Origin of the sequence: Sphingomonas sp. MM-1 (assembly GCF_000347675.2) — a bacterium.
GTDB classification, from domain to species: domain Bacteria; phylum Pseudomonadota; class Alphaproteobacteria; order Sphingomonadales; family Sphingomonadaceae; genus Sphingomonas_E; species Sphingomonas_E fennica.
In genome coordinates, this window is record NC_020561.1 from 2369593 (window position 1) to 2482242 (window position 112650).

The following is a 112650-nucleotide window of genomic DNA, read 5'->3' on the forward strand; positions in this document are numbered from 1 at the left end:
GCGCTGCAACCGGATCTCCTCGTAAAGCGGCACATCCTCGGTCGGGTCGCCGGTCAGGCTGGTGCGGAAGAAGGTGGAAAGGTTCATGATCATCCGCTCGGCCTCGGCCTTCTTGTCGGTCATCACCAGCGAGGAGAGGGAGTTGAGCGTGTTGAACAGGAAATGCGGGTTCACCTGATAGCGCAGCGCGCGCAACTCGGCCGATTGGGCGGCGGCGCGGAAGCTCGCCGTCTCGCGCTCCGCCCCGCGCACGGCGGCGGCATAGCAGAGCGCGAGATAGAGGGCGGCCCAGCAGGAGAAGAAGAAGAAGCCATTCGCCCCCTGATCGGCGATCACCATGATCGGCTTCTTTTCCTCGTCGGTCATGTCCTCCTCGTCGCCGCCCACCTGGATGGTCACCTGGCGGCTGGCCGACGGCGCGGGCGGCGACGGCGGGGCGGGCGGTGCCATCACGCCGCCGGGCAAGGCGGGCGGCGCGGCCGGCGCGGGCGGGGCCTCGCCCTTCTCGATGATGACCTTGGTGGTCTTGCGATCATGCTTGCTGGGGAAATGGCGGTCGAGATGCTCGAACGCGATCCAGTTGACCGTCGCATAGGTCAGCGCCGCCGGCACCGCGAGCAGCGCCGCCGCCGCGATCGCATGCTTCAGCGAACGGCCCACCACCCGCCGCAGGATCAGGTAGACGAGGAAGGTGATCCCCATGCTGATCAGGGTGACGACGGCGCGATAGCCGAGCATCACCACCTGATGATCGTAACCCAGCCCGGCACCGCGCAGCGTTATGATCGTGAAATAGAAAAGCCAGAAGCCGACGATGGAGAGCAGGGCGACGCGGTGGCTGATCTGGACCTTGGAAGACTCGTCGTGATCGTTATGCATCGTCCATCTATAACGCTCCCTGCCTTAATCGGGAGTGGCGTGTCGCCGCCGTCCGTCGAACCCGGCCCTACGTTCATCGAAAGTTCAGGTTGAACGCCCCGGTTGCACCGGCGGAACATGCCCCTGTCGCCGCGCGTTTTTGTCCAAACGAGAGGCCGGAATGCGGGCCTTCGGATCGGCCCCGATACGAGCCGGGGCCGTGCTCTCCAACACGAATGGCCGAGAGGATCGGATGATGGACGCACATGGCGGCAAGCCGAGCACGGATGACTATCCCACCACCAAGATCAGGACCGCGCACGATGCGAGCGACGACCGGCGCCTGCGCCGCGATCCATCGGACGAGGACGCCAAGCTGGATGTGGCGCTCGACGAAAGCTTCCCCACCTCCGATGCACCCTCGCTCACCCAGCCCGCCAAGGGCAAGGACCCGGCGCCCTCCTCCGGCTATGACGAGGCGGCCGAACGCAAGCGGGCGGAGAAAGCGAAAGGCTAGGCGGCGCGGAGGAACGATCGGCAGGAAGCCTGCGCTTTGCTTTCGCTTGGAGTAGAAACGGCCCGCCGACATAGCCCAAATCCGTCATTCCCGCGCAGGCGGGAGCCATAGGCCAGCGCAGCTAATCCCCAGCGCAGCTTATCCATTGTGTCGGGCGCTATCGACTCAATCGGGCCAGCCGCCTTCCATGGATGCCCTGCGCGGGAATGACGGATTTGGAATCCCCGCCCCCCGAAAGACGCTCCGCGTCAGGCCGAGGCGGACGGATCAGATGGAAAGCCGCGCCCAGATCGGCAGGTGATCGGACGCGGCCGAGGACCGGGCCGAACGGTGCACGCCGCAGTCGCGCGGCGTGAACTGCCGGTCGATCAGGATGCGGTCGAGGCTGGCGAGCGGGCGGCGGCTGTGGAAGCTGCGGCCCGTGTCCAGCGTGCGGAAGCCGCCGGCGGCGAATTCGGCAAGGCAGCCGCCGGTCTTCGCCCATTCGTTGAGGTCGCCCATCATCACCGTCGGCTGCGGCGCGCGCTCGGCAAGCTGGGCCAGGATGGAGCGCACCTGCCGCCGCCGCCACAGGCCCGAAAGATCGAGGTGCATGCCCACCACCCGGATCGGCCGGCCATGGATGCTGAGGTCCGCCCACACCGCGCCGCGCGGCTCGATCACCGGCAGGTGGATCGGCGCGTGGGCGACGATCTCCACATGGCGCTTCACCAATATCGCATTGCCGTGCCAGCCGATGCCGCCGGGGCGGATATCGTAATCGACGGGCTTGTAGCTGCTATGCTCGGCGATCATGTCCACCGGGATCGCCGAGGTGCGCGATCCGAAGCGCAGGTCCGCTTCCTGCAGCGCCACGATATCGGCGTCGATCTCGTGCAGCACGTTCAGGATGCGGGCCGGATCGCGCCGCCTGTCGGTGCCGACCGCCTTGTGGATGTTGTAGCTGGCGACGGTGATCATCGCCGGCATGGTCAGGCCGCCGTTCCGCCTACGGTGAGCCCCTCGATCAGCAGCGTCGGCTGGCCCACGCCCGCCGGCACCGATTGGCCGCCCTTGCCGCAGATGCCGATGCCCTCGTCCAGCGCCATGTCGTTGCCGATGGCGCGCACCTTGGTCAGCACGGAAGGCCCGTCGCCGATCAGGGTGGCGCCCTTGATCGGCGCGCCGATGCGGCCGTTCTCGATGCGATAGGCCTCGGTGCAGGAGAAGACGAACTTGCCCGAGGTGATGTCCACCTGCCCGCCGCCGAAGCTGGTGGCGTAGATGCCGCTCTTCACGCCGGCGATGATGCCGGCCGGGTCGTCCCTGCCGCCCAGCATGAAGGTGTTGGTCATGCGCGGCATCGGCGCATGGGCGAAGCTTTCGCGCCGGCCGTTGCCGGTGGCGGGCACGCCCATCAGCCGGGCGTTCAGCCGGTCCTGCATATAGCCGACGAGGATGCCGTCCTCGATCAGCACGTTGCGCTGGGTGGGCGTGCCCTCGTCGTCGATGGTGAGCGATCCGCGCCGCCCGGCGATCGATCCGTCGTCCACCACGGTGACGCCGGGCGCCGCCACCCGCTCGCCGATCCGGCCGGAGAAGGCGGAGCTGCCCTTGCGGTTGAAATCGCCCTCCAGCCCGTGGCCGATCGCCTCGTGCAGCAGCACGCCGGGCCAGCCGGGGCCGCACACCACCGTCATCTCGCCGGCCGGCGCCGGCACCGATTCGAGGTTGACGAGCGCCTGGGCCAGCGCCGCGTCGATCGCCCGGTTCCAGTTCGCCTCGGCGAACAGGTCGTCATAGAGATAACGGCCGCCCAGCCCGAAGAAGCCGCTCTCGCGCCGCCCGTTCTGTTCGGCCACGATCGAGACGTTGAGGCGCACGAGCGGCCGCACGTCATGCGCGACGAAGCCGTCGGGCCGGACGATCTCCACCACGCTCCACGATCCCGAAAGCGCCACCGTCACCTGCGCCACGCGCGGGTCGCGGGCGCGGGCGGCCGCGTCGATCTGCTGGCACAATGCCACCTTCTTCGCGAAGGGCACCAGGTTCAGCGGATTTTCGGTGGTGTAGAGCGCGGCGTTGGTGCGGCGCGGCGGCGCGGCCCTGGCGCCCTTGGCCGGATCGAGCAGGGTCATCGTCTCGGCCGCGCGGCGGATCGCCGCCTCGCTGATCTCGTTGGCGTGGGCGAAGGCGGTGGTCTCGCCCGAAACGCCGCGCAGGCCGAATCCCGCCTGCGTGTTGAAATCGGCGGTCTTCAGCCGGCCGTCGTCGAAGCCGAAGCTCTCGGACGCGGCATATTGCAGGTAGAGCTCCCCGTCGTCGCAACCCTTCAGCGCGTCCGCCGTCAGGCGCAGCGCGCCATCGGGGTCCAGCGCATTGTCGCGATAGAGGAAGCGGCGGGGATCGGGGAAGATGCTCATGCCCCCCGATATAGGCATGTCCCCGGCAAAGTCGAAGGGAGGATCAGTGGCCGGAGCCGGCGCCTTTATCGGCCGGGCCGCCGATCAGGATGAAGCGGCGGTCGCAATAGCCGCAATCGGCATAGCCTTTCTCGTCGATCTCGATCCACACGCGCGGATGGCCGAGCGCGGCCCCGCCGGGAATGTCGGAAGCCCCGTCGCAGGCGACGCGGGCGGTGGAGACGCGGACGGATTCGGGCGGCGGCAGCATGGATTTCCCCCTAGCGCAGCCGTGGGCCGCGGTTCAAGCGGTCTGATGCGCCGGAACGGTGGCCGCGCGGGCGGGGTGCACGGTGGTCAGCGTCGCCAGCATCGCGGCCAGCATGGCGGCGGCGGCAAGCGCGCGGCGCGATCGGCGGAGGTGGAGCTGGTGAAACATGCCGCCCATCTGCGCGCGCGCGGGTAAACATCGTGTGAAGGAACATGGTTAGCGGGATGCTCGGGAAAAGGCCGCGAAGGCTCCGGGCCCATCCGCCTGGCACCCGAATCGCCGACTCCCTTTGCGCGCCCGGCTCCGGCCGGCTAAAGCCCCGGCATGACCGAAGCCGCCATCCGCATCATCGATCTCGCCAAAACCTATGCCGGCGGCAAGCAGGCGCTGAAGGGCGTCAGCTTCGATGTGCCGCGCGGCCAGATTTTCGGCCTGCTCGGCCCCAATGGCGCGGGCAAGTCCACCCTGATCAACATCCTGTCGGGCATGGTGAACAAGACCTCGGGCACCGCCGAGATCTGGGGCTTCGATATCGATCGCGACGCGCGCAACGCCAAGGGATCGATCGGCATCGTGCCGCAGGAGATCGTGTTCGATCCCTTCTTCACTCCGCTGGAAACGCTGGAGAACCAGGCCGGCCTCTATGGCGTGCCGAAAAGCCAGCGCCGCTCGATGGAGCTGCTGCGCGCCGTCCATCTCGACGACAAGGCCAATGCCTATGCCCGCTCGCTTTCGGGCGGCATGAAGCGGCGGCTGCTGGTCGCCAAGGCGATGGTCCATTCGCCGCCCGTGCTGGTGCTGGACGAGCCGACCGCCGGCGTGGACGTGGAATTGCGCCAGCAGCTCTGGGCCTATGTGCGCGAACTCAACCGCGGCGGCGTCACCGTCGTCCTCACCACCCATTATCTCGAGGAGGCCGAGGAACTGTGCGATCGCATCGCGATCATCAACCACGGCCAGCTCATCGCCAACGAACCGACGCGCAAGCTCGTCGGCATGGCGCGGGAAAAGGTGGTCGAGGTCACAGTCGATCGCGATCTCGCGACGGTGCCGTCCTCGCCCTTCTTCGACAAGATCGAGCTGAAGGGCGAACGCACCGTCGTTATCACCTATAACAAGGATCGCCTGAACGCCGGCGGCGTGCTGGCGGCGCTGCAGGGCGAAGGCCTCGGCATCGTCGACGTTTCCACCCGCGAGGCCGATCTGGAGGACGTCTTCCTCAACCTCACCCGGGCTGTGAACGGCTGACCCCCGCAAGGCCGCCCGCGCCGCGGCGGGCGGGAAGAGAGCATTGCCTTGACCGATCAGAACCACGCTTTCGATGTCGTCATCATCGGCTCCGGCGCCGCGGGATTGACGGCCGCGCTCAACCTCGCGCCCAGCCATCGCGTGGCGGTCCTCGCCAAGGGCGCGCTTTCGGAAGGGTCGACCGCGCACGCCCAGGGCGGCATCGCCGCCGTGCTGGAACCGGGCGACACGTTCGACGCCCATGTCGAGGATACGATGATCGCCGGCGCGGGCCTCAACAACCGCGCGACCGTGGAATATGTCGTAGAGAACGCGCCCGCCGCGATCGAGCGGCTGGCGGCGCTGGGCGTGCCCTTCAACCCCGGCGAATCCGAACGCTGGCACCTGACGCGCGAGGGCGGGCACAGCCACCGCCGCATCGTCCATGTCGACGATGCGACCGGCTGGGCGGTGCAGCAGGCGCTGGAGGATGCGGCGCGCGATCATCCCAACATCACCCTCGTGCCCGATATGGTGGCGATCGATCTCGCCACCGGGCGGCACGGCCAGCGTTATTCGGGCGAAGGCCATGTCTGGGGCGTCTATGCGCTCAACCGGCGCAACGGCCGGGTGGAGCTGTTCACCGGCCGCGCGACCATCCTCGCCACCGGCGGCGCTGGCCGCGCCTATCTCTATTCCACCGCGCCCAGGGGGGCCACGGGGGACGGCATCGCCATGGCCTGGCGCGCGGGCGCGCGGGTTTCGAACATGGAATTCATGCAGTTCCACCCGACCTGCCTCTACAATCTGGAGGTCAAGAACTTCCTGATTACCGAGGCGGTGCGCGGCGAGGGCGGCCATCTGAAGATCCCGACGACCGGCCACCGCTTCATGCCCGATTTCGATCCGCGCGCCGAACTGGCGCCGCGCGATATCGTGGCGCGCGCCATCGATCATGAGATCAAGCGCCTCGGCCTCGATTATGTCCACCTCGACATCAGCCACATGCCGGCCGATTTCGTGCGCGAACATTTCCCCAACATCTATACCAAGCTGATCGGCCTCGGCATCGATATCACCACCCAGCCCATCCCGGTGGTGCCCGCGCAGCATTATACCTGCGGCGGCGTGGTGGTGGACCTCAAGGGCCGCACCGATCTGCCCGGCCTCTATGCGGCGGGGGAGGTGACGCAGTCGGGCCTGCACGGCGCCAATCGCCTCGCCTCCAACTCGCTCCTCGAATGTCTCGTCTTCGGCGAGGCGGCGGCCGGCCACATCATGCGCCACTGGGATGATCTGCCGGCCCCGCCGCCGATCCGCCCGTGGGACGAAAGCCGCGTCTCCGATTCGGACGAGGAAGTGATCGTCCAGCATAATTGGCGCGAGATCCGCCGCTTCATGTGGGATTATGTCGGCATCGTCCGCACCACCAAGCGGCTGGAGCGCGCCCACCACCGCATCCGCCTGCTCCGCCGCGAGGTGGAGGAATATTATGGCAATTTCCGCGTCACCCCCGACCTGATCGAGCTGCGCAACCTCGTCGACGTCGCCGAACTCATCATCCGCTCCGCCCTCCGCCGCAAGGAAAGCCGCGGCCTCCACTACACGCTCGACTATCCCGACACGCTGATCGACGCGCAGGACACGATTTTGGTGCCGTGATCCCGTCGGGTAGCGACGGCGGCGCGGTCTGCCGCGCTGCCGAAGCGGGCCTTTCCGGGTCGGCCCCAACCGTCATCCCGCGCAGGCGGGAATCCATTGTGTCGGGAGCTATCGGCTCAATCGAGCCAACCGCGTCCATGATTAGCTAGGCTGGCCTCCGGCTCCCACCTTCGCGGGATTGACCGGTTGTGGGGCCATCGGTCCGGAGCCAACAGCCATCGAGAGGATAGGAGTTGGGCGACACGAAGGAATCGTCACCCTGAACTCGTTTCAGGGTCCATCGTGCGACAAGCGATGTCGGCGTAAGCGAAGGATGGATGCCGAGCCAGGGATCCCGAAGGCGTGGCTGAGGCGATCCCTGCTAGGGCCGCCGACTGCCCCGGCGGAACCCACCCCCAGCCCCTCCCTTCCAGGGAGGGGAGAAAGAACGAAGGCTTCTTCCCCGGCTTCCCGGCTCGGGGGTGACGAGGCCGGAGGCGAGATGTCCGTCCGCGCGGCGTGACCCGAGCCAGCCCAGCGTCACGCTGCCCGCCCGCGCCGGTTGCGCTCGCCGCTGTCCTACAGCCCCACCGAGATGCTATGAACGGAAGCGGAAATGGCCGGAATTCGCCATTTTTGGCTCTTTCTCACGATCGATCACGGCCCCTTGCGGGGGAGGTGGAAAAACCGCTCGCAATCCTCAACTTCCTCAACTTCGCCTAAATTTTAGGCAGGATTTTCGGCCTCCCCGACGGCCTCTCCGCTGCGCGATGACGGTGGATGGCGCGGCCGGCTTGGGCTAGACGATTGGCCATGGCTTCCAACCACCTCTATCTCGTCGACGGCTCGGGCTATATCTTCCGCGCCTATCACCGGCTGCCGCCGCTCACCAATCGCCACGGCGTTCCGGCCGGCGCCGTCTACGGCTTCACGACGATGCTGTGGAAGCTGGTCAACGATCTCCACAAGGCAGATGGGCCGACCCATCTCGCCGTCATCCTCGATGCCTCGTCCCGCACGTTCCGCAACGAGATGTATGACGGCTACAAGGCGAACCGCCCGCCCCCGCCCGAGGATCTGATCCCGCAATTCCCGCTGATCCGCGTCGCGACCCGCGCTTTCTCCGTCCCCTGCATCGAGACCGAGGGGCTGGAGGCGGACGACATCATCGCCTGCTATGTCGAGGCCGCGCAGGCCGCCGGCTGGGCGACGACGATCGTCTCGTCGGACAAGGATCTGATGCAGCTCGTCCGCCCCGGCGTCGACATGCTCGATACCATGGCCAACAAGCGCATCGGCCGCGAGGAGGTGATCGAGAAATGGGGCGTGCCGCCCGAGCAGCTCGGCGACGTGCTGGCGCTGATGGGCGACAGCGTCGACAACGTTCCCGGCGTCCCCGGCATCGGGCCGAAGACGGCCGCCCAGCTCATCCAGCAATATGGCGACGTCGAAACCGTGCTCGCCTCGGTGGAGGAGATCCGCAAGCCCAAGCTCAAGCAGTCGCTGATCGATCACGCGGCCAATGCCCGGATGAGCCGCGAGCTGGTCCGCCTGAAATGCGATGCTCCGCTGCCAGAGCCGCTCGACGATCTCGCGCTCAAGGGTTTGCCGCCGGAGCCGCTGCGCGCCTTCCTCGAGGATCAGGGCTTCAAGTCGCTGCTGCTGAAGGTCGATGGCGGCGGCAATGATTATCGCCCGCCCGCCGCCGCGCTGCCGCCGGTGACGGCGCCGGCCGCCGCCCAGCCGGCCGCGCTTGAGGCGGCGGAGCAGCCCGCCTTCGATCATGCCGCCTATGAAACGGTGGTGACGGAAGAGGCGCTGGATCGCTGGATCGCCGCCGCGATCGCCGCCGGCGCGGTCGCGGTCGATACCGAGACGGACGACATCGATTGCATCCGTGCCGAGCTGGTCGGCATCAGCCTCTCGGTCGATCCGGGCAGGGCCTGCTACATCCCGATCGGCCATCGCGGCGATGGGCTGCTGAGCGAGGTGCCGCCCCAGTTGCCGCGCGCGCTGGTGCTGGAGAAGCTCCGCACCGTGCTCGAGCATCCGGGCGTGCTCAAGATCGGCCAGAATCTGAAATATGATCTGATCATGTTCCGCCGCAACGGCATCGATGTCGCGCCCTATGACGATACGATGCTGCTCAGCTACGATCTCGACGCCGGCCTGCGCGGGCATGGCATGGACGAGCTTTCGGTCGCCCATTTCGGCCACGCCCCGATCGCGTTCAAGGATGTCTGCGGCACGGGCAAGAGCCAGATCAGCTTCGACAAGGTGCAGCTCGATCGCGCCACGGCCTATGCCGCCGAGGATGCGGACGTCACGCTGCGGCTCTGGCGGAAGCTGAAGCCCCGGCTGGCGCGGGAGGAGGCGACGCGCGTCTATGAGCTGGTCGATCGGCCGCTGGTGCCGGTCGTGGCCGAAATGGAGATGGCCGGCATCCGCGTCGACCGCGAGGAGCTGGCCCGGCTTTCCGGCGAATTCGCCACTCGCATCGCCGTGCTGGAGGGCGAGATCCACGCGCTTGCCGGCGGCCCCTTCACCATCGGCAGCCCCAAGCAGCTGGGCGAGGTGCTGTTCGACCGGCTGGGCCTGAAGGGCGGGCGCAAGGGCAAGTCCGGCGTCTATTCGACCGACGTGAACGAGATGGAGCGGCTGGCCGAGGACGGCGTGGAAATCGCCACCAAGGTGCTCGACTGGCGGCAGCTTTCGAAGCTGAAGTCCACCTATACCGATGCGCTGCAGGCGCAGATCAATCCCGCGTCCGGCCGGGTCCATACCAGCTTCAGCCTGGCGGTGGCGCAGACGGGGCGGCTGTCCTCCACCGATCCCAACCTCCAGAACATCCCGATCCGCACCGATATCGGCCGCCGCATCCGCGACGCCTTCGTGGCGGACAAGGGCTATGTGCTGCTGTCGGCCGATTATTCGCAGATCGAGCTGCGGCTCGCCGCGCACATGGCGGACGTGCCCCAGCTCAAGGCCGCCTTCGCCGACGGGCAGGACATCCACGCGCTCACCGCGCAGGAACTGTTCGGCGAGGTCAACCGCGATACGCGCGGCCGGGCCAAGACGATCAACTTCTCGATCCTCTACGGCATCTCCGCCTTCGGCCTCGCCGGCCGGCTGGGCGTCGACCGGGCGGAGGCGCAGGCGATGATCAACCGCTATTTCGATCGCTTCCCCGGCATCCGCGACTATATCGCCGAAACGCTCACCGCCGTGCGCGACAAGGGCTATGTGACCACGCTCTTCGGCCGCAAGACGCATCTGCCGGGCATCCGTTCGGCCAAGCAGGGCGAGCGGCAGGCGGCCGAGCGGCAGGCGATCAACGCGCCGATCCAGGGCACCAGCGCCGACATCATCAAGCGGGCGATGGCGCGCATGGGGCCGGCGCTCAACGCGGCGGGGCTGGAACAGGTGCGCATGCTGCTGCAGGTGCATGACGAACTGGTGTTCGAGCTGCCGCCCGAGGATGTCGAGGCCGCGAGCGCGGTCATCCGCGCGGTGATGGCGGGCGCGGCGGAGCCGGCGGTGAGGCTCAGCGTGCCCCTGGGCGTGGAGATCGGCACCGGCCAAAGCTGGGGGGCGGCGCATTGATCGCCCTTGCTTTTCCTGCCCTTCCGATCAGATTGATCGAAGAAATGCCGCGCGAAAAAGCGGGCATCGCCTGCCACCTTTTCCTATCTTGATCGTTAGAGACGCGAATCGATAAACTCAGCCGCCCAATAGGAGGACATTCATGGCGAAGACGCCCAAGGCCAAGCCCAAGCTCGCGACCCCGACCGACCTGGCGAGCAATCAGGTGAGCAATGTCGCGGATGCGCTGAATGCGATTCTGGCGGACAGCTTCGCGCTGTACCTCAAGACCAAGAATTTCCATTGGCACGTCTCCGGCCCGCATTTCCGGGATTATCACCTGATGCTGGACGATCAGGCGACCGATATTCTCGGCACGACCGACGAGATTGCCGAGCGCATCCGCAAGACGGGCGGCACCACGCTGCGCTCGATCGGGCACATCGCGCGCCTCCAGTCGATCAAGGATAATGACGCCGATTTCGTGCCCGCAGGCGACATGCTGCGCGAGCTGCGCGACGACAATCTGAAGCTGGTGGAGAAGCTCCACGAGGCGAAGGATATCGTCGACGCCGCCAAGGACAATGCGACCAGCGGCGTGCTCGACGACTGGACCGACCGTGCCGAACGCCGAGCCTGGTTCCTGTTCGAGGCCAGCCAGGGCGCCTGACCGGCCTTCCGGTCAACCGGTTCACCGGCGGAAGGGGTGGGCTGCCATGGCGGCCCGCCCTTTTTCTTGGCGGCGGCGAGAGGCCGGCGCCGCCCGGATTAGCTTTCCACCCCGGAGGATATCGGCGCTGCGGTCATGAGCCCGCCGATCCCGCACATATCGAAGATGAAATAGAAAAAGCGCCGCCGGCCCCCTGACCGACGGCGCTTTTCTCGCGCGATATTCGAAAGGATCAGGCGAAGAACACCCGCGTCCGCCGGATACGCATGGACGCGCCGATCAGCCCGAAGCCCGCGATCATCATCGCCCAGGTCGCCGGTTCGGGAACCGGGTTGTTCTGGGGAGGAAGGCGTTCGATGAAGACATTGTCGAACTCGAACGCATTCTGGCCGCCCGAGGTGAAGACCAGCTTGGCCAGGTTCGTCCGATCGTCGCCGGTGATGGTGAACGTCACCAGCCGGTTCGAATCGGCGCTCGTCTGGTTGCCGTCGGCAGGCGCGATGCCGTCGGAGCCGCCCGTGAAGGTCGCCAGCACATTACCCAGCGCATCCTGGAACTCGACCTGGTTGTAGTCGTCGATCGAACCCCAGATGAAGCTCAGCGAAAGGATCGCGTTGGGACCCGTCACGTCGAGCGTGCCGGGCGACACGCCGCCATCCGGATCGGCGCCGACCGAGGCATAGCCGCCGGTGCTGCCGAAGGGCTGGGCGCGATGGCCGCTGAGCGAATCGAAGAAGACCGATCCGTCCCAGGCCGCCGTCGGGCTGTCGAAATTATAGGTCGGCGCCGGCCCCGCATAGGGATCCGATCCGGGCACGCTGGATACGACGATGGCTGCGTGCGCGGGCAGCGCAACGGCGGTGCAGGCGGCAAGTGTAAGCAAAGCTTTCTTCAACACGGCGCTTCTCCTGTCGAAACCGACGACATAGATGCATGGCGCGTGCCAACATGGTGAATATCTGTATTTCAAGGATAATCCGATTCCGGTGGAATCGACTATGTAAAATCCGCCGACTCATTTCACGCGTCGTTCGTTGAGCGTGTGAAATGACTATACGTCGTCTTTCGGTGATTTCATCGGTGAATCCGGAGAGGTGATCGGATTCGCCTGATAATATATGTGTATTTATTGTAACCTTCATGGGTTCTTGCGCCTTCCGCGAGAGATGGATTCCCCGGAGATATCGGCAAAAGGATCAGGATAATCCTTCCACGATGATGGAACGGGCTGATTCAGCCGGCGTTGTTCACGCATGAAGCCGTTGGGAGAAAATAGATGCTGAAATGGGCGCTGATCTTCCTGGTGTTGGGCGCGATTCTGGGGTTGCTGGGCTTTGGCGGGATCGGCGGCGCGTTCGTCGGCATCGCCAAGATCCTGTTCGTCGTGGCCATCGCCCTGTTCCTGCTGTTCGTCGTGCTGGGCATCGTCGCCGGCAAGAAGGTGGCGTGACGGCCGAGAAGGCCTGGACGGAGGCCTAATCGTCCTCGTCCTCGCGGCCCGCCAGGTCCAGCGCGCGGGCGCTGATCTGGCGGGTCGCGCACCAATGGGCAAGCGCATCCTCGCGCCCGTGGGTGATCCACACCTCCCCCGGCGCGATTTCGTGCAGGGTGCCGGTCAGTTCATCCCAATCGGCATGGTCGGATATCACCAGCGGCAATTCCACGTTCCGCTGGCGCGCGCGCTGGCGGATGCGCATCCAGCCCGATGCCATGGCCGTGACCGGATCGGGCAGGCGCCGGGACCAGCGATCGTTGAGGGCGGATGGCGGCGCCAGCACCACATGGCCCCGGATATCGGCGGCGGCCCTGCCCGTCGCCGGTTCCAGCGGCCCGAGATCCACCCCGAACTGCCGGTAGAGATCGCATAGCCGCTGCAATGCGCCGTGGATGAAGATCGGTGCGTCATGCCCGCGCCCTCGCAGTTCCGCGATCACCCGCTGCGCCTTGCCGAGCGCATAGGCGCCCACCAGCACGCAGCGATCGGGATTGGCATGGAGGGTGGCGAGCAGCCGATCGATCTCCGATCCCGTATCGGGATGGCGGAATATCGGAAGGGCGAACGTGGCCTCGGTGACGAAGATGTCGCACGGCACAGGCTCGAAGGGCGCACAGGTCGGATCGGGGCGGCGCTTATAGTCGCCGGAGACGACGATGCGGGTGCCCGCCTGTTCCAGCACGATCTGGGCCGATCCCAGCACATGGCCGGCGGGCACGAAGCGCACCGACATGCCGCCCGGCCGCACGGTCTCGCCATAAGCGATGGCCTGGCCGTTCTGCGGCCCGTAGCGGGTTTCCATGATCGCCAGCGTCTCGGCCGTCGCGAGCACGCTTCCATGGCCGCCCCTGGCATGATCGGCATGGCCGTGGGTGACGATCGCGCGGGCGACCGGCACGGACGGATCGATCCACGCATCCGCTTCCGGCAGGTAAATGCCTTCCGCTTGAGGCCGTATCCAGGCGATCGATTGCCGCATGGAGGTTATATGGTCGATGCGCCGTCAGGTTCCATGCGCGGTGGTGCGCCGGCCCGGCAGCGCTCAGTGCAGCTTGGCGATCCTGATGCCGTCCTGCTTGGCGCGGTCCTTCACCGATTCCTCGCTGCGGGTCAGCGCCTTGGCGATGGCGCGCAGCGCCATGCCCTTTTCGGCCAGGCGGCGGAGCTTGGTGAGCTCGTCGGCGGTCCAGGGTTGTTTGTGCCGGACGAATTCGGCCATGGGCGTTTCCTTTCGTGCTTCCTCCTATCGCGGAGCATGCGGGCCGGATAGTCGTTGTCGCGATGATGGAGCTGCCGCCCGCGATCGCCCGATGGTTCGCCGCCCGTGGCTGGCGGCCGCGCCGGCACCAGCTTGAGATGCTGGAAGCCGCGCGCGAGGGGCGCGATGCGCTGCTGGTCGCGGCGACGGGTGCGGGCAAGACGCTGGCGGGCTTCCTGCCCAGCATCGCCGACCTGATCGAACGGCCGGCGGAAGGGCTGCACACCCTCTATGTCTCGCCGCTGAAGGCGCTGGCGGCGGACGTGCAGCGCAACCTGCTGACGCCGATCGCCGAGATGGGCCTGCCGATCCGGGTGGAGACGCGGACGGGCGACACCGCATCCAGCACCAAGGCCCGCCAGCGGGCGCGGCCGCCGCAGATGCTGCTGACCACGCCCGAATCGCTCAGCCTGCTGCTCTCCTATCCGGAAAGCCCGGCTCTGTTCGCGACGCTGAAGACGGTGGTGATCGACGAGGTCCACGCCTTCGCCAACGGCAAGCGGGGCGACCTGCTGGCCCTGTCGCTTTCCCGGTTGCAGGCGCTGACGCGGGGGATGCGGCGCGTCGCCCTGTCCGCCACGGTGGCCGATCCCGATGCCTATCGCGGCTGGCTTTCGCCCGATGGCGATATCGATGCGGTCGCGCTGGTCGAAGGCGAGCCAGGCGCGCCGGCGGAGATAGCGATATTGCTGCCGCAGGGGCATGTGCCCTGGTCGGGCCATTCGGGGCGCTATGCCGCCGCCGACGTGATGGCCCAGATCGCGGCGCACCGCACTACCATCATCTTCTGCAACACCCGCAGCCTGGCCGAGCTGATCTTCCAGGATCTCTGGAAGGTGAACGAGGCGTCGCTGCCGATCGGCATTCATCACGGTTCGCTGAGCCCGGAGGCGCGCGCCAAGGTGGAAGGGGCGATGGCGGAAGGGCGGCTGCGCGCGCTCGTCGCCACCGCGAGCCTCGACCTCGGCGTCGACTGGGGAGATGTCGATCTCGTCATCCAGATGGGCGCGCCCAAGGGGTCGTCGCGCCTGCTCCAGCGGATCGGCCGCGCCAACCATCGGCTGGACGAGCCCTCCCGCGCGCTGATCGTGCCGGGCAACCGCTTCGAATATCTGGAGGCGCGCGCGGCGCTGGATGCCGTGGAGGAAGGCGCGCTGGATGCGGAGACCTTCCGCCCCGGCGCGCTGGACGTGCTGGCCCAGCACATCATGGCCATGGCCTGCGCCAGCCCCTTCCAGGCCGACGACCTGTTCGCGGAAGTCGGCCAAGCCGCGCCCTATGCCGCCCTGCCGCGCGAGACCTTCGATCAGGTGCTCCGCTTCATCGAGAATGGCGGCTATGCGCTGCGCGCCTATGATCGCTTCCGCCGCCTGACCGAGGGCGCGGACGGCCTGTGGCGCGTGAGCCACCCGAAGTTCGTCGTCCAGCACCGGATGAACGCGGGCATCATCGTCGATGCGCCGATGCTGGACGTCCGCTTCCGCAACGGGCGCAGCCTGGGCCGGGTGGAGGAAGGCTTCGCCGCCTCGCTCACGCCCGGCGATACCTTCTTCTTCGCCGGTCTCAGCCTGGAGGTGCAGAAGGTCGACCCGACCGACCTGATCGTGCGCGCCACCAGCCGATCGGCCCGCATCCCCACCTATATGGGCGCGCGCATGCCGATCAGCACCAACCTAGCCGATCGGGTGCGCGCCTATCTGGCGGACAGCGGCGCATGGCGGCGGTTCCCGGACGAGGTGCGCGAATGGCTGGAGGCGCAGGCGCAGCGATCGGCGCTGCCCGAGCCGGGGCAATTGCTGGTCGAAACCTTCCCGCACGAGGGGCGGCATTTCATGGTCGCCTACAGCTTCGAAGGCTGGAACGCGCACCAGTCGCTGGGCATGCTGCTCACCCGGCGCATGGAGACGATGGGGCTGATGCCGTTGGGCTTCGTCGCCAACGATTATGCGATCGCCACCTATTCGCTCCATCCGGTCGCCGATCCGGCCAAGCTCTTCTCGCCGGACATATTGGAGGACGAATTCGTCCAGTGGGTGCAGCAGTCGGCGCTGCTGAAACGCGCTTTCCGCGAGGTGGCGGTGATCGGCGGGCTGGTCGAGCGCCAGCATCCGGGCAAGCGCAAGTCGGGCCGGCAGGTCACCTTCTCGACCGACCTGATCTATGATGTGCTGCGCCGCTACGAGCCCGAGCATCTGCTGCTGCGCGCCGCCTGGGCGGATGCGCGCGCGCGGATGACCGATGTCGGCCGGCTGGGCGACCTGCTGGATCGCGCGGCCGATACGATGCTGCATATCGATCTGCCCCGCGTCACGCCGATGGCGGTGCCGGTGCTGGTGATGATCGGGCGGGAGACGGTGGCGCAGGGCCTGGCCGACGATGCTCTGCTGATCGAGGCGGAGGCGCTGGCGGCCGAGGCGATGCGGGCCGACTAGGGCGACGTTTCCAGCAAGGTCGCGATCCGGGCGCGCTGGCGGCTGATGTCCGCCAGCGTATAGCTGTCCAGCACGGTGATGAAGGCGCGGGTGGCGCTGGCGAGCGCGCCGGTCAGCCCGCAGGCGGGCGCGATGATGCAGTCGCCGCAGTCCACGACGTCCAGATCCTCGGTATCGCGCACCACGGCGCCGATATTGATCTCCGCCGCCGGGCGGGCGAGGCGAAGCCCGCCATTGCGCCCGCGCACCGCATCGACATGCCCGGCGCGCGCAAGCTCGTTGGCGACCTTCATCAGATGGTTCTGCGAAATGTCATAGGCGCGGGCGATCTCGGCGATCGAGCAGAGCCTGTCGGGCCGCGCCGCCAGGTAGAGCAGCACGCGCAGGGCATAGTCGGTATGGCGGGTCAGCTTCACCCGCCGATAATATGCATTTCGGTTGCATCTTTCCAGCGAGGCGAATAGATGCATTTCAGAAGCATGATTCTACGGAGATGCATATGGCCGCCCGTCTGAGCCCCGAAGCCACCGCCATCGTGAAGGCCACCGCGCCCGCGCTGCAGAAGCACGGCCTCGCCATCACCACGCGGATGTATGAGCGGCTCTTCGTCGATGCCGACATCAAGGCGATGTTCGATCAGGCGGCCCAGCAATCGGGCGAGCAGCCGAAGCGGCTGGCGGCCGCCATCCTCGCCTTCGCGCAGAATGTGGACAAGCTGGAGGCGCTGACCGGCGCCGTCGAGCGGATGGCCGCGCGCCATGTCGCCACCGGCGTCCGCCCGGAACATTATCCCGCCGTCGCCGCGGCCCTGCTGCCGGCGATCCGCGACGTGCTGGGCGAGGACGTCGCGACCGACGCGGTGCTTGCCGCCTGGGCCGAAGCCTATGGCGTGCTGGCGGATATCCTCATCGGCCGCGAGGCGAGCCTCTACGCCGAAGCGGCCTGACCGGCGGCCTTATGCCGGGGCGCCGGGATGCTCACGCATCACGCCCCGGAAAGGCTCGGGTGCCGCACGGGCTTAACCAGGGATCGATGAGGGACGCTCACCGAGCCCTGTCATCGGGCGCTTCCTCGCCGCGCAGCACGGCGTCGATGGTTTCGGAACCGAAAATGCCGCGCGCGAGGTGGGTGAGATCCGGGTTGCGCCGCAGTTCGTGCCCGCCGTCGACCGCGAGGCTCTGTCCCGTCACCCAGCCCGATTCCGGGCCGGCGAGGAAGCGCACGCCGCGGGCGATATCCTCGGGCGCGCCGGCCCGGCCCATCGGCATCTGATCGATGAAGGGCTGGATGATCGCCGGATCGTCGAACATCGCGCCGGTCGCCTCGCTGCGCGTCATGCCGGGGCGGATGGCGTTGATGCGCACATTGGCGCCGGCCAGCTCGTCGGCGGCGGTGCGGACGAACTGCTCCAGCCCGCCCTTGGCGGTGCAATAGGCGCCCAGCCAGGGGAAGGGCATCATCGCCGCCGTCGAGGATATCAGCACGATCGATCCGCCCGCCTTCATGCGCGGCACGCCGTAGCGCACGGCCAGGAAGGCGGTGATGATGTTATAGTCCAGCTCGGCCCGGAACGAATCCGCGTCGTGCATCAGGATCGGGCGAAAGCCGCCGCCGCCGACGGTGGGCACGATGATGTCCAGCCGCCCGCTCATCGCCACGGCCTTGTCGAGCCCCGCCTCGACATCGTCCTGCTGGCCGGCATCGCCGACATGAAGATCGATCCGGGCGCCGGGCACGTCGGCGATCAGCGCCTCGCGCGTCCGCTCCAGCGCCTCGCCCCGCCGGCCCATCAGCAGCACCTCGGCCCCGTCCTGCAGCAGCAGGCGGGCGGTGGCGCTGCCGATGCCGCCGCTGCCGCCGGTGATGAACGCCGTCTGTCCTTCCAGCACGCGATCCGCCATCGCCCTGATCCTTCCGCTTACTGGACCGAAAGGCCCCCATCGACGAGCAGCCCGTGGCCGACCACGAAGCCCGATGCCGGCGATGCCAGCCACAGGATCGCCTGGGCGATATCGTCCGGTTCGGCGGCGCGGCCGATCGGGTGGGCGGCGCCGACGGCGGCGGCGGCCTCGGCCGAGGTGCCGACATTGTCGATCAGGATCGCGGTGCGCACCGCCGCCGGGCAGACCGCGTTGATGCGGATGCCGCTCGACGCATATTGCAGGGCGGCCGCGCGGGTCATGCCCAGCACGGCATGCTTGCTGGTGGTATAGGCCGGCTTGTTGGCGACGCCGTTCACCGAGGCGAGCGACCCGACATTGACGATCGCGCCGCCCTTGCCTTCCATCGCGGCGATTTCCGCCTTCATGCAGAGGAACACGCCGCGCGTGTTGATGCTGTGGATGCGATCGAAATCCTCGAGCTTCCACTGCGCGACCGGCACCACCTCCAGGTCGATGCCGGCATTGTTCACGGCGATGTCCAGCCCGCCATAGCTGTTCACGGCATGGTCGACGATCGCCTGCACGTCCTCCGGCTTGCTCACGTCGCAGCGCACGAAGCTGGCGGTGCCGCCCCTGGCCGCGATCAGCGCCACGGTTTCCTCGCCGCCTTTTTCCGATACGTCGCCCACGACGACCCTGGCGCCGCCGGCCGCCAGCGCCTCGGCCGTCGCCCGGCCGATCCCGCCGCCGGCGCCGGTGACGAGCGCGACCTTGCCCGAAAAATCATACGTCATGCGCATCTCTCCATTGATCCCTATCGGGTAGCCGCCCGCCACCGCCGCTGCCAGCGGCAGGCGACGGCGGCATTCGCGATAGGGACATTAAATAGGGATGGGCGTGTGCCTTATTTCGGCGCCATGCGGATCGCCCCGTCGAGGCGGATCACCTCGCCGTTCAGCATCGGATTGGCGACGATGCTTTCGACGAGCTGGGCATATTCCTCGGGCTTGCCGAGCCGGTTGGGGAAGGGCACCTGCCGGCCCAGTGATTCCGTTGCGGCCGGGGGCAGGCCGGCCAGCATCGGCGTCCAGAAGATGCCCGGCGCGATGGTGACGACGCGGATCGCATATTGGGCGAGATCGCGCGCCACCGGCAAGGTGAGGCCGACGACGCCGCCCTTGGAGGCGGCATAGGCGGCCTGGCCGATCTGCCCGTCATAAGCGGCGACCGAGGCGGTGTTGACGATCACGCCGCGCTCCTCCCCCACGGGATCGGCCTGCGCCAGCCGGGCCGCGAACTTGGACAGCAGGTTGAACGTGCCGACCAGGTTGATCTCCACCGCCTTGCGGAAGGAATCGAGCGGGTGGGGCACGAACTCCCGGTTGAACGTCTTGATCGCGGGCGCGATGCCGGCGCAGTTGACGAGAATGCGGGCCACCCCGTGCGCGGCCTCGGCCGCCGCGATAGCATCCGCGACGCTGGCGTCGTCGGTCACGTCCACCTTGAAGAAAAGCCCGCCGATCTTCGCGGCGGCGGCTTTGCCGGCCTCCTCGTTCAGGTCGAAGATGGCGACCTTGGCGCCCTTGGCGGCGAGCATCTCCGCCGTGGCGCCGCCCAGCCCCGATGCGCCGCCGGTGACGATGGCGGCTTCACCCCTGATATCCATTTCCAGCCTTCCGTTTCAGCAGAGTTCGAGGGCGACGGCCGTGGCCTCGCCGCCGCCGATGCAAAGGCTGGCGACGCCGCGCTTCAGCCCGCGCTGCTGGAGCGCCGCGACCAGCGTGGCGATGATCCGCGCGCCCGATGCGCCGATGGGATGGCCGAGCGCCGTCGCCCCGCCATTGACGTTCAGCTTGTCCACCGGGATGCCGAGGTCCTTGGCGGCGATCATCGGCACCACGGCGAAGGCCTCGTTCACCTCGAACAGGTCGACATCGTCCACGCTCCACCCCGCCTTTTCCAGCACCTTGCGCATCGCATCCACCGGGGCGGTGGTGAACAGAGCCGGGGCATGGGCGTGCGCCGCCTGGGCCACGATCCGCGCCACCGGCTTCAGCCCCTGTGCGTCCGCCGTGCTTTGCCGCGTCATCACCAGGGCGGCGGCGCCGTCGGAGATGGAGGCGGAGCTGGCGGCCGTGATCGTGCCGTCCCTGGCGAAAGCGGGCTTCAGATTGGGTATCTTGTCCGGCATGGCGTTGCCGGGCTGTTCGTCGGTGTCGACCGTCACCGGCCCCTTGCGGGTGACGACCTCGACCGCCACGATCTCGCCGGCGAAGGCGCCGCTCCCGATCGCGGCCTTGGCGCGGGACAGCGAGCGGAGGGCATATTCGTCCTGCTCCTCGCGGGTGAACTGATAGTCGCGCGCCGTATCCTCGGCGAAGGCGCCCATCGGCTTGCCCTTGTCATAGGCATCCTCCAGCCCGTCCATCATCATCGTATCGATCACGCGGTCATGGCCGATGCGCGCGCCCGAACGGTGCTTGGGCAGCGCATAGGGCGCGTTGGTCATGCTCTCCATCCCGCCCGCGACGATGATGTCGGCCGATCCGGCGGCGATCGCCTCCGCCGCCATGATCGCCGCCTGCATGCCCGATCCGCACATCTTGTTGACGGTCGTGGCCTCGACCGACTGGGGCAGGCCCGCGCCCAGCGCCGCCTGCCGCGCCGGCGCCTGGCCCAGCCCGGCCGGCAGCACGCAGCCCATGTAGATCCGCTCGATCGCGGCGGGATCGACGCCGGCCCGCTCCACCGCCGCGCGCACCGCCGTCGCGCCCAGATCGGTCGCGGATGCCCCCGCCAGCGCGCCCTGGAAGCCGCCCATCGGCGTCCGCGCGTAGGACAGGATCACCACGGGATCGCTGCTCATAACTCCAAGCCTTTCAAATATCAGGCGGGGGCGCATAAGGCCCCGCCTTCGGGAACCTGTTGTCTAGATATCCCCCCTTCGCCATTACTCAAGGGAACAGGCGACGTCCCCTCATGTTGTGCTGATTCGGAGATAGTCATGCCCGCCATCCGCCTCACGACCAAGCGTGTCGAGAAACCCTGGGGCCGCATGAAATTGTGGCCGGGCTTCGCCGATGTTCCGGCCGGCGGCGATCCGGTGGGCGAGATCTGGTTCCAGGCGCCGGAAGGGCGCGATCCGGTGCTGCTCGTCAAATATCTCTTCACCAGCGAGAAGCTGTCGATCCAGGTGCATCCCGATGACGAGCAGGCGCGGGCGCACGGCTATTCGCGCGGCAAGGACGAGGCGTGGGTGGTGCTGGCGGCGGAGGCACATGCCACGATCGCCATCGGCACCCGTTTCCCGATGACCCGCGAGGAGCTGCGCGAGGCGGCGCTCGACGGATCGATCGAGGACAAGATGTGCTGGAAGACGGTGAAATCCGGCGACGTCTATTATTCGCCCGCCGGCACCGTGCATGCGATCGGCGAAGGGCTGACGCTGGTGGAGGTGCAGCAGAATGTGGACCTCACCTATCGGCTCTACGATTATGGCCGCCCGCGTGAGCTGCATCTGGACGACGGGATCGCGGCATCCGATCCGGTCCCTTACGTCGCCACCTATATCCCGCGCGAGGTGGCGCCCGGGCGGATGGTGTTCGCCGACGGGCCGGCCTTCGTGCTGGAACGGTGGACGGGCGCGCGGCGCACCGCGATCAAGGCGGGCAAGGGGCGGCCGATCTGGTTGATCCCGATCGGCGGCGGCGAGGGCCGGATCGACGGCGAACCCTTCACCGCCGGCGGGGTGTGGATGATCGAGGACGAGGCGACGCTGGACGTGGGGGACGATGCCAACCTGCTGGTCGCCTATCCGGGGCAAGGCGTGATCGGGTTATAACGCCCGACCCGGCTGGACCGTCACGGCGTTGATTCGAGCGCCTCGCTCGCTTCCAGCCATTCCGCCTCGGCGGTCTCGAGCTTCGCTTCGACATCGGCGCGGCGCTTCATCAGCGTCGTCATCGTCTGGTCGCGGTCCTGCGGATCGGCGCTGGCGGGATCGAACATCGCCCGGTCGAGCGCGGAGCGCCGTTCGCCGAGCTTCCTGATCTGCTCTTCCGCCGCCTTCACCCGCTTGCGAAGCGCGGCGTTGCGCTCTCGCGCCTCGGCCGCCGCGCGGCGATCGTCCTTGCGGCTGGTCTTCGCCTCGCTGTTGCCGGATGCAGCGCGCGCCTGCTCGCCCCGGCCGAGGACGAGATCGGTATAATCGTCGAGCGTGCCGGCAAATTCGCGCGCGGTGCCGCCGTCGACCAGCACCAGGCGGTCGGCGGTCAGTTCCAGCATGTGGCGATCGTGGCTGACCACGACCACCGCGCCTTCATAATCGTTGAGGGCCTGGACCAGTGCCTCGCGCGCATCGACGTCGAGGTGGTTGGTCGGCTCGTCGAGGATCAGCATGTGGGGCGCATCGCGGGTGATGAGCGCGAGCGCCAGCCGCGCGCGCTCGCCGCCGGATAGCTTGCCCACCTCGATCGTCGCCTTGTCGCCCGAAAAGCCGAAGCGGCCGAGCTGCGCGCGCACGGCGGCGGGCTTCGCATCGGGCATCAGCCGGCTCATATGCTGGAGCGGCGTATCGGCGGCGTCCAGCTCCTCCACCTGATATTGGGTGAAATAGCCGACGCGCATCCGGCCGGCGGTGGTAACGGTGCCTTCCATCGGCACGAGCTGGGCCGCCAGCAGCCGCGCCAGCGTCGTCTTGCCGTTGCCGTTGCGGCCGAGCAGCGCGATGCGATCGTCGGGATCGAGCCGCAGGTTGAGCCGCGACAGGATGGTGCGATCGCCATAGCCGACGGCGGCAAGGTCGAGCGTGATGAGCGGCGGCTTCAGCCCGTTCTCGGGGCTGGGGAAATCGAAGCTCATCGTCGGATCCTCGACGACGGCGGCGATCGGCTCCATCTTCGCCAGCGCCTTCACCCGGCTCTGCGCCTGCTTGGCCTTGGTGGCCTTGGCGCGCCAGCGATCGACGAAGGCCTGCAGCTTGGCGCGCTGGGCAAGCTGCTTCTCGCGCGAGCTGGCCTGCAGCGCGAGCCGCTCGGCCCGCTGCTTCTCGAACGCGTCATAGCCGCCCGGATAGAGCGTCACCCGCCCCTTATCGAGGTGGAGGATGTGATCGACGACATTGTTGAGCAGGTCGCGCTCATGGCTGACGACGAGGATCGTGGCGCGATAGCTTTTGAGGAAATTCTCCAGCCACAAGGTCGCTTCGAGATCGAGATGGTTCGAAGGCTCGTCGAGCAGCAGCAGGTCGGGCTCGGAGAAGAGGAGGGCGGCGAGCGCCACGCGCATCCGCCAGCCGCCCGAGAAGCTGTCGAGCGGGCGATGCTGCATCTCCTCGTCGAAACCGAGGCCGATCAGGATCTTGGCCGCGCGCGCGGGGGCCGAATGGGCGTCGATCGCGTTCAGCCGCTCATGAATCTCGCCCAGCCGGTCGGGATCGTGGCTGTGCTCCGCCTCGGCGAGCAGGGCGGCGCGCTCGATATCGGCGGCGAGCACGGTTTCGAAGGGGCTGGCGGACCCGGCCGGCGCCTCCTGCGCGATATAGCCCATGCGCGCGCCCTTCGGCATGTCGACCGATCCGCTGTCCGCCTCGCCCTGGCCGGCGATGACGCGCATCAGCGTGGACTTGCCGGCGCCGTTCCGGCCGATCAGCCCGACGCGGCTGCGTGGCGGCAGCGCCGCCGTCGCATTGTCGAGGATGAGGCGGCCGCCGAGCCGCACCGTGATTCCGTTGATCGTCAACATGGAGCGGGCCGATAGCAGGGACGGCGCGCCGGACAAAGCCGCCCGCCGCCGGATTGCCGGCGGGCGGGCGGAAAGAGGGCCTTACAGGCTGTTCTTGAGCGTCCTCGCCATATCGAGATGCTTCTCGACGATGGGCACGATCTCCTGCGCGGCGGTCTTGAGCGGCAGGATATCGCCTTTTTCGGCATAGGCCCGCAGCAGCGACAGCGCGTCCTCATGCGCGTCGACCTGGCCGGCGATATAGGCCTTGTCGAAATCGGCGCCCTTGAGCTTGTCGAGATCGGCCAGCTTCGCGCCCTGATCCCTGGTGAGCGAGGCATCCGGGGTGAGCGCGGGCCGCGCCTCCTTGGCCGCGTCCTTCAGCTTGGCGGTGGATTGGGTATGCGCCTCCACCATCATCACGGCGAAATCCTTCACCTTCTGGCTGGCGGCGTGATCCGCCGCGAGGCGGGCGGCGGCGATCTCGAACGCATCGCCGCGTGCTGCCTTGTCGACGAATTCCTGGTTGCCGGGGGTGGGCGTCAGCGCATCGACGGTGGCATCCACGGCGTTGCCCGCGACGTTGCCGGCGGCCTCCATAGACTGATCGACGGCGTTGGCCACACCCTCCGCGGACTGTTCGGCCTTGGGGCCGCAGGCGGCGAGCGCCAGGGCGAGCCCCGCGACCGATGCCGTTCGCAGCATTGCTTTCATCCTGTCCTCCTTTCCGAAGGGAAGGGAACGCATCGGCATGGTTGCCGTTCCGGCCGGCCCGCCGGGTCGCGCCAGATGGACATTTCCGGCCCCTCATCGGTTGATGCCGGTACGAACGACGGCGAGCCCCGGCGCACGGACGCCCAGGGCCGGCCCCGCATCATGAACAAGTCGAGGAGAAATGCCATGAAACGCAGCCTGATTGGGATCGCCCTGTTGATGGGAACGGCATCGGCGGCTTCGGCGAACGATGGGAAATCGATGGACGCCAACGGCGACGGGACCGTCACCAGGGCGGAATATGACGCCGCCACCCAGGCCGCCTGGACCAGGATGGATGCCAATGGCGACGGCAAGCTTTCCGCGGCCGAAGCGGGCGCCAAGGGCGCCGCGGGCTGGAAGACGGCGGACGCGGACGGGGACGGCCAGCTATCCTCCGCCGAGTTCAGCGCCAAGAAGGGCGCCTGGTTCGCCATGGCCGACACCGACAAGGACGGCAGCCTGAGCAAGGCCGAGCTGACCGCTGCGAAAGCGATGAAGCATTGAGGACCTGAAGGTCGGCCGGCCCCTGGGGGCGGGCCGGCTGGTCTCCCATTCGGGCACCAGCGAAACGATTGGAACCGGCAGCGCCGCGTCCGGTTGATTCGGGCTTTCACGGACAATCGCAGGGCATCGCCATGACGAGGAAATGGTCGCAGGAAGTTACGGAGCATTCCGACGCGCTCGATCTGGACGAGGGCGTTTTCGCCGGGGACGATCCCGCCAGGATCGCGGCGTCGCTCAAGCATTCGGCCGAGCATAGCCGGCGCCGCAAGGGTACGCCCTTCCAGTCCGCCATGAGCATGCTGACCTTCTACATCAACCGCGCCGGCAAGCAGCTGCCGGCCAGCCGGCGCCGCACCCTCAACGAAGCGAAGGACGAGCTGCGCAAGGCGTTCGGCCGGCCCGCGCACGGATAAGCGATTTTTCCGGTGATCGGAGCCGGTTGCTTGGCTGGGGTCAGTCGATCCGCTCCGCCGGGAAGCGATCGCGGATGCGGCGGTTGAAGAAGCGGCCCCGCGACGGCGCGGCACGGAACTGGCGGACAATCTCGGCCGGAACGTCGCTGTAGCGATAGAGCCGGCCGCCGACGAAACGGACGAGCAGCCGGTGCCCGTCCGGATCGTAATCGAAGGCGCGGATCACGCTGGACGGCATGGCGCCGCCATCCTCAGCCGTTCACCACTGTGCCGCCATTGGGGTGCAGGACCTGGCCGGACATATAGGACGCATCCTCGCACGCCAGGAACAGGAAGGCAGGCGCGACCTCGTTGGGCTGGCCGGGGCGGCCCATCGGCGTGCTTTCCCCGAAGGTCGCCAGCTTTTCCGGCGAGGCGCCGCCGCTGGGGTTGAGCGGGGTCCAGATCGGGCCGGGGGCGACGGCGTTGACGCGGATGCCCTCGCCCACCAGATTTTCGGACAAAGCGCGGGTGAAGGCGGTGATCGCGCCCTTGGTGGCGCTATAGTCCAGCAGCTCCTTCGATCCCTGATAGCTCGTCACCGACGTGCAGTTCACGATCGCCGAACCCGGTTCCAGATGCGGGCGCACCGCCTGCGTGATGAAGAACATGCCGAAGATGTTGGTCTGGAAGGTGCGGCGGAGCTGCTGCTCGCTGATATCGGTGATGTCCTGATCGGGATGCTGTTCCCCGGCATTGTTGACGAGCACGTCGATCCGGCCGAGCTTCGCCACGACTTCCGCCACGGCCCGGTCGCAGAAGGCCTTGTCGCCGATGTCGCCGGCAATGGCGATCGCGCGGCGCCCTTCGGCGCGGACGATGGCGGCGGTGGCTTCGGCATCCTCATGCTCGCAGAGGTAGAGGATGGCGATATCCGCGCCTTCGCGGGCGAAGAGGGCGGCGACGGCCCGGCCGATGCCGCTGTCCGCCCCGGTTATGAGCGCGACCTTGCCGGCAAGGCGGCCCGAGCCCGGATAGCGGGGGCGCCAGTCCGGCGCGGGATCGAGATTCGCCTCGCTGCCCGGAAGCGCATCCTCATGGATCATCGGTTGCGGCGCCTGTGCCATCCTGCCTCTCCTCCTCGGTCCGCCCGCATGCGGGAAAACCGGCGAAGGAGGCGGAGGTTCAGGGCGCTGCGGCGGACGGAGCGCGCGGCGGGATCAAGCCTGCGCGGGCGAGCACGGCGAGGCTGTGATCGCGCAGGCGTTGCGGCATCATCCAGCGGCGATACATGGAATCGGGGTCCTGCGTGGTTTGCGGGTCCACCGCCTCCAGCCGCGCCCAGGCCGCCTTCGCCTTCGCCATATCCCCAGCGCTGGCGGCGACGACGGCGCGCACCAGCTCGTTGGAAGCCTGGACGGTGGCGGTTGGCGGCGGCAGCGCATCCACCATCCGCTGGGCGGTGGCGATGTCGTTCCTGTCGAGCGCGAGGTAGATCAGCATGTTGCGGGTGCCGAGCGGCGCCTCCGGATCGAGCTTCACCGCCCGGCGGATCAGATCCTCGGCATCGGGCTGCCCGCAGTTCAGCAGCAGCAGGCCGGCAATCCCCATCAGATCGGGATCATAGGGGTTGAGCTCCAGCGCGCGGCGGCTGCTGCGGACGGTGAGCGCGCAGGTGCCGGCGAACTGGGAGGCGCGGGCGAGCGTGAGCTGGATGAAGGCGTTGTAGGGATCGGCCATCGCCGCGCGCCGGGCATAGGCCAGGCTGGTGACGGCGATATCGTCCGGTGCGGACGGATCGAGCCGGTAGACCTTGCGGTCGAGCTCCAGGAAGGATTTGGCGGCAAGCGCCATCGCATGGCCGGGCTCGAGCGCGAGCGTGTGATCGACGCATTCGCGCAGGCGCAGGTTGAGCGCGGCGTTGCGATCGCGGCGATAGCGATCGAATTCCAAGAGGCAGCGGTGGCCCGGCGCGAAACGGTCGCCTTCCACCGCGCGGGTGGCGGTGGCGATCACGCCATAAGGCTGGATCAGCTCGGTGACGATAGGCGAGAGCGCGGTCCTGATCGCGTCCGGCCCGTCGCCGATCGCGGCCTGGCCCGTCCAGACCAGTTCGCCCGAGCGGATGTTGGTGAGCTGGAGCTGAAGTTCGGGCTCGGCGCCGCTGGTGAGCGTGCCGGTCAGGCGGAAATAGGGACGGCGATTCGGCGGTTCCTGCGCCAGTTCGCGGCGGACGGCCTCGCTCGCCTCGGCCTGGGTGACGCCCTTTTCCTCCTCGTGCAGGCGGATCAGCCAGCTCCGCCTGAGGCCGTCGACCAGGAAGGTATCGATGGACCGTTCGGTCGCGCTCCTGTCGGCCGGGCCGGTGATCGGCGCGAAGCTCAGCTCGGGCGGCAGGGTGAGGCGATTGGGGTCGCCCGTCATATCCGTGTCGGCGGGATGGGTAAGGTAGATGGCGGCGCCGACCAGGGCGGCGACCACGATCGCCAGCAGGGTGCCGACGATGGCGACCCAGGGCGGCGATGTGGCGGGCGCCCCGCCTTCGCCCGCCATGGGCGGGGTGGCGGTTCCCGTTGCGGGTTCGCCGATGGCGGTGGACGAATCGGGCGCGGCGGCCGGCGATGGGACATCCGATTCGAAAAAGACGCGATACTGGCCAGGCGGAATGTGGAGGCGGATGCCGTCCGCCACGCCTTCGCGGGCGTAGAAGGCCTCCAGCATGCGGCGCAGGCGGCCGACCTGGACACGGGGATAGCTATCGGCCTGGGCATCGAAATCGTCGGGGCGGCCGAGGCCATCCACCGCCACGGCATAGGCCTTCAGCGAATCGCCGCGGCCGGCCAGCGTTTCGGCGACAAGGAAGTCCAGCAGCCGGCGCATGACCGGCGCGCGCGCGAAATCGGTCGCGGCGGAGATGCGCGCCACCTCCGCTTCGATTCGCCGGCCGTCCACCCCGCGAGGAACAATGTCAGCCTGGTCTGCCACACCCCCTCATTTCCGGCCGCCTGTCCCACCGGCCGCGATTCTCCGCCCGGCGCTGTAACGGTAACAGCGTAGGCGTTACGTTTCGATAAACCCAGAAAGTCGATGTGTCACCATCGGTTGCGCTGCATGCGACGAACGGGGGAACCGGGCAGTAAAATGCGGTCTCTTACTTAGTTTCGGGGGGCGATCGGGGCATAAACGGGATCAGCGGAGGCCAAGCGCCACCGCGAAGCGATCCGGCTTCGAGTGCCGGCGGGTTGGAGGTTCTGGTCCCCCCAAAACGCCGGTGAAGACGGTCGCCAAGAGTGGTCGAGCCCGCGTTCAATGTTCTGCCCCCACGGAACGAATGCGGTGCATCTACCGGCCTCGCTCTTCCGGCTGCGGCCCACCCCCACTGGGCCGCAGCCGGCACGAGCCGGACAACCCGGCTTTCCCGAAACCTTCCCTTTTCGCCGCGCTGATTGCATCCTGCGGGCGTTCGTAACCGATGCTTGCGCCCGGCAGGCACTGGCGTTCGGCCAAGCGTGCTCTATCTAGGGCGCCATGCCGCCTGATCGCCCACCCGACACCGCCAGCCCGGAAGCCGGCCTCGCCGCGCTGAAGCGCTTCCTCCCCTATCTGTGGCCCGCCGACAATCCGGCGCTGCGGCTGCGCGTGGTGGTCGCGCTGGCGCTGGTGTTGCTGGCCAAGGCGGCGACGCTGGTCATGCCCTTCGCCTACAAGGCGGCGATCGACCGGATGGCGCCGGGACTGGAACCGGCGGTGGGCCTCGCGGTCGCGCTGGTGGTTGCCTACACCGCTGCGCGCTTCGGTGGCGTGCTGTTCGACAATATCCGCAACGCCATCTTCGAACGCGTCGGCCAGGATGCCGCGCGGCGGCTGAGCGAGGACGTGTTCCGCCACCTCCACGCGCTGTCGCTGCGCTACCACCTCGAACGCCGCACCGGCGCGCTGACCCGCATCATCGAGCGCGGCACCAAGAGCATCGACACGATGCTCTATTTCCTGCTGTTCAACATCGCGCCGACGATCATCGAGCTTGTGGCGGTATGCGCCATCTTCCTCGTCAAGTTCGGCTGGGGGATGGTGGTGGCGACGCTGGTGATGGTGGCCGCCTATATCCTCTTCACCCGCCGCGTGACCGAATGGCGCATGGCGGTGCGCCGGCTGTGGGCCGAGCAGGACGGCGCCGCCACCCAGCGTGCGGTGGATTCGCTGCTGAATTACGAGACGGTCAAATATTTCAATGCCGAGGATGTCGAGCAGCGGCGCTACGCCACCGCCGTCCGCCGGCTGACCGACACGACGGTGAAGGTGGAGACGTCGCTCGCCGCGCTCAATATCGGCCAGTCGCTGATCACCAACCTGATGATGGCCGGCGCCATGGCCTATACGGTGTGGGGATGGTCGCGCGGCATGTTCACCACCGGCGATGTCGTGCTGGTCAACACGCTGCTGGCCCAGCTTTTCCGTCCGCTCGACATGCTGGGCATGGTCTATCGCGAGATCCGCCAGGGGCTGATCGACATGGAGGCGATGTTCGGCCTGATCGATACGCCGCCCGAGGTGGTGGACAGGCCCGGCGCGCCGGCGCTCAAGGTCGCGGGCGGCGCGCTGCGTTTCGAGGACGTGCGCTTCGGCTACGATCCCGACAGGCAGATATTGAAGGGCGTGAGCTTCGCCATCCCGGCGGGGGGCACGCTGGCGGTGGTCGGGCCTTCGGGCGCGGGCAAGTCCACGCTCGCCCGGCTGATCTACCGATTCTACGAGATCAGCGGCGGCCGCATCACCATCGACGGGCAGGACATAAGGGAGGTCAGCCAGTCGAGCCTGCGCCGCGCGATCGGCATCGTGCCGCAGGATACGGTGCTGTTCAACGATACGATCGGCTACAACATCGCTTATGGCCGCGACGGCGCGACGCACGAGGACGTGGAGGCGGCGGCGCGCGGGGCGGCGATCGACAGCTTCATCCGGTCGCTGCCGCAGGGCTATGACACGCGGGTGGGCGAACGCGGCCTCAAGCTTTCGGGCGGCGAGAAGCAGCGCGTGGCGATCGCCCGCACGCTGCTGAAGAATCCGCCGATCCTGATCCTGGACGAGGCGACCAGCGCGCTCGACAGCCGCACCGAGGACGAGATCCAGACGACGCTGGATGCGATTTCGGAACGGCGCACGACGATCATCATCGCCCATCGCCTTTCCACCGTGGTCCATGCCGACGAGATCGTGGTGATGGAGGCGGGCCGCGTCGTCGAGCGGGGATCGCATGCCGCCCTGCTGGAGGAACGCGGCGTCTATGCCGAGATGTGGGCGCGCCAGCAGGCGGAGCGCGCGGCCGAGCTGGTGGAGTAAGATCAGGCCCGCGCCGGCCGCCGGAACTTCCAGACCAGAAGGAGGGCGAGCGCGGCGCTGCCGAGGCGGAGGCCGATGCCCAGCCAACCCGAGGCTGCGTTTTCCGACACGGCGAATATCGTCCAGGCGGCGTTGAGCGAGGCGTGGAGCACCCAGCCGCTCCAGATGCCGTAGCCGTCCAGCGCATCGAGCAGCGCGAAGATCGCGCCGCCCAGGCCGGTGATGACGAAGATCTGCAGGGCCATGGCGCTGAATTCACCGCCGCCCGATCCGATCCAGTGGACGAGGCCGAAGCCGATTGCCTGCACGGCCACCGCCAGCCCGAGCGGCCAGCCCAGCGCCCGCCGGGCGAAGATGAAGCCGAAGCCGCGAAAGGCGATCTCCTCGGCCAGCGGGAAGGCGAAGGCGAGCAGCGCGAGATCGAGCGCGGACCAGTCGCGGGCCAGCGTGCCGCTGACCGCGAGGCCGATCCAGCAGGGCAGGGTGGCCAGCGCGGTGAGCAGCGGCCCGCGCCAGCCGTTGAAGCCAAGGCCGAGGCTGCGGGGCACCCCGGCGAAACGGCGGAGCAGCAGGGCGGCGGCGGCCAAGACGATGGCGACCGCCAGCAGATTATCGAGAATCGACCCGCCATAAGGGATGGGCAGGCGGGGAATCGGCAGCCCCACGGCGGCCGCGAGATCGCGCGCCTCCTGCGAAAGCGCGAGGACCAGGACGACCGCGATGCCGGACAGCCAGCCGCGAAGCGCGTTCCGTTGCAAGACCGTGAGCCCCCATTTGTTTCAGGCGAGTGGCTTGCTGTGTTGCATGGGTGATACGGTGAGGCAATGGGGTGCGCCAGGATCGTAAGCGAAGTCCGGGCTGCGCGGGCAGGCCCCAGCCGATAGGTTGCCGGGTTTCGGAATGCCGGACGGGCCTGACTGACGACCGAAAACCGAGGGAGCGGACATTTCGCAGTCTCCTCCCTCCCCCAAAAAATTCGTCATTCCCGCGCAGGCGGGAATCCATTGTGTCGGGAGCTATCGGCTTAATCGAATCAGCCGCCGCCCATGGATTCCCGCCTGCGCGGGAATGACGAGTGGGAAAAGGCAAGTTGGCGGCCTCTCCACCGCTGCAGATGCGAGTCCGGCAGGGGGGCGAGGAAGGGGCAAGTTTTTCCCCCGGCTTCCCGCCGCTGCCGCCCGCGCTGGCCCGACGATCTGGGGCGGCCCCTTAGAAGCGCATGTCCTCATAGACGCGGGAGATGTCGCCGCCCCATTCGCCATGATATTTGTCGAGGAGGCGTTCGGCCGGGGTCTTGCCGGATTCGACGATCTCGCGGATCGGATCGAGATAGCCCTGTTCGCTGTCGCCGGCGCCGTTGAGGCGGGCGCGGGCCGAAAGGCCGGCATCGGCGATGGCGAGGATCTGCTGGCCGAGCTGCTGGAAGGTGCGGCCGCGCGGTCCCTGGGCCTTGAGGCCGAGCCTCGGCACCTCGGCGCGGATGCGGTGATGGTCCTCGATCGTCCAGTGCTTCACCTCGTCCCACGCGGCGTCGAGCGCGGTCTGATCGTAGAGCAGGCCCACCCAGAAGGCGGGCAGCGCGCAGATCCGGCCCCAGGGGCCGCCATCGGCGCCGCGCATCTCCAGGAAGCTTTTCAGCCGCACTTCGGGGAAGGCGGTGGAAAGATGATCGTTCCAGTCGCCCAGGCGCGGCTTTTCGCCCGGCAGCGCCGGCAGCTCGCCCTTCAGGAAGTCGCGGAAGCTCTGGCCGGCGGCATCGACATAGCCGCCGTCGCGGAAGACGAAATACATCGGCACGTCGAGCATGTAATCGGCATAGCGTTCATAGCCGAAGCCGTCCTCGAACACGAAGGGCAGCATGCCGGTGCGGTGCGGATCGGTATCCGTCCAGATATGGCTGCGGAAGGAGAGGAAGCCGTTGGGCTTGCCTTCGGTGAAGGGCGAATTGGCGAAGATCGCGGTGGCGAGCGGCTGGAGCGCCAGGCTGACGCGGAACTTCTTCACCATGTCCGCTTCGCTGGAATAATCCAGATTGGCCTGGATGGTGCAGGTGCGCAGCATCATGTCCAGCCCGAGGCTGCCGACGCGCGGCATGTGGCGGAGCATGATCTCGTAGCGGCCCTTGGGCATGATCGGCAGGTCGGCGCGGGTCTTGTCCGGCCAGAAGCCGAGGCCGAGATAGCCGAGGCCGAGCCGGTCGCCCACCGCCTTCACCTGTTCCAGATGACGGCCGGTTTCCGCGCAGGTCTGGTGCAGGTTCTCGAGCGGCGCGCCGGAAAGCTCGAGCTGGCCGGCCGGCTCCAGGCTGACATTGCCGTCCGGGCCGGCGAGCGCGATGACGTTCTCGCCCTCATAGACCGGTTCCCAGCCATATTTGGTGAGCCCGATCAGCAGCGCGTGGATGCCGCCCGGCTCCTCATAGGAAGGCGCGCGATGATCCTTGAGCCAATAGACGAACTTCTCATGCTCGGTGCCGACGCGCCAGCGTTCGCGGGGCTTTTCGCCGTTCGCGAAGATGGAGAGAAGGTCGTCGCGACCCTCGATCAAGGGGTCTTCCTGGCCCGATGCGGTGCGCGTGCTCATTCTCGCGCCCATAGCGACCGGAGCGGCCCTTAGCCAGTGATCAGTTGCGGTTGGAGACGCGCCGCTACCAGAGCCAGCTTTCCGGGTTGGCGATGGGCTGGCGCTTCTGCGCGGCGAGAAGGGCGAGCACGGTGCGCACCACCACCCAGATGCCGATCACCACGAAGCCGATGAAGCCGATCAGCACCAGCATCAGCACCGTCGACACGCAAGCGGCGACCAGCGCGATCCAGAAAGTGCGGATGTGGAAGGTGTAATGGCTCGTCTCCCAGCCCGATCCGGCTTCGCCCCGCCAGACATAAGCGAGGATCAGGCCGATCAGCGCGGTGATGCCGACCACGAAGCTGCCGAGATAAAGCAGCGCGATGATCGTGGGATGATTGAGGTCGAAGCCCGCCTGCGGGCTGGTGCCGGGTTCGTTCATTGCGATCCTGCCCCCGTTCCTGTTGGCCGGTGGAGGATGGCAGGCCCGCGATATTTTTCAAATATTTTCCGAGCGCCAGTCCCCGGCCGTCGCCATCCAGATCGCGACCGCGGCGGCGGCGGCGGTCTCCGCGCGCAGGATGCGGGGGCCGAGCGTGACCGGCACCGCCTGCGGCAGGGCGCGGATCGTGGCGCGCTCTTCATCGGTGAAGCCGCCTTCGGGGCCGATCAGGATCGCGGCCGGGCCGGGGCGGGCGACGGCGGCGAGCGGCCGCGCATCGCCCGCCTCGTCGGCGAAATAGAGCGCGCGATCGGCGGGCCAGGCGCGGAGCAGAGCGTCGAGCTTCTCCGGCTCGGCAAGGGTGGGCAGCGCGGTGCGGCCGCATTGCTCAGCCGCCTCGATCATGTGTGTGCGCAGCCGTTCGCCGTTCAGCCGATCGACGATGGTGCGCCGGGTGATTACGGGGGCGAGGCGGGCGACGCCCAGCTCGCACGCCTTTTCGGCCACCCAGTCGATCCGGCCCTTCTTGATGGGCGCGGCGAGCAGCCACAGGTCGGGCACCGCCTCGCGCGGGGCGAGATGGCCCGTGACGGCGAGGCGGAGCGCGCGCTTCGATATCTCCACCACCTCGGCAAGCCATTCACCGCTCCGGTCGTCGAACAAGCGGACGGGATCGCCCGGCTTCAGCCGCATGACGTTGCCGAGATAATTGGCGGCGGCGCCTTCGACCGGAACGGAAATCCCGGTATCGAGCGGGGTATCGACGAACAGGCGGGGCGTGCTGGCCGGCGGCCAGGCGGGGGTTGCGGGCATGATCCGGCTCCTACCGGAATCGCCGGGGCCGGGAAATCCCCTCAGGCGGCGATGCCGGCGTCGAACCAGCTGCCGATCGCGCGGGCGGGCATCGGCTTCGACATCAGATAGCCCTGCAGGGTGCCGCAGCCGATCGCCGCCAGCCATTCGGCCTGGCCGTCGGTTTCGACGCCCTCGGCGGTGACGGCGATGCCGCGCGCATTGGCGAGGCCGACGATGGCGCGGATGATGGCGCTGCCGCCTTCCCGCCGGTTGATGCCGGCGACGAAGGAGCGGTCCACCTTGATGCGATCCACCGCGAAGGTGCGCAGATGGGTGAAGGAGGAATAGCCGGTGCCGAAATCGTCGAGCGCGATCCGCACGCCTTGCGCGCGCAGCGCCGCGACATTGGCGCGGCAGATATCCTCATCCTCGACGAAGCTGGTCTCGGTGATCTCCAGCTCGACGCGGCGGGGCTCGATGCCGCTCGCCGTGATCGCCTCCTGGACGATATCGACGAGCGCCGGATTGCGGAGCTGCACCGCCGAAAGATTGATGGCGATGCTTTCCAGCGGCCAGTCGCGCGCGGCGGCCAGCGCCTCGCGCAGCACCCATTCGCCGATCGGCTCGATCAGGCCGCATTCCTCGGCGATCGGCACGAAGGTGGCCGGCGCCATCAGCCCGAGCAGGGGATGGCGCCAGCGGACCAGCGCCTCCGCGCCGATCACCGCCCGGGTGCGGGCATCGTGGACGGGCTGGTAGTAAAGCTCGAACTGGTTGCCGGCGGCGATCGCCTCGCGCAGGTCCTTCTCGATCGCCTGGCGGCGCTGGACGGAGGCGTCCATCGCTTCCTCGAACAGGACGACGCGGCCCCGGCCGCGCGCCTTGGCCTCGTAGAGGGCGATATCCGCCTTGCGGCCGAGGTCGACGCGATCGGTGCTGTGGAGCGGCGCGATCGCCACGCCGATGCTGACGCCGACGCAAACCATGGTGCCGTCGACGTCGAACGGCTCGTTGAGGGCGGTGGCGATGCGCTGGCACAGCCGCTCGACGCTTTCGATGGTGGGGGCATGCGCCTGGATGATGGCGAATTCGTCCCCGCCGAGGCGCGAGACCGTGTCGGTATCGCGCGTCACCGCCTTCAGCCGCGCGCTGACCTGGCAGAGCAGCTGATCGCCGGCGGGGTGGCCCAGCGTGTCGTTGACCGGCTTGAAGCGATCGAGATCGAGGCACAGCATGGCGAGCGGCGTGCCGCCGCGCCGGACGGCGACGAGCGCCAGATCCATGCGGCTGCGGAACAGGGTGCGGTTGGCGAGCCCGGTGAGGTTGTCGTGGAGCGCGAGATGCTGGGCGTGCGCCTCGCTGGCCCTGAGGGCTGTGAGCGTGCGGCGGATGTGGAGCAGCAGCAGGGCCACGATCAGCGTGATCGCCAGCAGGGCCACGATCAGCACCGGCGCCACCTTGCCCATCACGCGGCTGCCCGGCGCGAAGCTGTTCCAGACCAGATAGCCCACCGTTTCGCCCCGGCGGGACCGGATCACGGCATGGGATTGGCCAGGGACGGGCTGGAGAGCCCAGGAGAAACGGGCGCCGTCCAGCAGATATTGCCGGGCCATCGCTTCGAGAAACGGCCCGTCGAGATGCTGGACGCTGACGAGCAGCGGCTCGGAACCCGGCGCCTGCGCCGCCCGGTCCTGATCCCCGACGATCGGCTTGACGCTGACCACCGCCGGATGGCCGTCGATGACGGTGATGTCGCTGGCGCCGGGGCTGTAGCCGCTGGTCGCGGGGTCGACGGCGTCCCCCCGGTCCGGCGCGCGCAGGCTGGCGCGCAGCGCGGCGACCAGCGGCAGGGCTTCGCCGCCGATCGCGCCGAAGGCGGTGGGGGCCGCGCGACGCCCGCCGCGCAGCGCATAGATCGGCCGGTTGGCGGCATCGAGGATGAAGATGTCGTCATGGCCGTAATAGGTGTGCAGCCAGCGGCCGATATTGCCGTCGATCCAGTCGAGATCGGGCGGGTCGGCGCGCACGCCGCGCAGCGCTTCATCCCACAGCGTGATCGCTTCCTGATCGTGGGCGACGCGGGTGGCATTATCCTTGAGGATGGTATCGACCATCATGGCCTGGCGGCGCTCGGAAAGCGCATCCGCCTCGCGCGTCGCCCAGACCAGCAGGACCGCCACAGTCGCGGCGAACAGCACCACCACCGCCGTGATCGGCAGGAGGAACTGACGGAGGAAATCGTTCGTCCGCTTCGCCATCGGGCACCATGTTCAAGGACCGCCAAGTCCTATCTTAGGTGCGAATATTTAACAGTCTGCGCGGAGGACAAATTTAATTGGACGATGTCGGAGCGGATTTCACGGTTACTATCCGCCACTTGGGTGGATGCCATGATCGCGGCCCCTGTCGGCGATACCGTAAAATCCGCCTGTCCGCTCGTTTCTGATCCTCAACCAACCAAGGGCGGCGGCCGGCGAATCGCCGCGCGCGCGGGATCAGTCCCCGCCCGCGCGCTCGATGTCGGCACCGACCTGGGAGAGCTTCTCCTCCAGCCGTTCATAGCCGCGATCGAGATGATAGACGCGGTGGACCTGGGTCTCGCCCTCGGCGGCGAGGCCGGCGAGCACCAGGCTCATCGAGGCGCGCAGATCGGTGGCCATCACCTCGGCGCCGCGCAGCTTCTCGACCCCGCGCACCACGGCGGTGCGGCCGCGCACCTGGATATCCGCGCCCATGCGGGTGAGTTCCGGCACGTGCATGTAGCGGTTCTCGAAGATGGTTTCGGTAAGCACGCTGGCTCCGTCCGCCAGCGCCAGCATCGCCATGAACTGGGCCTGCATGTCGGTGGGGAAGGCGGGGAAGGGCGCGGTGGACAAGGTCAGCGCACGCAGCCGGCCGTCGGCGGCGACGGTGATGCCGCCGTCGCGCACGGCGACATGGACGCCGGCCTGGCGCAGATCGTCGATCACCGCCTGCATGTCGTCCGCCTTCGCGCCGACGAGATCGAGCTCACCCCCGGTGATCGCGGCCGCGCAGGCATAGCTGCCGGCCTCGATGCGATCGGGCATGACGCGATATTCGGCGCCGTGCAGCCGGGGCTTGCCCTGGATGACGAGCCGTTCGGTGCCGATGCCGTCGATCTCCGCGCCCATGGCGACCAGGCAGTTGCAGAGATCGGTGATCTCGGGCTCGCGCGCGGCATTGTCGATGATCGTTTCGCCGCTGGCGAGGACGGCGGCCATCACCGCATTTTCCGTCGCGCCGACCGATACGACCGGGAAGACGATCCGCCCGCCCTTGAGGCCGCCGTCCGGCGCGATGGCGCGGACATAGCCGGCGGCCAGCTCGATCTCCGCCCCCAGCGCTTCCAGCGCCTTCAGGTGCAGATCGATCGGCCGGTTGCCGATCGCGCAGCCGCCGGGCAGCGACACCGTCGCCTCGCCGGCGCGGGCCAGCAGCGGCCCCAGCACCAGGATCGAAGCGCGCATCTTGCGGACGATATCGTAGGGCGCGACGGTGGCGGCGATGCGCTGCGCATCCATCGTCATCACGCGGCCATATTCGCCGTCCGGCCCGCGCGAGACCTTCGTTGTCACGCCCAGCTCGTTGAGAAGATGGCCGAAGCTGTCGACATCGGCGAGGCGCGGCAGGTTGCCGAGCGTCAGCTTGTCGTCGGTCAGCAGCGAGCAGGGCATGAGGGTGAGGGCGGCGTTCTTGGCGCCCGAAATCGGCAAGCGGCCGGCGAGGCGCTGGCCGCCGCGAATGATGATGCGATCCATGAAAAGGCTTCTATCGTTTCGCGCCGCGCGCGCAAGCGGCGGCAGCGGCGCGGCATGGGCGGGCGGGGCCCGATTCGCGATGGATGGGCCGGATGGGCCGGGCGAACGTGAGCGATCGTGGGCGACGTGGCCTGCGGTTGCGGCGCGCCGCCAGCAAAAAGCCCGGCGCCGCCTTGGGGCGGGCCGGGCCTTTCATGCGATCCAGCGGGCCGAAGCCCGCCAGCCGGAGCTTACTGGATCGGGTTCAGGTTCACCGCGGCATATTTGCCGCGACGATCGACCTCGAGTTCGAACTCCAGCCGATCACCCTCGTTGAGGTTGGTCATGCCGGCCCGTTCGACGGCCGAGATGTGGACGAAGGCGTCCGGCTGGCCGTCATCGCGCTGGATGAAGCCGAAGCCCTTCATCGCGTTGAAGAACTTCACCGTGCCGCTGGCGCGTTCGCCGGTCAACTGGCGCTGCGGGCCGCCACGGGCGCCGGCATCGCGCGGCGCGCGATCCTCGACCGGAAGCGGTTCGCCGTCGATCTTGAGATCGGTGGCCGAGATACGGCCGCCGCGATCGACGAGGGTGAAGCCCAGCGGCTGCCCTTCGGCAAGACCGGTGAGGCCGGCCTGTTCGACCGCCGAGATGCGGACGAACACGTCTTCGCCGCCATCGTCGCGGACGATGAAGCCGAAGCCCTTCTGTCCGTTGAAGAATTTAACGACGCCAGTGCCTTCGCCGATCACCTGGGCGGGCATGCCGCGGCCACCGCCGCCGAAGCCGCTACCACCGCCGCCGAAGCCGCCACCGCCGCCACGGAAACCGCCGCCGCCGCCACCGCCGCCGAAGCGATCGCCGCCGCCGCCATAACCGCCGCCGCCGAAGCCGCCACCGCCGAAGCGATCGCCGCCGCCGCCGAAGCGGTCACCGCCACCGAAGCCGCCATAGCTTTCGTCGCCGAAACTGTCGCGCTTGTCCCTGCCGCCGCGCTGCCCGCGCCGTCCTCTATCGAAACTCATGCTTTGCCCAAGTCTTTCCCGTCGCCCCACGAATTTTCAAGTCCTCAAAGCCGGGCGCGGCCACGAGACTTCCGGCGCCGAAACCAGCGCGCCAGCCACTATCAATAGCGGAAAAAGAGCCCTGGCGCGAGAGCTTTCGACTCATCGCCCGCAAGGATGGGGCAACCGGTGTAGGATCGCAGCCGAATCCACGCTTTACAGTTTGTCGCACAGCCGCGCTTGTGAGGGACAAAACCAAGCGGCAAGGTGATCTTCATGACAGATATGCTTGCGATCTTCGCCGATCCCGCCGTGTGGGCGGCGTTGGTGACGCTGGTGGTGATGGAAGTCGTGCTCGGCATCGACAACCTCATCTTCATTTCCATCCTTTCGAACAAGTTGCCGCAGCATCAGCAGCGCCGCGCGCGGCGTCTGGGAATCGGCCTGGCGCTGGTGATGCGGCTGGCGCTGCTGTCGATGATCGCCTGGATCGTGGGGTTGACCGCGCCGGTGTTCGACCTGGGCTGGCAGGGCGTGCCGGATGCGCATGGCGTGCCCTCCTTCGAGACGCGATTTTCCTGGCGGGACATCATCCTGATCGTCGGCGGGCTGTTCCTGGTATGGAAGGCCACCACCGAGATCCACCATTCGGTGGACCCATCGCCGTCCGGGGATCTGCTGGACAAGAAGGCGCATGTGGCGTTGGGATTCGGCACCGCGATCATCCAGATCCTGCTGCTCGACATGGTGTTCTCGATCGATTCGATCCTGACCGCGGTGGGCATGACCGATCATCTGCCCGTGATGGTGATCGCCGTGATCGCCGCCGTCGCCGTGATGCTGCTGGCGGCCGATCCGCTGGCCGAGTTCATCGAGCGCAACCCCACGGTGGTGATGCTGGCGCTGGGATTCCTGCTGATGATCGGCGCGGTGCTGATCGCCGACGGCTTCGGCGTGCATGTGCCCAAGGGCTATATCTACGCGGCGATGGCCTTTTCGGCGGGCGTCGAGGCGCTCAACATCTGGCAGCGGCGCGCCCAGGCGAGGCGCGCCGAACGGCGGCAGGGGGCGTGAGCGGCCGATTCGGTTGTTGAGCGCGGGGCCTTGCGCGCTTATGCGGATGGGATGACCGTTCATTTCCACGAAGAGGACCTGCCGGCAGGCGTGCTCGCCCCCGGCCCCGTCGCCATCGATACCGAGACGATGGGGCTCGTCACCCAGCGCGACCGGCTGTGCGTCGTCCAGATATCTGACGGCCATGGCGACGAGCATCTCGTCCGCTTCGGCCCCGGCAGCGCCTATGACGCGCCCAATCTGAAGGCGGTGCTGGCCGATCCCGCGCGGCTCAAGCTCTATCATTTCGCCCGGTTCGATCTGGCGGCGATCAAATATTGGCTCGGGGTGATGGCCGAGCCCGTTTATTGCACCAAGACCGCATCGCGCCTGATTCGCACCTATACCGACCGGCATGGCCTGAAGGAGCTGGTGCGCGAGATCCTCGGCCAGGAAGTCTCCAAGCAGCAGCAGTCGTCCGACTGGGGCGCGCCCGAGCTGACCGACGCGCAGCGCGACTATGCGGCGTCCGACGTGCGCTTCCTCCACCAGCTTCGCGAGAAGCTGGACGAGCGGCTGGCGCGCGAAGGGCGGACCGCGCTGGCGCAGGCCTGCTTCGATTTCCTGCCGCACCGCGCGGCGCTGGACCTTGCCGGCTGGCCTGAGATCGACATCTTCGCGCATGTCTAAAGCCGCCGATCTTGCGCGCGGCGATCGCCAGTCCTGGGCCGCGCCGGGCGCGGGCCATGACCGCGTGATCGGCGTGCTCAGGATCCTGCTGCCCTGCGCGATCGGCGCGCTCGTCGCCATCCTCGCCGTGGCGCCGCTGACGATGGGGCGCGACATCTCCTTCGTCCTCGCCAAGGATCGGGTGGAGGTGGCCAGGGAAAGGCTGCGGGTCGCCGACGCCATCTATCGCGGCGAGGATTCGAAGGGCCAGCCCTTCGCCATCCGCGCGGGATCGGCGGTGCAGAAAAGCTCGCGCGATCCGGTGGTGAAGCTCGCCAATCTTTCCGCCGAGATCCAGCTGGCCGACGGCCCCGCCACCATCGGCGCCAAGACCGGCCGCTACGACATGGACAGCGAGAAGGTCTATATCGACGGCCCCGTGCGCTTCGACGGACCGGACCAGTATCGCCTCGACACGCGCGACGTGGAGGTCGACCTGAAGACCCGGCAGGTGGAAAGCGGGGGCGCGGTGGACGGGCAGATGCGGCTCGGCAATTTCAGCGCCAACCGGATGACCGCGGACCTCGCCGCCCGCACCGTCGTGCTCGATGGCCGTGCCCGCTTGCATATCGTGCAGCGCGGCGGCAGATGAGCAGCATGACCCGCCGACCAGCCATCCTCGCCACGATCCTGATCGGCCTCGCCGCCGGCCCCGCGATGAGCCAGAATTCGGTTTCGGCGCTCAAGGGGCATGACAGCAACGCGCCGGTGGACGTGGAGGCGGACCGCATCGAGGTGCAGGACCGCGCCGATCGCGCCATCTTCTCCGGCAACGTCAATGTCCGCCAGACCGACCTGACGATGAATTCGGCGCGGTTGACCGTGGCCTATGCCGGCGGCGCCAGCGGCACCCAGATCAAGCGGCTGGATGCGTCCGGCGGCGTGACGGTGCGCAGCCCATCGGAAACGGCGCGCGGATCGGTGGCGATCTATGATCTCGACCGCCGGCTGATCACCATGCTGGGCAATGTGACGCTGAACCAGGGCCAGAACACGGTGAACGGCAACCGGCTGGTGATCGACCTCAACAGCGGCCGTTCGACGATCGACGGCCAGGGCGTCGCCGGCGGCCAGGGCGGCCGCGTGACCGGGCGCTTCACCGTCCGGCAATCCAGCGGCAATTGAAGGGAACCGGGCGGGTCGCCCCGCCCGGGATCGCGATCAGCCCAGTTTCCGGGCGACGAGCGCCTTGATGTCGGCCACCGGACGGGGGCCGAAATGCGAAATCACCTCGGCCGCCGCGATCGCGCCCATGGTGAGGCTGTCCACCACCGAACGGCCTTCGGCCTGGCCGGCGAGGAAGCCGGCGGCGAACAGATCGCCCGCGCCGGTGGTATCGACCACGGCATCGATCGGCTGGGCGGGAACCGTGAAGCGCTCGCCGCCGCGCACGGCGATGGCGCCCTTTTCCGAACGGGTGACGACCAGGGTTTCGACCTGGCCGGCGGTGGCGGCGACGGCGGCCTCGAAATCCTCAGTCTGGTTGAGCGACAGGATCTCCGTTTCGTTGGCGAAGAGGATGTCGATCGCGCCGTCGGCGATCAGCGCCTTGAAGTCGTCGCGATGGCGCTCGATGCAGAAGGCGTCGGAAAGCGTGAAGGCAACCTTGCGGCCGGCATCCCGCGCGATGCGGATCGCCGTCTGCATCGCCGCGCGCGGCTCCGCCGGATCCCACAGATAGCCTTCGAGATACAGGATCGCGGCGGACGCGATCATGTCGCGATCCAGCGCCTCGGCCGGCAGGAACTGCGACGCGCCGAGATAGGTGTTCATCGTGCGCTGGCCGTCGGGGGTGACGAGGATCAGGCAGCGCGCCGTCGGCGGCTCGCCTTCGCGGGCGGGGGTGGCGAATTCCACGCCAAGCGCGCGGATGTCATGGACGAACACCTCGCCGAGCTGATCCTGGGCCACCTGGCCGATGAAGCCGCAGCGCCGGCCGAGTGCGGCCGCGCCCGCCACCGTGTTGGCGGCCGAACCGCCGCTCGCCTCGATCGCCTGGCCCATGCGGCCGTAGAGGCCGGTCGCGGTTTCGGTGTCGATCAGCCGCATCGATCCCTTGGCGACGCCTTCGTTCGCGATGAAGGCATCATCGGCCTGGGCAATGACATCGACGATGGCATTGCCGATCGCGACGATATCGAGGCGGGGTTCGGTCACGCGGGTCTCCCTGAGGTGGAAAAGCCGCGCCTAGACGGACGACGGGGATGGCGCAACCGGGGATGGGGCGGATAGATAGGGCCATGGTCCGCGCGCTCATGCTTTCGATCGGCCAGTTGGGTGATCCCCGCATCCGCCGGGTGCTGGTGAAATCCGTCACGCTGACGCTGGCGATCTTCGCCGTCACTGGCTTCGTGCTGGGCTGGGTGCTGACCGGGCGCGACCCTTGCGCGATCGTGAAAGGATATAGCTGCGCCATCGGATCGGCCGAGGGCGGGATCGCCGCCGCGCTGCTGGTGATCCTGGGCCTGTGGCTGCTATTCCCGGCGATCGCGGTGGGGGTGATCGGCCTGTTTTCCGACGAGGTGGTCGCCGCCGTGGAGGAACGCCATTATCCGGCGGAGGCGGCGCGCGCGCGGCCGCCCGGCTGGGGCGAGGCGCTGCGGCTGGGCCTGGGATCGGCGGGGCGGATGATCGGATATAATCTGCTGGCGCTGCCTTTCTATCTGCTGCTGCTGTTGACGGCGATCGGCCCGGTCGCCCTGTTCCTGGTGGTGAACGCCATTGCGCTGGGCCGCGACCTCGACGAGATGGTGGCGGTGCGCCATCTGGACGCGGCCTCGCGCAAGGCCCGCCTCGCGCCCACCCGTGGCGGCCGCGCGCTGACCGGCTTGTCGCCGCCGGCCTGTTCATGATCCCTGTCGTCAACCTCCTCGCCCCCGTGATCGGTGCGGCGCTGGCGACGCATCGTTTTCATGGGAGCCGCGGTTGAAGCGCAGATATTCGGTCCTGATCCTGCCCCTGCTGGCGCTGGCCGGCGCCTGCACCACCGCCGGCGGCGAGCACCCGGCCCCGATCGTGAACGCCCCGCCGCCGGCGATGGGGCTCGATCGGGTGCTGGGCAAGGACGCCCGCGCGCTCCACATGCTGTTCGGCGTGCCCGACCTCGATGTGCGCGAGGCGCAGGCGCGCAAGCTGCAATATACGGGGCCGGTCTGCGTGCTGGACGCCTATCTCTATCCGCCCGCGGCCGGGCAGGAGCCGGTGGTGCGCTACCTCGACGCGCGGACGCCGACGGGCGAGGATTTCGACCGGGCATCCTGCATCGCGGCGCTCAGCCGCCGGGTGGAGGCGCGCTGATCCGGCCCCGACGGCGCGGCGCCGGTTGCGCGGACAGCCGGAAGCTGACACCTAATGGCTGTCTTTCATGCCACCCCGACCCGGCGGGGTGGGTGGTCGGTGCCGGGCGAGCTCCGCCAATTCCGGGCAGGCCCCGATAGAGCCTTGCCGGTGATGGGGATATTCGGAGACGGGAGAAGATCATGAAGCGCATGATGATCGCCATTCTTGCCCTGTTCCTCCCCTTGCTGGCACCGCCGCCGGCAGCCGCGCTGGAATTCGGTTTCCCGAAGGGATTCCGATCCGAGGAAATCGCCACGAACGGCACGACGCTGCATGTCCGTTTCGGCGGATCGGGGCCGGCGGTGCTGCTGATCCACGGTTATGGCGACACCGGCGACATGTGGGTGCCGCTCGCCAGCTGGCTGATGCGCGATCATCTGGTGATCGTGCCCGACCTGCGCGGCCTGGGCCTTTCGGCCGTCGCCACGGGTGGCTTCACCAAGAAGAATCAGGCAGCGGACATGGCCGGTATCCTCGACCATCTCCACGCGGCGCGGGCCGATGTCGTCGGCCACGACATCGGCAACATGGTGGCCTTCGCGTTCGCTGAATCCTATCCCGAACGCACCACGCGCCTCGTGATGATGGACGCCCCCTTGCCCGGCGTCGGCCCGTGGGACGAGATACTGAAGAACCCGCTGCTCTGGCATTTCCGGTTCGGCGGGCCTGACATGGAGCGCCTCGTCGCGGGGCGCGAGCGCATCTATCTCGACCGGTTCTGGAACGAGTTCGCGGCGAGCCGGACCGCCTTTCCCGAGGATGCGCGGGTGCATTATGCGGCGCTTTATGCCGCGCCGGGGCGCATGCATGCGGGCTTTTCGCAATTCGCGGCGTTCGATCAGGACGTGATCGACAATCGCGCCTTCGTCGCCCGCGGGCCGCTGAAGATGCCGGTGCTGGCGATCGGCGGCAGCCAGTCCCTCGGCGGCACGATGGCGGCCATCATGCGATCGGCGGCGGACGACGTGACGGAGCTGGCCATTCCCGATTCCGGCCACTGGCTGATGGAGGAGCAGCCGCGCGCGACCGTCGACGCCATCGCCGCATTTCTGGAAGGACCAGCCCGGCCGCGATGAAGGCGGCGCGCCTATGGGCCGTTATGCTTCCATCGCCATGCCCAGCCATTCGGCGCGGACGGAGGCATCGGCCTCGGCCGGCAGGCGGCTTGCGCGCGCGGCCGCGAAGCCGGCGGGATCGATGCGTTCGAGCGCCCAGATCGCGGCGCCGCGCACCATGGGGGTGGGATCGTCCAGCAGGCGGAGGACGGCCGGCAGCAGGTGACGGCCGCGATCGTTGCCGGCGGCGATGAGCGCGTTGCGGACCATGCGGTCCCGGCCGATGCGCTTGATCGGCGATCCGGCGAAGACCGCGCGGAAGGCGGGATCGTCGAGCGCGAGGAGATCGGCGATCTCGGGCGCGGCCAGCTCCGCCCGCGCGGCGAAGGCGCGGTTGGCGGCGGCGGTGGCGGCGAACTTGTTCCACGGGCAGACGGCCAGGCAATCGTCGCAGCCATAGATGCGGTTGCCCATCGCCGCGCGAAATTCGTGCGGGATCGGGCCTTTGTTCTCGATGGTGAGGTAGGAGATGCAGCGCCGGGCATCGAGCCGGTAGGGCGCGGGAAAGGCGGCGGTGGGGCAGGCCCGCTGGCAGGCGTCGCACGATCCGCAGCCGCCCCGGCCGGGGCCGTCCGCCGCCAGATCGAGCGTCGTCATGATCGCGCCCAGGAACAGCCAGCTGCCATGATCGCGGCTGACGAGGTTGGTGTGCTTGCCCTGCCAGCCGAGGCCGGCCGCTTCGGCCAGCGGCTTTTCCATCACCGGCGCGGTATCGACGAACACCTTGAGATCGCCGCCCGCCCGATCGACCAGCCAGCGGGCCAGCGCCTTCAGCGCCTTCTTGACGATATCGTGATAATCCTGCCCCTGCGCATAGGCCGAAATGCGGGCGATGCCGGGCGTGTCCGCCAGCCGCAGCGGATCTTCGGCGGGCGCGTAGCTCATCCCCAGCATCACCACCGATTTCACGTCCGGCCATAGCGCGCGGGGCGAGCCGCGCTGGCCGGCGCGTTCCTCCATCCACAGCATGTCGCCATGCGCGCCGCTTTCCAGCCATTCGCGCAGGCGCATGGCCGAATCGGGCGTGGCATCGGCCGGCGCCACCCCGCAGGCGACGAAGCCGAGGCGGTGGGCCTCGATTTTCAGCTCCGCCGTCAACGCCTTGTTGTCGATATGATGGGATGGATGGGGCACGAAGGGCGGGAAACCTCGTCGATCTGGGTGGATGCGCCCCTTCCTTAGCCCGAACGGGCGGAAACGGGGAGGTGGGCATGGCGCCGGGCGGCGGCAGGACGGGATGCGGACGTGAACGGACATGCGATCGAGGCGCACGGGCTGGTAAAGGATTTCGGCGGATTCCGGGCCGTCGACGGCATCGACCTCGCGGTGCCGGCGGGATCGATATTCGGCGTGCTCGGCCCGAATGGCGCGGGCAAGACCACCACCTTGCGGATGCTGCTGGGCATCATCGATCCCGATGCCGGGCACCGCACCCTGCTGGGCGAGGCGCGGCCGCTGAAGGTGGCGCGGCAGGTGGGCTATCTGCCCGAGGAACGCGGCCTCTATCCGGGCATGCAGGCGCGCGAGGCGATCGCCTTCATGGGCGCGCTGCGCGGGCTGCCGCTGAAGGAAGGCCGCGCGCGGGCCGATCAAATGCTGGAGGCGCATGGCCTGGGCGCGGCGCGCCGCAAGCCGATCCGCACCCTTTCCAAGGGCATGGCGCAGACGGTGCAGCTATTGGGCACGCTGGTCCACCGGGCCCCGGCTGATCGTGCTGGACGAGCCCTTTTCCGGGCTGGATGCCCTGAATCAGGAACGGCTGGAAGCGGTGATCCGTGCGCAGGCGGCGGACGGCGTGACCATCCTCTTTTCCACCCATGTGATCGCCCATGCCGAACGATTGTGCCAGCGCGTGGCGATCATCGCCGGCGGGCGGGTGCGGTTCGAAGGCGGGGTGGAGGAGGCGCGCGCGCGGCTGAAGCCCGAGGTGCGGCTGGCGACGCGGGCGGCGGACGGGCCGTGGCGCGCGGCGCTGCCGTCCGGCGCGGTGCGTGAGGGCCACCTCTGGCGGTTCGCGCTGCCCGACAGCGGGGTCGAGCCGCTTTTGAAGGCGCTGATCGACGGCGGCGCGGGGATCGAGACGCTGTCGATCGAGCGGCCGGGGCTGCACGACGCCTTCGTCGCGATCGCCGGCGAGGCGGCGGCCAAGGCGATGGACGGGCATGCGCTGGAGGACGCGGCATGATCGACGTGATTCGCGCCGCCTGGGTGATCGCCCGCCGCGATTATGTGGCGAGCGTGTTCTCGCGCGCCTTCCTGCTGTTCCTGATCGGGCCGCTGCTGCCGATCCTGGCCGGGCTGCTGTTCAGCATCGCGGGTGCCGGCGGCGGCGCGGACCAGAAACGGCCGGCGGTGGCGGTGATCGCCGGCCCGGCGGAGGCGGAGCTGCTCCATGCCGCGCGCGGGCGGCTGGCCGAACGGCTCGGCGATGCGATGCTGCCGATGCTCCATATCGCGGCGCCCGAAGGCGGGGCAGAGGCCCAGACCCGGCGGTTGCTGGCGGACCGGAGCGACGGCGTGGTGGCGGTGGCGCGCGGCGGGATCGATGCGCCCCGGCTGATCGGCCCGCGGGCGGGCGTGGCCGACGTGCGCGGGCGGCTGGCGCTGATCTATGACGAGGCGCGCGCTGCCCGTGCGATGGCGGATGCCGGCGCGGCCGCGCCGGGGCCGGTGGCCTTCCGCGAGACGGTGGTGGAGCGCGCGGCCGGCCCCGATGCGGCGGGCCATGCCGCCACGGCGCGGGCGGGGCAACTGGTGCTGATGTTCCTCACCATGATCCTGGCGGGGATGCTGCTGTCCAACCTGATCGAGGAAAAATCGAACAAGGTGATCGAGGTGCTGGCCGCCGCCGTGCCGGTGGACGCGATCTTCCTGGGCAAGCTGGCGGCGATGCTCGCCATGTCGCTGACCGGGATCGCGGTGTGGGGGGCGATGGCCCTGCTGGCGCTGCGCGGCCTGTTCCCGGCGGTGACGCTGCCGGTGCCGGCGGTGGGCTGGGGGGCGTTCGTGGCGCTCGGCACCGTCTATTTCGTCGCCTGCTATCTGCTGCTGGGGGCGCTGTTCCTCGGCATCGGCGCGCAGGCATCGAGCGTGCGCGAGGTGCAGACGCTCTCCATGCCGGTGACGATGGGGCAATTGGGGGTGGTGGCGCTCGCCTCCAGCGTGGTGGCGGCGCCCGAGAGCGGGCTGGCGAAGGCGGCGACGGTCTTTCCGTGGAGTTCCCCCTTCGCGATGATCGCGCGGGCCGCCCAGGCGCCGGAGATCTGGCCGCACCTGCTGGCGATCGGCTGGCAGGCGCTGTGGATCGGCCTGATCATCCGCTTCGCGGCGCGGCGGTTCCGGGTGAGCGTGCTGAAATCGGGCGGGCCGCGCCGCCGCTGGTTCCGGCGGTGGCGGACCAGCTGAGCGGGCCGGCGCCGGGCCAGAATGTGATGTTCCGCGCATCTTCGGGCCGGGCCTGACAAGCGGAGGTGCCGTCCCCATATCGGTCCTGCAAGGCAGGAGGCCGGCATGGCGATGGACAGGCGGCAGATGCTGGGGGCCGGCGGCTTAGCGCTGGCGGCGGTGTCGATTGGCGCGGGGCGGCTGCTGGCGGGCGATGCCAGGGCGGAGGAGACCTTCCCCTACCGGCTTTCCGATGCCGAATGGCGGCGCAGGCTGGGGCCGGACGCCTATGCCGTGCTGCGCCGCGAGGCGACCGAGCCGCCGGGATCGAGCCCGCTGCTGAAGGAGCATCGCCCCGGCACCTTCACCTGCCGGGGCTGCGCGTTGCCGCTTTTCTCCTCGCGCACCAAATATAACAGCGGCACCGGCTGGCCGAGCTTCTGGCGGCCTCTGCCCGATGCGGTCGGCACGCGCGGCGATCGCAGCCTGGGCTATGCCCGCACCGAGGTGCATTGCCGGCGCTGCGGCGGGCATCTGGGCCATCTGTTCGACGACGGGCCGAGGCCGACGGGCAAGCGTTACTGCATGAATGGACTGGCGCTGGCCTTCGTGCCCGGAAAGGCCTGAGCAGCCCCGCCTTCAGGGATAGAGCGCGCGGGCGGCCTCGGTGACGGCGGCCATCGCCAGCCGGTAGGGGCCGGGGCCGTGGCTGATGCGGGCGACGCCGAGTTCGGCGAGGCGGGCGGCGGGCGGCACGGCCGGGAACATCATGATGTTGACGGGCAATGGCGATCGTTCGCACAACCGGGCGATCAGCCGTTCATCGGCCAGGCCGGGGGCGAAGAAACCGCTGGCGCCGGCATCGGCATAGGCCTGCGCGCGGACGAGGGCGTCGTCGATCGCGGCATCGTCATGCGCGGCGGCGGGCGCCTTCAGGAAGATGTCGGTGCGGGCGTTGACGAAGGCGTGGGACGCCGCCGCCCGCATCGCGGCGATGCGGGCCTGCTGGTCGCCGATCGGGCGGAGGCCGTTCCCGCCGATCTGCTGGTCCTCGATATTGAAGCCGATCGCGCCGATTCCGGCCGCGCTGGCGGCAGACCGGCCGACTTCGTCCGCCGTGGTGCCGTAGCCGCCCTCGAAATCCAGCGTCACCGGCAGATCGACCGCGGCGACGATCCGTTCGAGATTGGCGAGGACGAGGGCGAGCGGCAGCGCCTCGCCGTCATCGAGACCGTGGGCCGCCGCGACCGACCAGCTTCCCGTCGCCAGCGCCGGGGCCCCGGCATCGGCCACCGCCCGCGCGCTGCCCGCATCCCAGATGTTGAAGAGCTGGAGCGGGCGCCCCGGCACGTGGAGATCGGCGAAGATGCGGGCTTTGTCGGCGGTGGTCGGCACGGGCGGTCCCTTATGTTTGCGTGGACCCGCTCCTATCCCGCGACCGCCGGGACGGCATCCCGGCGATTGCGTTCAAGGCGCGGGCGCCGCTTCCCGGACGCGCCTCAGTGGACGAAGCGCGCCACCACGTCGCGATAGGAACGGCTGACCTTCACCTGCGCGCCCGAATCCAGCACCAGGAAGCATTCGCCATTGGTGTGGGGCTTTACCTGCTTCACCAGATCGAGGTTGACGATGGTGGAACGGTGGACGCGCTGGAAGCGGCGCGGATCGAGCCGCTTTTCCAGATCCTTCATCGTTTCGCGCAGGATCAGCGTGTTGTCGCCGGTATAGATGCACATATAGTCGCCGGCGGCATCGATCCGCTCGATCGTGTCGACGTCGACGCGGAAGATCTGGCCGCGATCCTTGATGTTGATCAGCTTTTCGAAGCGGCTGGAGGCCGGCGCGTCGGTTGCGTCGGGCATCGCCTCGGCGGCTTCGGGCGCATGTTCGGCCAGCGCCTCCTTGAGGCGGCCGGCTTCCTCGATGCTGCGCTTTTCTGCCAGCCGCTGGCGGACGCGATCGAGCGTGTCGGCCAGCCGTTCATTCTCGACCGGCTTCATCAGATAGTCCACGGCATCGGCCTCGAAGGCGCGCAGCGCGTGATCCGAATAAGCGGTGACGAACACGAACAGTGGCGGTTCGACCTCCATCAACCCCTGGACCACCGAGAAGCCGTCGAAGCCGGGCATCTGGATATCGAGGAAGACGAGGTCGGGCTTGTGCGTCTTGATGGCACGGATGGCTTCCCTGCCGTTGGTGCAGGTTTCGATGATTTCGACATCCTCATGCGCTTCCAGGCGGAGCTGCAGGCCCTGGATGGCTAGCGGCTCGTCGTCGACAAGGATGGTGCGGATGGTCATGCGGGTTCCTTGGGCTCTTCCGTCCTGAACGGTATTTCGATCATGACGCCGAACCCGGCCCCCCGTTCCCCCTGGATCTCGAAACGGTGGTCGGCGCCATAAGCCTGTGCCAGCCTGTCGCGGATATTCGCTAGGCCGACACCGGTCGAATATGTGGGGCGGTTCACCGCGTCGTGCAAGCCGGGTCCCGTATCGGACACGGTGATCTGCACCCGATCCCCGGCAAGCCGCGCGGATACGGCGATTTCCGCGCCCTCCTCCAGAGGCGTGACCGCATATTTTATCGCGTTTTCGACGAGCGGCTGGAGGAGAAGCGAGGGCAGCCGGGCCTGCGACACCGCCGGATCGATGTCGAAGCTGGGGCGGAGCCGGTCCTCGAACCGCATCTTCTCGATCTCCAGATAGAGCTTCAGCGTCTCCACCTCCTGCGCCAGCGTGACCTGGCCGGTGGGCTCGTTCACCAGCGTATAGCGCAGGAAGGAGGAAAGCCGCGACAGCATCGCATTGGCGCGATCGGTCTGCTTCAGCAGCACCAGCGTGGATATGGAGTTCAGCGTGTTGAACAGGAAATGCGGGTTGAGCTGGTAGCGCAGCATCGCGAGCTGGGCGGCCGACGCCTGGGTTTCCAGCTTCTGCAGCTGATCCGATTGCTGTTCGAGCAGCAGGTAGAAATTGATGCCGTAATAAAGCGCCGACCATGCGGCGAGCAGCGCGAAATCGAGCAGGATGGCGCCGAGGAATTGGACGCCCGACGGCATCTCTCCCGGTCGGTAGAAGGTGGCGTGCGCCCATACCTCGATCGTCGAGAAGGCGGCCGACGCGATCATCACCACGATGATCGATACGCCCCAGGTGATGATCGGCTTCTGGTGGATCAGCCGGCGGAAGATCGACGCCATCAGCAGGGTGAGCGAATAGCCGGTGGCGGTGTTAAGCGCGCTCGGCACCAGGAAGAGCACGCCCATGCCGTTGGCGAGCCCGCCCAGCGAGCGCAGGAGCAGATAGCCTGCCCATCCCGCCGACTGGAGAATCCAGAAGGCGCGGTTCTTATCGTCGAAAAAGGGTTTCGAGCCGAGGCTGAAGAGGGCCATGCGCCTCTGCATAGAGGCATTTCGCGCAATGGGGAATCACCCAACGCATGAGGAAGAAGGCGGCGGCGCGGGCACGGATGCGCGGTGCTGCCAAGTCCTTGAAGATGCAATTTGGTCGACGGGCATGACGTTTTTGTCGACAGGCGACCGGCCCGTCGCCTCATCGCGCAGGCCCGTCGACGCCCCCGCGACGCGCGCGGCCGTGCCGCCCTAGCAAAAGACCTGCGATTTGGTTCGGGGAAGTCGTTGCCGTGTCCGTGAAGCTGAGCTTGTTCCGTGATCGGGCTCCGTTCGCCGGGCAACCGCACCGGCCGGCACCTCTGGCCGGGCGTTTCGGAGAGCGGGCGGACGGCCCGCCCGACGAGACGGCCGAGGAGGGCGCCGATAGCCGCTGGGCCGAGTTGTTCGCGCGGACTCCCAAATCTCCGCGCCAGTGAAGGTTGCTTGATGTTCCCTCTTCCGTCGCCGGAAACGGTGACGGGGCGGCAGGCCAGTCCTGCCGATCCGCCGCCCGCCACAGCCACGCGACCCCTGTGGCGGGCGGTGGATCATGCCGCACCTGTCCGATTTCTTGGGCGGAGCCGGGTGTAAACGAAATATTATCCCTCTTCGTCTACCCGTTACTTGGGAACATATGGGGTGGAAGTGCGCGTCCTCATCGTAGATGACGAACCGGCGATGCATGATGCCTACCGGCGGACGCTGGGCGTCGCGCCGGGCGCATCCGCGCGCGACGCGCTGGCGGCCCTCGCGTCCGAGCTTTTCGCCGACGGCCCCGCCGTCCGGCCGGCGGGGCACGGGCCGGCGGAGGAAGCGGATGCCTTCCACCTCGATCATGCCGATTGCGGCACGGCGGCGGTGGCGCTGGCCGAAGCCGCGATCCGCGCCGGCGATCCCTATGCGGTCGCCTTCATCGACGTGCGCATGCCGCCCGGCATCGACGGCAAGGAGACCGCGGCGCGCATCCGCGCGATCGATCCCGATATCAACATCGTCATCGTCACCGGCTATTCCGATCACGGCCCGGTTGACATCGCCAGGGCGGCGGGGCCGGTGGAAAAGCTGTTCTACGTCACCAAGCCGTTCGACGTGACGGGCCTTCGCCAGACGGCGCGCGCTCTCTGCCGGCGATGGGAGGTGGACCGGGACCTGGCCCGGACCCGTGAGCGGCTGGCCGCGGAAGTGCGCCGGCTGGAGGAACGGACCATCACCCTGGCCGCCAACGAGGCGCGCGCGGTGCACATGGCCAGCCACGATCCCCTGACCGCCGCGCCCAACCGCCTGGCCTTCCTGCGCGAGCTGGGCGAGCGGATGCAGGCGGCGGGGCGGCGCGGCGGCTTCGCGATCGGTATGCTCGATCTCGACCGCTTCAAGAATGTGAACGACACGCTGGGCCATGCCGCCGGGGACGAGCTGATCCGCGAGGTGTGCCAGCGGCTGACGGCGGGGATCGGCCCCGGCCCCGGCATGGTGGCGCGGCTGGGAGGCGACGAGTTCGCCTTGCTTTTCGACGCGGCCGATGCCGCCGAGGTGCTGGCGCGGGGCGAGCGCATCGTCCGCGCCTGCTCCACCAATTACATGATCCTCGATCATATGGTGCAGGTGAGCGCATCGCTGGGACTGGTGCTGGTCGAGCCGGGCGCGGATGCCGGAGCCGCCGATCCGATGCGGCTCGCCGATCTTGCGCTCTACGAGGCGAAGCGCGGCGGGCGCAGCCAGGTGCGGCTGTTCGACCGGAGCATGGACGAGAGCGCCCGCTTTCGCCATTCGATCGAGGCGGGGCTGCGGCAGGCGATCGCGAAGCGCGAGCTGGAAGTGGTCTATCAGCCGATCATCGCGCGCGAGGCTGCCGAGGTCGTCGGCTTCGAGGCGCTGCTGCGCTGGAACAGCGCCGAGCATGGCGAGATTCCGCCATCGGTGTTCATCCCCATCGCCGAGGAAAGCAACCTGATCCACGACCTGGGCGAATGGGTGACGGCGGAGGCGCTGGCCGAATGCCGGCGCTGGCCGGGCCATTTCGTTTCGATCAACGTTTCCGCGCGCCAGTTCCGCCGGCAGGATTTCGTCGATGCGCTGGCCGCGCGGGTGGCGGCCGCCGGCATTTCCCCCGATCGGGTGCAGATCGAGATCACCGAGACGGCGATCTTCGACGACGATGCGCGCGCCGCCGAGACCTTGCGGCGGCTGCGGGACGCGGGCTTCCGCGTCGCGCTCGACGATTTCGGCACCGGCTATTCCAGCCTGTTCAACATCCGCAACTATGCGCTCGACTGCCTGAAGATCGACAAGAGCTTCATCGACGGCCTCGGCCGCGAGGTGGAGGCGGCGGCGATCGTCAATTCGGTGACGCATCTCGCCCGCTCGCTCGGCATGGGCGTGGTGGCCGAAGGCGTGGAGACCGAGACGCAGAACCAGGCGCTGCGGCTGGCCGGCTGCTCGCACCTCCAGGGATTCTATTACGGCCATCCCGCCGATGCCGATGCCACCGCCGCACTGGCGCGGGCGGGGGAAGCGCCGGCGCAGGGCGGCCATCCCGGCGCCGGGCCCGTCGGGCGGCCGTGACCGCCACCGGGGCGCGGCGCCTTCTTTCCCGCATCATCCCGCAGGACAGGACGCTCGCCTTCAAGCTGACGGCGGTGCTGACCCTGGCCGGGATCGCCGGCTTCCTCGGCATATGGGGGCTGCTCTACGCCGTCGTCATCCCCAGCTTCGACCGGCTGGAGGCGGATGCGGTGCGCGGCCATATCGAGCGCACCCGCGCCGCGCTGGAGGAACATGCCGCCAAGATGGAATATGCCGCGCGCGACTATGGCGTGTGGGACGAAAGCTACGGCTATCTGCGCCATGGCGACCGGGCCTTCGAACGGCGCGTGCTTTCGCTGCTGGCGCTTTCCAACCTGGACATGAACGGCATGGCGCTGGTCCATCGCGACGGGACGGTGGCCGCCGCGCGCTACATCGATCCCAAGGCGCAGGCGGACGACCATGAGCGCGGCGGCGACTTCGTGGCGCTTGCCCGTTCGCAGGCGGTGCGCGCGCGGATCGGGCGCGAGCCATCGGCCCATTTCTACGCCCGGCTGGGCGACCGGGTGGCGGCGATCGGCCTGTCGCGCGTCACGCTGAGCGACGGCAGCGGGGAAAGCCCCGGCTATGTCGTCGTCGCGCGCGAGATGACGTCCGAGCAGCTCGGCCGGCTCCTTCAGCTGGAAGCGCGCTTCGGGCTGGGGCGGGCGCATGAGCCCACCGGCGTCCGCAGGCGGGACCGGACGCTGGACATCGCCGTCGACATAGACGGGCCGAACCGCATCCATGTCGCCAACGCCACCTTCGTCGTGCCGCGCGATTTCACCCTGCTGGGCCACAGGCTGCTGGCGATGATGTTCGTCGGCACGGTGGCGGTGCTGGCGCTGGTGCTGATGGTGCTGCGCCTGCTGATCGGGCGCGAGGTGATCGCCCCGCTCGCCCGGATCGAGCGGCACATGCAGGCGGTGTCGGCATCCGGCGCGCCGCTGCCGCTGGCGATCGGCGATCGCGGCGACGAGATCGGATCGCTGGCGCGGAGCCTGGATGCGATGTTGGCCCAGCTCGGCCGCCTGCGCGAGCGGGTGGAGGCGCAATCCTTCCGCCTGGGCCGCAGCGAAAGCGCGATCGGGGTGATGCATAATGTGCGCAACGGCCTCAATCCGATCAGCGTCATCGTGGCGCAGGGGCTGGCGGCCGAGCCGGTGGCGGCCGATGCGGATGTGCGCCGCGCGCTCGACGAGCTGGCGCGCGCCGATGTGCCGGCGGCGCGGCGGCGCAAGCTCGCCGCTTTCCTGGGTTCGGCCCATGACAGCTATCTCGCCCAGTTCGAGCGCCAGCGCGCCGATCTGGCGGCGGCCGACGAAAGCCTGTCGCACCTGATCGAGATCATCGGCGGCCAGCAGGCGGAGGCGCATGGCGGGCTGGAGATCGAGCCGTGCGACATCGTGGCGCTGGTCCGCCGCAACGCTGCGATCGTGCATTATGCCGCGGGCGGGCCGATCGCCTTCCAGTGCCCGGACGCAGCGTGCCCGGTGCTGGCGAGCCCGCTGCTGCTGAGCCAGGTGATCGGCAATCTGCTGGCCAATGCGATCGAGGCGATCGAGGCGCGCGGCGCGGGCGGCGGGCCGGGACGGATCGCCGTGACGATCGAGCGGATCGCCGGGGCCGAGGGCGACCGGATCGCGCTCGGCATAACCGACAATGGCGAAGGCTTCGATCCGGCGCGGGGCGAGCGGCTGTTCCATCGGGGCTTTTCCACCCGCGCCCACAAGAGCGGCGGCCTCGGCCTCCATTGGTGCGCCAATGCGGTGAACGCGATGCAGGGCAGCCTGACGCTGGAGAGCGAGGGGCCGGGGCGGGGCGCCACCGCCGTCATCCGGCTGCGCGGCGCGCGGCAGGGCAGCGCGAGCCTCAATCCGCCGGAGCGATCCGCCGGCTGAGACGATCGGCCATGTCGTGCAGGAAGGCGCGGGTGGCCTGCTCCATCGGCACGTCGTCGCGCACCAGCAGCCACAGGTCGATGCCGATCGCCGGATCGGGCGGCGCGATGCGGCGGAGGCCCGGCGCGGGATCGGCGGCGAAGGTCCAGAGAAAGGCCGCGCCCAGCCCCTGGTCGACCGCGCCGCGCAACGCCGCCCAGCTATCGACATAGGCGGCCACCGCCGCGCGATCGGCAATGGCGCCGTCCCAGCGGCGCATCGCCGGCAAAGGCGGGCGGCCGGCGCAGCATATCCAGTGCGCCACCGCGCCCGGATCGGCGGGCTTTTCCCGATCGGTATAAGCGGCGGCCGCATAGGGCGCCTGGCGCAGCGTGCCGACGCGGCGGCCGCGCAGATGATCGGGCTGCTGATCGACGAGGCAGAGCCCGATGTCGCTCTTGCGCTGGATCACGTCCTCGCACGGATCGGCCGAGGACTGGATCGACAGCCGGATATCGGGATGGGCGGCGGCGAAGGCGGCGAGATCGGGCATCAGCTCGGCCCCGAGATCGGCGGCGATGATGACGCGGACATGGCCGGCCGGCGCGCGGGCGCGGCCGCCAATCTCCTCCGCCAGGCTATCGGCCAGCTCCTCCATGCGATCGGCGATCTCGAGCACGCGGCGGCCGGCGACGGTGGGGTGGTAGCCATCCTCGCCCTGCTCGAACAGCGGCACTCCAAGCTGGCGTTCCAGCCGGTCGAGCCGGCGGCCGACGGTGGTGCGATCGATCCGCAGCCGGCGGGCGGCGGCAGTATAGTTGCCGGCGCGGACCGCCGTCAGGAAAATGCGCAGATTATCCCAGTCCAGCATCGGGCCGGTCTGGCACGCGCGGGAAGGGCTGTCATGTGCATAAATGCACATTTGGCGGGCGACATGCGGTCTTGTTCCACGGCGGCTGAGGGGTCAGCCTTGGCCCCTTCGGGAAAGCCGGAATCGACTGGAGAGAGCCATGGCGGGCACCGCCGACTATAAGCTGGGCAGCTTCACCTATCCGCGCGGCTGGTTCATGATCGCCGACGCGGCGACGCTGGACGCCGGGCCGACCACGCTCCATTTCTTCGGCAAGGACATGGTGTTCTATCGCGGCGAGAGCGGGAAGCCGCACCTCGTCCATGCCTATTGCCCGCACATGGGCGCGCATATCGGCCACAACAGCACATCCTATGTCGTGCGCGATGGCGATCGGGTGCAGGGCGAATCGATCCGCTGCCCCTTCCACGGCTGGCGCTTCGGCCCGGACGGGCAGTGCGACGATATCCCCTATTCGCCCAACTTCATTCCCAAGGCGGCCTGCCTGAAGACCTACCGCGTGATCGAGCGGGCCGGCATCATCTGGATGTGGCACGATCCCGAAGGCGGCGCGCCCGATCAGGAGCTGCCGCCCTTCGCCCAATGGGACCAGGAAGCCGACGGCTGGGTGCGCTGGCTGGTCGACGATTTCGGCACGCTGCCGATCCACCCGATCGAGATCGTCGATAACATGGCGGATTTCGGCCATATGTCGCCGATCCACGGCAGCGTGGACTGCCGTTATTTCGACAATCTGTTCGAGGACGACCGGCTGGTCCAGCGCTTCGATGCTGGCCACCGGACGCTGACCGACGGGGCATCGGGCGTGCTGTCGCTCGATACCTGGTATCAGGGGCCGGGCATCCTGCAGGCGGCGATGCAGGGCGCCTATCCCTCGCACATGCTGATCGCGCATACGCCGGTGGCCGATGGCGTGGTGCGGCTGTGGCACGCGCTGATGGTGAAGGTGCCGCGGGACGGCGGCACGGACGAGGCGGGCCGGATCGCGCTGGCCCGCGCCTACCAGCAGGCGAGCCGCGATGCGCTGGGCCAGGATGTGGAGATCTGGGCCAACAAGGAGCCCAGCTTCAACCCGATGCAGATCCCGGCGGACGGCCCCTATGGCAAGGTGCGCATCTGGTATCGCCAGTTCTACAACCCGCGCGAGGAAGCGGAGGCGTTCCGCCGCCGCGTGCGCGGCCAGGTGGTGACGTTCGGCGAGGACCGCGCCTCCGCCGCCTGATCTTTCCCTTTCGGGCATCGCGACAGGGCCGGAAAACCCGCTATAGGGCGAACCCATGTCGATGCCGCTGTCCCTCGGCGCCCCTGCCGCGTCTTACCTCGTGGCCGTGGCGCCATGAAAGGGCAGCGGGAGTGGTGCGCGAAGAAGGGATACGGAAGGATACGGTGCGCGAGGTCCAGCAGATCAACCGTCGCTGGCGTCCCGCGCTGATGGCGTTCTTCCTGCGCCGGGTGCGCAACCATGCGGAGGCCGAGGACCTGACGCAGGAGGTTTTCGTGCGCATGCTGAACAGCAGCGAGAGCGAAGGCGCGCCTGATGCCTATGTCTTCCAGATCGCGGCCAACCTGCTGACCGATCAGGCGCGCCGCGCCAGGGTGCGCGCCGGCTATCGCGAGACGCTGGCCGGCATGGACGGGCTGGGCGTCGAGCAGGTCGATCCCTATCGCATCGCCGCCGGGCGCGATCAGCTTGCCGCCCTGGCCGCGGCGCTCAACGAGCTGCCCGAGCGGCAACGGACGATGTTCACCCTCTATCGCATCGAGAATATGAGCCAGGAGATGATCGGCGAGGCGTTCGGCATCTCCAAGAGCGCGGTGAAGCAGCAGGTGGCCAAGGCGATGGCCTTCCTGATGGCGCGCATGCGGGAAACGCAATGAACGGCCCCGTCGATACCACGCCCCCCAGCCGCGACCAGCAGGCGGTGGAATGGTGCATCGCGCTTGCCGAAGGCCATCTGGCCGGCGAGGAGCAGCGCCAGTTCGACGCCTGGGTCGCGGACCCGGACAATGCCCGCGCGCTCGATGAGGCGGTGCGGCTGTGGCAGGCGGCCGAATCCGCCGCCAACCTGCCCGAGCTGATCCACATCCGCAGCGCCGCGCTGGAAAGCTATCGCCGCGCCAACAGCCGGCGCTGGACGGGCGGCATCGCCTGGAACCGGCCATGGGCGGCCGCGCTGGCGGCGGTGCTGGTGGCGATGCTGTTCACCGGCCTGCTGTGGCTGCGCGACGCCGCCAACACCTATGCCACCGGCATCGGCGAACGGCGGGTGGCGATGCTGGCCGACGGATCGAAGCTGACGCTGGACGGCGATACTGAGGTGAAGGTTTCCCTCCAGGCCGGCCGGCGCGCGCTGACGCTGGTGAAGGGGCGCGCCAAGTTCGACGTGGCGAAGGACCCGCTGCGGCCGTTCAGCGTGGCCGCCGCCGACAAGATCGTGGTGGCGACGGGCACCTCGTTCAGCGTGGAGCTGCTGGGCGACAAGGTGCATGTGGTGCTGTTGGAAGGCCATGTCGCGATGCTGACCGAGCGGGACGGGCGGACGGTGCCCCAGATGGCGCGCGCGCGCCATGCCGCGGTGGCCGCCGACCAGATCCTGCAGCCGGGTGGGGAGCTGGTGGCGCAGGTGGAATCGCTGGCGCCCGCCGTGCTGACGCAAAGCGAGCCGGTCGGGCCGTCCTGGGAAGCCGGGCTGCTGAACTTCGACGATGAGCCGCTGGCGACGGCGGTGGCACGGATGAACCGTTACAGCCGGCAGCAGCTGGTGATCGCCGACGCCCGCATCGCCGGCCTCAAGGTGAACGGCGTGTTCGCGGCCGGGGATGTCGAGACCTTCATAGAGGGCGTGAGCGTGCTGGACGGGGTGCGCGCGACGCGAACCGGCGAGGCGATCGTCCTGCGGCGCAACTGATCGCGAAAAATTCGAATCCGGGGCTGCATCGCTGCTGTCCCGCCGCCGATGAAGTGCGTCCTACCCGATGATCGTTCGAAAACAGGGGGAACGAATGGGGATTCGGATTTCGCGCATCATGGGTTTGCGGGGCGGGGCAGCGCTGGCGGCGCTCGCGATTTTCAGCCAGGCGGTGCCGGCCTATGCGCAGCAGCAGGGCTTCGACCTGGATATTCCGGCGCAGGATCTGGGATCGGCGCTGCGGGCGTTCGCGCGGAGCACGAACCAGCAGGTGACCTTCGCGTCGGCCGACGTGCGCGGCAAGCAGGCTCCGGCGGTCAAGGGCCGCTATACCGTGCCGGCCGCGCTCGACATCCTGCTTTCGGGATCGGGGCTGGTGGTCCAGAACGGGCATAGCGGCGTCATCATCATCCGGAGGGCGGTTCGGGGTGAAACCCGCGCGGCGGCCTCCGCCGAGCCGCGGCTGACCAGCGACATCATCGTCACCGGATCGCGCCTGCAGCATTCGAGCTTCGACAGCCCGATCCCGGTGGCCGAGGTCGACCGGACCGACCTGCTCGAGGACGGCTATACCGACATCGCCGAGGCGCTGGACGACGTGCCGGGCATCGACCAGGCCGACAGCCTTGCCAACAACCAGAGCGCGATCCAGGCGAGCGGGCTTTCCACGATCAGCCTGCGCGGCCTGGGTTCCAACCGCACGCTGACCCTGATCGACGGACGCCGCACCGTTTCCAACGCGGGCAACAAGAATGCGGTGAGCCTCAGCTCCATCCCGCAATATTTCGTCGATCGCGTGGACGTCAGCACCGGCGGCGCATCGGCGGTCTACGGATCGGATGCGATCGCGGGCGTCGTCAACGTCGTCACCAGCCGGTTCGATGGCGTGAAGGCCCGCGCGGTCGGCTCCGCCACCTATGACGGCGGCGGCGATTCCGTGGAATATTCGGGCGGCGTCGGCAAGCATCTGATGGACGACCGGCTCTATGTGATGGCGGGCGTCACCTATGAGCGGCAATATCGCCTCGCCGCCACCGATCGCGACTGGGCGATGGATTCGGTGACCTATGATTTCGAGGACAACACGCTTTCGCGTCCCGACCTCAGCTCCACCATTCCGGGCGGGCGCTTCAACAGCAACGATTTCTATTATGACGAGACCGGGCTCCACCGGAATTTCGTGACCGCCAAGAACGGCTATGAGGATCGGCTGAGCAAGACCCTCATCACGCCGCGCAAGTCGCTGAGCGCCGCCGGCAAGGTCGAATATCAGATCACCGACGATGTGAAGTTCACCGCCGACTATATCTACAACAAGGTGACGACGCGCTCGACCGCCGAGCCGGAGACGGTGAGCTATTCCACCACCTTCGGCCAGAATGACGAGTTCGAGGTGGGGCGGATCGCCCGCAACAACCCGTTCGTCCCGGCGGAGATCGCCGCCGATTCCTCCAGCAGCGGCGTCAAATTCTACCGGCGCCTGCCGGAGCTGGGCAATCAGCAGCGCTACAACCGCCGCACCACCAATCGCGGCTGGGCGGGCCTGGAAGGCAAGGTGTTCGGCGACTGGGATTGGGCGCTGACCTACGGCTACGGCAAGTTCGAGCAATATCAGGTTCGCACCAACTATCTGAACATGCAGAATGTTCAGTATGCGCTGAGCGCCGAAAAGCTGTCCGACGGCACGATCCAGTGCCGCAACGCGGATGCGCGCGCCGCCGGCTGCGTGCCGCTAAACCTGTTCGGACTCAATTCCATCACGCCGGAAATGGCGGACTATATCCGCGCCAATTCCGAATTCTTCGCCAAGAACCGGCAGGATACGGTGGAAGGCTATGTCAGCGGATCGCCCTTCTCGCTGCCGGCGGGCCCGGTGCAGGTGGCGGCCGGCTTCTCCTGGCGGAGCGACCGGAGCAGCAGCATGACCGATGCGCTGACCCAGACCGGCCTCAGCAGCGCATCCTACATCCCCGACTTCACCGGCAAGATCGAGGCCAAGGAAGCCTATATGGAGCTGGGCGTGCCGCTGCTGCGCGACATGCCCTTCGCCTACCGGCTGAGCCTGGACGGCGCGCTGCGCGTGGCGGATTACAATATCGACACGGTGGGCACGACGGTGAGCTTCCGGGCGGGCGCGCAGTGGGCGCCGGTGCGGGGCCTCAACTTCCGCTCCACCTTCAGCCGCGCCCAGCGCGCGCCGGACACGACCGAGCTGTTCTCGCCCGCGCGCGACGATTATGACGACGTGATCGACGTGTGCCGCGGCGTCACCGCGACGTCGACGGGCACGGTATCGCAGAACTGCCGCGCCGATCCGCGCATCGCCGCCGCCATCGCCGCCGCGCCCGACGGCAAGTTCACCCAGATCGGCACCGAGGTGTTCGCCCCGAATGCCGGCAACCCGGATCTGCATGAGGAGACGGCGAACACCTGGACGGCGGGCGTCGTGCTGGCCCCGGCCTTCCTGCCGGGCTTCCAGATGAGCGTCGATTATTATGACATCCGCATCAAGGGCGCGATCTCGTCGCTCGACAATAGCAGCCTGCTGTTCGAATGTTATTCGGACCCGAACGGCATCGACAACAAGTTCTGCGATGCGATCACCCGCGATTCCGACGGCCAGCTTTCCAAGATCATCAACCGCGACGAGAATCTGAACCAGATGCGCGCGCAGGGCATCGACGCGGCGCTGGCTTATCGCTTCGATCTCGACCGCCTCAACCTGCCGGGCAAGCTCAACCTGCAGATCCGCTACACCCACCGGTTTAAGCTGGAGAGCAAGTTCGACGGCGCCGCCGGCGAGGACAAGGCCGATTATGTCGGCGAGGTCGGCGTGTCGAAGGACGAAGCCACCGGCAGCATCGAATGGGCGACCAAGCGGGTCTCGATCAAGTGGAAGGCCGTCTATCTCGGCCCCGTCGTCGACAGCAACGAGATGAAGGAATATTTCGCGGAGAGCGACATCACCGATCCGCTGTTCCTGCATGTCGGCGCCTATTGGCGGCATGACCTGAGCTTCAAGCTCACGCCCTCGCGCGAGAATCCGAAGCTGCGCGTGTTCGGCAACATCCGCAATATCTTCAACAAGTACGGGCCTTTCCTGCCGGACGGGACCGACAGCGGCAGCGCGCTCAACTATAATTCGGTCTACGACGTGCGCGGCCGCACCTTCATGTTCGGCGTCGAGACCGAATTCTGATGACGGACCGGGCGCCCGATCCGGTTCGGGCGCCCGGCGATACAGGCAGGAGAGAGCCCATGAAACGGTCCACAGCAGGCCGGGCGCTGCTGATCGCGCTGGCGATCGGCGGGGCGGCATCGGCCGCGCGCGCGGCATCCCCCGAATGGGAGGCGCCGGCGATCAGCCACAAGGATGTGAGGCCCTATTTCGACGATGTCGCGATCAAGGGCCTCGTCCTGCCGCCGCCGCCTGCCGAGGGATCGCTGGCCGATGCCGATGATGTCGCGGCGGTGATGCGCGGCCAGCAGGTGGATGCCGCCCGCCGGGCCGTGGCCGAGGAGGATGGCGCCTGGCTTTACGACCGCTTCGCCGAAGCCTTCGGCCGGCCGATCCGGCGGGATAGCGCGCCTGCGCTGGTGGCGCTGCTCAACCGGGTCGAGCGGCAGGTGAGCGGGCCGGTGTTCGCCGCCAAGAAGGATCATGGCCGCACGCGGCCCTATCAGCGGCTGCAGCTCAGCCATGTCTGCGGCGAAGTGAAGGCGCCGGCGCCGGACCCCGATGCGAAGAAGCGCACCTCCTACCCGTCGGGCCACAGCGCCTATGGCTGGGCGGCGGCGCTGATCCTGGCCAGGCTGGCGCCGGAGCGCGCGCCGGCCATCCTCCAGCGCGCGATGGATTATGGCGAGAGCCGGGTGATCTGCGGCATGCATTTCCCGAGCGACGTGGCGGCGGCGCGGGTGGTGGCGACGGCGGTGGTCGCGCGGCTCGATCGGTCGCCCGAATTTCTCGCCGATCTGGAACAGGTGCGGCAGGAGCTGGCGCGGGCGGAGCAGGGCCGATGAGGGCCGCTGCCAGCGCATTGGCCCTGATGATCGGGCTCGCAGCCGCCGTCGCGGGGGCGAAGCCCGTGCCCGGCACCGCCACCAGCGACGAATATCTCGGCCTGCAGCGGCCCTCGACCGCCCAGCAGCTCGAGCGCAACTGGGTGCCGGACCCGCGCCGCACCGTCCATTATGTCGCGCCGGCCGAGGCCGATCCGGCGGTGCGGCGCTATCTGCGGCACAATATCGCCCTGTTCCGGCGCGATATCGCCACCGCGCAATCGCCGCTCTTCATCTTCCTGCCCGGCACCGGCGGCGCGCCCGATCATTCCAAATGGCTGCTCAGCGCGGCGGCCGACCAGGGCTATCGCGCGATCGGGCTGATGTATGACGACATGCCCGCCACGGCCGAGGCGTGCAGCCACGATCCCGATCCGACCTGCGCGGGGCGGCTCAGGGCGAAGCGCATCTTCGGCGAGCCGGTGTCCGACGATATCGACGACCTGCCGGCCGAGACGGTGGTCAGCCGCCTCGTCGCCACGCTCAAATGGCTGGCGGCGCATCATCCGGACGAAGGCTGGGAGACCTATCTCGACGCCCAGGGCGCGCCCTTATGGTCGCGCATCGCGGTTTCGGGCCATTCGCAGGGCGCCGGCATCGCCGCCTTCATCGCCAAGCGGCATGAGGTGGCGCGCGTCGCGCTCTTCTCGAGCCCGTGGGACTATTATCACGCCACGGTGGACGGCACCGACCAGCGCGTGGTCGCGCCGTGGGTTTCCGCGCCGGAAAGCGCCACGCCGCCCGACCGCTGGTTCGCCGTGCTGCATGCCGCCGAGCCGCAGGCGCGCAACATATTGAAGGCCTATCGCGCGCTTCGGGTGCCGGCGGCGCATGTCCATGTGCTGGCGCTGCCGCCGCGCGGCAAGGGCAGCGCGCACGGCAGCGTCTCCAGCGATTTCACCACGCCGCTTGATGCTGCGGGCGCGCCGGCCTATCTCGGCGACTGGCGCTTCCTTCTGGGCCAGCCGGTCGCAGGGCCGACCGGTTGAGGACGTCCATCCCTTCCTCGATCTGCCAGCGGTAATGAGCGTCACGGAACTTTTCATCCTCGGCATCGGCCCGTCCAGTTCGCACACGGTGGGGCCGATGCGCGCCGCCTGCCGCTTCGCGCGCGGGCTTGTCGAAAGCGGGCAGCCGGTGGCGCGGGTGCGCTGCACGCTCCACGGATCGCTGGCGCTCACCGGGCGGGGCCATGCCACCGATACGGCGGTGCTGCTGGGGCTGGCGGGATGGGAACCGGACGCCATCGATCCCGATGCCGCGCCCGGCCTGATCGCGGCGATCCGCGCCGAAGGGCGGCTGCCGCTGGGCGGCGGGCCGAGCATCGCCTTCGCCGAGGATCGCGACCTGCGCTTTTCCGAGACCTTCCTGCCCGAACATCCCAACGGCATGGTGTTCGAAGCGGTGCTGGAGGATGGCAGCCGGATCGAGCGGCGCTTCCTTTCGGTGGGCGGGGGCGCGATCCGCGAGGCGGGCGTGGAGCCGCCGCGCGTGAACGTGGTCGAGCCGCATCCCTTCGAATCCGCCGCCGAGCTGCTGGCGATGTGCGAGGCGGGCGGGATGACGCTGGCGGATGCGGTGCGCCGCAACGAGGCCGCCTGGCGCGACGAGGCGGAGACGGACGCCTTCCTCGATCGGGTGCGCGCCACCATGTTCGCCTGCATCGAACGCGGGCTGAAGGGCGAGGGCGAGCTTCCCGGCGGATTGCGGGTGAAGCGCCGCGCGCGGGCGATGCACGATTCGCTGCTGGCGCGCGGCCCGCGATCCGATCCTTCGGCGGTGTTCGAATGGGTCAGCCTGTGGGCGCTGGCGGTGAACGAGGAGAATGCGGCCGGCGGCCGCGTCGTCACCGCGCCCACCAATGGGGCTGCGGGCGTGATCCCGGCGGTGCTGCGCTATTACGAAACCTTCGTCCATGGCGGCGGACCGGCCGGATCGCGGCTGTTCCTCTACACCGCCGCCGCCATCGGCTTCCTCTACAAGAAGCGCGCGTCGATATCGGCGGCGGAGATGGGGTGCCAGGGCGAGGTCGGCGTCGCCTGCTCGATGGCGGCGGCGGGCCTGGCGGCGGCGCTGGGCGGCAGCAACGCCCAGATCGAGAATGCCGCCGAGATCGGCATGGAGCATAATCTGGGCCTCACCTGCGATCCGATCGGCGGGCTGGTGCAGATCCCCTGCATCGAACGCAACACGATGGGCGCGATCAAGGCGATCAACGCCGCCTATCTGGCGCTGCACGGCGACGGCGGCCATGTCGTGAGCCTGGATGCGGTGATCGAGACGATGCGCCAGACCGGCGAGGACATGAAATCGCAGTATAAGGAAACTAGCCTCGGCGGGCTGGCGGTGAACGTGGTCGCCTGCTGAGGGCTGGCGCGGCGCAAAACCGTGATTGACGGGACCGCCGCCGGGACGGCATCGGGCGGTATCGGCAAACAGCGCTGGCCGCGATCGGCCCCGGAAGGCATGGCATGACATTCACCGCAAGGATCCTGTTGCTCGGTTCGGGCGAGCTTGGCCGGGAGTTCGTGATCTCCGCCAAGCGGCTCGGCTGCCATGTCATCGCCTGCGACAGCTATGCGGGCGCGCCGGCGATGCAGGTGGCCGACGGGTTCGAGATATTCTCGATGCTGGATGCGGACCTGCTGCGCGCGGCGATCGAGCGGCACAGGCCCGATTTCGTGGTGCCGGAGATCGAGGCGATCCGCACCGAGGTGCTGGCAGAGATGGAGGCCGGGGGCGTGACGATCGTGCCCTCCGCCCGCGCCACGATCATGACCATGAACCGCGATCGCATCCGCGAGGTGGCGGCGACCGAGCTTGGCCTGCGCACGTCGCGCTACCGCTATGCCGAGACGCTGGAGGAGGTGCGGGCGGGCGCCGCCCATACCGGCCTGCCCTGCGTGATCAAGCCGGTGATGTCGTCATCCGGCAAGGGCCAGAGCACGGTGAAGACGGCGGACGATCTGGAGCGGGCCTGGGACTATGCCGTCGCCAACATGCGCGGCGACCGGAAGAGGGTGATCGTCGAGGAGTTCGTCGATTTCGATTATGAGATCACGCTGCTGACGGTGCGGGCGCGCGACGGCGTGCATTTCTGCCCGCCGATCGGCCATCGGCAGGAACGCGGCGACTATCAGGAATCCTGGCAGCCGACGCCCATGTCCAGGGCGGCGCTGGCCGCCGCCGAGGATATGGCGCGCAAGGTGGTGGACGATCTGGGCGGCTACGGCATCTTCGGCGTCGAATTCTTCGTGAAGGGCGAGGAGGTGATCTTCTCCGAGCTTTCGCCGCGCCCGCACGATACCGGCATGGTGACGCTCGTCAGCCAGAACCTCAACGAGTTCGATCTCCACGCCCGCGCCATATTGGGCCTGCCGATCCCGGAGATACGGCTCTACGGCCCGTCCGCCTCGGCGGTGATCCTGGCCGATCGCGATGCCGGCGATTTCCGCTTCGAAGGGTTGGGCGATGCGCTGGCGGTGCCGGGCGGCGAGGTGGACCTGCGCATCTTCGCCAAGCCGGTGACGCGCCCGAACCGGCGGATGGGCGTGGCGCTGGCGCGGGCCGGCAGCGTCGAGGACGCCCGCCGCATCGCCGCCGAGGCGGCCGGCCGCGTGCGGATCGATTACGGCGCCTGACCCAGCCCGGCGGCGGCGGGCGGAGATGCGGGCGCATCCTCCTCGATGAAGGCCAGCATCGCCGCCAGCGCCTGCCTGCCGGCCGCGGTATCGAGGTTGAACTGATATTCGTGGGGCAGGGGCGGGCGGTAGTCCGCCGGGAAGAAGAGCGTGTCCGTCTCCACGCCGATGCTCCGCAGCTTTTCCGCCAGCGCCACCGCCTGCGGCGCCAGCGGATCGGCATTGCCGCTCGACAGGAAGCTGCGCGGGAAGGCCGGCGTCACGTTGGGCGTGATCGAGGCGAGGCGGAAGCGATCATCCTCCAGGAAGTTCCTCGTGCCCGAATAGGCCCAGAGCACGGTCTTGAGGAACCAGCCATGGTCACCCTCCAGATTGATGGTACCGACATCATAGGCGCCGGATACCAGCAGCAGGGCGGAAAGCTGGCCGGGCCGCAGCGCGGGGGCGATGCCGACCGCGCGGGCATAAGCGGGATCGGTGGTGAGCAGCGCGATCTGGGCCGCGATCTGCGCGCCGGCGGAATCCCCCGCCAGCACGATCCGGCCGGGCGCGATGCCGAGCGCGCCGGCTTCGCGCACAAGATGGCCGAGGGCGGCGTTCACCTGCTCCACCGGCCTGGGATAGGTGGAGCCGAAGCCCGTGGAATATTCGACCGCCACCGTCGCATAGCCGTGGCCGGCCAGCACTTTCAGATAATTGGCGACGCCATCCTTGCTGCCGGCGATCCAGGCGCCGCCATGCACCCAGACGATCATGCGGCGCGGCGCCGTGGAGCCGGCCGGATGATAGAGGTCGAACCGCTCGTCCCGGCCGGGGCCGTAGGCGAGGTCGCGCCGCGCGACGATGCCGGCGGGCACATGCTTTTCGAGCGCGGCCTCCGAAGCATCGTCCCCGCGCGAGAACATGTAGGTGATGACGGCGGCGGACGGCCACGGGCTGAGCCGGAAGGCAAGCAGCAGCAGGAGCAGGAGAAGCGCGACAATGCCGGCGGCCCATAAAGATGCGCGTTTCATGCCTGCCTCCTCCCCGCCCGTCCGTAGGGAAGGGATGATGGTGCCCCCGCCGCCGCCATCGCGCAATCGGGGGCGGCCCGCGCCGCCTTGCCCCTCGCGCTATCTTTCGGGCCGGGCGGTGCTCATCGAATAGGGCCGGGCGGCGGGCGCCGTGCCCCACGTCCTTTCGGGCCCGGGCTGCATGGTGAAGCGCAGCTCGCCCCCGGCCATGATCTCGTCATGCCGCAGATAGGCGCGGTCCAGCGGCTTGCCGTTCAGCGCCACCCGGCCGACATAGCGGTTCGCATCCGACAGGCCTTCCGCGACGATCAGCAGCCGCTTGCCGTTGGGCAGGGCCAGCGTCGCCCGGTCGACGAAGGGGCGGCCGATCACATATTCGTTCGATCCCGGCGCCACCGGGTAGAAGCCCAGCGCGGTGAAGACCAGCCAGGCGGACATCTGGCCGAGATCGTCATTGCCCGAAAGCCCGTCGGGCGTGGGTTTATACTGGCTTTCCACGATCTGCTTCAGCCGTTCCTGCGTGCGCCAGGGCTGGCCGGCATAGGCGTAGAGATAGGCGACATGGTGGCTCGGTTCGTTGCCGTGGATATATTGGCCGATCAGGCCGGCAATATCCTCGGCATGGCTGTAATCGAGCTTCGAATTGTCGAATTCGAACATCCGGTCGAGCTTGGCCGCCGCCGCAGCATCGCCGCCGAGCAGCGCGAACATCGCCGCCTGATCCTGGGGCACGAACCAGCTATATTGCCAGGCATTTCCCTCGGTATAGTCGCTGCCATAGTTGATGGCGGTGGGATCGAAGGGCGTGCGGAAGCTGCCGTCGGCCTTGCGCGCGCGCAGGAAGCCGCTCTGCGCGTCAAAGCTGTTGCGCCAGTTGCCGGCGCGGCGTTCGAACCGCTGGGCGATGTCGGCCCGGCCCATCGCCCCGGCCATGCGGGCGATGGTCCAGTCGTCATAGGCATATTCGGCCGTCTTGGACGCGGCCTCCGGCTCGCGGTCGATCGGCACGAAGCCCAGCTTCATATAATCGTCCAGCCCGCCATAGGGGCCGTAGCTGGCGCTCCTGACCATGGCGTCGAGCGCGGCATCGGCATCGAAGCCGCGCAATCCCTTCAGATAGGCGTCGGCGATGACGGGCACGGCATGATAGCCGATCATCGTCCAGGTCTCGCGCCCGTGGAACTGCCACACGGGCAGCAGGCCGAAGGGGCTCGCCTGCTGGCTGGCGAGCAGCGACTTCACGAAATCCAGGTTCCGCGATTCCGGCTGGACCAGCAGCAGCAGCGGATGTTCGGCGCGGAACGTGTCCCACAGCGAAAAGGTGGAATGGAAGGTGAAGCCCTCCGCCCGATGGACCTGATCGTCCGGCCCCCGATAGCGGCCGTCCGCGTCGGAAAAGATGCTCGGCGCCAGCAGCGCATGGTAGAGCGCGGTGGCCACCATGCGCTTCATCGGCGCGGGGGCATCGATCTCGACGGCGCCGAGCGCCTGTTCCCACGCCGCCCTGGTGCGGGCGCGGATCGCATCGAAATCGCCCGCCTCGCTTTCGAGGTTCGCGATCGCCGCATCCTCGTCGACGCTGGAGATGGCGACCTTTACCTCGAGCGGCGAGGCCAGCTTGCCGAAATCCAGCCTCGCGACGAGCGCGCGGCCCTGAAGCTGCGCCACATCCTCCCGGCCTCGACCCGGCCCCTGGAAGCCGCGATAGGGGATGTTTTCCTCGCGATCGAGGAAGGCGTGGCCCTGGAGCGGAACGTTCGGGCGGATGGCGAAGAACAGCTTGCGCGCCGGCGCCCAGCCGCGCGTTTCGCGCGATCCGGTGATCGTGCCGTCGGCGCGGAGGCGGACCGACGACCAGAGGATCTTGCCCGGATAATTGTAGAGCGAGCTGCGCAGGTCGAGCACGACATGCGCCGCCTTGCCGGCCGGAAAGGCATAGCGATGCACGCCGACGCGCGGCCCGGCGGTAAGCTCCGCCCGCACGCCATGGTCGATGAGCGAGACCGCATAATAGCCGGGCCGCGCGGCCTCTTGGTCATGCGAGAAGCGCGACCGATAGCCGGACCTGGGCTTGGCGGGATCACCCGGCTCCAGCGGCACCGCGTCGCCGGCCACCGGCATCAGCAGGAAATCGCCGAGATCGGAATGGCCGGCGCCGGAAAAATGAGTCTGCGAAAAGCCCTGGATGGTCGGATCGCCATGGCGATAGCCGGCGGCGTGGCCGTAGCAGTCGCGTATCTCGCAGCCGGTGTCCGTATCCGGGCTGACCTGGACCATCCCGAACGGCGCGACCGCGCCGGGGAAGGTATGGCCTTCGCCGCCGGTGCCGATGAACGGATCGGCGCTGTCATAGGTGGTCTGCGCCGCCACCGGGGCGGCGATGACGGCGGCGGCGAGAAGGGCGGATAGCAGGCGGTGCGCGCGTGGTGACATCCCCGCACTAGAGCATGGCGGCCGGCCGGTTCCAAGCGCCTGCCGGGGTGCCAGGCATCGAGAGGCTGGCCTTCGCGCCCGGCCCGGTGATAATCACCCCGATCGAACCGAGCCGAGGGAATATCATTCCACACCGTTTTCGGGGCCGATCCGGATTGGCCCTTTTTCTCCTGCCGCTGATGGGCACCGCCTGCATTCCCCGGCCGGTCGCGCCGCCGCCGAAGCCGCCATCGGTGGCGCGCGCTTCCCAGCCGGAGCCGGACCCGGTGGAGGCGGTCGCCCGCAAGACCGGCGATATCGTCAGCCAGCCGGCGCAGGATGTCGGCATCATGGAAAAGAAGATCCCGCCGGTGCTGATCGCCGCCGCGCAATATCCCTATGCCATGGAGGGGGTGGGGAGCTGCGACCAGATCGGCCATGCGCTGGCGGAGCTGGATGCGGTGCTGGGGCCGGACCTGGAAGGAACCGTGGCGAAGGAGAACAAGGCCGCCAAGCTGGCCGAGGCCGGTGGCAAGATGATCGTGAACGGCATCCTTCCCTTTCGCGGCCTGGTGCGCGAGGTTTCCGGCGCCGCCCCGGCGCAGCGCCGCCTGAATGCCGCGATCGATGCGGGCTATGCCCGTCGCGGCTTCCTGCGCGGACTGGAGGCCGCCCGCAATTGCCGTCTCCGCCAGCGCACCGCCGACACTCCGTCCGCCAGCCAGAAGCGATCCTGATCGCGGCGGAGCGCCGGGCGCGCCGGCGATCCGATCACACGTCGAGATTGGCGACGGAGAGGGCGTTTTCCTGGATGAATTCGCGGCGCGGCTCGACGATGTCGCCCATCAGGCGGGTGAAGATTTCGTCGGCCACGTCGGCCTGCGACACCTCGACCTGCAGCATCGAGCGGTTGGCCGGATCGAGTGTGGTTTCCCAGAGCTGCTCGGCATTCATCTCGCCCAGGCCCTTGTAGCGGCTGATCGACAGGCCCTTGCGGCCAGCGGCGAAGATCGCCTCCAGCAGCTCGGACGGGCGCGTCACCGGCTTGCCGCGCGTGTCGATCGCGGGCTCGTCGCCCTCCTCGGCCTCGGCCGCCTTTTCCGCCGCCTTGACCGCGACGATGCGCGCGGTGGTGGCGTAGGTCGTCGCCTGCTCGGCGGCGAGCGTGTGGAGCTTGCGCGCTTCCTGCGAGGCGACGAAGGCGCCGTCGATGACGTGGTGATCGCTCACCCCGCGCCACAGGCGGACGAGATGATAGCCGCCGTCCGACGTGGCGGTGCCGCTCCAGCTCGCTTCCGGGTCGCCACGGCCGAGCCAGCCGGCCACGCGCGCGGCGGCCTCGGCATGGGCTTCCGGCGAACCGGCGGGATCGAGCGCGCCGGTCAGCGCCAGCGCCTCGACGATCGCGGGATCGTAGCGGCGCGGCACATAGCCCATCAGCGTGCGCATGCGGCGGGCATGATCGATCAGCCCGCGCAGATCCTCGCCCGAGCGCGCGCCGCCGGCGGTTTCCAGCACCATCGATCCGATGCCGGCATCGACCAGATATTCGTCGAGCGCGGCATTGTCCTTGAGGTAGACCTCGGACCGGCCCTTGGCCACCTTGTAGAGCGGCGGCTGGGCGATGAAGAGGTGCCCCTTCTCGATGATGTCCGGCATCTGCCGGTAGAAGAAGGTGAGCAGCAGCGTGCGGATGTGGGCGCCGTCCACGTCGGCGTCCGTCATGATGACGATCTTGTGGTAGCGCAGCTTCTCGATGTTGAAATCGTCGCGGCCGATGCCGGTGCCGAGCGCCTGGATCAGGGTGCCGATTTCCTTGGACGACAGCATCCGGTCGAACCGCGCGCGCTCTACGTTCAGGATCTTGCCCTTGAGCGGCAGGATCGCCTGATAATGGCGGTCACGGCCCTGCTTGGCAGAGCCGCCGGCCGAATCACCCTCGACCAGGAACAGTTCGGACTTGGCGGGATCGCGCTCCTGGCAGTCGGCAAGCTTGCCGGGCAGCGAGGCGATGTCCATCACGCCCTTGCGCCGGGTCAGCTCGCGCGCCTTGCGGGCGGCCTCGCGCGCGGCGGCGGCGTCGATCACCTTCTGGATGATCGCGCGGGCATGGGCGGGATTTTCCTCCAGCCAGTCGGCCAGCTTGTCCGCCATCAGCGCCTCGAGCGGCTGGCGCACCTCGGACGAGACCAGCTTGTCCTTGGTCTGCGAGCTGAACTTCGGATCGGGCAGCTTGACCGAGACGATCGCGGTAAGGCCCTCGCGCATGTCGTCGCCCGTCAGCGTCACCTTCTCCTTCTTCAGGAGGCCGGACTTGTCGGCATAGGCGTTGAGCGTGCGGGTGAGCGCCGCGCGGAAGGCGGCGAGGTGGGTGCCGCCGTCGCGCTGCGGGATGTTGTTGGTGAAGCAGAGAACCTGCTCGTAATAGCTGTCATTCCATTCCAGCGCGACATCGATGCCGACATCGTCGCGCTGGCCGGTGATCGCCACCGGCTCCGGCATCAGCGGGGTCTTGGCGCGATCGAGATATTTCACGAAGGCGGCGATGCCCCCTTCGTAGAACAGCTCCACCTCCTTCTTCTCGGCATGGCGGGCATCGATCAGGAACAGCCGGACGCCGGAATTGAGGAAGGCGAGCTCGCGATAGCGATGCTCCAGCTTGTCGAAATCGAACTCGGTGACGTTCTTGAACGTGTCCGTCGAAGGCAGGAAGGTGACGCGCGTGCCCTTCTTCCCGTTGGACGGGCCGACCACCTTGAGCGGAGCCACGGCATCGCCGCGCTGGAAGCGCATATAATGCTCCTCCCCGTCGCGCCAGATGGTGAGATCGAGGAAATCGGACAGCGCGTTCACCACCGACACGCCGACGCCGTGGAGGCCGCCCGAAACCTTGTAGGCGTTGGAATCCGACGTGTTGTCGAACTTACCGCCGGCATGGAGCTGGGTCATGATGACCTCGGCCGCCGACACGCCTTCCTCGGCATGGATGCCGGTGGGGATGCCGCGGCCATTATCCTCGACCGAGACCGATCCGTCGGGGTTGAGGGTGATCAGGATCAGGTCGCAATGCCCGGCCAGCGCCTCGTCGATCGCATTGTCCGAAACCTCGAACACCATATGGTGCAGGCCCGAACCGTCATCGGTATCGCCGATATACATGCCGGGCCGCTTGCGCACGGCATCGAGGCCCTTCAGGACCTTGATCGAATCGGCGCCATAATCGTTGGGGGAAGGGGTGTTCTCGGGTTCGCTAGCCATGTCGAGCATATAGGGAATCGAAGCGCCAAACCCAAGCGAAATGGGTGGCGGCGGGCCCTTCGGGCGCGCGGTTCGCGCTGGCCCGCGGCCCGGATGCCGCGGCGGCGGCGCTTCACCGCTTCGGCGGCGCTTCCCACGCCACGTCGCGCATGCCGATGGCGCGGACCGGGTGGCCTTTCAGCGTCGCCGGCATGTAGCGGGCGCGGGCGAGGATGAGGGTGCAGGATCGCTGGTCGAGATCGGCCGATCCGCTGGAAAGGAATACCCAGCAGGCGGCCGCCTTGCCGGTCTCGTCCACCTCCACCACCGCGCGCGTCGTGCCGGAATCGCCGCGCCTGGCCGCGCGTTCGGGATAGTCGGCGGGCGTCACCAGCGGCTGGGCGTCCGCCACCGGCAGGGCGGGCTTGATGTCGCGGGGCACGCCGCGATTGCGCAGCGTATCGCAGGCGCGATAGTCGCGGCGGACGGATTTGGTGCTGACGATCGCCGTGCACTGGCTGATATTGCCCATGCCATCGGCCGTGTAGGCGAGCGTCGCCTTGTCGATCACCACTGCCGGAAACAACGCTCCGTCACGGGTGGTGCCGCTCGGAAAGATCACGGCGGCGGCGGGCGCGGCCGCCCCGGCGATCAGCAGGATGGCGAGCAGGCGGGCGCGGAGCGGCCGCGTGGACGATGGCATTATGATCCCCCCGGATATCTGTCCGATGCGATGGTCGCAGCCGCCAGCCTAATGGCGGGCGGCAGGAAGGAAAAGGCCGGTTTTTGGCGGTAGGGGAATGGGATGATAGGCTCGCTGCCCGATGGGATGGAGCGCCGCCGATGCCGCCGGAACCCGACAGCCACGAAATCTATCTGCATCTGCGGGTGCTGATCGGGGTGGTGCTGGGCCTCAGCCTCACCCGCATCCTTTCCGGCCTGTCCCGGCTGGTGCAGCATCCCGGTCGGGTGCCGCTTTATGCCCCGCACCTCTTGTGGGTGCTGGTGATCCTGGTTTCGGCGATTCATTTTTGGTGGTGGGAATTCGGGCTGGCCACGATCCGCGTCTGGCGGTTCGAGCTGTTCGTCTTCATCCTGTTCTACGCCTTCCTCTGGTTCCTGCTGGCGAGCCTGCTCTTCCCGGACGATCTGGCCGAATATGCCGGTTATGAGGATTATTTCCTGTCGCGGCGGCGCTGGTTCTTCGGGCTGTTCGCGCTCACCTTCGTGGTCGATTATTTCGATACGATCCTGAAGGGGCCGGTGCGGCTGGCGCAGCTCGGGCCGGAATATGAGGTCCGGCTGGCAGTGGGGGTGCTGCTGTGCCTCGCGGCGATGGCGACGCGCAATCGCGCCTTCCACCTCGCCTTCGCCGGCCTGTTCCTGCTCTATGACCTGAGCTGGATCGAGCGGGCCTATGACCTGCTGGGATGAGCGACCGGAACGACGGCCCCGGCGGCGACGGTGAGGTGCTGGGCGCCGGCGGGCGCGGCCTCGAACAAGGCGGGTTCCGTGCCGGTCATCCACACCTGGCCGCCGCCGGCCGCCAGCCGATCGAACAGGGCGGCGCGGCGCAGAGGATCGAGATGGGCGGCGACCTCGTCGAGCAGCAGCACCGGCCGGCGGCCGACCCGTTCGGCGACCAGATCGGCATGGGCGAGGACGATGCCGAGCAGCAGCGCCTTCTGCTCGCCGGTCGACGCGCGCGCGGCCGGCTGGCCCTTGGCGCGATGGATGACGGCAAGGTCGGCGCGGTGCGGGCCCGTGAGCGTCCTCCCTGCCACGGCATCGCGGGCGCGGCCGGCGGCGAGCGCCTCGCGCAGCGCGGCCTCCGCCATCGCCTCGCCGCCTTCGATCGCCAGCGCGGCGCGGGCGAAGGGGCCTTCGGGCTGGCGGGCGATGCGTTCGTCCAGCGCCGTGACGGTGCGCGCCCGCGCTTCCGCCACCGCCGCGCCATGTTCCGCCATCGCCGCTTCCAGCGAGGCGAGCCAGGCGGGATCGGCGCGGCGGCCGCTGTCCCGCTCCTCCGCCAGCAGCCGGTTGCGCGCGCGCATCGCCGCCTCGTAGCGCGCGGCATGGGCGGCGTGGCCGGGTTCCAGCGCCAGCACCAGCCGGTCGAGGAAGCGGCGGCGGCCGCCCGCGCCCTCCACGAACAGCCGGTCCATCGCCGGGGTCAGCCACAGCACCGCCAGCCATTCCGAAAGCGCGTTGGCCGATGCCGCCGCCCCGTTGATCCGCACCTGCCGCCGTTCGGGGGCCGAGGCGAGCGTGCCGGTGCCGATCTCGACATCGCCGGCCAGCCGCGCGGCGACGGCGAAACCGCCCGGCCCGTCGCTGCGGGCCATTTCGGAAAGCGCCGCCCCGCGCAGCCCCCGGCCGGGGGTGAGCAGCGAGACGGCCTCCAATATATTGGTCTTGCCCGCGCCATTCTCGCCGGTCAGCACGATCAGCCCCGGCTCGCAGGCGAGCAGCGCCTGGCCGTAGGATCGGAAATCGGTGAGCGCGAGGCGGGTGACGGCCATGCCATCCCCTAGAGCGGTTTCGAGGCGGATGGAATCATCCGCTGATCGGGCGCGCTTCGGTCAGCGCATTTCCGGGCGGGCGCTCAATCCGCCGCGTAGATGCGGTTGCGGCCGTCGCTCTTGGCCCGGTAGAGCGCGTCGTCGGCCGCCTTCAGCATGGCCGAGGTGTCGCGCCGCCCGCGCATGCCGGCGATGCCGGCCGAGAAGGTGACGCGGCCGAGCGTCTCGCCCGTCTGGCGCAAGGTCACCTGCCGGGCGGCGACATCGGCGCGGATCGTATCGAGCTGGGCCATGGCGTCGCGCGGCTCGGCGCCGTCGAAGACGACGACGAACTCCTCGCCGCCATAGCGCGCGACGAACAGGCTGTCCGATCCCACGCGGGAAAGGGCGGACGCGATCAGCCGGATCACCTGATCGCCGATCGGATGGCCGTGCGTGTCGTTGATCCGCTTGAAATTATCGATGTCGCAGATGGCGAGGGAGAAGGTGCGGCGCTGGGCGCGCGCGGCCTCGAAGGCGTCGCGCAGCCGCGCCTCCAGCGCGCGGCGGTTGGGCAGGCCGGTCAAGGGGTCGCTATTGGCCGATACCGATGCCTCGGCAAGGCGGGTGCGCAGCTCCTGTATCTCGTCGGATGCCTTGCGGATGCGGTCCTCTGCCGCCCAGGCGCGCTCGGTCATCAGCCGGGTTTCGGCCAGCAGCTCGGCGATCACCGCCTCCGGCCCCTCGCCGGTCGCGAGCGTGACGGCGCCCGCTTCCAGCACGTCGGCGAAGCGGCGGGTGTCGCCCTGTGTCTCGCCGATCACATGGGCGGCTTCCTCCGCCTTCTGCCGGGCCTGCTGGGCGAAGCGCATGATCTCGTCGCTGGTGACTGTGCGGCTGTGGACCGCCATCAGCCCGGCCAGCGCCGTGCGGGTCAGCCCGCCATGACGCTCTATCGCCTGGTCGAAGGTCTTCACCAGCGCGGTATCGCCCATCACATAACGGCGGCAGAGATCGAAATTGGCGACCGTCGGCTCCAGCCCGTGCGTGAACAGGAGATCGCCGATGCGATCCCATGTCCGCCGCGCTTCCGATCTCTCCGGCATGTCCGGCATGAATATGGTCGCTCCCCCCGGCGGATCGAAACGGGCGGACGCCCGATACAGACGCCTGTTACCCCGGCTTCCGTTTCCGGGCTGTTAACGTAACGATCTAGAAAAATCCGCTAAACGCAGATGGTTAAGCGGCGTGCCGGGAAAGGGCCCGCTGGCGGCGGCGCTGGACGGACGATCCGAGGCCCAGGCCTTCGCGATATTTGGCGACGGTGCGGCGCGCGATATCGAAGCCGCGCGCCTTCAGCAGCTCGACCAGCTTGTCGTCGGACAGGATATCGTCGCCCTCGGCCGCGATCAGCTTGGCGATGTGGCTCTTCACCGCCTCGGCCGAAACCGCGTCGCCGCCGTCGGACGCCTGGATCGCGCTGGTGAAGAAATATTTCAGCTCGAACAGCCCGCGCTCGCACGACAGATATTTGTTGGATGTCACGCGGCTGACGGTGGATTCGTGCATGCCGATGGCGTCCGCCACCGCCTTCAGCGTCAGCGGGCGGAGATGCTCGACGCCGCGCGTGAAGAAGGCTTCCTGCTGCTGCACCAGCTCGCTCGCGACCTTCATGATCGTGCGGGCGCGCTGATCGAGCGCCTTCACCAGCCAGTTGGCGCTGGCCAGGCAATCCGAAAGCCAGGCCTTGCTCGCCTTGTCGCGGGGGCCGCGCGCCAGTTCGACATAATAGGATCGGTTGACCAGCACGCGCGGCAGCGTGGCGGCGTTGAGCTCGATCGCCCAGCCGCCGGCGGTGCGCGCGACGAACAGGTCGGGCGTCACCGGCTGGATGCGCCCGCCGCCGAAGCGCAGGCCCGGTTTCGGATCATAATTGCGCAGCTCGCGGATCATGTCCGCCATATCCTCCTCGTCCACCCCGCAGATGCGGCGGAGCTGGGGGAGGGCGCCCCGCGCGAGCAGATCGAGATTGTCGATCAGCCGCGCCATGGCGGGGTCGTAGCGATCGACCTCCCTGGCCTGCAGTGCGATGCATTCGGCGAGCGTGCGGGCGCCGACGCCGGTGGGATCGAAGGTCTGGATCGTCGCCAGCACGCGCTCGACCTGCGCCAGCGGCACGCCCAGGCGCTGCGAGAGATCGAGCGGGGCGCCGGTGAAATAGCCGGCCTCGTCGATCAGGTCGATGACCATGCCGGCGATTATGAGGTCGTTGCCGGACAGGCTGCTGCCCGCCTGCGCCAGCAGATGATCCTGGAGGGACAGATCCTCCGCCATCGCCGAGAAATCGGGGCCGTCCTCCGAATAGCTGCCGCCCGAGGTGGCGATATCGAGGCCGAGGCCGCCGTCCAGCCCGCGCGCCGAATCGATCGCGCTGTCATGCTGGAACACGTCCGCGTCATAATCCACGTCCAGCGGCGCATCCGCCGTGGCGTCGCCGGTTTCGAACAGGCGGTCGGCGGTGGCGGGCTCCGGCCCTTCCCCGTCGAAATCGCCGCCGTCGCCATCGCCCTGCGCATCGTCGGAAAAATCGGGGGCGTCGCGGGTCTCGCCCGCGCCGTCGCGCTCGCCTTCGCCGGATGCCGCGCCCGCCTCCAGCAGCGGGTTCTTCTCCACCTCCTCGGCGATGAAGGCTTCGATCTCGAGGTTGGACAGCGCCAGCAGCTTGATCGCCTGCTGGAGCTGCGGCGTCATCACCAGCGACTGGCTCTGTCGCAGGTCGAGGCGAGGCCCCAGCCCCATCAGCGGCGCTCCCCTGCGGCGAAGGCGAGGACGGCGCGCATCATCTCAAAGCGCGAAGCTTTCGCCCAGATAGAGGCGGCGGACATTCTCGTCGGCCACCAGCGCCTCCGGGCTTCCGGAAAAGAGCACGCGCCCGTCATAGATGATGCAGGCGCGATCGACGATGTCGAGCGTTTCGCGGACGTTGTGATCGGTGATCAGCACGCCGATGTCGCGGCGCTTCAGATCCTTCACCAGATCGCGGATGTCGGCGATGGAGAGAGGGTCGATGCCGGCGAAGGGCTCGTCCAGCAGCATGATCGAGGGATCGGCCGCCAGCGCCCGGGCGATCTCGCAGCGCCGCCGCTCGCCGCCCGAAAGCGCCATCGCGGCCGAACCGCGCAGCCGTTCGATGTGAAATTCGGCGAGGAGGGTTTCCAGCCGCTGGGCGCGGACATCCTTGTCCGGCTCCACCATCTCCAGCACGGCGAGGATGTTCTGCTCCACCGTCAGCCCCCGGAAGATCGAGGTTTCCTGCGGTAGATAGCCCAGGCCCAGGATCGCGCGGCGATACATGGGCAGGCGGGTGATATCCTGCCCGTCCAGCAGGATGCGCCCGGCATCGGGCTTCACCAGCCCCATCACCGAATAGAAGCAGGTCGTCTTGCCCGCGCCGTTGGGGCCGAGCAGGCCCACCACCTCGCCGCGCGCCACGTCCAGCGAAACGTCCGTCAGCACCTGCCGGCGATCATAGGCCTTGGCGATCGACACGATCGAAAGCCCGCGCGCCACGCCTTCGGCTTCCGGAAAATGGGACGGCCTTTCGATGGTGGCGCTGTCGTTCATGCCGGGTCCGTTCGCATGGCAATGGTTGGCAAAGGGTTAGCCAAGCCGAATTGGCAGGCTTCATGCATGATAGCATCCCCTCCGGCAAGAAAAAGGGCGAAGCCGACAGGGCGAGCGGGAGGGCGCGATCGGCCGTGTTGCCGAAACGCATCGCAAGGGTGCGCAAACCGGGCGAAGGCATCGGGAGGCGCGATCCTCCCGATGCCCCTTGTTCAGCCGAGCGCGGCCTGCTTTTCGGCGGCGCGGCGATCGAGCTCGGCGCGGCTGATCTTTTCCGCGGCCGACTTGAGCTGGCCGCACGCGGCCATGATGTCCCGCCCGCGCGGCTGGCGGACCGGCGCGGAGATGCCAGCCTTGAACACGATGTCCGAGAAGCGCTGGATGCGCTCGTCGGTTGAGCATTCATAGGGCACGCCTGGCCAGGGGTTGAACGGGATCAGGTTGACCTTGGCGGGCAGCTTGTAATGGCGGATCAGGCGGACCAGCTCGCGCGCGTCCTCGTCGCTGTCATTCTTGTCCTTCAGCATCACATATTCGAAGGTGATGCGCCGGGCGTTGTTGGCGCCGGGATAGGCGGCGCAGGCGGACAGCAGTTCCTCGATGCCGTATTTCTTGTTGATCGGCACGATCTCGTCGCGGATCTCCTTGGTGACGGCATGGAGCGAGACGGCGAGGTTCACGCCGATCTCCTTGCCGGCGCGCTCCATCATCGGCACCACGCCGCTGGTGGAAAGCGTGATCCGCCGCTTGGAAAGCGCCAGCCCGTCCCCGTCCATGACGAGCGCGAGCGCATCGCGGACATTGTCGAAATTGTAGAGCGGCTCGCCCATGCCCATCATCACGATGTTGGTGAGCATGCGGCCCTCGGGCTGGCTGGGCCATTCGCCGAGCGCATCGCGCGCCAGCATCACCTGGCCGACGATCTCGCCCGCCGTCAGGTTGCGGACCAGCTTCATGGTGCCGGTGTGGCAGAAGCGGCAGTTGAGCGTGCAGCCCACCTGGCTCGAGACGCAGAGCGTGCCCCGATCGGCATCGGGGATGAACACCATCTCATAATCCTGGCCGTCGTCCGACCGCAGCAGCCACTTGCGCGTGCCGTCCGTGGAGACCTGCGCCTGCACCACCTGCGGGCGGCCGATGACGAAGCGTTCCTCCAGCCAGGGATGCATCGTCTTGGCGATGTCCGTCATCGCGGTGAAATCGGTGGTGCCGCGATTATAGATCCAGTGCCAGAGCTGTTTCGCCCGCAATTTCGCCTGCTTGGGCTCCAGCCCGGCATCGGCCAGCAGCGCGCGGAGCTGATCGCGGGTAAGGCCGATCAGGTCGACGCGGCCGTCGGCGCGGGGCACGGCGGCGCGCGGAACCGGCACAGGATCGATGCCGCCGGGAATCGGCATGGTGATGGGCTGGGGGGCGTTCATGCGCGCCCACATAGTGAAATCGGGCGGATTTTGCCAGTGAGAGGCTGTTTGGGCGAATCCGGCCTCACCGGATTTGTGGGCGCCGGTGGGCGCTGCCGCGCCGAAACCGCTTCAGCGGCCGGGCGCGCAGGCGATCGCGGCGGCGTCGATCGCAGTGGCGGCGCCGCGCAGCTCATAATGGTCGCTCATACGCTTGCCGTCCTCGCCGCGCGTTTCCACCCGCATCGAATCCCCGCCGCGCATCGCCGCGACGATCGCGGCGTCGGTGGCGGCATCGGGCGCCCAGGCATCCGCGCCGCCGGCGACCAGCGTGAAGCGCCGGCCGTCCACCGCCAGGGTCACCAGCGCGCCGCGCTGCTTCACCGCGCGCAGCCTGATGTGGAGCTGGCCGCGCACCTGCCGGCCGGGCCAGTGGGCGATCGAGGCGAAGGGGCGCCACTTGCCGGTGAGCGGCGCGTCGACCGCCTCGGCGATCGCATAGCAGCGCAGCGGCCGCACGTCGCGGAACGCCCCCCAGCCGCCGAACAGCCCCAGCGGCTCGCGCGCCTGCGCGGCACCGCCCAGCGCCGTCGCCAGCAATGTCGCTGCCATCCATATCATCGCCGAATCCCCACCAGCGGCCTCATCCGCTTATTGTTGCATCATTGCAACAGGGCAGGCGCAGTCGCGCATCGTTCATCCGGGCGACAGGTGGGGCGGTGCCTTAAGGCCCCCGTCCCGCGATCGGGGCCAAGTACCTGATGGAGCTTTCTTATGCGTAAAGTAGCAACCGCCCTTCTGTTCGCCTCCGCCGTGGCCGCGACGCCCGCGCTGGCGCAGGACAATGCCGGTTCCTTCGCCGGTCCGCGCGTCGAGGGCGTGATCGGCTGGGATCGCACGCAGGCCAATGGCGGTCACGACGATGGCGTGCTCTACGGCATCGGCGCCGGCTACGACTTCCAGCGTGGCAACACCGTGTTCGGGCTTGAGACCGAACTCACCGATTCGGACGTGAAGCAGTGCATCGGCGCTGCGACGGCCGCCGATCCGCGCCTGTGCGCCAAGGCTGGCCGCGACATCTATGTCGGCGGTCGTGTGGGCTATGTCGTCGGCGGCTCGACCCTGCTTTACGCGAAGGCCGGCTACACCAACGGCCGCTACAAGGTTTCGGCCGATGACGGCACGGTCCGCATCTCGGACGGCCAGAATCTCGATGGCATCCGCGTCGGCGCCGGCGCCGAATATGCGATCGGCCCGAACTCCTACCTGAAGGCCGAATATCGCTATTCGAACTATGAGCAGGGCGTTTCGCGCCACCAGGCGCTCGCCGGCTTCGGCTTCCGCTTCTGATGCGGGCCTGAGGCCGGGCGACAGCCTGGTCGCCCTGCCCATGATTACGGGCAGGAAACATTCGAAAAAGGGCGTCGGCAGGTTGCTGCCGGCGCCCTTTCTGTTGTTGCATTAATACAACTATTCCCGACATATTATCCCATATCGGCCATATTTTATTGGGTTTGACATGTTGTATATGGGCAACATCGCGAATTTTGCACTGGCTGACGCACATTCGCATTCCTAGATGGCGCTCTGCCGGTCGTTCGAAAACCCAAATAAGGCCGGCCAGAAAGCAGGAGTTTAGTATGAAGCGTTTTGCAGCCGCCGCCGTCGCGGCCCTCGTCGTCGCTACCCCGGCCCTCGCCCAGGACAGCGCCTCCTTCACCGGCCCGCGTGTCGAAGCCGTGCTCGGCTATGACGTCGTCTCCACCCCCGGCGTGAGCGATCCCGATGGCTTCCTCTACGGCGTCGGCGTCGGCTACGACGTTCAGGTGAAGGGCGTCGTGCTCGGCCTCGAGGGCGAGTGGACCGATTCCACCACCAAGAAGTATGGCGTGAACTCGGATCGCGACCTCTATGTCGGCGGCCGCATCGGCGTTCCGATCAGCAACGTCGCGCTGCTCTACGGCAAGGTCGGCTACACCAACGCCCGCCTCGAGAGCGACGTCTACAGCAAGAACCTCGACGGCATCCGTCTCGGCGCCGGCATGGAATATGCGATCGGCGGCAACATGTTCGTGAAGGGCGAATATCGCTACTCGAACTATGAAGACGATCTGTCGCGTCACCAGGTCGTCGGCGGCTTCGGCATCCGCTTCTGATGCCGGCCCGCCCGCATGGATGCGGGCGGCGATGAAAGAGGGGGCTGGGGCGGCAATGCCCCGGCCTCTTTTTTATGCGCAACCCACTGGCGGGCGCGGGAAGCCGCGCTATAACGCATATCCGTTTTGGCTGCGGGGAATCCGGGGAAGGTATGAAGGCTACGATCGAGCGGGCAACGCTGTTGAAGAGCCTGAGCCACGTCCAATCGGTGGTGGAACGGCGCAATACGATCCCCATCCTTTCCAACGTGCTGATCGAGGCGGCCGCCGATGGCGGGCTGAAGCTGATGGCGACGGACCTCGACCTGCAGATCGTCGAGACGATCGAGGCGGCGGTGGACGTGCCGGGCGCGACGACGGTTTCGGCGCACACCCTGTTCGAAATCGCGCGCAAGCTGCCAGAGGGATCGCAGGTCGAGCTTTCGGCCGCGGACGGCAAGATGAAGATCGTCGCCGGCCGGTCCAACTTCAACCTGCCGACGCTGCCGCGCGACGACTTCCCGGTGATCGCGGAAGGCGAGCTGCCGACCCGGTTCGAGCTGCCGGCCGCCACGCTGCGCCAGATCATCGACAAGACGCGCTTCGCCATCTCCACCGAAGAGACGCGCTATTATCTGAACGGCATCTTCCTGCACGTGTCGGACGAGGCGCAGCCGGTGCTGAAGGCCGCCGCGACCGACGGCCACCGCCTCGCCCGCGTCACCGTGGCGCGGCCGGACGGCGCGGCCGGCATGCCGGACGTCATCATCCCGCGCAAATGCGTGGGCGAGCTGCGCAAGCTGCTGGACGAGCTGGACGGCACGGTGGAGGTGTCGCTCTCCCCCACCAAGATCCGCTTCGGGCTGGGATCGGCGATCCTCACCTCCAAGCTGATCGACGGCACCTTCCCCGATTATACGCGCGTCATCCCGACCGCGAACGACAAGCTGCTCAAGCTCGATCCCAAGAGCTTCATGCAGGGCGTCGACCGCGTCGCCACGATCGCGAGCGAAAAGACCCGCGCGGTGAAGATGTCGCTGGATCGCGACAAGATCACGCTCTCCGTCACCAGCCCGGAAAACGGCACGGCGGCGGAGGAAGTGCCCGGCGAATATGTCGCCGACAGCTTCGACATCGGCTTCAACGCCCGCTACCTGATGGACATCCTCGGCCAGATCGAGGGCGACATGGTGGAAGTGCACCTGGCCGATGCCGCGGCACCGACGCTGATCCGCGAGAACGACACCGCACCGGCGCTCTACGTGCTGATGCCGATGCGCGTCTGAGGACATGAGGGCCGGGCGTGGGTGCCCGGCCCCCCTGACGGCGTTTCCGATCGGGCGAAACGCATCCCGAACATGGCGGACCGCGACGGCGCATCACGCCGTTGATCAAGCGCAAACCGGCGATCGTCATCGCCGATATCGTCGCCGCCTTTGCTGGACCGGATGCCGGGTCGGAAGGGGGGAGCCACCCGCCCGGGATGGCGCTTCCCATACCGGCGCGGAGCCCGGTAGCGGATGAATCCCATGGCGACGTGACGCGGCGATGACCTGTCGATGGCATCGCCGTTACCGGCCGTGCCCCCCGTCTCCCCGCGTCACGATCCGGCCCGGAAAGGGAAAGGCCGCGGGCGATGGTTCGCCCGCGGCCCTCCGCGCCTCATTCGATCATGATCCGCTTATTCGGCGGGCTCGAAGGCCGGCGGCTGGGTGTCGCGCGCATCCTCGAAGCCCGATCCTTCGGCCAGCGCGGCGCGCACGCCCGCGGCATAGGCCGGATCGATCTTCTCGAAATGGCCGATCTGGCGATCGACGATATGCTGCGGCACGCCTTGCATCGCCGCCGCGAGGTTGCGGAACAGGCGGTAGCGCTGGGCATCGTCGAACAGGTGGAACAGCGCGCGGGGCTGGGAATAATCGTCATTCCCCTCGCGATGGTCGTAACGCATCGCCTCGCCCGAGATGCGCAGCGGCGGCTCAAGATATTTTTTGTCCTCCACCGGGCCGCCGAAGCTGTTGGGCTCGTAATAGGCATCGGGGTTGCCGGTATCGTTGCGGAAGAACCGCATCGCGCCGTCCTTGTGATAATGGTGGACGGGGCAGCGCGGCGCGTTCACCGGCAGCGCCTCATAATGCGTGCCCAGCCGGTGGCGATGCGCATCGGCATAAGAGAAGATCCGCCCCTGCAGCATCTTGTCCGGCGAGAAGCCGATGCCGCGCACGATGTTGGAAGGCGAGAAGGCGGCCTGCTCGATCTCGGCGAAATAATTGTCCGGATTGCGGTTCAGCTCGACCACGCCGACCTCGATCAGCGGATAATCGCCGTGCGGCCATACCTTGGTGAGGTCGAACGGATCATAAGGCGTCTTGCCCACGTCGGTTTCGGGCATGATCTGCACGAACATGTTCCAGCGCGGATATTCGCCGCGCTCGATCCCGCCGAACAAGGCCTCCTGGTAGGATTCGCGGGTGTGGCCGATCACGCCCACCGATTCCTCGTTGGTATAATGGCGGTGGCCCTGCTGGGTCTTGAAGTGGAACTTCACCCAGTAACGTTCGCCCGCGTCGTTCCAGAAGGAATAAGTGTGGCTGCCATAGCCGTTCATGAATTGCGGCCCGATCGGCAGCCCGCGATCGGAGAACAGGATCGTCACCTGGTGGAGCGATTCGGGGCTCAGCGACCAGAAATCCCACATCGCCGTGGGCGATCGCATGTTGGTGCGGGGATGGCGCTTCTGGGTGCGGATGAAATCGGGGAATTTCAGCGGATCGCGCACGAAGAAGACGGGCGTGTTGTTGCCCACCAGATCCCAATTGCCTTCCTCGGTATAGAATTTGATGGCGAAGCCGCGCACGTCGCGCTCGGCATCCGCCGCGCCCTGTTCGCCGGCCACGGTGGAGAAGCGGATCAGCAGGTCCGTCTTCTTGCCGACCTGGGCAAAGACCCTGGCATTGGTGTAGCGGCTGATATCGTTGGTGATGGTGAGCTGCCCGAAGGCGCCCCAGCCCTTGGCATGGACCACGCGCTCGGGAATCCGCTCGCGATTCTGATGGGCGAGCTTTTCGATCAGCTGATAGTCCTGCAGCAACAGCGGACCATGGCGCCCGGCGCTCAGCGAGTTCTGGTTGTCGCCCACCGGGGCGCCGGCAGTGGTCGTCAACGTCGTTCGGTCAGCCATGGTCGAGCCTTTCCTGGGAAGCGAGGACTGGGAAGGTGTCGGGTCTGGGTCTGCGACTCCAACGATTAAAGGCGCTGGCAGTGATCGGGCCTGTCGATCAGGCGCCGCCCTGCCAGGCGCGGACGGCCTCGATAGGCCACAGCAACATTAGCACGTTGAGCGTGAGATTGTCGCGGATCACCCACAAGGCGAGCAGCTCGAGCGCGACGGCAAGGGCGACGGTGGCGGCGACCGGCAGGCGCCACGCCAGAAGGAAGCCCAGCACCATCCAGCCGATATCGGCGGCGGAATTGAGCACGCTGTCGCCGGTATAGCCGAGCGCGATCGTCGCCTCGCGATAGCGGTCGATGACGAAGGGGGTGTTCTCGATCACCTCCCACGCCGCCTCGATGAGGACGGCCAGCACCAGCCGCTCGCCCACCGGCCGCCGGCGCAGCAGCAGCCAGCCGAGCGCGTAGAAGAGGAAGCCGTGGACGATGTGGCTCGGCGTATACCAGTCGGCGACATGCTGGCTGTTGCCGGCGTCGACCGCGCCGTGCCACAGCTCGATCGTGCCGCAGGTGCATATCGGCGGGCGGCCCATCGCCAGGAGCGCGGCGATCGCGATCGCGGCGATCGCTGCGGCGATCAGGATATGGGTGCGGGCGATACCCCTGCGCGCCGGCCTCACGCCCCCGCCCGGCGCCACTCGATCGTCACCCAGCCGGTCGGCGCCTCGCCCTCCAGGAACAGATGGTCGTCGACGATCCGGCAGTGGCGCACCTGATCGCCCTTCACGTCCGGGTGCCAGGCGCCGTCGATATGATGGACGACGATGCAATGGGCGGCATCGACCGTGAAGCGGCCGAAATAGCCGACGAAGCCGTTGAAGGCCGCCCGCAGCTTTTCGATCGGGGCGCTGGCCGGCGGCGCGCCCAGCGGCTGGACGCCGGGACGCACCATCTGCACCGACATATGCCCGTCGGCGGTGTAGACCAGCAGCCCGCGCGCATCGCGGCCGAAGGGATAGTCCATATCCTCGTCGTGGCGGCGGTTCTTCCACAGCACCAGTTCCCAGGCGCCCAGCAGCTTGCGGCGCAGCTTCTCGTCATCCGCGGTCATGCGCTGTCCTCTCGATCGTCCCCTTGCGGCATCGCATCCGTCGCATCCTATGCTGTTGAACGCCCGATCGTTCCTTCGGGTGCCAGGCCCCGAAAGCGCTATCCTGCCTTCTTGCGTGGCAAAGCGCCACCCGTTGACCGAACCGGCGCGTGGAGGCAAAGGCGGCCATGCCTTACGCCAATCTCGCCCGTCGCGGTGTCCTCTTCGTGCTGTCCTCGCCGTCGGGCGCGGGCAAGTCGACCATAGCGCGCAAGCTGCTGGCCGCGGACAAGGGCATCACCATGTCGGTTTCCGCGACGACCCGGCCGATGCGCCCCGGCGAGCAGGAGGGGATCGACTATCATTTCGTCGACCTCACCGAATTCCGCCGGATGGTGGCGGACGGCGAGTTCCTGGAATGGGCGCATGTGTTCGACAACCGCTACGGCACGCCCAAGGCGCCGGTGCATGCCGCGCTCGAATCGGGGCGCGACGTGCTGTTCGATATCGACTGGCAGGGCGCGCAGCAGCTCCACCAGCAGGCCGGCGGCGATACGGTGCGCGTCTTCATCCTGCCGCCGTCGCTGGACGAGCTGCGCCGCCGCCTGACCGGCCGGGGCACCGACGACGCGGAGGTGATCGCCCGGCGCATGGAGCGCGCGGCGTCCGAGATCAGCCACTGGGACGGCTATGATTATGTGCTGGTCAACGACGATGTCGATCGCTGCTTCGAACAGGTCCGCACGATCCTGGAGGCCGAACGGCTGAAGCGGCGGCGCCAGACGGGGCTGATCGGCTTCACCCGCAAGCTGATGGGCTGAGGGGGCTGGCCCCGGAATCCGGCCTGCCTCTTCCGGCGGAACAGGAACGCGCCTAACCTGTTCATCATCCATACCTTGGGGAGGATGGCATGATCAGGCTGGGGCTGGGTGCGATCGCGGGCGGAATCGCCCAATGGCTGGTGGGCTTCATCTTCTGGGCGACCCCGCTCAGCGGGCTGGCCTTCAAGGTCGCCAACGAAAGCGAGAATGCCGCCGTGCAGGCCGCGCTCGCGCAGAATCTGACGCGGTCCGGCACCGGCACCTACATGGTGCCCTGGCCCAACACCGCGCAGGGCACCACGCTCTACGGCCAGGGGCCGATCGCGACGATCCACTATAACAGCGCCGGCTTCCCGCTGGTGGATGCGGGATCGCTGTTCGGCGGGCTGACCCTGTCGATCATCACCGCCGCGCTGATCGGGCTGGCATTGTGGAGCGTCGCCGGGCGCGCCGCTTCCTTTGCCGAACGGCTGAAGCTGGTGGTGCTCTTCGCCGCCGCGGCCGTGCTCTATCTCGATCTCGGCCAGCCGGTGTTCAACCATTATGGCTGGGGCCACTTCATCTACATGGCGATCGGCGATTTCATCGGCCTCGTCGTGGCGGGCGCGGTGATCGCGCGCTGGTTCATGGCGACGCCCGCGCCGCGATGACGGGGGCGGGCGAGAGCGAGGCCGCGCGGCTGATCGCCGATCTCGCGCTGGCGCCGCATCCCGAAGGCGGCTGGTATCGCGAAACCTGGCGCGCCGATGCGGCGGACGGCGCCCGGCCCAGCGGCACGGCCATCCTGTTCCTGCTGGAGGAAGGTCAGCGATCCCACTGGCACCGGGTCGATGCGACGGAAATCTGGCTGTGGCATGCGGGATCGCCGCTGCGCCTGTCGGTGGCCGGCGGCGATGGCGGGGAGGACGATGCCGGGGAGGAGGTGCGGGAGGTGCGGCTTGGCGGCGATCTCCTCGCCGGGGAGATTCCCCAATATGTGATCGCCCCCCACCGCTGGCAGGCGGCGGCGGCCGATCGCGGCTGGGCGCTGGTTTCCTGCGTCGTCTCGCCCGGTTTCCGCTTCGAGGGGTTCGAGCTGGCGCCGCCCGGCTGGTCTCCGGACGGCGCCTGATCGAGGGCGGATCAGCCGGTCAGCGGCAGCGCACGCCGCCGCGATCGATCTCCCGCCCCAGCAGCGCGCCCGCGCCCGCGCCGATCAGCGTGCCCAATATCTGGGAATCGCCGTAGGTGAGTGAGTTGCCGAGAATGCCGCCGATCGCGCCGCCGATCAGCAGGCCGGTGGTGCCATCGGGCCGGCGGCAATAATAGCGCCCGTCATAGCCGCGATAGACGCGATCGTAACGGCCGAGCTGCCGTTCCCGATAATAGCGCCCGTCGCGATAATAACGCTGCGCGTCATAGCCGCCGTAACGGGAATCGTAGCGGTTCCAGTCATAGTTGCGGTAGTTCCGCCAGTCGCCATAGGGCGTGTAACGCTGGGGCGACGTCGGCCGGTAGACCGGCCTGAGCGACGGCGCATGGTTGGGAGGCCGCGTCGCGGGCGGGCGATGCTGCGGCGGGCGCGTGTTCGGCGGCCGGTGATTGGGCGGGCGGCTGCTGGATGGCGGCCGGTGCTGCGGTGGACGCGTTTGCGGTGGCCGATTCTGCGGCGGACGAGCCTGGGGCGGCCGGTTCTGCGGGGGTCGCGCATTTTGCGGCGGCCGCGAATTCTGCGGGGGGCGCGTATTGGGCGGCCGGTTCGGCGCCGGCTTGGTGCTCGGCTGGCGATTGGGGGCCGGGGCCGGGCGGGCTGCCGGCACGGACGGGTTTGCCGGGCGCAGCGAGGGGGCGCCGGAAGGGGTGTTGGTCTGGGCATCAACGGCCGGAGTGGCCATCACCGCGATCAGGCCTGCCAGGATGAATGGGCGCATGCGGAACTCCCTTCATGGGTGGGATGGAAACTCCCGTCCGCGCCACCGGTTGCTTTCCCGCGCAAAAATATTCCGTAGCTGAAACGGTCAGGCCAGGGCATCCCACAGCAGCTTGGCGCCGACAAGGATCAGCAGCACGTAGATCAGGGTGTAGAAGCGTTCGGCGGATACCTTGCGCACCAGCACCACCCCGGCGAAGGTGGCCAGGATCGCGACCGGCATCAGCACGGCCGTGGCGGCGAGGTTGGTTCTGGTGAACTGGCCGAGCGCGGCATAGGCCGGCACCTTGATCCAGTTGACCGCCGCGAAGAAGATCGCGTTGGTGCCGACGAAGATGTCGCGCGGCAGCCGGCGCGGCAGCACCCACATCTGGAAGGGCGGGGCGCCGGCATGGGCGATCTGGCTGGTGAAGCCGGATATCATGCCGAAGATCGATCCGACCCAGCCGGGCGATTGCGAGGATGCGGTGATCGCCCCGCGCCGTTCGATCCACAGGCGATGGATGCCGAACAGCATCGCGATCACGCCCACCGCCGCCAGCACCGCATCCGCCGATACCCGCGCCGCCAGCAGCCATCCCAGGAAGATGCCGATCGCGGCGCCCGGCAGGGTAACGGCCAGCACATGGCCGTCCCACGTCTTGCGGAAGGCCCATACGCCCACCGCATCCTGCACGATCAGGATCGGCAGCAGGATCGCGGCCGCCTGCACCGGCGGCAGCGCCAGCGCCATCAATGGCATGCCGAGCGATCCCAGCCCGGCGAAGCCGCCCTTGGCGAGGCCCACCAGGATCACGGCGGGAATGGCGAAGGCGTAGAAGGTCCATTCGGTCGGCATCGGCATCTCGCAAGGAAGGAAGCGGGCTGGAAACTTGCCTTCGGCCCGCGCCATCTAACCCCTTTCGGTGCCGTTGCAATTGGTGCAAGCTACCTATCGTTGCGACAGGCATTGGCTGTGGACAGGGGAGGGACATGTGGTCGGACCCAGGATCTTCGGCACCTTCGCCGTGCTGGCGGTGGCTGGATGCGGCACCGGATCGACAACCGGTGTCGCCGAGGCCTCGCCAGATACCGGCATCATGATCGATCGGCGCCCGATGGGGCCGGAAAGCCATCTGGGCGCGCATCAGGTGGTGGTCGATTATTATGCGCTGCTTGCCAAGCGGCGCTACGACGATGCGTGGAAGCTGTGGGCGGACGCCGGCCGGGCGACGGGCAAGACGCCCGCCGAATTCGCCGAGGGCTTCGCCGATGTCGCCCGCTACGAGCCCAAGGTCGGCGGGATCGGGGCGATGCAGCGCGCGGGGGACAGGTTCACCATCACCGTCTATGTCGAGGTGAATGGCGAACATACCGACGGCGCGCCGATCCACCAGCAGGGATGGGTGAGCCTGAGCCGGCCGAAGGATGTGGGCGATGCCCCCTCCGGCCAGCCCGTATGGCATATCACCGGGGTGCCCGGATAAGGCACCCCGATGGGTTCGGGCGGATCGTTCAGGCCGCGTCGACCAGCACGATCTCCGCATCCTCGATCGCCGTCACCGTGATGGTGTCGAGATCGCGGATGGCGGCGCCGTCGCGGGCGTTCACCTCCACGCCGTTGACGCTCACCCGGCCGGCGGCCGGCACCATATAGCCGCGCCGGTCGGCGCCCAGCCGGTAGGTCGCGCTCTCGCCCGCCTTCAAGGTCGCGCCGAGCACGCGGGCATCGGTGCGGATGCGCAGCGCGTCGTCATCGTCATAGCCGCTCGCCAGCACGACGAACTGGCCGGCCCGGTCGCCCTTGGGGAAGGGGCGGGCGCCCCAACTCGGGCTTTCGCCCCGGCTGGTGGGCAGGATCCAGATCTGGAAGATGCGGGTGTCGACATCCTCCATATTATATTCGCTGTGGGCGATGCCGGTGCCGGCGGACATCACCTGGACGTCCCCGGCCTCGGTGCGGCCGTGATTGCCCAGATTGTCCTTGTGGGTGATCGCGCCCTCGCGGACATAGGTGATGATCTCCATGTCCGAATGCGGATGGGGCGGGAAACCCGTCTTCGGCGCGATCACGTCATCATTCCACACGCGCAGGTTGCCCCAGCCCATCCGGGCCGGATCATGATAGTTGGCGAAGGAGAAATGATGGTGCGCATCGAGCCAGCCGTGGTTCGCGGCGCCGAGGCTCGAGAAGGGGCGAAGTTCGATCATGGTCGTGTCTCCCGAAGGGCGCCTGGAAAATGCGCCCTTGCTTGCAGGGAGAGATAGGCCCGATCGATTGCATTATAAATGCGAATGATCGAAAAGCATCGTTTCCGATCTTGGAGGGATGCCTCCCCTCAGGCCGGGGGCGCGGCGGGTGCTCGCTCGCTCGCCGGCGCACCGGGGGCCGGGGTTTCCGCGGCCGGCGGGGTATGGGCCGGTGCGCGGGGCGCCAGCAGCGCCGCCGTCTCGATGGTATCGAGCGCGTCGCGCGCGCCGGCATAGCGGCGGGCGGCGGCGATCCAGTCCTGCGCGCGCTCGCGGCCGGGCATGCGCGAAACCTCGGCCAGCGCCTCGGTTACGCGGCCGCCTTCCAGCGCGCGGCGGGCGCGGGCCAGCCGGTCGGCCGGCGCGGGCGAAGGCCGGTTGGCCTTGCGGATCACGATCATGCCGGCGATCTCGCGCTTCACGCCGTCCCACCAGCTTTCATTGGGGGCCTGCGAGGCCAGCGCCGGGGCGACGTCGCTCAGGCCGGATCGCAGGTCGTCCAGCGTCACCGGCTGGCGGCTGGCGGCGATGATCGTCGCCACCGCCTGCGGCTGGCTTTCGCCGAAACGGTCGCGCAGCAGGCCCTCGATATAGCCGAGCTGGACACCGCGATCGAGCGCGCGGCGCGCGGCGAAGGCGACCAGCAGCCCTTCGGCGCGATCGGCATTGCCGACGGCGGCGCTGGCCCGCGCATCGATCCGGCCCAGCCGCGCCTCGATATCCGAAACGCGCTGGTCGATCGCGGCCTGTGCCATCGGATCGATGAGGGGGAGGGAAGGGGCCGCCTGCGGCGGCGGCGGTGCCTCCACGATCGGGGGCTGGGCGGGGCCGGCCGGCTGGGTCAGCAGCTCCGCCGCCGGGCGCCAGCTATGGACGGCATAAGCGGTGATGCCCGCGCCCAGCACGAAGGCCGTGGTGGCCAGAAGCAAGGAGGGGCCTCGGCCGCGCTGCCGTTCCATCGTCACCGTCGCGGGCGCCGGCTGCGCTTCATGCTCCGTGCCTGGTTCGTCCATTCGGTGCGCCATGCCTCATCCGTTTCGCAATCGATCCGCTTGATCGCACAGCGCGGCCGCCACCGCCAGTAGGGCCGCATCGTCGGGGCGATCGGCGATGCCGATGGCGGCCCAGCCCTTGCCGGCGGCTTCGGCCACGGCCGGGCTGATCGCGGCGATGCCGATGCCCGCCGCCCGATCGACCAGGCCGGCGAAGTGGCGCGCCGCGCGCGGCGAATGGAGCAGCGCCACGGCGCCCTCCGCCAGGGCCGCCCGCGCCGGCCGGGGCAGCGCCTCCACGGCATCGGCCGCATAGACGATCGCGCGATCGATGGCGATCGCCGGATGCGCCGCCGCGCGATGCTCGCGACCGGCGAGATGCAGCAGACGGCGGTGGCCGGCGGCGGCGATCCGCTCCAGCAGGGCCGGTGCATCGGCATCGCCGGCCTGGATATCGGCAAAGCCCGCCGCCCGCGCGGCATCGGCGGTGGCGGCGCCCACCGCGAACGCGGGCAGCGCGCGATAGGCGGCCAGCCCGTCTCCGCCCAGCCGGGCGGCGGCGGCGGATGTCAGCATCACGGCATCGAACCGGTCCGCCGGCGGCGGTTGCCAGGGCAGCGGCCTTGTGACGAAGAGCGGGGCGACCACCGCCTCCAGCTCCAGCGCGGCCGCCCGCGCGGCGGTGGCCGACGCGCCCGGCTCGGGCCGCAGGATGAGGACGCGCCTCACCGGCCGAACAGGCGCCTCAGCCGCGGGCTGGCGCGGGCCAGCAGGTTGGCGGCAAGGGCGGCCGCCTCGTCGGGGCCGTGGACGATGGCCTCGCCGCCCGATCGCTCGCCGCCATCCTCGGTCAGGATTTCGGCGCGCAGGCGATAGGCGCCGTCGGCCGCGGGTTCGGCGAGGGCCGCCACGGGCGATCGGCAATCGGCGGCCAGCGCGGCGAGCAGCGCGCGCTCGATCCGCACGCAGGCGCTGGTCGGGGCATGATCGATCGCCGCCAGCGCCGCGCGCATGTCCGCATTGGCGGCCAGCGTCTCGATGCCCACCGCGCCCTGGGCGGGGGCGGGCAGCATGGTTGCGATCGGGATCGGCGTGCCCACGTCCGGCCGGTCCAGCCGGCTGAGGCCGGCGGCGGCGAGCAGGGTGGCGTCCGCCTCGCCGGCGGCGAGCTTCGCCAGCCGCGTGTCGACATTGCCGCGGAACAGCGTGACGCTCGCATCGGGCCGCGCGCGGCGCACCTGCGCGGCGCGGCGCGGGGATGAGGTGCCGATCACCGCGCCCTCGGGCAGCGCCGCCAGGCTTTCCGCGCCGATCAGCCGGTCCCGCACGTCGGCGCGGGGCAGCATCGCCGCGATCACGATCTCGGCCGGGCGGGTCGTCTCGACATCCTTCATCGAATGGACGGCGAAATGGATCCCGCCATCCGCCAGCGCCCGGTCCAGCTCCTTGGTCCACAGCGCCTTGCCCCCTACATCGGCCAGCGCGCGATCCTGGATGCGATCGCCGCTGGTGCGGATGGGGACGATCTCGATCGCGTCGTCCGCCCAGCCATGCGCCGCCATCAGCGCGGACTTGACCATATTGGCCTGGGTGAGGGCGAGCGGCGATCCGCGCGTGCCGAGACGAAGAGGAAATTGCATGAAGGTTGCCCTAACGCGCCGCGCGGTGGCAGGGAAGCGGGCATGACCCTGATCCTCGGCCTCGAATCCTCCTGCGATGAAACCGCCGCCGCCCTCGTCACCGCCGATCGCGCGATCCGCGCCCATCAGCTCGCCGGGCAGGAGGCCGATCATCGCCCCTTCGGCGGCGTCGTGCCGGAAATCGCCGCGCGCGCGCATGTCGAGGCGCTGACCCCGCTGGTCGCGGCGGCGCTCGCCGAAGCCGGCGTGTCGCTGGCCGATGTCGATGCGATCGCCGCCACCGCCGGGCCGGGGCTGATCGGCGGGGTGATGGTGGGCCTCGTCACCGGCAAGGCGCTGGCGCTGGCCGCCGGCAAGCCGCTGATCGCGGTCAACCATCTGGAAGGCCATGCGCTTTCGCCGCGGCTGGCCGATCCGGACCTGGAATTTCCCTATCTGCTGCTGCTGGTTTCCGGCGGGCATTGCCAGCTTTTGCTGGTGGAAGGCGTCGGCGCCTATCGCCGGCTGGCCACCACGATCGACGATGCGGCGGGCGAGGCCTTCGACAAGACGGCCAAGCTGCTGGGCCTCGGCTTTCCCGGCGGCCCGGCGGTGGAGAAGGCGGCGCTGGCGGGCGATCCCAAGGCGGTGCCGCTGCCGCGCCCGCTGGTGGGATCGGGCGAGCCGCATTTCTCCTTCGCTGGCCTCAAGAGCGCGGTGCTGCGCGCGCGCGATTCGGGGCAATATGCGGCGGAGGATATCGCCGCTTCCTTCCAGCAGGCGGTGGTGGATTGCCTGATCGATCGCACGCGCCGCCAGCTCGGCGCGGTCGAGGCGACGGCACTGGTGGTGGCCGGCGGGGTCGCCGCCAACAAGGCGGTGCGGGCCGCGCTGGAAGGGCTTGCGGCCGAACATGGCCTGCGCTTCGTCGCCCCGCCGCAATGGCTGTGCACCGATAATGCGGCGATGATCGCCTGGGCGGGGGCCGAACGCTTCCGCGCCGGGCTGGTGGACGGGCTCGATGCGCCGGCGCGGGCTCGCTGGCCGCTCGATCCCCATGCGGAAAAGGCGCGCGGCGCGGGGGTGAAGGCATGATCGGTATCATCGGCGGCGGCGCCTGGGGCACCGCGCTCGCGCAGGTCGCATCGGCGGAAGGCACGCGCGAGGTGCGGCTCTGGGCGCGCGAGGAGGAGGTCGTCGCCTCGATCAACGATGCCCACGAAAACACGCTGTTCCTGCCCGGCGTGCCGCTGGCGCCCTCGATCCGGGCGAGCGACGACTTGGGCTGGGTGGCGGAGGCCGATCCGCTGTTGGTGGTAACGCCGTCGCAGCATATGCGCGCCGTGCTCGCCCAGCTCGATGCCCGGCCGCGCCACCTGATCCTCTGCGCCAAGGGGATCGAGGCGGGCACGATGCGGCTGATGCACGAGGTGGCGCACGAGGCCTGCCCCACCGCCACGCTTTCCGTGCTTTCCGGCCCCACCTTCGCGCATGAGGTGGCGAAGGGCCTGCCCACCGCGATCACGCTTGCCTGCGAGGATGCCGATACCGGCGCGCGCATCGCCGCGCTGATCGCCCGGCCGGCCTTCCGCCCCTATGCCGCGACCGACGTGGTAGGGGCCGAGATCGGCGGCGCGGTGAAGAATGTGCTGGCGATCGCCTGCGGCGTGGTCGAGGGCCGCGCGCTCGGCCAGAATGCGCGGGCGGCGCTGATCAGCCGCGGCTTCGCGGAAATGACGCGCTTTGGCCTCGCCCGTGGCGCGCGGGCGGAAACGCTGGCCGGCCTTTCGGGGCTGGGCGATCTGGTGCTGACCTGCAGCTCCACCAGCTCGCGCAACTTCTCGCTGGGCCTCGGCCTCGGCCAGGGGAAGGCGGCGGTCGATCTGCTGGCCGATCGCCGCACCGTGGCCGAAGGCGCGTTCACGGCGCCGGTGCTGCGCGCGGCGGCGCGGGAGGCCGGGGTCGACATGCCGATCACCGAGGCGGTGTGCGCGCTGCTCGAAGGGCGGATGGCGGTGGACGAGGTGGTCGATGCGCTGCTCGCCCGGCCGCTGCGGGCGGAGCATTGAACGGGACGAAGCGCCCATCAATGCGTTTGGCGGATCACGCCGCCGTCCCTTAAAAGACCCGGGCAATGCCGGCGGCAGGGCCGTGGCATGCCCCGAGGAGACGATCGTGATGGAGCGCGACCAACGTATCGATATCCTTCGCGGCATAGCGATCGTCACCATCCTGCTGAATCACATCTCGATCCCGCTGCGGACGTTGTTCCACTATCACGGGCCCACCATCCCGACGCTGACGCAATATGGCTATTCCTCCGCCGCGTCGCTCTTCGTCGCCATGTCCGGCTACATGGTCGGGATGGTCTATCTGAAGCGCCCCAGCCCGATGAAGGCGGCGGTGAAGCGGGCGGGCGAGCTCTACGTCATCAACCTGATCGTGCTCGCGGTGATCGTGCCGCTGGCCTATGCCGCCCCGCCGGCGCTGGACAGCTATTGGAAGCTGCGGCCGATGGTCGAGCCGCCCTTCGCCGCGCTGATCCGCTTCCTCACCCTGCTGGATGCGCCGGCCTTCCTCGATGTCCTCCAGCTCTATGTCGCGCTGCTGCTGTTGACGCCGGTCGCGATCCTGCTGCTGCGCCGGTCGCCGCTGCTGCTGGCGGGATGCTCGATCCTGCTCTGGGCGGCCATGCAGGTCGCGGGCGTCGTCTTCACGCCCGATACGGTGCTGCTCAGCAACGGCCATTCGCTCAACGTGCTGGCCTGGCAGCTTACCTTCTTCCTGCCGCTGATCGCCGGCGCGCTGCGGCTGCACCACCGCATCTTCGCCTGGTTCGAGGCGCGGCCGGCGGCGACGGCGTGGATCTGGGGGGCGCTTGCGGTCAGCGCGCTGGCGCGGATCGTCGCGGCGGAACGGGTGCTGCCGCTGACATATGAGCTGGTGAACCGCCCGCTCAACTCGCCGGTCTGGCTGTTCCATTCGGTGCTGGTGCTGGCGGGCTATATCGGCCTGCTCACCTGGTTGAGGGGGCATTTGCAGCTCTGGCCGTTCCAGCTCCTCGCCAGCCTCGGCCGCAACAGCCTCAACGTCTTCGCGGCGAGCATTCCGCTGATCTATGTGCTGAGCTGGGGCTTCGGCTCGCTCGACTGGGGCTTTGCCGGCTATCTGCTGGCCTTTGCCACCCTGCTCGGCCTGTCGCTGGCGATTGCCGCCTGGGGGGACCGGCGCAAGCACCGGAAGAAGGCTCGCCCGCCGGTGGCCGCATCGCAGGCGGCCTGAGCGGGATCAGCGTTCCGAAGCCAGCGGCGCCGGCCCGCTGCCGCCCAGCTTGAAGAGGACCCGGTCCTCGGGCGTGAAGCCCTTATACCAGATGACGAGGCCGTAGCTCAGCAGGATCAGCGGCACGCCTACCGTCAGCTCCAGCCATTCGGGCACCTGGATGGCGATGAAGCCGACCACGGCCGCCGCCGCCGCCGCCCAGATCAGCGCCCAGCGCCAGCCCGATACCGGGGCGCCGAGCAGCTTCGACAGCAGCCGCGCCTTGGCGATCGAGGCGAAGCCCAGCGCCACCGGCAGGGCAACGGCCGGCCCCACCGCCTGCACGGCGAGCGGCAGGCCCAGCGCGCGCGCGCCGAGGATGAAGGCGAAGCTCAGCGCCACCTGCAGGCTGATCGTCGCCAGCGAGATCATCAGGTTGCGATGGCGGGCGATGTAGATGAGCGCCGATTCGGAAACCACCGCGGTTGCCGCCACCACCTCCGCCAGCAGCAGGAAGGCGAGCGCCGCGGTGCCGCCCACGAATTCCGGCCCGGCCAGCCCCATCACCGCCTCGCCGGGGATGGACAGCGACAGGGCGATGCCGGCCTGCGCGGCGATGATCCAGAAGCCCACCTGCCGCACCTGCGCGGCGACGGCCGCCTTGTTGCCGGCTTCCAGATTCTGGGTGATCACCGGCCCCAATATGGGATCGAAGCTGGTCTTCAGCTTCTGCGGCAGCGTCACGATCTGTTGCGCGACCCAGTAGATGCCAACGGTGGCCGGCGGGAAGAACAGGCCGAGGATGAAGCGATCGACGTTGCGCGTGCCCCATTCGATCGCGTCGGCGGCGGCGAGCGGCATGTTGCGCCGGGCGATGGCGAACAGGGGGCGCGGCTCCGGGTGCCAGCCGCGCGGCAGGCCGTAGGCGCGGATGAAGGGATAGAGCGAGGCGGCGAGGGCGGCCACCATCGACAGCGCATAGGCCAGGATCAGCCCGTCGCGCTGCGAATAGAAATAGAATCCGAACGCGGCGATGCTGATCGTCCACGGCTCGATGATCGCGCGCGCGCGCACCGTGGCGGCGACGTTGTGGCGATAGGCGAGCGCCGCCAGTGACACGTCCGACCAGGCGATCGCGAAGATGATCAGCGGCATCAGCTGCTCGAGGCCGTTGATCTTGCTGTTGGGGAACATGAGCTGGGGCAGCGCCGCGAGGATCGCCGCCGCGATCGCCGACGCGCATCCCGCGATCAGCAGCGCATCCCACACGATATGGACGTGCGGCCGCTCGTTCCGCGACAATTGCTGGGCCAGCCCGCGCTTCAGCCCGAGCGTGGCGAGCTGGGCGGCGAATTCGAGGACGAGGATGGCCAGCGCGAAGCGGCCGAGCTCGGTCGGGCCATAGAGGCGGCCGGCGATGAACAGGAAGGGGATGCGCGCGACAAGCCGCAGCAGGAAGCCGAAAAAGTTCGTGCGTCCGCCCTTCGCCAGATCGGCGATATCATCCTGCTGTTCTGCCGCCGCCAGCGACCCCGGCCTCTCCATCGGACGCTCTTAGTGCGGGATCGCCCGCTGTTGAAGCGTAAAGCGCGTCAGGCGCGCTCGGCCGAGGAGATGGCGTCCGCGGCCCTTAGGGCAGCCAGGATGCGCATCAGGTGCGTAACGTCATGCACCTCGATCGAAAGCTGGAAGGTGTGGAAGCTCGAATCGCGGTGGACCAGCGCGAGATTGACGATGTTTGCCTGCTGCGCGCCGAGGATGCTGGCCATCACGCCCAGCGATCCGGGCTCGTTCTTGACGATCACCGTCAGCCGCGCGGTGCCGCCGTCGCTGCCGTCGCCCCAGGCGAGGTCGACCCAGTCGGCATCCACCCCGTCGGCCAGCGTCGGGCAGTCGATCGCATGCACCTCCACCGCCTCGTCCGGCCGGCGCAAGCCGACGATGCGGTCGCCCGGCACGGGGTTGCAGCAGGGCGCGAGCGTGAAGGCGACGCCGGGGGTGAGGCCCTTGATCGATATCGCCTCGCGCTGCTGCGGCGCCGGCCGCGCGCCGGCGACGTCGCCGCCGCCCGCGCCCGGCATCAGCGCCTCCATCACCTCCGCGTCCGATATGGAGCCGCGCGCGATCGCCTCCATCAGCACGTCCTGATCGGCCATGTTGAGCCGCTTGAGCGCGGCGGCGAGCGCCTCCTGGCCCAGCTGGGCGGGCAGGCGACGGACGATCTCGTCATAGAATTTGCGGCCCAGCGCGATGCTCTCGTCACGTTCCTTGTGGCGCACGAAGCGGCGGATCGCCGCGCGGGCCTTGCCGGTGACGACGAAGTTGAGCCAGCCGGGCTGCGGTTCCTGCGCCTTGGATCGCAGGATCTGCACCTGATCGCCATTCTCGATCGGCGTGCGCAGCGGCACGACGCGGCTGTTGATCTTGGCGCCCACCGCCTGATCGCCGAGATCGGTGTGGACGGCATAAGCGAAATCCACCGGCGTCGCGCCCTTGGGAAGCTGGATCAGCTCGCCATTGGGGGTGAAGGCGAAGATCCGGTCCTGATACATCGCCATGCGGGTATGCTCGAGGATCTCCTCCGCCGATTCGGCATGCTCCAGGATTTCCAGGAGGTCGCGGATCCAGTTGGCCTGCGCGTCGGGCTGGCCGTTGCCCTGCTTGTAGGCCCAGTGGGCGGCCAGGCCATATTCGGCCTGGGCATGCATCTCCGCCGACCGGATCTGGATTTCGATGCGCGCCTTCTCGCCATGGATCACCGATGTGTGGAGCGATCGGTAGCCGTTGCGCTTGGGGGTGGAGATATAATCCTTGAACCGGCCCGGAACCATCGGCCACTTCTGGTGGATGATCCCCAGCGCGCGATAGCATTCGGCCTCGTCCGCCACGATGACGCGGAAGGCCATGATATCGGACAATTGCTCGAAGCTGATGTGCCGTTCGGCCATCTTGCGCCAGATCGAATAGGGATGCTTCTCCCGCCCGGTCACGTCGGCATTCACCCCGGCGCGACCCAGCAGCATGCGGATGCCCGATCCGATCCGCGATATGCGGTCGCCGCCGCCGTCCTGAAGCTGCTCCAGCCGCTTGGTGATCGAGGCATAGGCGTCGGGCTCGAGCTCCCGGAAAGCGAGCGTCTGCATCTCCTTCATGAACTCGTACATGCCGATCCGCTCGGCGAGCGGGGCATATATGTCCATCGTCTCGCGCGCGATCCGCCGCCTCTTGTCGGCATTGGGGATGTGGTGGAGCGTGCGCATATTGTGCAGCCGGTCGGCCAGCTTCACCAGCAGCACGCGGATATCGCCCGACATGGCGAGCAGGAACTTGCGGAGATTCTCCGCCGCCCGCTCATTCTCGGTCTGGGCCTCGATCTTCGAAAGCTTGGTCACCCCGTCGACCAGCCGGGCGACGTTGGGGCCGAACGTCTTTTCGATCTGCTCGGGTGTGGCGACGGTATCCTCGATCGTGTCGTGGAGGATCGCGGTGGCGATCGTCTCGTCGTCGAGGTGGAGGTCGGTCAATATGCCCGCCACCTCGATGGGATGGCTGAAATAAGGGTCGCCCGATGCCCGCTTCTGGCTGCCATGGGCCTGCATGGAAAACACATAGGCGCGGTTAAGCAGCGCCTCATCGGCGTTGGGATCGTAGCTCAGGACCCGATCGACTAGTTCATACTGGCGCAACACGCTGCCATGATGTGGCGTCGCCACGCATCTTTGCAACAAAAGAAAGCAATGGACCGCTCAAGAAACCGCCCCTGCCCGCAAGCAGGGGCGTGAGGTGGGAGCGATCAGCCGTGGCCGGCGGCGAGGTTGCACTTGTCGATGGCGGCCTGATCGAAGGTGCGGGGGCCGGCGGAGAAGCTGGTGACCGGCCCCAGCTTGCGCGCGACGGCCGAGCAGACGTTGACGTCGGGCGAGGTGCCGTTGCGAATCGCCGAGCAGCTGTCGCCGATGCACGACCAGCGCAGATCCTTGACGACCAGCGTGGCGGTGAGCGGCTTGGCAAGGCCCGCGCGATACATGGGCTGCACCTGCGCCTGGGCGGGGAGTGCGGCCGCAAGCGCGATCATGGGGAGAAGGATGGGGCGCAACATGGAATCCCTCCTATAAGTTGCGATGTGAAACTTACCTGCTTAGATTGCAGATTGCAACTTAAATGGCGGATGCGTTGCAGAGCCGGAAGGCTTTGCCAGCGGCGCCGGAAAGGCTTAGCTTCATGGCCATGAGATCGGCCGACCAGATCAAGCGGATCGTGATCCAGTGCAGCCTGCCCGCCGCGCTGGAGGCGATGGGCGAGCGCTGGTCCTTCATGATCCTGCGCGCGACCTTCAACGGCCTCAGCCATTTCGAACAGTTCCAGACGACGCTGGGCATTGCCCGCAACATCCTGGCCAACCGGCTGGGGCGGCTAGTCGAACATGGCATATTGGAACGGCGCGATTGCCCCGAGGACCGCCGCAAGGTGGAATATCGGCTGACGCCCAAGGGCGAGGCGCTGCTGCCCACGCTGATCGCGCTGCGCCAATGGGGCGAGAAGTGGGAAGCCGGCGTGCCCAACAATCCGGTGCTGGTGGATGCGCGCGACGGCAAGCCGGTGGCGGACGTCATCGTCCGTGCCGAGGACGGCCGGCCGCTGGGGCTGCATGACCTGCGCTGGGTGGACCGCGCCGATCTGGAGCGGGCGGAGGCCCGCTGCATCTATACGGGCGAGCCGATCGGCGCCAAATAGCCGCGCCCCCGGCCCGGCCCCAAGAAACTCGGCCCCAAAAAGAAAAGGGGGCCGAAGCCCCCTTGTCCCGTCATTATCGTCCGGTCACTCGTAGTCGCCGCCGATATTCTGGTTGCGCGGCGGCGCGGCGGCGGTGAGGCGCAGCGCCTCGGCCGAAGCGGCGAGCGAGCCGACCTCGTCCGGCGCGTCGTCATCGTCCACGCGCACGCGCTGGAGGTTGGAGACGACCGCCTCGTGCAGGTTGTCCGGCGTGACGGTCTGCTCGGCGATCTCGCGCAGCGCGACTACGGGGTTTTTGTCGCGATCGCGGTCGAGCGTCAGCTCTGCGCCGCCGGAAATCTGCCGGGCGCGCTGCGCCGCGAGCAGCACCAGATCGAACCGGTTCGGAATCTTGTCGACGCAATCCTCGACGGTTACGCGCGCCATCTGTCGCTCCGCTTGGTTGTTGAAGCTTCGGGAAAGGCTGGCCGCTAGCAGCAGGGCGACCCGGAGTCAATGAAACTGCGGCGGCCCGTGGCGCGGGCGGCCCGTCGCAAGCGCCGCGGCCGCCCGATTGCGCGGCGCCCGGCCTTGGCGCATGCAGGGGGCAATGACGGAGCGGGACGCCACAGGAAAGGCGATCGGGGGCGATGCCGGCCGCGTGGAGCATGGCGGCGATTTCGTCGTCGCCGGCAACCGGCTGGCGCTGCTGACCGAGGGGCCGGAGCGGCTGGAGGCGCTGATCGCGCTGATCGCCGATGCGCGAGCCAGCCTGCGCCTGCTTTATTACACTTACGCCGCCGATCAGGCGGGCCGCGCGGTGCGGGACGCGCTGCTGGCCGCGCTCGATCGCGGGGTGCGGGTGTCGCTGATCGTCGACGGGTTCGGCAGCCCCGCCAACCAGGCCTTCTTCCACCCGCTGGAGGCGCGCGGCGCCGATATCTGCCGCTTCATCCCCCGCTTCGGCCGGCGCTATCTGCTGCGCAACCACCAGAAGCTGGCGCTGGCCGATGACGGCCGCGCGCTGATCGGCGGCTTCAATATCGAGGATGCCTATTTCGTCCCGCCCTCCCGGCCGGAGGCGTGGCGCGATCTCGGACTCGTGGTGGAAGGGCCGGCGGCGGAACGGCTGGCCGGCTATTTCGACGCGCTGGCCGCCTGGGCGGCGACGCCGCGCGCCCGGATGCGGGACCTGCGCCGCGCGCTCGGCCAGTGGAGCCAGCTTGCCGGCCCGGTGCGCTGGCTGATCGGCGGGCCGACGCGCCGGCTGAACCCCTGGGCGCGCGCCGTGAAGGATGATATCCGCGCCGCCCGCCGGCTGGACATGATCGCCGCTTATTTCATCCCCAACCCGGCGATGGTGCGGCGGATCGGCAATGCCGCGCAGCGGGGGCCGGTGCGCATCGTCACCGCCGCGAAATCGGACAGCCTCTCCACCGTCGCCGCCGCCCGCCACACCTATAGGCGGCTGCTCCGGCGCGGGGTGGGGATCTACGAATTTCAGCCGTGCAAGCTGCACACCAAGCTGATCGTCGTCGACGACACCGTCTATATCGGCTCGGCCAATTTCGATATCCGCAGCCTCTACCTCAATCTGGAGCTGATGCTCCGGATCGAGGACCGGGCCTTCGCCGATCATCTGCACGGCTATGTTGACGGGGAATGCGCGGCCTCCCGCCATGTCACCCGCGCGATCCACCGCCGGGAAAGCGGCTGGCTCGCCCGGCTGCGCTGGCGGATGGCCTATTATCTGCTCGCCGTCGTCGATGCGCGGCTCACCTGGCGGCTGAACTTCGGCGTGGATGCGGATTGAGCGAGACGGCTGGCCGGTTGCCAAAGCGGGCCTGCTCCGCTAAAGGCGCCGGCTTCCGCGATTCTGCAGGACTGCCCGGCCGGTATGGGCTGCCGTGGCCGTCCCATGACGTCGCATATCAGGAGACGAAAATGCCCAAACTCAAGACCAAGAGCGGGGTCAAGAAGCGCTTCAAGCTTACCGCCACCGGTAAGGTGAAGCATGGCGTGGCCGGCAAGCGCCACCGCCTGATCTCGCACAACGCCAAGTATATCCGCCAGAACCGCGGCACCACCGTGCTCTCCGATGCCGATTCGCGCACCGTGAAGCTCTGGGCGCCCTACGGCCTGAACTAAGGAGACTGACGGATGGCACGCGTAAAGCGGGGTGTTACCACCCGGGCGAAGCATAATCGCATTCTCGAGTCGGCGAAGGGCTATTATGGCCGTCGCAAGAACACGATCCGCATCGCCCGCCAGGCGGTGGAGAAGGCGGGTCAGTATGCCTATCGCGACCGCAAGGTTAAGAAGCGCTCGTTCCGCGCGCTCTGGATCCAGCGCATCAACGCCGCGGTCCGCGCCGAAGGCCTGACCTACGGCGTGTTCATGCACGGCCTGAAGCTGGCCGGCATCGAGCTGGACCGCAAGGTGCTGGCCGACATGGCGATGCACGAAGGCGCCGCGTTTAGCGCCATCGTCGCCCAGGCCAAGGCCGCCCTGCCGGAAGGCGCCCGCGTCGCGGCGTAACCGGCACCAGGCCTGAAGCTCGAAAGGGGCGCGGACTGCTGAAGTGGTCCGCGCCCTTTTTCTTTGTCCCCTCGTTCGCCCTCGATCGTCATTCCCGCGCAGGCGGGACCCTATTCTCCGAGGTTGCGGCTCCGTCGCGAACGCTGGAGTTATAGCCGCAGCGCAAGGATGACGGGCGAGGGCGGGGAAACAGAATGGACCGGCAGCCCTTCGCCTACATCCTTGCGAGCGGAAAGCACGGAACGCTCTATATCGGTGCGACATCCGATCCGGCGAAACGGCTGCATGAGCATCGCGAAGGCTTGATAAAGGGCTTCACCAGCCGCTACGGCATCACGCGCCTCGTCTATTTCGAGAGCTTCGACGACATGCACTCCGCCATCGCGCGTGAGAAGCAGCTCAAGAAATGGCGACGGGAATGGAAGCTCAACCTGATCGAAGCCTCCAATCCCGGCTGGGTTGATCTGGCGCCGGGACTTCGCCTCGGCTCTGCAATCCCGCAGCGCTAGAGTTTATGGATCCCCGCCTTCGCGGGGATGACGGGGTAGACATGACCGATCTGAATCTGATCCGATCGAAGCTGCTTTCGATCACCGAAGCCGCCGACAGCCTCGAAGCCATCGAGGCGGTGCGCGTGACCGCGCTGGGCAAGGCGAGCGAGATCGCGGCGCTGATGAAGACGCTGGGCGGCATGAGCCCGGAGGAGCGGCAGGTGCAGGCGCCGCTGATCCAGGGGCTGCGCACCGAGGTGGCCGACGCGATCGCCGCCCGCAAGGCCGCGCTGGAAGGCGCCGCGCTGGAGGCCCGCCTCGCCACCGAGACGATCGACCTGACGCTGCCGGCCGCATCCGCGCCGCAGGGTTCGGTCCATCCCGTCGCGCAGGTGATGGACGAGCTGGCGGAAATCTTCGCCGATCTCGGCTTCGCGGTGGCGACCGGGCCGGAGATCGAGGACGACTGGCATAATTTCACCGCGCTCAACATTCCGGAAACCCATCCGGCGCGCGCCATGCACGACACCTTCTATTTCCCGGACGAGAAGGACGGGAAGAAGATGCTGCTGCGCACCCACACCTCGCCCGTCCAGATCCGGACGATGACCTCGCAGGAGCCGCCGATCCGCATCATCGCGCCCGGCCGCACCTATCGTTCGGATTCGGATGCCACCCACACGCCGATGTTCCATCAGGTCGAAGGGCTGGTGATCGATCGCGGCATCACGCTCGGCCATCTGAAGTGGACGCTCGAAACCTTCGTGAAGGCCTATTTCGAGCGCGACGATATCGTGCTGCGCCTGCGCCCCAGCTATTTCCCCTTCACCGAGCCTTCGGCCGAGGTGGACGTGGGCTACACGCTGGTCGACGGCCGCCGCGTGGTCGGCGGGGCGGAGCCGGACGGCTGGATGGAGATCCTCGGCTCCGGCATGGTCCATCCGCGCGTCATCGCCGCCTGCGGGCTCGATCCCGATGAGTGGCAGGGCTTCGCCTTCGGCTGCGGCATCGATCGTCTGGCGATGCTCAAATATGGCATGGACGATCTGCGCGCCTTCTTCGACGGCGATCTGCGCTGGCTGAGGCATTATGGCTTCGCCGCGCTCGACGTCCCCACCCTTTCCGCTGGAGTCGGCGCATGAAGTTCACGCTTTCCTGGCTCAAGGACCATCTCGATACGCAGGCGGGCCTGGACGAGATACTGGTCGCGCTCACCCAGGTCGGCCTCGAGGTCGAAGGGGTGGAGGATCCGGCCGCCAAGCTTGGCGCCTTCCGCATCGCCCGCGTGCTGACGGCGGAGCGCCATCCGCAGGCGGACAAGCTGCAGGTGCTTTCGGTCGATACCGGCGAGGGCGAGCCGCTGCAGGTCGTCTGCGGCGCGCCCAATGCGCGGGCCGGGCTGGTCGGCGTGTTCGGTGCGCCCGGCACCTATGTGCCCGGCCTCGACGTCACCTTGAAGATCGCCGCCATCCGCGGCGTCGAATCGCGCGGCATGATGTGCTCGATGCGCGAGCTGGAGCTGTCGGACGCGCATGAGGGGATCATCGAGCTGCCGGCCGACGCGCCGGTGGGCGCAAGCTATGCTGAATGGGCCGGCCTCACCGATCCGGTGATCGACGTCGCCATCACCCCCAACCGGCAGGATTGCATGGGCGTGCGCGGCATCGCCCGCGATCTGGCGGCGGCGGGGCTGGGCGAGCTGAAGCCGCTCGATATCCCCACGATCCGCGGCGCCTTCCCCTGCCCGGTCGAAATCCGCACCGACGATCCCGAAGGCTGCCCGGCCTTCTTCGGCCGCGTCGTGCGCGGCGTGAAGAACGGCCCGTCGCCCGAATGGCTGGCCAACCGGCTGAAGGCGATCGGCCAGCGGCCGATCTCCGCGCTGGTCGACATCACCAATTATGTGATGTTCGATCATGGCCGCCCGCTCCACGTCTATGACGTCGCGACGCTGAAGGGCGCGCTGGTCGCGCGGCGGGCGAAGGCCGGCGAAAGCGTGCTGGCGCTGAACGGCAAAAGCTATGCGCTGGACCCGGAGATCACCGTGATCGCCGACGATGCGCAGGTCCACGACATTGGCGGCATCATGGGCGGCGAGCATTCGGGCGTGACCGAAGCGACCACCGACGTGCTGATCGAATGCGCTTACTTCGCGCCGGAAAATATCGCGCGGACCGGGCAGAAATTGGGGCTGACCAGCGATGCGCGCAGCCGTTTCGAACGCGGCGTCGATCCCGCCTTCCTGGGCGACGGCCTCGCTATCGCCACCCGGCTGGTGCAGGACCTGTGCGGCGGCGAGGCATCCGACGCGGTGGAGGCGGGTGAGCCGCCGCTGGCGCTGCGCACGCTGAAGTTCGATACCGGGCTTACCGAGCGGCTGGCCGGTCTCGCCGTCTCGCCCGATCGCCAGCGCGCGATCTTGGCGGCGCTGGGCTTCAAGGTCGATGCCGGCTGGACGGTGCTGATCCCGAGCTGGCGGCGCGACGTGGACGGCCCGGCCGATATCGTCGAGGAGATCGTCCGCATCGAAGGCATCGACAAGGTGCCCTCCACCCCGCTGCCGCGCGTCGACGGCGTGGCCCGGCCGACCGCGACGCCCGCTCAGCTCGTCGAGCGCAAGGTGCGCCGCGCAGCGGCCGCGCGCGGCCTCAACGAGGCGGTGACGTGGAGCTTCGTGTCCGAGGCCGAGGCCGGCGTGTTCGGCGGCGGCGCCTGGACGCTCGCCAACCCGATCAGCGAGGAGCTGAAGGTGATGCGGCCGTCGCTGCTGCCCGGCCTGATCGCGGCGGCCAAGCGCAATGCCGATCGCGGCGCGGCTTCGATCCGCCTGTTCGAGATCGGCCGCCGCTATCTGGCGGATGCCGAGCGCCCGACGCTGGGCTTCGTGCTGGCGGGCGATCGCGCCCCGCGCAGCTGGCAGGCCGGCCGCGCGCAGGCCTTCGACGCCTATGATGCGAAGGCGGAGGCGCTGGCGATCCTGGCGGCCGCCGGCGCGCCGGTCGATCGGCTGCAGGTGATGGAGGCGGTGTCGCCCGTCTATCATCCCGGCCGCTCGGCCACGCTGCGCCTCGGCCCCAAGACGGTGCTGGCCGAATTCGGCGAGCTTCACCCCGGCACGGCGCGCGCCTTCGATGTCGAAGGCACGCTGATCGCGGGCGAGGTCTATCTGGATGCGATTCCCGCCAAGCGGGCGAGCGGCCATATGCGCACCGCCTTCGCCCCGCCGGCCTTGCAGCCGGTGACGCGCGATTTCGCCTTCCTCGTCCCCGCCGATCGCGCGGCGGACGATCTGGTGCGCGCGGTGAAGGGCGCGGACAAGGCGGCCATCGTCGACGCCCGCCTGTTCGACGTCTTCACCGGCGCCGGGGTGCCCGAGGGCCAGAAATCGCTAGCGATCGAAGTGACGCTCCAGCCGGGCGAGAAGAGCTTCACCGACGCCGATCTGCAGGCGATCGCCGCCAGGGTGGTGGCCGCCGCCACGAAGATCGGCGCGACGCTCAGGGCCTGATCCGCGAAAGGGGAGGCGGATGTCCGTCCGCCTTCCCTCGCACCGTCATAGTGCCTTATTGCAGTGGCACACGGGTCGGGGCTACATCCGGTCATCCTCACGATCGGAAAGCCTGCTTCCATGCGCAACTTGCTCTTTGGTGTCTCCGCCCTGCTGATCCCGGCGGCCGCTCAGGCCCAGAATGTCCCCACCGGCCGCCTGCCGGATACGGCGACGCCGGTGGCCTATCGGCTGGACCTGGCCGTCGATCCCGAAAAGCCGCGCTTTTCCGGCCATACCGAGATCGACGTGGAGGTGAAGGCGGCCACCCGCACGCTCTTCCTCCACGGCCGCGACCTCAAGGTATCGAAGGCCTGGGCCAAGGCGGGCGGCAGCACCATCGCCGCCACCTATACGCAGGTCCACCAGCTCGGCGTCGTCCGCCTCGATTTCGCCAGGCCGCTTCCGGCGGGCAAGGCCACGCTGGCCTTCGATTATGACGCCGCCTTCGGCGACGGCGCGGCCGGGCTCTACCGCATCAAGGTGGGCGATCGTTATTATGCCTGGACGCAGTTCGAATCGATCGATGCCCGCGCCGCCTTTCCGAGCTTCGACGAGCCCGGCTTCAAGACCCCCTTCACCGTCACGCTGACGACGCCGGCCGACGATGTCGCCATCAGCAACGGCGCGGAGACCGGCACCGCCAAGGCCGGCGGCATGGTGCGGCACACCTATTCGGTGACGGAGAAGCTGCCGACCTATCTGGTCGCCTTCGCCGTCGGCCCGTTCGATGTGGTGGAAGGCACCGTGCCGGCGACCCCGCAGCGCCCCACGCCCCTGCCGCTGCGCATCGTCGCCACCAAGGGCCAGAAGGACAAGATGGCCTATGCGCTGCGGGAAACGCCGCGCATCGTGCAGCTTCTGGAAAATTATTTCGGATCGGCCTTCCCCTTCCCCAAGCTGGATCAGATCGCCTCGCCGGTGATGGGCGGCGCGATGGAGAATGCGGGCGCCGTCGTCTATGACGATACGCTGCTGATCCTGGACGATGCCTCGCCCACCCGGCAGAAGCAGAATTTCGGCATGGTCGTGGCGCATGAGCTGGGCCACCAGTGGTTCGGCGATCTCGTCACCCCCGCCTGGTGGGACGATATCTGGCTGAACGAAAGCTTCGCCAACTGGATCGGCTACCGCATCGCCGACGAGTGGCGGCCGGAGCTGAACATCGGCGTCGGCGCGATCGACGAGGCGCTGTCCGCCATGGATATCGACGCGCTCAAGGTCGGCCGCCCGATCCGCGAGCCGATCGAGGACAGCGGCGAGATCGACAGCGCCTTCGACGCCATCACCTATGGCAAGGGCGGCCAGGTGGTCGCCATGGTCGAAAGCTATATGGGCCGCGACACCTTCCAGAAGGGCGTCCAGCTTCACCTGTCCCGCCATGCGCGCGGCAATGCCACCGCCGACGATTTCTTCGGATCGCTGGCGGAGGCCGCGGGCGATCCGCGCATCGTCACCAGCATGAAGGGCTTCGTCGACCAGCAGGGCGTGCCGGTGGTCGATGTCCGCCGCGCGGGCA

The 112650-nt window shown here is 68.3% G+C and carries 105 protein-coding genes and 1 pseudogene (2 of these 106 cut by a window edge); 52 read left to right on the forward strand and 54 right to left on the reverse strand.

Annotated elements, in window-relative coordinates; all coding sequences use genetic code 11:
* Nucleotides 1–879, reverse strand: partial view of a sensor histidine kinase gene (locus G432_RS11385; protein WP_015458973.1) — the 5' portion only. Its footprint begins 393 nt before the window's first position; 879 of the gene's 1272 nt are visible here — the first part of the coding sequence; its start codon is at nucleotides 877–879; its stop codon lies off the left edge, out of view.
* 232 nt (nucleotides 880–1111) lie between these two features.
* Here G432_RS11385 and G432_RS11390 point away from each other — a divergent pair, with 232 nt between their 5' ends.
* Entirely contained in the window at nucleotides 1112–1375 is a 264-nt protein-coding gene (locus G432_RS11390) for a hypothetical protein (protein WP_236626767.1), read from the forward strand.
* A gap of 267 nt (nucleotides 1376–1642) precedes the next feature.
* Here the strand turns inward: G432_RS11390 and G432_RS11395 are convergent, their stop codons facing one another.
* The 4 genes from G432_RS11395 to G432_RS23720 are packed head-to-tail and all read right to left on the reverse strand — an operon-like array spanning nucleotide 1643 to nucleotide 4204.
* Nucleotides 1643–2335: an endonuclease/exonuclease/phosphatase family protein gene (locus G432_RS11395; RefSeq protein WP_041865357.1), complete on the reverse strand. Its 693-nt coding sequence runs from the start codon at nucleotides 2333–2335 to the stop codon at nucleotides 1643–1645.
* Between the two features lie 11 nt (nucleotides 2336–2346).
* Nucleotides 2347–3777, reverse strand: coding sequence for a metalloprotease TldD (tldD, locus tag G432_RS11400; RefSeq protein ID WP_015458976.1), 1431 nt, complete (start codon nucleotides 3775–3777; stop codon nucleotides 2347–2349).
* A gap of 43 nt (nucleotides 3778–3820) precedes the next feature.
* Nucleotides 3821–4027, reverse strand: coding sequence for a zinc-finger domain-containing protein (locus G432_RS11405; protein ID WP_015458977.1), 207 nt, complete (start codon nucleotides 4025–4027; stop codon nucleotides 3821–3823).
* 33 nt (nucleotides 4028–4060) lie between these two features.
* Nucleotides 4061–4204: a hypothetical protein gene (locus G432_RS23720; protein ID WP_187293996.1), complete on the reverse strand. Its 144-nt coding sequence runs from the start codon at nucleotides 4202–4204 to the stop codon at nucleotides 4061–4063.
* A gap of 147 nt (nucleotides 4205–4351) precedes the next feature.
* Between G432_RS23720 and G432_RS11410 the strand changes: the two genes are divergently transcribed.
* From G432_RS11410 to G432_RS11425, 4 genes are all read left to right on the forward strand, one after another.
* Complete coding sequence (locus tag G432_RS11410; protein ID WP_015458978.1) at nucleotides 4352–5275, forward strand: ABC transporter ATP-binding protein; 924 nt, start codon at nucleotides 4352–4354, stop codon at nucleotides 5273–5275.
* 48 nt (nucleotides 5276–5323) lie between these two features.
* Nucleotides 5324–6916: an L-aspartate oxidase gene (nadB, locus tag G432_RS11415; RefSeq protein ID WP_015458979.1), complete on the forward strand. Its 1593-nt coding sequence runs from the start codon at nucleotides 5324–5326 to the stop codon at nucleotides 6914–6916.
* A 792-nt stretch (nucleotides 6917–7708) separates the two neighbouring features.
* Nucleotides 7709–10498 carry a DNA polymerase I gene (gene polA / locus G432_RS11420; RefSeq protein WP_015458980.1) on the forward strand — a complete coding sequence of 930 codons (2790 nt, stop codon included), beginning with the start codon at nucleotides 7709–7711 and terminating at the stop codon, nucleotides 10496–10498.
* Between the two features lie 142 nt (nucleotides 10499–10640).
* Nucleotides 10641–11147 carry a Dps family protein gene (locus tag G432_RS11425; RefSeq protein ID WP_015458981.1) on the forward strand — a complete coding sequence of 169 codons (507 nt, stop codon included), beginning with the start codon at nucleotides 10641–10643 and terminating at the stop codon, nucleotides 11145–11147.
* A 232-nt stretch (nucleotides 11148–11379) separates the two neighbouring features.
* On the opposite strand, the gene G432_RS24085 is transcribed toward G432_RS11425, so the two are convergent.
* Nucleotides 11380–12045, reverse strand: coding sequence for an Npun_F0296 family exosortase-dependent surface protein (locus tag G432_RS24085; RefSeq protein WP_187293997.1), 666 nt, complete (start codon nucleotides 12043–12045; stop codon nucleotides 11380–11382).
* A 378-nt stretch (nucleotides 12046–12423) separates the two neighbouring features.
* Between G432_RS24085 and G432_RS22565 the strand changes: the two genes are divergently transcribed.
* On the forward strand, nucleotides 12424–12597 hold the full coding sequence (locus G432_RS22565; protein ID WP_015458983.1) for a DUF1328 family protein: 174 nt from the start codon (nucleotides 12424–12426) through the stop codon (nucleotides 12595–12597).
* Nucleotides 12598–12622: 25 nt separating this feature from the next.
* Here the strand turns inward: G432_RS22565 and G432_RS11440 are convergent, their stop codons facing one another.
* Nucleotides 12623–13621 carry a ligase-associated DNA damage response exonuclease gene (locus G432_RS11440; protein ID WP_015458984.1) on the reverse strand — a complete coding sequence of 333 codons (999 nt, stop codon included), beginning with the start codon at nucleotides 13619–13621 and terminating at the stop codon, nucleotides 12623–12625.
* A gap of 63 nt (nucleotides 13622–13684) precedes the next feature.
* Nucleotides 13685–13861 (reverse strand): hypothetical protein, encoded by a 177-nt coding sequence (locus G432_RS23725; RefSeq protein ID WP_015458985.1) that lies wholly within the window; start codon nucleotides 13859–13861, stop codon nucleotides 13685–13687.
* Nucleotides 13862–13923: 62 nt separating this feature from the next.
* Between G432_RS23725 and G432_RS11445 the strand changes: the two genes are divergently transcribed.
* Nucleotides 13924–16332: a ligase-associated DNA damage response DEXH box helicase gene (locus G432_RS11445; RefSeq protein ID WP_015458986.1), complete on the forward strand. Its 2409-nt coding sequence runs from the start codon at nucleotides 13924–13926 to the stop codon at nucleotides 16330–16332.
* Here the strand turns inward: G432_RS11445 and G432_RS11450 are convergent.
* Nucleotides 16329–16748 (reverse strand): Rrf2 family transcriptional regulator, encoded by a 420-nt coding sequence (locus tag G432_RS11450; protein ID WP_015458987.1) that lies wholly within the window; start codon nucleotides 16746–16748, stop codon nucleotides 16329–16331. The two genes, G432_RS11445 and G432_RS11450, sit on opposite strands and share 4 nt — an antisense overlap.
* 83 nt (nucleotides 16749–16831) lie before the next feature.
* Here G432_RS11450 and G432_RS11455 point away from each other — a divergent pair, with 83 nt between their 5' ends.
* Nucleotides 16832–17278 (forward strand): globin domain-containing protein, encoded by a 447-nt coding sequence (locus G432_RS11455; RefSeq protein WP_015458988.1) that lies wholly within the window; start codon nucleotides 16832–16834, stop codon nucleotides 17276–17278.
* Between the two features lie 97 nt (nucleotides 17279–17375).
* On the opposite strand, the gene G432_RS11460 is transcribed toward G432_RS11455, so the two are convergent.
* The 4 genes from G432_RS11460 to G432_RS11475 all read right to left on the reverse strand — a co-directional run bounded on the left by G432_RS11460 (nucleotide 17376) and on the right by G432_RS11475 (nucleotide 21081).
* Nucleotides 17376–18233, reverse strand: coding sequence for an SDR family NAD(P)-dependent oxidoreductase (locus tag G432_RS11460; RefSeq protein WP_015458989.1), 858 nt, complete (start codon nucleotides 18231–18233; stop codon nucleotides 17376–17378).
* 17 nt (nucleotides 18234–18250) lie between these two features.
* Nucleotides 18251–19009 (reverse strand): glucose 1-dehydrogenase, encoded by a 759-nt coding sequence (locus tag G432_RS11465; RefSeq protein WP_041865358.1) that lies wholly within the window; start codon nucleotides 19007–19009, stop codon nucleotides 18251–18253.
* Nucleotides 19010–19119: 110 nt separating this feature from the next.
* Nucleotides 19120–19881, reverse strand: coding sequence for an SDR family NAD(P)-dependent oxidoreductase (locus G432_RS11470; protein WP_015458991.1), 762 nt, complete (start codon nucleotides 19879–19881; stop codon nucleotides 19120–19122).
* Between the two features lie 15 nt (nucleotides 19882–19896).
* Nucleotides 19897–21081, reverse strand: coding sequence for an acetyl-CoA C-acyltransferase (locus G432_RS11475; RefSeq protein ID WP_015458992.1), 1185 nt, complete (start codon nucleotides 21079–21081; stop codon nucleotides 19897–19899).
* A gap of 138 nt (nucleotides 21082–21219) precedes the next feature.
* On the opposite strand from G432_RS11475, the gene G432_RS11480 reads away from it, so the two are divergent.
* On the forward strand, nucleotides 21220–22056 hold the full coding sequence (locus tag G432_RS11480) for a class I mannose-6-phosphate isomerase (protein ID WP_015458993.1): 837 nt from the start codon (nucleotides 21220–21222) through the stop codon (nucleotides 22054–22056).
* Between the two features lie 20 nt (nucleotides 22057–22076).
* Here G432_RS11480 and G432_RS11485 read toward each other — a convergent pair whose 3' ends face one another.
* Together G432_RS11485 and G432_RS11490 are read right to left on the reverse strand one after the other, a co-directional pair.
* Nucleotides 22077–23957, reverse strand: a complete 1881-nt coding sequence (locus G432_RS11485; RefSeq protein ID WP_015458994.1) for an ABC-F family ATP-binding cassette domain-containing protein — start codon at nucleotides 23955–23957, stop codon at nucleotides 22077–22079.
* An 81-nt stretch (nucleotides 23958–24038) separates the two neighbouring features.
* Nucleotides 24039–24641 carry a DUF4142 domain-containing protein gene (locus G432_RS11490; RefSeq protein WP_015458995.1) on the reverse strand — a complete coding sequence of 201 codons (603 nt, stop codon included), beginning with the start codon at nucleotides 24639–24641 and terminating at the stop codon, nucleotides 24039–24041.
* Between the two features lie 195 nt (nucleotides 24642–24836).
* Between G432_RS11490 and G432_RS22140 the strand changes: the two genes are divergently transcribed.
* Nucleotides 24837–25196 carry an EF-hand domain-containing protein gene (locus tag G432_RS22140; RefSeq protein WP_015458996.1) on the forward strand — a complete coding sequence of 120 codons (360 nt, stop codon included), beginning with the start codon at nucleotides 24837–24839 and terminating at the stop codon, nucleotides 25194–25196.
* A 131-nt stretch (nucleotides 25197–25327) separates the two neighbouring features.
* Nucleotides 25328–25609 carry a DUF3175 domain-containing protein gene (locus G432_RS11500; RefSeq protein WP_015458997.1) on the forward strand — a complete coding sequence of 94 codons (282 nt, stop codon included), beginning with the start codon at nucleotides 25328–25330 and terminating at the stop codon, nucleotides 25607–25609.
* Between the two features lie 40 nt (nucleotides 25610–25649).
* Here G432_RS11500 and G432_RS11505 read toward each other — a convergent pair whose 3' ends face one another.
* From G432_RS11505 to G432_RS11515, 3 genes are read right to left on the reverse strand one after another with little or no spacing between them, the layout of a single operon-like run.
* A complete protein-coding gene (locus tag G432_RS11505) occupies nucleotides 25650–25847 on the reverse strand; it encodes a KTSC domain-containing protein (protein WP_015458998.1) in 198 nt (65 codons plus the stop codon).
* A 13-nt stretch (nucleotides 25848–25860) separates the two neighbouring features.
* The gene (locus tag G432_RS11510) at nucleotides 25861–26715 is read right to left on the reverse strand and encodes an SDR family oxidoreductase (protein WP_015458999.1); all 855 of its coding nucleotides are present in this window, start codon (nucleotides 26713–26715) and stop codon (nucleotides 25861–25863) included.
* Between the two features lie 58 nt (nucleotides 26716–26773).
* Entirely contained in the window at nucleotides 26774–28573 is a 1800-nt protein-coding gene (locus tag G432_RS11515; RefSeq protein WP_144062036.1) for a hypothetical protein, read from the reverse strand.
* A 543-nt stretch (nucleotides 28574–29116) separates the two neighbouring features.
* On the opposite strand from G432_RS11515, the gene G432_RS11520 reads away from it, so the two are divergent.
* Nucleotides 29117–30928 (forward strand): ABCB family ABC transporter ATP-binding protein/permease, encoded by a 1812-nt coding sequence (locus G432_RS11520; protein ID WP_015459001.1) that lies wholly within the window; start codon nucleotides 29117–29119, stop codon nucleotides 30926–30928.
* 2 nt (nucleotides 30929–30930) lie between these two features.
* Here G432_RS11520 and G432_RS11525 read toward each other — a convergent pair whose 3' ends face one another.
* The 7 genes from G432_RS11525 to G432_RS24340 all read right to left on the reverse strand — a co-directional run bounded on the left by G432_RS11525 (nucleotide 30931) and on the right by G432_RS24340 (nucleotide 39513).
* On the reverse strand, nucleotides 30931–31686 hold the full coding sequence (locus G432_RS11525) for a CPBP family glutamic-type intramembrane protease (protein ID WP_015459002.1): 756 nt from the start codon (nucleotides 31684–31686) through the stop codon (nucleotides 30931–30933).
* A gap of 451 nt (nucleotides 31687–32137) precedes the next feature.
* Nucleotides 32138–33511 (reverse strand): glutamate--cysteine ligase, encoded by a 1374-nt coding sequence (locus G432_RS11530; protein WP_015459003.1) that lies wholly within the window; start codon nucleotides 33509–33511, stop codon nucleotides 32138–32140.
* Between the two features lie 64 nt (nucleotides 33512–33575).
* Nucleotides 33576–33935 carry a DUF4870 family protein gene (locus tag G432_RS11535; protein ID WP_015459004.1) on the reverse strand — a complete coding sequence of 120 codons (360 nt, stop codon included), beginning with the start codon at nucleotides 33933–33935 and terminating at the stop codon, nucleotides 33576–33578.
* Between the two features lie 57 nt (nucleotides 33936–33992).
* A complete protein-coding gene (locus G432_RS11540) occupies nucleotides 33993–34748 on the reverse strand; it encodes a 16S rRNA (uracil(1498)-N(3))-methyltransferase (protein ID WP_015459005.1) in 756 nt (251 codons plus the stop codon).
* Nucleotides 34749–34789: 41 nt separating this feature from the next.
* Nucleotides 34790–36988: a putative bifunctional diguanylate cyclase/phosphodiesterase gene (locus G432_RS11545; RefSeq protein WP_015459006.1), complete on the reverse strand. Its 2199-nt coding sequence runs from the start codon at nucleotides 36986–36988 to the stop codon at nucleotides 34790–34792.
* 237 nt (nucleotides 36989–37225) lie between these two features.
* Complete coding sequence (gene murA / locus G432_RS11550) at nucleotides 37226–38509, reverse strand: UDP-N-acetylglucosamine 1-carboxyvinyltransferase (protein WP_015459007.1); 1284 nt, start codon at nucleotides 38507–38509, stop codon at nucleotides 37226–37228.
* A gap of 230 nt (nucleotides 38510–38739) precedes the next feature.
* The gene (locus G432_RS24340; protein WP_015459008.1) at nucleotides 38740–39513 is read right to left on the reverse strand and encodes a cold-shock protein; all 774 of its coding nucleotides are present in this window, start codon (nucleotides 39511–39513) and stop codon (nucleotides 38740–38742) included.
* Nucleotides 39514–39768: 255 nt separating this feature from the next.
* On the opposite strand from G432_RS24340, the gene G432_RS11560 reads away from it, so the two are divergent.
* From G432_RS11560 to G432_RS11575, 4 genes are read left to right on the forward strand one after another with little or no spacing between them, the layout of a single operon-like run.
* Complete coding sequence (locus tag G432_RS11560) at nucleotides 39769–40566, forward strand: TerC family protein (RefSeq protein ID WP_015459009.1); 798 nt, start codon at nucleotides 39769–39771, stop codon at nucleotides 40564–40566.
* A gap of 51 nt (nucleotides 40567–40617) precedes the next feature.
* Nucleotides 40618–41235 (forward strand): ribonuclease D, encoded by a 618-nt coding sequence (locus tag G432_RS11565; protein WP_015459010.1) that lies wholly within the window; start codon nucleotides 40618–40620, stop codon nucleotides 41233–41235.
* On the forward strand, nucleotides 41228–41866 hold the full coding sequence (gene lptC, locus G432_RS11570) for an LPS export ABC transporter periplasmic protein LptC (RefSeq protein ID WP_015459011.1): 639 nt from the start codon (nucleotides 41228–41230) through the stop codon (nucleotides 41864–41866). Before G432_RS11565 ends, lptC begins: the two co-directional genes overlap by 8 nt.
* Before the next feature lie 5 nt (nucleotides 41867–41871).
* A complete protein-coding gene (locus G432_RS11575; RefSeq protein ID WP_015459012.1) occupies nucleotides 41872–42399 on the forward strand; it encodes an LptA/OstA family protein in 528 nt (175 codons plus the stop codon).
* A 36-nt stretch (nucleotides 42400–42435) separates the two neighbouring features.
* On the opposite strand, the gene G432_RS11580 is transcribed toward G432_RS11575, so the two are convergent.
* The gene (locus G432_RS11580; protein ID WP_015459013.1) at nucleotides 42436–43431 is read right to left on the reverse strand and encodes an adenosine kinase; all 996 of its coding nucleotides are present in this window, start codon (nucleotides 43429–43431) and stop codon (nucleotides 42436–42438) included.
* Between the two features lie 83 nt (nucleotides 43432–43514).
* Here G432_RS11580 and G432_RS11585 point away from each other — a divergent pair, with 83 nt between their 5' ends.
* From G432_RS11585 to G432_RS11595, 3 genes are all read left to right on the forward strand, one after another.
* Nucleotides 43515–44126 carry an EI24 domain-containing protein gene (locus G432_RS11585; RefSeq protein WP_015459014.1) on the forward strand — a complete coding sequence of 204 codons (612 nt, stop codon included), beginning with the start codon at nucleotides 43515–43517 and terminating at the stop codon, nucleotides 44124–44126.
* A 73-nt stretch (nucleotides 44127–44199) separates the two neighbouring features.
* On the forward strand, nucleotides 44200–44571 hold the full coding sequence (locus G432_RS11590) for a hypothetical protein (RefSeq protein ID WP_015459015.1): 372 nt from the start codon (nucleotides 44200–44202) through the stop codon (nucleotides 44569–44571).
* Nucleotides 44572–44753: 182 nt separating this feature from the next.
* A complete protein-coding gene (locus G432_RS11595; RefSeq protein ID WP_015459016.1) occupies nucleotides 44754–45689 on the forward strand; it encodes an alpha/beta fold hydrolase in 936 nt (311 codons plus the stop codon).
* Nucleotides 45690–45710: 21 nt separating this feature from the next.
* Here G432_RS11595 and queG read toward each other — a convergent pair whose 3' ends face one another.
* Nucleotides 45711–46862 (reverse strand): tRNA epoxyqueuosine(34) reductase QueG, encoded by a 1152-nt coding sequence (gene queG, locus G432_RS11600; protein WP_015459017.1) that lies wholly within the window; start codon nucleotides 46860–46862, stop codon nucleotides 45711–45713.
* Between the two features lie 111 nt (nucleotides 46863–46973).
* Here queG and G432_RS11605 point away from each other — a divergent pair.
* From G432_RS11605 to msrB, 3 genes and pseudogenes are all read left to right on the forward strand, one after another.
* Nucleotides 46974–47913 (forward strand): annotated as a pseudogene (locus G432_RS11605) (ABC transporter ATP-binding protein).
* Nucleotides 47910–49133 (forward strand): ABC transporter permease, encoded by a 1224-nt coding sequence (locus tag G432_RS11610; protein ID WP_015459018.1) that lies wholly within the window; start codon nucleotides 47910–47912, stop codon nucleotides 49131–49133. Before G432_RS11605 ends, G432_RS11610 begins: the two are co-directional and overlap by 4 nt.
* 105 nt (nucleotides 49134–49238) lie before the next feature.
* Nucleotides 49239–49739, forward strand: a complete 501-nt coding sequence (msrB, locus tag G432_RS11615) for a peptide-methionine (R)-S-oxide reductase MsrB (RefSeq protein ID WP_015459019.1) — start codon at nucleotides 49239–49241, stop codon at nucleotides 49737–49739.
* Nucleotides 49740–49751: 12 nt separating this feature from the next.
* On the opposite strand, the gene G432_RS11620 is transcribed toward msrB, so the two are convergent.
* The 3 genes from G432_RS11620 to G432_RS11630 all read right to left on the reverse strand — a co-directional run bounded on the left by G432_RS11620 (nucleotide 49752) and on the right by G432_RS11630 (nucleotide 52503).
* Nucleotides 49752–50507 (reverse strand): isocitrate lyase/PEP mutase family protein, encoded by a 756-nt coding sequence (locus tag G432_RS11620; protein ID WP_015459020.1) that lies wholly within the window; start codon nucleotides 50505–50507, stop codon nucleotides 49752–49754.
* A 104-nt stretch (nucleotides 50508–50611) separates the two neighbouring features.
* Complete coding sequence (locus G432_RS11625) at nucleotides 50612–51412, reverse strand: LytR/AlgR family response regulator transcription factor (protein WP_015459021.1); 801 nt, start codon at nucleotides 51410–51412, stop codon at nucleotides 50612–50614.
* The gene (locus G432_RS11630) at nucleotides 51409–52503 is read right to left on the reverse strand and encodes a sensor histidine kinase (RefSeq protein ID WP_015459022.1); all 1095 of its coding nucleotides are present in this window, start codon (nucleotides 52501–52503) and stop codon (nucleotides 51409–51411) included. Before G432_RS11630 ends, G432_RS11625 begins: the two co-directional genes overlap by 4 nt.
* A 678-nt stretch (nucleotides 52504–53181) precedes the next feature.
* On the opposite strand from G432_RS11630, the gene G432_RS11635 reads away from it, so the two are divergent.
* A complete protein-coding gene (locus G432_RS11635; RefSeq protein ID WP_051128835.1) occupies nucleotides 53182–55065 on the forward strand; it encodes an EAL domain-containing protein in 1884 nt (627 codons plus the stop codon).
* Nucleotides 55062–56966 (forward strand): ATP-binding protein, encoded by a 1905-nt coding sequence (locus G432_RS11640; protein ID WP_015459024.1) that lies wholly within the window; start codon nucleotides 55062–55064, stop codon nucleotides 56964–56966. Before G432_RS11635 ends, G432_RS11640 begins: the two co-directional genes overlap by 4 nt.
* On the opposite strand, the gene G432_RS11645 is transcribed toward G432_RS11640, so the two are convergent.
* Nucleotides 56938–57816, reverse strand: coding sequence for a LysR family transcriptional regulator (locus tag G432_RS11645; RefSeq protein ID WP_236626768.1), 879 nt, complete (start codon nucleotides 57814–57816; stop codon nucleotides 56938–56940). The two genes, G432_RS11640 and G432_RS11645, sit on opposite strands and share 29 nt — an antisense overlap.
* 139 nt (nucleotides 57817–57955) lie before the next feature.
* Here G432_RS11645 and G432_RS11650 point away from each other — a divergent pair, with 139 nt between their 5' ends.
* The 8 genes from G432_RS11650 to purT all read left to right on the forward strand — a co-directional run bounded on the left by G432_RS11650 (nucleotide 57956) and on the right by purT (nucleotide 68428).
* Nucleotides 57956–59038: a Rieske 2Fe-2S domain-containing protein gene (locus tag G432_RS11650; protein WP_015459026.1), complete on the forward strand. Its 1083-nt coding sequence runs from the start codon at nucleotides 57956–57958 to the stop codon at nucleotides 59036–59038.
* A 131-nt stretch (nucleotides 59039–59169) separates the two neighbouring features.
* Nucleotides 59170–59694: an RNA polymerase sigma factor gene (locus G432_RS11655; RefSeq protein WP_015459027.1), complete on the forward strand. Its 525-nt coding sequence runs from the start codon at nucleotides 59170–59172 to the stop codon at nucleotides 59692–59694.
* Nucleotides 59691–60725 carry a FecR family protein gene (locus G432_RS11660; RefSeq protein ID WP_015459028.1) on the forward strand — a complete coding sequence of 345 codons (1035 nt, stop codon included), beginning with the start codon at nucleotides 59691–59693 and terminating at the stop codon, nucleotides 60723–60725. Before G432_RS11655 ends, G432_RS11660 begins: the two co-directional genes overlap by 4 nt.
* A gap of 118 nt (nucleotides 60726–60843) precedes the next feature.
* Nucleotides 60844–63924 (forward strand): TonB-dependent receptor, encoded by a 3081-nt coding sequence (locus G432_RS11665; RefSeq protein ID WP_144062037.1) that lies wholly within the window; start codon nucleotides 60844–60846, stop codon nucleotides 63922–63924.
* A gap of 59 nt (nucleotides 63925–63983) precedes the next feature.
* Nucleotides 63984–64748, forward strand: a complete 765-nt coding sequence (locus tag G432_RS11670; protein ID WP_015459030.1) for a phosphatase PAP2 family protein — start codon at nucleotides 63984–63986, stop codon at nucleotides 64746–64748.
* Nucleotides 64745–65776 carry a BPSS1187 family protein gene (locus tag G432_RS22145; protein ID WP_144062038.1) on the forward strand — a complete coding sequence of 344 codons (1032 nt, stop codon included), beginning with the start codon at nucleotides 64745–64747 and terminating at the stop codon, nucleotides 65774–65776. The genes G432_RS11670 and G432_RS22145 overlap by 4 nt, the downstream gene beginning before the upstream one ends.
* A gap of 34 nt (nucleotides 65777–65810) precedes the next feature.
* On the forward strand, nucleotides 65811–67154 hold the full coding sequence (locus G432_RS11680) for an L-serine ammonia-lyase (RefSeq protein WP_015459032.1): 1344 nt from the start codon (nucleotides 65811–65813) through the stop codon (nucleotides 67152–67154).
* 104 nt (nucleotides 67155–67258) lie between these two features.
* Complete coding sequence (gene purT, locus G432_RS11685; RefSeq protein WP_015459033.1) at nucleotides 67259–68428, forward strand: formate-dependent phosphoribosylglycinamide formyltransferase; 1170 nt, start codon at nucleotides 67259–67261, stop codon at nucleotides 68426–68428.
* On the opposite strand, the gene G432_RS11690 is transcribed toward purT, so the two are convergent.
* Together G432_RS11690 and G432_RS11695 are read right to left on the reverse strand one after the other, a co-directional pair.
* Nucleotides 68416–69441 (reverse strand): alpha/beta hydrolase, encoded by a 1026-nt coding sequence (locus G432_RS11690; RefSeq protein WP_015459034.1) that lies wholly within the window; start codon nucleotides 69439–69441, stop codon nucleotides 68416–68418. The two genes, purT and G432_RS11690, sit on opposite strands and share 13 nt — an antisense overlap.
* A gap of 99 nt (nucleotides 69442–69540) precedes the next feature.
* Nucleotides 69541–71874 (reverse strand): GH92 family glycosyl hydrolase, encoded by a 2334-nt coding sequence (locus G432_RS11695; RefSeq protein ID WP_015459035.1) that lies wholly within the window; start codon nucleotides 71872–71874, stop codon nucleotides 69541–69543.
* 155 nt (nucleotides 71875–72029) lie between these two features.
* On the opposite strand from G432_RS11695, the gene G432_RS11700 reads away from it, so the two are divergent.
* On the forward strand, nucleotides 72030–72590 hold the full coding sequence (locus G432_RS11700) for a hypothetical protein (RefSeq protein ID WP_015459036.1): 561 nt from the start codon (nucleotides 72030–72032) through the stop codon (nucleotides 72588–72590).
* Nucleotides 72591–72624: 34 nt separating this feature from the next.
* Here the strand turns inward: G432_RS11700 and gyrB are convergent, their stop codons facing one another.
* Both gyrB and G432_RS22150 read right to left on the reverse strand, forming a co-directional pair.
* The gene (gyrB, locus tag G432_RS11705) at nucleotides 72625–75120 is read right to left on the reverse strand and encodes a DNA topoisomerase (ATP-hydrolyzing) subunit B (RefSeq protein WP_443024283.1); all 2496 of its coding nucleotides are present in this window, start codon (nucleotides 75118–75120) and stop codon (nucleotides 72625–72627) included.
* 103 nt (nucleotides 75121–75223) lie between these two features.
* Nucleotides 75224–75793 carry an energy transducer TonB gene (locus G432_RS22150; protein WP_015459038.1) on the reverse strand — a complete coding sequence of 190 codons (570 nt, stop codon included), beginning with the start codon at nucleotides 75791–75793 and terminating at the stop codon, nucleotides 75224–75226.
* Nucleotides 75794–75933: 140 nt separating this feature from the next.
* On the opposite strand from G432_RS22150, the gene G432_RS11715 reads away from it, so the two are divergent.
* Nucleotides 75934–76524, forward strand: coding sequence for a hypothetical protein (locus tag G432_RS11715; protein WP_015459039.1), 591 nt, complete (start codon nucleotides 75934–75936; stop codon nucleotides 76522–76524).
* Here the strand turns inward: G432_RS11715 and recF are convergent.
* The 6 genes from recF to G432_RS11745 form a co-directional block, all read right to left on the reverse strand.
* Nucleotides 76506–77612, reverse strand: a complete 1107-nt coding sequence (gene recF, locus G432_RS11720) for a DNA replication/repair protein RecF (RefSeq protein ID WP_015459040.1) — start codon at nucleotides 77610–77612, stop codon at nucleotides 76506–76508. The genes G432_RS11715 and recF overlap by 19 nt on opposite strands.
* A gap of 83 nt (nucleotides 77613–77695) precedes the next feature.
* The gene (locus G432_RS11725) at nucleotides 77696–78706 is read right to left on the reverse strand and encodes a GGDEF domain-containing protein (RefSeq protein ID WP_015459041.1); all 1011 of its coding nucleotides are present in this window, start codon (nucleotides 78704–78706) and stop codon (nucleotides 77696–77698) included.
* A 124-nt stretch (nucleotides 78707–78830) separates the two neighbouring features.
* Entirely contained in the window at nucleotides 78831–80390 is a 1560-nt protein-coding gene (rpoN, locus tag G432_RS11730; protein ID WP_015459042.1) for an RNA polymerase factor sigma-54, read from the reverse strand.
* 45 nt (nucleotides 80391–80435) lie between these two features.
* Nucleotides 80436–81215 carry an LPS export ABC transporter ATP-binding protein gene (gene lptB, locus G432_RS11735; protein WP_015459043.1) on the reverse strand — a complete coding sequence of 260 codons (780 nt, stop codon included), beginning with the start codon at nucleotides 81213–81215 and terminating at the stop codon, nucleotides 80436–80438.
* Nucleotides 81216–81427: 212 nt separating this feature from the next.
* Nucleotides 81428–82636, reverse strand: coding sequence for a 23S rRNA (adenine(2503)-C(2))-methyltransferase RlmN (rlmN, locus tag G432_RS11740; protein WP_041865371.1), 1209 nt, complete (start codon nucleotides 82634–82636; stop codon nucleotides 81428–81430).
* Nucleotides 82637–82747: 111 nt separating this feature from the next.
* Nucleotides 82748–83236 (reverse strand): hypothetical protein, encoded by a 489-nt coding sequence (locus tag G432_RS11745; RefSeq protein ID WP_041864892.1) that lies wholly within the window; start codon nucleotides 83234–83236, stop codon nucleotides 82748–82750.
* A 153-nt stretch (nucleotides 83237–83389) separates the two neighbouring features.
* Here G432_RS11745 and G432_RS11750 point away from each other — a divergent pair, with 153 nt between their 5' ends.
* The 3 genes from G432_RS11750 (at nucleotide 83390) to dnaN (ending at nucleotide 86036) form a co-directional block, all read left to right on the forward strand.
* Nucleotides 83390–83965, forward strand: coding sequence for an outer membrane protein (locus tag G432_RS11750; RefSeq protein ID WP_015459046.1), 576 nt, complete (start codon nucleotides 83390–83392; stop codon nucleotides 83963–83965).
* 290 nt (nucleotides 83966–84255) lie between these two features.
* On the forward strand, nucleotides 84256–84771 hold the full coding sequence (locus G432_RS11755) for an outer membrane protein (protein WP_015459047.1): 516 nt from the start codon (nucleotides 84256–84258) through the stop codon (nucleotides 84769–84771).
* 152 nt (nucleotides 84772–84923) lie between these two features.
* A complete protein-coding gene (gene dnaN, locus G432_RS11760) occupies nucleotides 84924–86036 on the forward strand; it encodes a DNA polymerase III subunit beta (protein ID WP_015459048.1) in 1113 nt (370 codons plus the stop codon).
* 395 nt (nucleotides 86037–86431) lie between these two features.
* Here the strand turns inward: dnaN and G432_RS11765 are convergent, their stop codons facing one another.
* The 3 genes from G432_RS11765 to G432_RS11775 all read right to left on the reverse strand — a co-directional run bounded on the left by G432_RS11765 (nucleotide 86432) and on the right by G432_RS11775 (nucleotide 89032).
* Nucleotides 86432–87931 carry a catalase gene (locus G432_RS11765; protein ID WP_015459049.1) on the reverse strand — a complete coding sequence of 500 codons (1500 nt, stop codon included), beginning with the start codon at nucleotides 87929–87931 and terminating at the stop codon, nucleotides 86432–86434.
* Between the two features lie 97 nt (nucleotides 87932–88028).
* Complete coding sequence (locus tag G432_RS11770) at nucleotides 88029–88514, reverse strand: DUF2585 domain-containing protein (RefSeq protein WP_443024292.1); 486 nt, start codon at nucleotides 88512–88514, stop codon at nucleotides 88029–88031.
* Between the two features lie 83 nt (nucleotides 88515–88597).
* The gene (locus G432_RS11775) at nucleotides 88598–89032 is read right to left on the reverse strand and encodes a lipocalin-like domain-containing protein (protein WP_015459051.1); all 435 of its coding nucleotides are present in this window, start codon (nucleotides 89030–89032) and stop codon (nucleotides 88598–88600) included.
* A 167-nt stretch (nucleotides 89033–89199) separates the two neighbouring features.
* Between G432_RS11775 and gmk the strand changes: the two genes are divergently transcribed.
* From gmk to G432_RS11790, 3 genes are all read left to right on the forward strand, one after another.
* Entirely contained in the window at nucleotides 89200–89832 is a 633-nt protein-coding gene (gene gmk, locus G432_RS11780; protein ID WP_015459052.1) for a guanylate kinase, read from the forward strand.
* 89 nt (nucleotides 89833–89921) lie between these two features.
* Nucleotides 89922–90482 (forward strand): hypothetical protein, encoded by a 561-nt coding sequence (locus G432_RS11785; RefSeq protein WP_015459053.1) that lies wholly within the window; start codon nucleotides 89922–89924, stop codon nucleotides 90480–90482.
* Nucleotides 90479–90943 (forward strand): cupin domain-containing protein, encoded by a 465-nt coding sequence (locus tag G432_RS11790; RefSeq protein WP_015459054.1) that lies wholly within the window; start codon nucleotides 90479–90481, stop codon nucleotides 90941–90943. Before G432_RS11785 ends, G432_RS11790 begins: the two co-directional genes overlap by 4 nt.
* Before the next feature lie 19 nt (nucleotides 90944–90962).
* On the opposite strand, the gene G432_RS22155 is transcribed toward G432_RS11790, so the two are convergent.
* Both G432_RS22155 and G432_RS11800 read right to left on the reverse strand, forming a co-directional pair.
* Entirely contained in the window at nucleotides 90963–91742 is a 780-nt protein-coding gene (locus G432_RS22155; RefSeq protein ID WP_015459055.1) for a glycine zipper 2TM domain-containing protein, read from the reverse strand.
* Between the two features lie 87 nt (nucleotides 91743–91829).
* A complete protein-coding gene (locus G432_RS11800; protein ID WP_041865374.1) occupies nucleotides 91830–92579 on the reverse strand; it encodes a sulfite exporter TauE/SafE family protein in 750 nt (249 codons plus the stop codon).
* A gap of 136 nt (nucleotides 92580–92715) precedes the next feature.
* Here G432_RS11800 and G432_RS22160 point away from each other — a divergent pair, with 136 nt between their 5' ends.
* Nucleotides 92716–93207, forward strand: coding sequence for a hypothetical protein (locus tag G432_RS22160; protein ID WP_015459057.1), 492 nt, complete (start codon nucleotides 92716–92718; stop codon nucleotides 93205–93207).
* 28 nt (nucleotides 93208–93235) lie between these two features.
* Here the strand turns inward: G432_RS22160 and G432_RS11810 are convergent, their stop codons facing one another.
* The 4 genes from G432_RS11810 to hemC all read right to left on the reverse strand — a co-directional run bounded on the left by G432_RS11810 (nucleotide 93236) and on the right by hemC (nucleotide 96602).
* Nucleotides 93236–93931: a pirin family protein gene (locus G432_RS11810; RefSeq protein ID WP_015459058.1), complete on the reverse strand. Its 696-nt coding sequence runs from the start codon at nucleotides 93929–93931 to the stop codon at nucleotides 93236–93238.
* Between the two features lie 128 nt (nucleotides 93932–94059).
* The gene (locus G432_RS11815; protein ID WP_041864893.1) at nucleotides 94060–94983 is read right to left on the reverse strand and encodes a hypothetical protein; all 924 of its coding nucleotides are present in this window, start codon (nucleotides 94981–94983) and stop codon (nucleotides 94060–94062) included.
* A 15-nt stretch (nucleotides 94984–94998) separates the two neighbouring features.
* The gene (locus tag G432_RS11820) at nucleotides 94999–95691 is read right to left on the reverse strand and encodes a uroporphyrinogen-III synthase (protein ID WP_015459060.1); all 693 of its coding nucleotides are present in this window, start codon (nucleotides 95689–95691) and stop codon (nucleotides 94999–95001) included.
* Nucleotides 95688–96602: a hydroxymethylbilane synthase gene (hemC, locus tag G432_RS11825; protein ID WP_015459061.1), complete on the reverse strand. Its 915-nt coding sequence runs from the start codon at nucleotides 96600–96602 to the stop codon at nucleotides 95688–95690. The genes G432_RS11820 and hemC overlap by 4 nt, the downstream gene beginning before the upstream one ends.
* A gap of 42 nt (nucleotides 96603–96644) precedes the next feature.
* Between hemC and tsaD the strand changes: the two genes are divergently transcribed.
* The 3 genes from tsaD to opgC all read left to right on the forward strand — a co-directional run bounded on the left by tsaD (nucleotide 96645) and on the right by opgC (nucleotide 99863).
* Nucleotides 96645–97676 carry a tRNA (adenosine(37)-N6)-threonylcarbamoyltransferase complex transferase subunit TsaD gene (gene tsaD / locus G432_RS11830; RefSeq protein WP_015459062.1) on the forward strand — a complete coding sequence of 344 codons (1032 nt, stop codon included), beginning with the start codon at nucleotides 96645–96647 and terminating at the stop codon, nucleotides 97674–97676.
* Nucleotides 97673–98650 carry an NAD(P)H-dependent glycerol-3-phosphate dehydrogenase gene (locus G432_RS11835; protein WP_015459063.1) on the forward strand — a complete coding sequence of 326 codons (978 nt, stop codon included), beginning with the start codon at nucleotides 97673–97675 and terminating at the stop codon, nucleotides 98648–98650. Before tsaD ends, G432_RS11835 begins: the two co-directional genes overlap by 4 nt.
* A 109-nt stretch (nucleotides 98651–98759) precedes the next feature.
* A complete protein-coding gene (opgC, locus tag G432_RS11840) occupies nucleotides 98760–99863 on the forward strand; it encodes an OpgC domain-containing protein (protein WP_236626910.1) in 1104 nt (367 codons plus the stop codon).
* Between the two features lie 6 nt (nucleotides 99864–99869).
* Here the strand turns inward: opgC and G432_RS11845 are convergent, their stop codons facing one another.
* The 3 genes from G432_RS11845 to G432_RS11855 form a co-directional block, all read right to left on the reverse strand.
* Entirely contained in the window at nucleotides 99870–101387 is a 1518-nt protein-coding gene (locus G432_RS11845; RefSeq protein WP_015459065.1) for a lipopolysaccharide biosynthesis protein, read from the reverse strand.
* Between the two features lie 47 nt (nucleotides 101388–101434).
* Entirely contained in the window at nucleotides 101435–103531 is a 2097-nt protein-coding gene (locus G432_RS11850; RefSeq protein ID WP_015459066.1) for a RelA/SpoT family protein, read from the reverse strand.
* A 104-nt stretch (nucleotides 103532–103635) separates the two neighbouring features.
* The gene (locus tag G432_RS11855) at nucleotides 103636–103941 is read right to left on the reverse strand and encodes a CC_3452 family protein (RefSeq protein WP_015459067.1); all 306 of its coding nucleotides are present in this window, start codon (nucleotides 103939–103941) and stop codon (nucleotides 103636–103638) included.
* Between the two features lie 122 nt (nucleotides 103942–104063).
* On the opposite strand from G432_RS11855, the gene G432_RS11860 reads away from it, so the two are divergent.
* A complete protein-coding gene (locus G432_RS11860; protein WP_051128838.1) occupies nucleotides 104064–104576 on the forward strand; it encodes a winged helix-turn-helix transcriptional regulator in 513 nt (170 codons plus the stop codon).
* 84 nt (nucleotides 104577–104660) lie between these two features.
* On the opposite strand, the gene rpoZ is transcribed toward G432_RS11860, so the two are convergent.
* Nucleotides 104661–105002, reverse strand: coding sequence for a DNA-directed RNA polymerase subunit omega (gene rpoZ, locus G432_RS11865; protein ID WP_015459069.1), 342 nt, complete (start codon nucleotides 105000–105002; stop codon nucleotides 104661–104663).
* A gap of 163 nt (nucleotides 105003–105165) precedes the next feature.
* Between rpoZ and G432_RS11870 the strand changes: the two genes are divergently transcribed.
* From G432_RS11870 to G432_RS11900, 7 genes are all read left to right on the forward strand, one after another.
* Complete coding sequence (locus G432_RS11870) at nucleotides 105166–106368, forward strand: phospholipase D-like domain-containing protein (protein ID WP_015459070.1); 1203 nt, start codon at nucleotides 105166–105168, stop codon at nucleotides 106366–106368.
* 131 nt (nucleotides 106369–106499) lie between these two features.
* A complete protein-coding gene (gene rpmI / locus G432_RS11875) occupies nucleotides 106500–106703 on the forward strand; it encodes a 50S ribosomal protein L35 (protein ID WP_015459071.1) in 204 nt (67 codons plus the stop codon).
* Nucleotides 106704–106715: 12 nt separating this feature from the next.
* Entirely contained in the window at nucleotides 106716–107093 is a 378-nt protein-coding gene (gene rplT, locus G432_RS11880; protein WP_015459072.1) for a 50S ribosomal protein L20, read from the forward strand.
* Between the two features lie 194 nt (nucleotides 107094–107287).
* Nucleotides 107288–107602 (forward strand): GIY-YIG nuclease family protein, encoded by a 315-nt coding sequence (locus G432_RS11885; protein ID WP_015459073.1) that lies wholly within the window; start codon nucleotides 107288–107290, stop codon nucleotides 107600–107602.
* A gap of 41 nt (nucleotides 107603–107643) precedes the next feature.
* Nucleotides 107644–108726: a phenylalanine--tRNA ligase subunit alpha gene (pheS, locus tag G432_RS11890; RefSeq protein WP_015459074.1), complete on the forward strand. Its 1083-nt coding sequence runs from the start codon at nucleotides 107644–107646 to the stop codon at nucleotides 108724–108726.
* Nucleotides 108723–111092, forward strand: a complete 2370-nt coding sequence (gene pheT / locus G432_RS11895; protein ID WP_015459075.1) for a phenylalanine--tRNA ligase subunit beta — start codon at nucleotides 108723–108725, stop codon at nucleotides 111090–111092. The genes pheS and pheT overlap by 4 nt, the downstream gene beginning before the upstream one ends.
* Before the next feature lie 120 nt (nucleotides 111093–111212).
* On the forward strand, nucleotides 111213–112650 hold the 5' portion of the coding sequence (locus G432_RS11900) for a M1 family metallopeptidase (protein WP_015459076.1). The gene runs 1175 nt beyond the window's last position; 1438 of the gene's 2613 nt are visible here — the first part of the coding sequence; it begins with the start codon at nucleotides 111213–111215; the stop codon falls past the right edge of the window.

Bases quoted from the DNA above. Each gene is read 5' to 3' on its own strand.
- G432_RS11670 (WP_015459030.1), top strand. From the start codon at position 63,984: ATGAAACGGTCCACAGCAGGCCGGGCGCTGCTGATCGCGCTGGCGATC.
- G432_RS11410 (WP_015458978.1), top strand. From the start codon at position 4,352: ATGACCGAAGCCGCCATCCGCATCATCGATCTCGCCAAAACCTATGCC.
- G432_RS22150 (WP_015459038.1), bottom strand. From the start codon at position 75,793: ATGCCATCGTCCACGCGGCCGCTCCGCGCCCGCCTGCTCGCCATCCTG.
- G432_RS11635 (WP_051128835.1), top strand. From the start codon at position 53,182: ATGCATGATGCCTACCGGCGGACGCTGGGCGTCGCGCCGGGCGCATCC.
- G432_RS22155 (WP_015459055.1), bottom strand. From the start codon at position 91,742: ATGCGCCCATTCATCCTGGCAGGCCTGATCGCGGTGATGGCCACTCCG.
- rpoN (WP_015459042.1), bottom strand. From the start codon at position 80,390: ATGGGGCTGGGGCCTCGCCTCGACCTGCGACAGAGCCAGTCGCTGGTG.
- pheS (WP_015459074.1), top strand. From the start codon at position 107,644: ATGACCGATCTGAATCTGATCCGATCGAAGCTGCTTTCGATCACCGAA.
- rpmI (WP_015459071.1), top strand. From the start codon at position 106,500: ATGCCCAAACTCAAGACCAAGAGCGGGGTCAAGAAGCGCTTCAAGCTT.
- G432_RS11715 (WP_015459039.1), top strand. From the start codon at position 75,934: ATGCCGCCGGAACCCGACAGCCACGAAATCTATCTGCATCTGCGGGTG.
- G432_RS23725 (WP_015458985.1), bottom strand. From the start codon at position 13,861: ATGGCCGAATTCGTCCGGCACAAACAACCCTGGACCGCCGACGAGCTC.
- G432_RS11835 (WP_015459063.1), top strand. From the start codon at position 97,673: ATGATCGGTATCATCGGCGGCGGCGCCTGGGGCACCGCGCTCGCGCAG.
- G432_RS11475 (WP_015458992.1), bottom strand. From the start codon at position 21,081: ATGAGCAGCGATCCCGTGGTGATCCTGTCCTACGCGCGGACGCCGATG.
- G432_RS22140 (WP_015458996.1), top strand. From the start codon at position 24,837: ATGAAACGCAGCCTGATTGGGATCGCCCTGTTGATGGGAACGGCATCG.
- gyrB (WP_443024283.1), bottom strand. From the start codon at position 75,120: ATGCTCGACATGGCTAGCGAACCCGAGAACACCCCTTCCCCCAACGAT.
- G432_RS11885 (WP_015459073.1), top strand. From the start codon at position 107,288: ATGGACCGGCAGCCCTTCGCCTACATCCTTGCGAGCGGAAAGCACGGA.
- G432_RS24340 (WP_015459008.1), bottom strand. From the start codon at position 39,513: ATGAGTTTCGATAGAGGACGGCGCGGGCAGCGCGGCGGCAGGGACAAG.
- G432_RS11800 (WP_041865374.1), bottom strand. From the start codon at position 92,579: ATGCCGACCGAATGGACCTTCTACGCCTTCGCCATTCCCGCCGTGATC.
- G432_RS11660 (WP_015459028.1), top strand. From the start codon at position 59,691: ATGAACGGCCCCGTCGATACCACGCCCCCCAGCCGCGACCAGCAGGCG.
- G432_RS11765 (WP_015459049.1), bottom strand. From the start codon at position 87,931: ATGGCTGACCGAACGACGTTGACGACCACTGCCGGCGCCCCGGTGGGC.
- G432_RS11465 (WP_041865358.1), bottom strand. From the start codon at position 19,009: ATGACGTATGATTTTTCGGGCAAGGTCGCGCTCGTCACCGGCGCCGGC.
- G432_RS11545 (WP_015459006.1), bottom strand. From the start codon at position 36,988: ATGGCGAAGCGGACGAACGATTTCCTCCGTCAGTTCCTCCTGCCGATC.
- G432_RS11560 (WP_015459009.1), top strand. From the start codon at position 39,769: ATGACAGATATGCTTGCGATCTTCGCCGATCCCGCCGTGTGGGCGGCG.
- G432_RS11440 (WP_015458984.1), bottom strand. From the start codon at position 13,621: ATGCGGCAATCGATCGCCTGGATACGGCCTCAAGCGGAAGGCATTTAC.
- G432_RS11630 (WP_015459022.1), bottom strand. From the start codon at position 52,503: ATGGCCCTCTTCAGCCTCGGCTCGAAACCCTTTTTCGACGATAAGAAC.
- G432_RS11770 (WP_443024292.1), bottom strand. From the start codon at position 88,514: ATGGGCCGCCCGCCGATATGCACCTGCGGCACGATCGAGCTGTGGCAC.
- lptB (WP_015459043.1), bottom strand. From the start codon at position 81,215: ATGAACGACAGCGCCACCATCGAAAGGCCGTCCCATTTTCCGGAAGCC.
- lptC (WP_015459011.1), top strand. From the start codon at position 41,228: ATGTCTAAAGCCGCCGATCTTGCGCGCGGCGATCGCCAGTCCTGGGCC.
- G432_RS11490 (WP_015458995.1), bottom strand. From the start codon at position 24,641: ATGCTGCGAACGGCATCGGTCGCGGGGCTCGCCCTGGCGCTCGCCGCC.
- murA (WP_015459007.1), bottom strand. From the start codon at position 38,509: ATGGATCGCATCATCATTCGCGGCGGCCAGCGCCTCGCCGGCCGCTTG.
- G432_RS11455 (WP_015458988.1), top strand. From the start codon at position 16,832: ATGGCCGCCCGTCTGAGCCCCGAAGCCACCGCCATCGTGAAGGCCACC.
- G432_RS11645 (WP_236626768.1), bottom strand. From the start codon at position 57,816: ATGCTGGACTGGGATAATCTGCGCATTTTCCTGACGGCGGTCCGCGCC.
- G432_RS11665 (WP_144062037.1), top strand. From the start codon at position 60,844: ATGGGTTTGCGGGGCGGGGCAGCGCTGGCGGCGCTCGCGATTTTCAGC.
- G432_RS11500 (WP_015458997.1), top strand. From the start codon at position 25,328: ATGACGAGGAAATGGTCGCAGGAAGTTACGGAGCATTCCGACGCGCTC.
- G432_RS11790 (WP_015459054.1), top strand. From the start codon at position 90,479: ATGACGGGGGCGGGCGAGAGCGAGGCCGCGCGGCTGATCGCCGATCTC.
- G432_RS11750 (WP_015459046.1), top strand. From the start codon at position 83,390: ATGCGTAAAGTAGCAACCGCCCTTCTGTTCGCCTCCGCCGTGGCCGCG.
- rlmN (WP_041865371.1), bottom strand. From the start codon at position 82,636: ATGAACGCCCCCCAGCCCATCACCATGCCGATTCCCGGCGGCATCGAT.
- G432_RS22565 (WP_015458983.1), top strand. From the start codon at position 12,424: ATGCTGAAATGGGCGCTGATCTTCCTGGTGTTGGGCGCGATTCTGGGG.
- rplT (WP_015459072.1), top strand. From the start codon at position 106,716: ATGGCACGCGTAAAGCGGGGTGTTACCACCCGGGCGAAGCATAATCGC.
- opgC (WP_236626910.1), top strand. From the start codon at position 98,760: ATGGAGCGCGACCAACGTATCGATATCCTTCGCGGCATAGCGATCGTC.
- dnaN (WP_015459048.1), top strand. From the start codon at position 84,924: ATGAAGGCTACGATCGAGCGGGCAACGCTGTTGAAGAGCCTGAGCCAC.
- G432_RS11530 (WP_015459003.1), bottom strand. From the start codon at position 33,511: ATGAGCACGCGCACCGCATCGGGCCAGGAAGACCCCTTGATCGAGGGT.
- G432_RS11785 (WP_015459053.1), top strand. From the start codon at position 89,922: ATGATCAGGCTGGGGCTGGGTGCGATCGCGGGCGGAATCGCCCAATGG.
- G432_RS11680 (WP_015459032.1), top strand. From the start codon at position 65,811: ATGAGCGTCACGGAACTTTTCATCCTCGGCATCGGCCCGTCCAGTTCG.
- G432_RS11690 (WP_015459034.1), bottom strand. From the start codon at position 69,441: ATGAAACGCGCATCTTTATGGGCCGCCGGCATTGTCGCGCTTCTCCTG.
- gmk (WP_015459052.1), top strand. From the start codon at position 89,200: ATGCCTTACGCCAATCTCGCCCGTCGCGGTGTCCTCTTCGTGCTGTCC.
- G432_RS11815 (WP_041864893.1), bottom strand. From the start codon at position 94,983: ATGGACGAACCAGGCACGGAGCATGAAGCGCAGCCGGCGCCCGCGACG.
- G432_RS11395 (WP_041865357.1), bottom strand. From the start codon at position 2,335: ATGATCACCGTCGCCAGCTACAACATCCACAAGGCGGTCGGCACCGAC.
- G432_RS11860 (WP_051128838.1), top strand. From the start codon at position 104,064: ATGGCCATGAGATCGGCCGACCAGATCAAGCGGATCGTGATCCAGTGC.
- G432_RS11775 (WP_015459051.1), bottom strand. From the start codon at position 89,032: ATGACCGCGGATGACGAGAAGCTGCGCCGCAAGCTGCTGGGCGCCTGG.
- pheT (WP_015459075.1), top strand. From the start codon at position 108,723: ATGAAGTTCACGCTTTCCTGGCTCAAGGACCATCTCGATACGCAGGCG.
- G432_RS11695 (WP_015459035.1), bottom strand. From the start codon at position 71,874: ATGTCACCACGCGCGCACCGCCTGCTATCCGCCCTTCTCGCCGCCGCC.
- G432_RS11625 (WP_015459021.1), bottom strand. From the start codon at position 51,412: ATGACCATCCGCACCATCCTTGTCGACGACGAGCCGCTAGCCATCCAG.
- G432_RS23720 (WP_187293996.1), bottom strand. From the start codon at position 4,204: ATGGGCGGCATGTTTCACCAGCTCCACCTCCGCCGATCGCGCCGCGCG.
- G432_RS11425 (WP_015458981.1), top strand. From the start codon at position 10,641: ATGGCGAAGACGCCCAAGGCCAAGCCCAAGCTCGCGACCCCGACCGAC.
- G432_RS11480 (WP_015458993.1), top strand. From the start codon at position 21,220: ATGCCCGCCATCCGCCTCACGACCAAGCGTGTCGAGAAACCCTGGGGC.
- G432_RS11845 (WP_015459065.1), bottom strand. From the start codon at position 101,387: ATGGAGAGGCCGGGGTCGCTGGCGGCGGCAGAACAGCAGGATGATATC.
- G432_RS11725 (WP_015459041.1), bottom strand. From the start codon at position 78,706: ATGCCGGACATGCCGGAGAGATCGGAAGCGCGGCGGACATGGGATCGC.
- polA (WP_015458980.1), top strand. From the start codon at position 7,709: ATGGCTTCCAACCACCTCTATCTCGTCGACGGCTCGGGCTATATCTTC.
- tldD (WP_015458976.1), bottom strand. From the start codon at position 3,777: ATGAGCATCTTCCCCGATCCCCGCCGCTTCCTCTATCGCGACAATGCG.
- G432_RS11575 (WP_015459012.1), top strand. From the start codon at position 41,872: ATGACCCGCCGACCAGCCATCCTCGCCACGATCCTGATCGGCCTCGCC.
- rpoZ (WP_015459069.1), bottom strand. From the start codon at position 105,002: ATGGCGCGCGTAACCGTCGAGGATTGCGTCGACAAGATTCCGAACCGG.
- G432_RS22145 (WP_144062038.1), top strand. From the start codon at position 64,745: ATGAGGGCCGCTGCCAGCGCATTGGCCCTGATGATCGGGCTCGCAGCC.
- G432_RS11595 (WP_015459016.1), top strand. From the start codon at position 44,754: ATGAAGCGCATGATGATCGCCATTCTTGCCCTGTTCCTCCCCTTGCTG.
- G432_RS11610 (WP_015459018.1), top strand. From the start codon at position 47,910: ATGATCGACGTGATTCGCGCCGCCTGGGTGATCGCCCGCCGCGATTAT.
- G432_RS11390 (WP_236626767.1), top strand. From the start codon at position 1,112: ATGATGGACGCACATGGCGGCAAGCCGAGCACGGATGACTATCCCACC.
- G432_RS11445 (WP_015458986.1), top strand. From the start codon at position 13,924: ATGATGGAGCTGCCGCCCGCGATCGCCCGATGGTTCGCCGCCCGTGGC.
- G432_RS11405 (WP_015458977.1), bottom strand. From the start codon at position 4,027: ATGCTGCCGCCGCCCGAATCCGTCCGCGTCTCCACCGCCCGCGTCGCC.
- G432_RS11520 (WP_015459001.1), top strand. From the start codon at position 29,117: ATGCCGCCTGATCGCCCACCCGACACCGCCAGCCCGGAAGCCGGCCTC.
- recF (WP_015459040.1), bottom strand. From the start codon at position 77,612: ATGGCCGTCACCCGCCTCGCGCTCACCGATTTCCGATCCTACGGCCAG.
- G432_RS11565 (WP_015459010.1), top strand. From the start codon at position 40,618: ATGACCGTTCATTTCCACGAAGAGGACCTGCCGGCAGGCGTGCTCGCC.
- tsaD (WP_015459062.1), top strand. From the start codon at position 96,645: ATGACCCTGATCCTCGGCCTCGAATCCTCCTGCGATGAAACCGCCGCC.
- G432_RS11650 (WP_015459026.1), top strand. From the start codon at position 57,956: ATGGCGGGCACCGCCGACTATAAGCTGGGCAGCTTCACCTATCCGCGC.
- G432_RS11470 (WP_015458991.1), bottom strand. From the start codon at position 19,881: ATGGATATCAGGGGTGAAGCCGCCATCGTCACCGGCGGCGCATCGGGG.
- G432_RS11755 (WP_015459047.1), top strand. From the start codon at position 84,256: ATGAAGCGTTTTGCAGCCGCCGCCGTCGCGGCCCTCGTCGTCGCTACC.
- hemC (WP_015459061.1), bottom strand. From the start codon at position 96,602: ATGCAATTTCCTCTTCGTCTCGGCACGCGCGGATCGCCGCTCGCCCTC.
- G432_RS11870 (WP_015459070.1), top strand. From the start codon at position 105,166: ATGACGGAGCGGGACGCCACAGGAAAGGCGATCGGGGGCGATGCCGGC.
- G432_RS11510 (WP_015458999.1), bottom strand. From the start codon at position 26,715: ATGGCACAGGCGCCGCAACCGATGATCCATGAGGATGCGCTTCCGGGC.
- G432_RS11540 (WP_015459005.1), bottom strand. From the start codon at position 34,748: ATGCCCGCAACCCCCGCCTGGCCGCCGGCCAGCACGCCCCGCCTGTTC.
- G432_RS11460 (WP_015458989.1), bottom strand. From the start codon at position 18,233: ATGGCGGATCGCGTGCTGGAAGGACAGACGGCGTTCATCACCGGCGGC.
- G432_RS11810 (WP_015459058.1), bottom strand. From the start codon at position 93,931: ATGATCGAACTTCGCCCCTTCTCGAGCCTCGGCGCCGCGAACCACGGC.
- G432_RS11505 (WP_015458998.1), bottom strand. From the start codon at position 25,847: ATGCCGTCCAGCGTGATCCGCGCCTTCGATTACGATCCGGACGGGCAC.
- G432_RS11745 (WP_041864892.1), bottom strand. From the start codon at position 83,236: ATGATATGGATGGCAGCGACATTGCTGGCGACGGCGCTGGGCGGTGCC.
- purT (WP_015459033.1), top strand. From the start codon at position 67,259: ATGACATTCACCGCAAGGATCCTGTTGCTCGGTTCGGGCGAGCTTGGC.
- G432_RS11585 (WP_015459014.1), top strand. From the start codon at position 43,515: ATGGTCCGCGCGCTCATGCTTTCGATCGGCCAGTTGGGTGATCCCCGC.
- msrB (WP_015459019.1), top strand. From the start codon at position 49,239: ATGGCGATGGACAGGCGGCAGATGCTGGGGGCCGGCGGCTTAGCGCTG.
- G432_RS11855 (WP_015459067.1), bottom strand. From the start codon at position 103,941: ATGTTGCGCCCCATCCTTCTCCCCATGATCGCGCTTGCGGCCGCACTC.
- G432_RS11485 (WP_015458994.1), bottom strand. From the start codon at position 23,957: ATGTTGACGATCAACGGAATCACGGTGCGGCTCGGCGGCCGCCTCATC.
- G432_RS11535 (WP_015459004.1), bottom strand. From the start codon at position 33,935: ATGAACGAACCCGGCACCAGCCCGCAGGCGGGCTTCGACCTCAATCAT.